Genomic DNA, 115,343 nt, shown 5'->3' on the forward strand with positions numbered 1-115,343 from the left:
ACGAATGTGTATCCTCTATAACACTTGTCCCTTGTAAGTTCAGATACGATATATGTTGATCTAATACTTCCCCATGCTCATTACAAAATTTATACTCTAGTACATAATTTGTATTCAGTAATTGTTCATTGCAAATCTTTGTACTTAGTTGTAACACACCATTTTCATAATTTTCATCTAGTGTTGTACATAGCGTCATATCATAAATATGCACAGCAGGTTCATGCACAATGTACACATCACGAAAGATGCCACTTAACCACCACATATCTTGATCTTCTATATAAGATCCATCACACCATCTATACACACATACTGTCATCGTATTTTTTCCCATATGAACAAACGATGTAATATCAAACTCTGCCGTCAAACGACTTCCTTGGCTATATCCCACTTCTTCTCCATTTATCCATAAATGAAAGGCACTATCCACACCTTCAAATCGAATACGAATACATCCACCGTTCCAACTTTCCGGTATATAAAATTCATTTTTATAACAACCGACTTGATTTTCAAATGGAACATGGGGTGGCTGAAGCGGAAACGGATAATATAAATCGGTATAATGAGGCTTTCCGTATCCTTGCAATTGCCAATGCCCAGGTACATGAATCGTATCCCATTCACTACAATCAAATTCACTTAAGAAAAAATTTTCTGGAAGTTGCTTTGGGGATTCTAAGTACAAAAACTTCCACATTCCATTCAGCAATTTGTAATAAGAAGAGCTTTCACGCGTAAAAGATAGAGCCGCTTGTTCCGTTTGAAATGGAATAAAATACGCCCTTCCCTCCATACGATTTCGCCCTGTTACTTGAACATTTTCTAAGTCCGCTAACATGTTACGTTCCATATCGATCCTCCTTTTTGCTTTCACTTTGTCTCACCATTTCTACACTCTATCATTTAAGACCTGTATGTCCCGACTCTTCCACAATATATCGCTGTGCAAAAAAGAAGAGCGCAAGAGGTACAATACTAATTAACAATGTCACCGCCATAATCCCTTCCATATCAACGCCAAACATACCTTTAAACTGCGCTAAGCCTAGCGTTAATGTATATTTGCTTTGATCATTTAAGAAAATAAGCGGTCCTAGATAATCGTTCCAACATCCTAAAATATTAAAAACAGCAACTAGAATTAAAATCGGTTTCATAATCGGTAAATAAATACGGTAGTAAACTTGAAATGCGTTCGCACCATCCATCCTTGCAGCCTCATCTAGCTCCTTCGGAACAGACATAATAAATTGTCTCATTAAAAAGATAAAAAACGCACCGCCAAACCAAGATGGAATAATTAAAGGTTTTAACGTATTAATCCAGCCTAGAGCATTAAATTCCATATAAAGCGGAATCATCGTTACTTCCCACGGAATCATCATCGTTGCTAGTACAATCATGAACAAAATATCCCGCCCTTTAAATTTAAAACGCGCAAAACCATACGCTACTAAAGAAGATGATATTAACTGCCCGATTGTAGAAAGCACTGTTACAACAATTGAATTCCATAAAAAAGTATTAAATGGTTGACTTGTCCACGCCTTTGCAAAATTACTAAATTTAAACTCAGATGGAATCCACTTTGGTGGATATAAATATAATTCTTCTGGTGATTTCACAGATGTTGTAATCATCCAAAAGAAGGGCAATAAAAATAAAATAGAAAAGCCTATTAATAGTGCGTACACTACAATTCGATATATGCGCTTCTTCGTTCTCACACCGTATCCTCCTTATTCATTTTCTACTTTGACTTCATCTCATTTTCGTAATAAACCCACGCTGCTGATGATTTAAAAACCAGTAATGTTAACCCTAAAATGATTAAAAACATAAACCAAGCATTCGCTGATGAATAGCCCATTTTAAAATACTTAAATGCATTTTCATATACATACATCGCGTAAAAATAGGTGGACTTTAATGGACCTCCGCCGGTTAATACAAGCGCTAATGTTAATTGTTGAAACGCACCGATAATTGTTGTAATTAAATTAAATAAAATTGTCGGCGTTAACATCGGCAATGTAATTTTGAAAAATTGCTGCACTTTTCCAGCTCCATCAATGGAAGCAGCCTCATACAAGTTTTGCGGAATATTTTTTAATCCAGCTAAAAAGATGAGCATAAGCGTGCCTTGTCCCCATAAACTAGCAATTACCATCGCAATGAGTGACCAGTTCGGATCACTTAACCAATTTGGTCCTTTTATACCCACAAGCGATAGAAAATAATTCAAAATACCATACTCTCCGTTATATACCCATGCCCAAATCATCGCTAAAGCCACACCAGAAATAACGCTTGGCAAATAGAAAAATGTTCGAAAAAACGCATGTCCTTTTACCTTTTGATTCAGCAAAATCGCTAAAAATAGAGCAATAATTAAATTAAATGGAACAAATAATGCTGCAAATTTCACTGTAATCCATAGCGAATCCCAAAACATCGGATCATTTAGAAACATATCTTGATAGTTTTTTAATCCAATAAATTGAACTTCTCCAATAAGCGGCCAGTCAAAAAAACTAATAAACAGTGAAAATAAAAGAGGACCAAGGGTAAAGGCTATAAAGCCAAATACCCACGGAAATATAAATGCGTAAGGAACGAGTTTCTCCCATTTCATTTTCTTTTTTCTAACAGCTATATTCGTTTCACTCTCTATAGATACTCCATATTTCACCATCCACACCTCTTTGCTTTTACAATTATTTATCCATATACTTCTCTGAATCTTGAACCGCTTTATTTAATAATTTCTCTGGATCTTGTCCAAGCATAATTGCATTAATTGCCGCTGATAAATTCCGGTTTACTTCATCCCATTTTGGATTAAGTAAAAATGCTGGTGTATTTGTTGAACGTTCTAGCATTGTGTAGAACGGTTTAATATTCGTCTCTTCTTCTTTCTTCAATTCTTTTACAACACTAATTCGAACCGGTAAATCAGAAGTTCGCATTTTAATCGCTTCTGGTGAAGAATAAAACTTAACAAACTCCCAAGCTAACTCTTTATGTTTTGCATCTTTTGCAATCGAAACAGCTGATGTAGCAACAAGCCCCTTCACAGGTTTTCCTTTAAATGTAGGAGGTTCTACTGTACCAAAATCAATTTTTGCCTCTTTAAACCCTTCTAATGGCCAGATTCCGCTCTCCCACATTGCTAACTTCCCAGCTTTAAAAATATCGTCACCGCTCTGTTGGTTTTTTCCACCTACTAATACAGCCGTTTTATCCTTTAGCATACTTTGGAAAGATTTCATAACTTCAATTGTTTCTGTACTGTTCATATGTCCTTTTATTTGTTTTCCATCTTCACTTACAAAACTACTACCGTTACTCCAAATAAACCCTTGTAAATCATACGTATCTGGCTCAGGTCTTAAAGCAAATCCATATTGTTTATTGCTTGCATCTGTTAACTTTTTCGCAGTGTCTACAAACTCATCCCAAGTCCAACCATCTTTCGGATATGGAATATTCGCTTTATCAAATAACTTTTTATTGTAATATATAACCCGTGTTGTAAATCCTGCTGGCATACCATATAATTTCCCGTCAATACTAGAGTAGTTAAATAGCCCTTGATAAAAGTCATCTAATTTCATATCCGGATCTTTCTTTGCAAGTTCATCTAAAGGTTCAAGAGATTTATAATAAGCTGGGAAATTCCACATATACATAACATCTGGTGGATTTTTCGCTCCGAAAGATGCTGCAAGCTTTTGATCAAAGCCATCGCCATAAGCCTCCACCTGTACTTTGACTCCCGGATTCTTCTCTTCAAATTTCTTTGCAATTTGCTGCTGAATCTTTAAATTTTTTCCAGCATCCCAAGTTGCAAATCGTAATACTGTTCCATCACTCGATGTTTGTTTCTTTTCATCATCCTTTGATGATTTTTTACTTGTGGTCTCATTTGAGCTACAACCAGCTAAAAATACTATAAGTACGAGCATAAAACTAAGACATACATGTACCATTTTTTTCACTACTTACACTCCCCTTCTCCAAAAAAGTTTTAATTTCTGATTTTTCAGAACAAATAATTTAACCGCTTTCATTTTACCTTTTATGAAAGCGGTTAAAAACATCGATTTGTTCGATTTTTGTTATCAAATTGTTCGTTCAACAAAAGTATGGTGTCAATTTGTTTTATATAAAGTTTCACATTGTTTGTCTCGATATTCTGATGGTGTTGTTCCTGTACACTTTTTAAACCATTTACTAAAATATTTACTATTTGAAATACCGATATGCTCCGCTACCTCTTGAATCGTAAGTGAGGTTGTTTGAAGCATTTGCATGGCAAGTTCAAGTTTTCTTCGTTCTGTAAAAGAATGAAAACTTTCACCTATTATCTTTTTAAAAAGCATACTAAAATGACTTCTGCTTAGCCCTACCATCTCCGCCACTTCTGAAACAACAATTGGCTCTGATAAATGATTCATTGTATACAAAATAGCCTCTTTAATTGTTTTTGGCCAATTGTTAATCGTTACTTTATACTTAATCTCAAGTTCTGCAAATTGCTTCATCGATTTAACTGAATCCATCCATTGCCCGGTGCTGAACAGCTCCCCCGACGTAATCCAATATAGCTCTTCATATTTACTCTTTACATCCATAAACATTTGTTCCATCATTCCCTTATATTTTTCATTAAGAAATAAGAAACATTGATCCTTTCCACATAATATCTTCACATGTGGATTTGATAACTTTTGATCCAGCTCTTGTAATATGAAATGTAATCTCGATTCTGATCTTATAAAACAGGCATAATACCCATCGTTCATCCATTTCCATTCATTATGAAATAAATCCACAAGTATCTCTTGGAACTGATTTTGAAAACCACATAACCATTGAAAAAAATCTTCATAAAAGAAAGATTTTTGCTGTTCAATCACTTCTTCTTCCCTATGGACTGTTAAATCTTTTTGAAATTCTCGTAAATATTGATCCAGCTCCTCGTCATGAAACGATGTTTTCAATAAATAACCTGAAACCCCTAATTTAATCCCTTCCTGTGCATATTCAAAATCACGATGACAACTTAATAATAATACCTTTGTTTTCGGCGCATGTTGTTTAATCTTTTTCACAAATTCAATTCCATTTATAACAGGCATGACAATATCTGTAATCACCACTTCTGGCTCATGTTGTACAAACTCCTCCCATCCTCTCTCACCATTTGGTACATCCGCTACTACTTCCATATTATATACTGACCAATCTATCGCCACTTTCAAGCCCCTTCGAACAATCGTCTCGTCATCCGCAATAAGCACTTTAATGCGTTTCATTTCTGTATCCCTCCCTTTGGCCAAAGAATCTGAACTATAGTCCCCTTCTTTTCTTCTGATTGAATCGTTAATCCGTACTCTATCCCAAAATGCAATTTGAATTTTTGATCGATATTATATAATCCAAGCCCCCCTTTTTGTTCTACAGATGGCTCTTGTAATAAATCCGGTTTTCGCCTATCAGAAATACCACGACCATCATCGGTAATATGTATACATAAGTCACCATTCTCCTTTTCAAATGCCGATAATGTAATAGCTCCTTGTCCATCATCGAAAGCATGAAAAAATATGTTTTCAAATATAGGTTGTAGCGACATTCTTGGAATCTGTTCCCCTTTTATAGAAGATGAGACATCTTGCGTATAAGAAAAATAATTTCCAAATCGAATTTCCTGCACCTTTAAATAATGTTCTATAATAGTCAGTTCATTTTGGAGTGTGACAAGTTCGTTCGCAAAGTTTAAATTCCCTTCTAGCACAGCAACAAGATGATAAATCATTTCACTTATATCATTTGCCCCCTGAAGCTTTGCTTTCCATTGAATCGAATTTAATGTATTAAATAGCAAGTGCGGATTAATTTGATAATGAATTGCCTTAAGCTCAGCTTCTTTTTTCAACTTTTCCTTCTCATATATTTCTTCTACTAACGATTTAATTTTGACAACCATTTTATTAAAATTCACAGTTAAATTCCCTACTTCATCTTGTGAATTTACTGGTATATTTGTATAAAAATCTCCTTTACTTACTTGAGATATTGCATAATCCAAATTCGTGACATTTTCCGTTAGCTTAGCTGAAATTAAAAATGCCAACATAAAAGCTAGGCATAGCGATACAATAATTCCAATTAATGTAACAAACAAAATAATTGTAGAGGATTGATAAAATTCTTTTTCTGGAATAATAATTTCTAGACTCCATTTATTTGATGGAATTGGCTTTTCCCAAATGATATCACCCTTGTTTTTTTTATAATCTTCATCCGTTGTGTAAATCACCTGTTTTTTTTCATCACGAATGGTAATCAGTGCATGCAAATCTGTTTCTAATGAATCAATAAACTTAAATAAATCCGTCGCATCTGTTTCCACTAATATCCGGCTATCTTTCAAACTACCTGTTTGGATTGGAACAAGTAATCCAATTACTTTGTTTTTATCAGCTATTGAGTAATGATTCGAAACATAAATCCCATTCCAATACCCTTGTGATAAATCCCCTTGTCCTTCCCAAAATTTTTCTTGTTTTAGTTTCTGCACATCTAAATACCGATCTCCATAGTAATAACCACTAGGTGTAATCAAAAAGATTCCCTTTGTTTGTGCTGTTTTATGCGCTTCTAAAAACCTTTCAAAATTCTTCTCAATAATAAATTCCGAATACGATTTTGGTGCTTCTTTTTTTAAAACAATTAACGTCGGATCTGATAAATATTCTTGAATATCACTAGCAATTAAATGCATATGGCTTAATGTTAATTCAATTTGAGCTTGAAGCTGCGATATAGCAAACTTTCCATAATCCCCAAACTGTGCATTTACAAGATTGGATGACTTTTCATATGACATCCAGCTAAACAACATGAGCGGAATAAGTGCAACAACTAAAAAACACGTTAATAACTTCAAACGAAGGCTTGTTCGAATTTGTTGCAGCAATCCCCATAGTCTAAATTTCGTCATGAGCCTCTTCCCTTATCCTAATTATTTATCTATCTTTTCAGAATATTAAAACTTAAATATATTTTATCAAAAATAACATTAAAATCTATAAAAAAGGAGCGCTTTATTGCAAGCACCCCTTTTTATAATCGAAAAATAATGGAGGTTGTAGATTGAATTTTGAATCGGTCTGTTCCGGTGGCTAAACAAAGAAAAACAGTATAACAAATGTAAACATCGCATAAATAAAACACATGATTATTCTTGAAGTATCATATTGTTTATTTGATTAGAATTGTATAATTTTTCCGTATTTTATTTATCAGAATAATATTATATTTTCCATTTATACTTAAATCCACCTAATTTTATGTTATAATACGATTCATGTGTATGCGAGGAGGAAAATTATGTTAAAAAAAGGGATTGCTGAATTTATTGGTACATTTGTACTTGTATTATTCGGAACTGGAACAGCTGTTTTAGGCGGCGGAATTGAAGGAATTGGAACTTTAGGAATTGCAATGGCTTTCGGATTGTCAATTGTTGCTATGGCATATAGCATTGGAACAATTTCTGGATGTCATGTAAACCCAGCAGTATCAATTGCCATGTTTGTAAACAAACGAATGAGCGCTATGGAACTTGCTTGTTACTTATTAGCTCAAATTTTAGGTGGTTTACTAGGAACTGCAACGTTAGTGACTATTTTAAAATCCTCTAATATGTCTTTAGATAACTTAGGACAAAATAGCTTTGGAAATCTTGGCTTGTCAGGTTCTTTCTTAGTTGAATTTATATTAACATTCGTCTTTATTTTAGTAATTATTGCAGTAACAGGTAAAAGGGGTAATGCACAATTAGCTGGATTAGTAATTGGTTTTACACTAGTATTGGTTCACTTATTAGGTATTCCATTAACAGGAACTTCTGTTAACCCAGCACGTAGCCTAGCACCAGCTTTATTTGCTGGCGGAGAAGCTGTATCCCAATTATGGGTATTTATTGTTGCTCCAATTGTTGGTGGTATCGTTGCTGCCATTGTAGGGAAATTTGTACTAAATACTGAAAAATAGAATTTTCGTTCTTTCTGAAAATAGAAAAGCGAGCCCGCTTATATTGGGCTCGCTTTTTTATTTCTGAATTTTTGATTGTAAATTTGTAACAAGCTGCTGAACTGTTACATTCGCAAGCACATTTTCCATTGCTTCTTGCGCTTGCATTAATATAATCTCTAGTACGGATTGAATATTAGCTCCTACTGGACATTCAATGTTGGGATTCTCATGGAAAGAAAATAGATGTCCTTCTTCTACTACTTCCACTGCTTTATATACATCAAGTAATGTAATTTCATCTAAATCACGAGCAAGTGACATTCCACCTTTTCCAGCTTGTACATCAACAAGGCCCGCTCTCTTCAACATTCCCGTAATGCGGCGAATCACAACTGGATTTGTATTCACACTACCAGCAATCCATTCAGAGGTACAGCGAGAGTTTCGATCTATCGCAAGTAACGTTAACATATGAACACCTACTGTAAAACGGCTACTAATTCCCATCTGCACGCCCCTCCTTTACGTTCATTCTGTCAAAAGACGCTACATACTATTATATACTATTTCCTGTTTACGCATAAAGAAAAAGCATGATTCCCTTAGAAAATCATGCTTTTATGTTTATTGACGCTTAATAAATTTAGCTAAATCTTTGAATTTCACTTTATCAGAGTAATTCATAACACCATTGACGAAAATACGACTCGCAATCCAATTGATGATTAAAATCGTTACCACTAAAATTACTAATGTAACGCTAATCTCTACAGCGCCTGCTTCACCAGCAACAACACGTGAGAATGTAACCATTGGTGTAAAGAATGGAACATAGGAACTAATTACAACCAGTGTACTATTTGGATCAAATAGTGACTTCATACTAATGAAGAATGCCCCCATACCTAAAAATGTAATCGGCAATGCCACTGATTGTAAATCTTCTAACTTAGATACAACTGCTCCAGCCGCTGCATATAACATCGCATATAGTAAATATCCTGTAATAAAGTAGATAATAAACATACTGATAACTAATGTATCTAAAGTTGAAAAATCTAAAGACAGTCCAAATATTGAAGCATTATTTAAATCAATCCATCCTAATAAATACGGAATGATAAACCCACAAGCAAGTACAGCAATTTGTAATAAAGCCGTAGCTACCACCGCTAAAATTTTCGCATACATCATCGTAAGCGGTTTTACTTTTGGAAGCATAAGTTCCATAACACGTGATGCTTTTTCAGATGCAATTGTTATCCCAATCGCATTTCCAAACGAAATAATAAACATATACAACGCAAACGAAAATGCATAGCCAATACCAAAGGAGGATGCTCGATCTTTTATTGCCTCTTGCTTCATAGGAATCGCCATCTGTAATTGTCTTGCTACTTCTGGAGATATATTATTCTTTTCAATCATTACCGCCGTGTATTGTTCCTTTAAATAACTTGCCATCAATGTAGCTGTTGAATCGCTGGGAAAGCCACTATACAAATAAGTAACTTCTGGAATGCCATTCTTTTCTTTAATATGGAATAGACCATCTAAGTCCCCTTCTTCCACCTGCTTACGTAGTGCATTAAATTCATCTTTCTGTGCCACAGTTACTTTAGCTGATGGAAGTAATTTATTCATATCACTTTCTTGCACTTTATAAGTGGTACTTTCTGTTACCACTGCAATTTTATCTTTCCCTTTATCCTTATCAGAAGTAAAGTGAGTAAAAGCTACTAAACCAAATACAACTAAAAATAAAATCGCACTCGTAATCAATGATTTTTTAGATAGAAATGATTCCCTGAAATAAAATGAAAATACATGAGAAAATTTACGCATTGTTATTTCGCCCTTTCCACAAATATTTCGTTTAGCGTTGGCTCTAACATTTTAAATTGTCTTAAGCTTATACCTTGTTCCTGTAATTTTTTTAAAATCGTTAAGGCTTCTGCATCATCATGAACTTTCATATAAAGTAGTCCTTGTTGTTTTTCATACGAAATATGTAAGGCTTGTAATGCTCGTTCATTTTCTACCGCATCTTCAATTGTTAAATTGCGAAAACCGTATTCTTGCTTAATGTCGCTTAGCTTTCCTTTTACAACTGCTTCTCCTTTTTTCAAAATGCATACATGCTGGCAAAACATCTCCACTTGTTCCATTCGATGACTTGATAAAATAATTGTTTTCCCGCTTTGTACTTGTTCTTCAATAATATTTGCTAACATACCAGCATTCACCGGATCTAGCCCACTAAATGGCTCATCTAAAATCAGAAGCTCTGGGTCATGAATAAGCGCCGCAATTAATTGGATTTTTTGCTGATTTCCCTTTGAAAGCTCCCCTGCTGTTTTATATTTATATTCCGGGATTGCTAGTTTTTCTAACCATTGATCAATCGCACGGTCCACTTCTTTCTTCGTCATTCCTTCTAATCTTCCAAAATAGCGAAGTTGATCTATAACCCTACTTTTTGTATATAGTCCTCTTTCTTCTGGAAGATATCCAATCGTTACATCACTTTCAGAAATCATTTTTCCCTCCCATGTAATCGACCCTTCATTAGGAGTTAATAAACCGAGGAGCATTTTAATTGTTGTTGTTTTTCCTGCACCATTCCGGCCAAGTAGCCCTAACACTTCACCTTTTGGTAATGAAATTTGTAATTGATTGACCGCTTTTGATTCACCAAATATTTTCGTTAAGTTTTGTATTTGTAAACTCAAAGTATACATCCTCCCCTTCTCTATTATCCTTACTCTCTTCTAAACATTATGATTATTCAGAGTGAAATATAGTAACACATACAATTTTACTTCTCGTATATGATACTCCCTGTCCTATCCACCATTTGTTTTATTTAGTTAAAATTGTAAATCAAAAACCATTTCTTACTTATTATATCGAAATAGGGCATACTGCCATATACCCAAAGGACAATATGCAAAAATGCATAAAAAAACCTATAAATAACATTATATTTTAATATATAATATTAAATGATTTATTTACATCAAGGAGGATACATATGAAGATGAAAAGAGGCATTACCACATTATTATCTGTAGCCATTCTATCTACATCGCTTGTAGCATGTTCAGGAACAGCTGAGAAAACTGTGGCCAAAGAAGAAAACGTAAAATTAACAGACCAGCAGCTAATGGCTGATTTATGGTTCCAAACAGCCGGTGAGACGAAAGCATTGTATTATCAAGGCTATAACATTGGACAATTAAAGCTTGATGCGGCTCTTGCAAAAGGCACAAGCAAAAAGCCAGCAATTGTACTAGATTTAGATGAAACTGTTTTAGATAACAGCCCTCACCAAGCAATGACTGTGAAAGAAGGAAAAGGCTATCCTTATAAATGGGATGAGTGGATTAATAAAGCGGAAGCAGAAGCTCTTCCCGGCGCAATTGATTTCTTAAAATATGCAGAGTCTAAAGGTGTAGACATTTATTACATTTCAAACCGTAAGACAAATCAATTAGATGCAACGATTAAGAACCTTGAGCGCGTTGGTGCTCCACAAGCAACAAAAGAACATATTTTACTACAAGATCCGAAAGAAAAAGGGAAAGAAAAACGTCGTGAACTTGTTTCACAATCGCACGATATCGTTCTATTCTTCGGTGATAACTTATCTGACTTCACTGGATTTGATGGGAAATCTGTAAAAGATCGCAATCAAACAGTTGAAGAAACAAAAGCACAATTTGGCGAAAAATTTATCATTTTCCCTAACCCAATGTATGGTGATTGGGAAGGTACTCTATATGATTACAACTTCAAAAAATCTGATGCAGAAAAAGATAAAATTCGTCGCGATAACTTAAAATCATTTGAAGTAAAATGAACCTTCCATCAGTAGGGTTCTACTGCCCGCGAATAGTGGGATAAAAGGGTGGCTTATGCCATCCTTTTATTTTATTCCTTTCTTAACTTCTATTTTAAATTTATATTCATTTTGTTTTCACTTAACCTGATACTAAAAAGGTCACTGATTGCTTCTATCCATGTTCGAACGCCTCTCTTTATTCCAAAAAAAGAATAGAATTATCTTTTCCATTTGTATGTATATAAATATAATTCAACAAAACCACACATTATTTGACAAATTCTTTGCAATTCTATTACTTTACGACTCTTATATTTCTTTTTATAGAAATTAGACTTATAATTAACATGCTAAACAAATTATAAGAAAGGACTGAAATTACACAGCGTTATGAAAAAAGTAATTGCTATTTCTGCCACTGCGATTGTAATCGGTATCACATCCTTCGCTTATTTCAGCTCAAAATCTCCACTACAAAATGATGCGAAAGCTGTCGAAACACAAAAACATATTGAACACCCAAAAGAAGAGATTCCAGTATTCCCAAAAGCAACTCATACTGCTAAAAAAATAGATGAAGATTTTTCTCTTGTTACAAATCCAGATTCACCACTCGTTTTAGTAAATAAACATCGCAAATTACCAGATGGTTATGCGCCAGATGATCTCACAAAACCGGATGTTTCATTTGCATATCCAAAAGACAAAGAAAAAACATTACTTCGTAAAGATGCTGCGGCAGCTCTGGAAAAAATGTTCCATGCAGCAAAGCAACAAGGACTAGAGCTTACTGCTGTATCAGGTTATCGTTCTTATAAGCGTCAACAGTCATTACATAATATGTACATAAAACGTCAAGGAAAAGCTGAGGCGGATTCAGTTAGCGCAGTTCCTGGAACAAGCGAACATCAAACAGGACTTGCAATGGACATTAGTTCTAAGTCTGCAAGTTATCAATTAGAACCTATTTTCGGTGAAACTGAGGAAGGAAAATGGGTGGCAGCACATGCCCATGAATTTGGCTTCGTCATTCGCTATTTAGAAGATAAAACAGATATAACGGAATATTCATATGAACCGTGGCATCTTCGCTATGTAGGGAAGCCATATGCTACTTACTTACATAAACATCACCTAACATTAGAAGAGGCCATGGGTGCAAAAAAATAAGAGATTTTCCTCTTATCAAGACGTAAAAAATAAAGTAGAAAACATATTAACCAAATATAATATGTTTTCTACTTTTATTTCTTTTCATACATCCTCCGCCAGCATTATTATTTTTATATGTGTCTACTCAATTCACATCTCACTTTATTGTAGTAACTTTTGTTTCCATTCTTGGGGCCAAGGCATCCCTTTTCCCGTTTTCTTTGAGGCTTGCACCATTGCCCCGCGCCCTACCAAACAAACTTCTCCCGCCTCATTTTTTACCATATAGTGTAAATCTAAAGAAGAATTCCCAACTGTTTCAGCTTTTATATATACCTTTAAATGTTCATCGAAGAAAATTTGTTTCAAGAAATTACATTGTAAGTCAGCGACAACAATCATTGTTTCTGATGCTTCATGTGTCCATTCTTGCATAAAACCAAGCTCTTTAAAAAACTCGATACGTGCTTCTTCAAAATATGTAAAAGCAACGCCATTATTCATATGTCCAAACATATCTGTTTCACAAAAACGAACTTTAATAGGAATATAAAATGAAAAATCCTGTTCCCATTTCTCAAAACCTTCAATGTAAGAAATCTTCTTCATGCCTTTCTCTCCTTTTTCTTTTATTCTAATAAGTAACACAGTATATTTCAGAATAAACAAAAAATTAAAGCGGTATAAATTCATATATATTCGTTTTGATCTTCCAACATATCAGTCGCTGCTATAAATAACAAAAAAGCCATCACCCATTTTTCAATCCAAATCGCTTCTATGCATGATTGGATCCTCTCTCTCCTAAAAGAAAGGTCTAATGTTTGTTTTCAATTTATACTTTATATAAATATTGCCTCTTCGATTCGAAGAGGCAATATTTATTAATAGTTATTGTCGCTACCAAAGAAGTCTTTAAACGACTGAATTGTTGTATCACGGTTTAATGCTGCAATTGAAGTTGTTAATGGAATACCTTTCGGACATGATTGCACACAGTTTTGTGAGTTACCACAGTTCGCAAGGCCGCCATCACCCATAATTGCACGTAAGCGTTCTGCTTTATGCATTTCACCAGTTGGATGTGAATTGAACAAGCGAGCTTGTGAAAGCGGTGCTGGTCCGATAAAGTCAGATTTACTGTTTACGTTCGGACATGATTCTAAGCAAACACCACATGTCATACATTTTGAAAGTTCATATGCCCATTGACGCTTTTTCTCTGGCATTCTTGGTCCTGGTCCTAAGTCATACGTACCATCAATTGGAACCCAAGCTTTCACACGTTTTAAAGCATCAAACATACGGCTACGATCAACTTGTAAATCACGCACTACCGGGAATGTCTTCATCGGTTTGATACGAACTGGTTGTTCTAATTTATCGATAAGCGCTGTACATGATTGACGCGGTTTACCGTTAATTACCATAGAACAAGCACCACATACTTCTTCTAAACAGTTCATATCCCACGCAACAGGAGTTGTATGGTTTCCTTTTGCATCGACAGGATTACGACGAATTTCCATAAGAGCCGAAATAATATTCATATTTGGACGATATGGAATTTCAAACTCCTGATCAAACGGTTGCGCATCTGGTCCATCTTGCCGTGTAATGATGAGGCGGATTGTTTTCTCAGACATGTTGTTTATCCCCCTTCTCTTCACCCTTAGCAGCTACATCATGTTTGGAAGAATAGTCACGCTTACGTGGTTTGATTAATGAAACATCAACGTCTTCGTAATGGAATGCTGGTGCATTTCCTTCTCCTTCAAACTTCGCCATTGTCGTTTTTAAGAAGTTCGCATCATCACGATTTGGGAATTCTGGTTTATAATGTGCACCGCGGCTTTCATTACGGTTATATGCACCAATTGTAATAACACGAGCTAATTCAAACATGTTTGCCAGTTGGCGTGTAAACGAAGCACCTTGGTTACTCCATTTTGCTGTATCATTAATGTTAATGCGCTTATAACGCTCCATTAACTCTACGATTTTCGCATCTGTTTCTAATAGCTTTTTATTTTCACGAACTACTGTTACGTTATCTGTCATCCATTCTCCAAGCTCTTTATGCAGAACATATGCATTTTCATTACCATCTAACGTTAAAATATTGTTAAATTTCTCTGTTTCGATTAGCTCATTTTGCTCATAAGTAGCTGATGAAACAGCATCAGATGACTTTGAAAGACCTTTCATATATTCAATCGCGTTTGGTCCTGCTACCATACCGCCATAAATCGCTGATAATAATGAGTTCGCACCTAATCGGTTACCACCGTGCATAGAGTAATCACACTCACCTGCTGCAAATAAACCTGGAATACTTGTCATTTGCTTATAATCAACCCATAGTCCGCCCATTGAATAATGAACAGCTGGGAAGATTTTCATCGGTAGTTTACGAGGATCATCACCTGTGAACTTTTCATAGATTTCAATAATTCCACCAAGTTTAATATCTAGTTCTTTCGGATCTTTATGAGAAAGATCTAGATATACCATGTTTTCACCATTAATACCTAGTTTTTGCTCAACACACACGTCAAAAATTTCACGCGTTGCGATATCACGAGGCACAAGATTTCCGTATGCAGGGTATTTCTCTTCTAAGAAGTACCAAGGCTTACCGTCTTTATACGTCCAAACGCGTCCACCCTCACCACGTGCAGATTCGCTCATTAGACGTAACTTATCGTCCCCAGGAATTGCTGTTGGGTGAATTTGAATGAACTCACCATTCGCATAATATGCACCTTGTTGATATACAGCAGATGCTGCTGTACCTGTGTTGATAATAGAGTTTGTTGATTTTCCAAAGATGATACCAGGGCCCCCTGTTGCCATAATCACAGCATCAGCTCGGAAACTTTTAATCTCCATAGTTTGTAAGTCTTGTGCAACGATTCCGCGGCATACACCTTCATCATCGATAACAGCTCGTAAGAAATCCCAACCCTCATATTTTGTTACAAGTCCTGCTACTTCATGACGACGTACTTGCTCATCTAATGCGTACAATAATTGTTGACCAGTTGTTGCACCGGCGAATGCTGTACGATGATGTTGTGTTCCTCCAAAGCGGCGGAAATCAAGAAGTCCTTCTTCTGTGCGGTTAAACATAACACCCATACGGTCCATTAAATGAATAATACCAGGTGCTGCTTCACACATTGCTTTAACTGGTGGTTGGTTCGCTAGGAAGTCACCACCATAAATTGTATCGTCAAAGTGGATCCACGGGGAATCCCCTTCACCTTTTGTATTTACGGCACCGTTAATACCACCTTGTGCACATACAGAATGCGAACGTTTTACTGGTACTAAAGAGAACAGTTCCACGTTTACTCCTGCTTCTGCTGCCTTAATCGTTGCCATTAAGCCGGCTAATCCACCACCGACTACTATAAGTTTCCCTTTCATGCTCTCCCACTCCTTACTGATTTGCTAGCTGTGGATCGATGAACGCTAATAATGCACTCACACCTACATAAGATAAACCTAAGAAAATAGCTAATGTTACATAAGTAGAGATACGTTGTGAACGTGGCGATACTGTAATTCCCCAGCTAATGCAGAATGTCCATAGTCCATTTGCAAAGTGGAAAATTGTTGATACAACACCAACTAAATAGAAGCCAAACATAGCTGGATTACCTAAAATATCTGCCATCATATCATAATTTACCTGTTCTCCTAATGCTGCTTGAATACGAGTTTGCCAAACGTGCCAAGCTATGAAAATCAGCGTGATGATACCTGAAATTCGTTGGAAAACGAACATCCAGTTACGGAAATAACTATAAGATGTCGCATTGTTCTTAGCTGTAAATGCAATATATAATCCATATATAGCATGGTACAGTATCGGTAAAAAGATGACAAAAATTTCTAGCGCATACCGGAATGGAAGGAGCTCCATAAAATGAGCAGCTTTGTTAAAAGCCTCTGCTCCTCTTGTTGCAAAATTGTTTACTACTAAATGTTGCGTCAAAAAGACACCAACCGGGATGACTCCCATTAATGAGTGCCACTTGCGAAACGTATACTCGCGGCCTTTCATGTCCCCATTACCCCCCTTGAATGTTTAACTGCTGCTTTCAGATTAGTTTATAACAATAATGTTTTTTCACTATTGCTATAAGAAAAACTGAAAAAATTATTCGAAATATTTCAGCATAATTTGATACCAAATTCATTTTACTCCTATTTTTGTCGAAGCGTCAAGAAAACGTATACATAATTTGTACATAATTTGCATATAATTTGCCGATTCTTTTTTTCTTCCTATATATTCAGATTTTCTCAAAGAAAGTTCTGTTTTTATAAATGGGAAATGTTATATAATAATTTCTATAGAAAGAGGGGAATATTGTGAGCAAAAATACAATTGATATAGCATCTTTAGAAGATGTTTCATTGAACGCCTTCGCTTATGAACTGCTGCGTGAAGAAGTACTACCTGACTTAATTGGAAAAGAATTAGATGACATTTTATACTGGGCTGGTAGAAACCTAGCACGAAAATATCCGCTAGAGACAATTGAAGAAGTCATTCACTTTTTTGAAAAAGCTGGCTGGGGCCGTTTGAACATTATCGAGCATAAACGTCGCGAAATGCATTTTCAACTAACAAGCCCGCTCATTGCAGAGCGTCAAAAGCAAAGTAGACATTCTTCCTACCAATTAGAAACTGGATTTGTTGCAGAACAAATTCAAAAGCAACGAAATGTTGTTGCAGAGTCATATGAAGAGCAAAAAAAACGTTCGGATTCAATCACATTCCTTGTAAAATGGGACGTAAAAGATCCTGTTGAAGTGTAGAATCCACATTAACAGTCAACTAGACATATAGGTTTAGTTGACTTTTTCACTTTTGTATATTCATTCACTTTTGATCATTTTTAATCTTCTGAAATTATATCAAACAATAGAAGACATTGTAAACTACAACGTCTTCTTATTTGTTAAATAGGAATAAATGGTTTCTGCAACATTTTGCGGCATTCCGGCTTCGACAAATTCTGTCACAGTAGCTTCTTTCATTTTTTTTAACGAACCAAAATGTTTTAACAATACCTTTTTCCGTTTTTCTCCTACTCCAGGAATCCCATCTAAGGCAGATTGAATAACAGATTTCCCGTGAAGCTGACGATGGAACGTAATCGCAAATCGGTGTACTTCATCTTGAATACGCTGTAATAAATAAAATTCTTGGCTATTCCTTTCAAGGATAACAGGTTCAGGAGGGTCACCAATTATTAAGTGCGATGTACGGTGCTTATCATCCTTAACAAGTCCAGCCATTGGGATATATAATCCAAGTTCATTTTCAAGCACATCACTAGCAGCTGCAAGGTGTCCTTTCCCACCATCAATCACAATTAAATCCGGTAGTGGTAAATTCTCTTTCAATGCACGAGTATATCGGCGGCGTACAACCTCTCGCATCGATTCATAATCATCTGACCCTTGAACTGTCTTTATCTTATATTTTCGATACTCTTTTTTCGTTGGTTTTCCATCAATAAAGACAATCATTGCTGAAACTGGATTCGTCCCTTGGATATTTGAGTTATCAAATGCTTCAATACGATACGGCGTTTCAATATCAAGTTTCTTACCTAAATTTTCAACCGCTTTAATCGTCCGCTCTTCATCACGCTCAATTAAATAAAACTTCTCTCCTAAAGCAATCTTCGCATTCTTATTTGCTAATTCAACGAGTTCTTTTTTCTTTCCGCGTTTCGGCTGCGTTACATCCACCTCTAAAAAACGCTCTACTAATTCAGGATCAATACTTCCTGGTACTACAATTTCTTTTGGTTTAAAATGATTGTTTTGTTCATAAAATTGACCGATAAATGTTAAAAATCCTTCTTCAGGCTCATCATAAATTGGAAACATAGAGACATCGCGCTCGATTAACTTACCTTTTCGAACAAAGAAAACTTGCACGCACATCCAACCTTTATCAACCGCATAACCAAACACATCACGGTCAACTAAGTCGCTCATAATCATCTTCTGCTTTTCCATAATCGCATCCATATGGGCAATTTGATCTCTTAATTCTTTTGCACGTTCAAACTCTAATTTTTCCGATGCTTCATACATTTTCTTTTCCAATTCTGAACGAACTTCTTTATGTCCACCGTTTAAAAACTTAACAATTTCATCAACAATTTCTTGATTTTTTTCATCGGTTACCTCTTTTACACAAGGTGCTAAACATTGTCCCATATGATAATATAAACAAACTTTATCCGGCATGTTTGCGCACTTACGGAGCGGATACATGCGGTCTAACAGCTTTTTCGTTTCATGAGCTGACTGCGCATTTGGATACGGACCAAAATACTTCCCTTTATCCTTTTTTACATTTCTCGTAATAAGCAAACGTGGCTGTTTTTCAGCTGTAATTTTAATAAATGGATATGTTTTATCGTCCTTTAATTGAATATTATATTTTGGATCATATTTTTTAATTAAATTTAATTCTAAAATGAGCGCCTCCAAATTCGAGGAGGTAACAATATATTCAAAATCAACAATTTCTCCAACAAGACGGAGTGTCTTTCCATCATGTGATCCAGTAAAATACGAGCGCACACGATTTTTGAGCACCTTTGCCTTCCCGACATATATAACTGTTCCTTGCCTATCTTTCATTAAGTAACAACCTGGTTGATCTGGTAAAATCGCTAATTTTTCTTTTAAATGCTCGTGCACTCGCTTTCTCCTCTCTCATTTTTTCCACTTATATAACACTATTTTATGATAAATAGGATCAAATAATGGATTAGAACGAAAGACAGCTACTTGTTCCATCCGTCCTTTTATATCGATCCCTTGCTTTTGGAATCCTTCAATAAGATGATTTGTAACATATATCGTATCATTTTTATGATATTTTTTGTCCTGTAAAAAATAGTCATATGTGTAGAAACGTTTATGTTCATACGGCATCTGCAAGTATTCCATAACCCTCGTCTCTTCCCACGTGTATACAATAAATGGCTGCTCTTTGCCCTCTAAATAGGATGCAAGCTGATACGTCGCCGGTACCTCCACTTGTTGTTCTTTCATAAGCGGTATACTCACTATAAATTGGCTTGTTGCAAATAACAGCAATACAATACCACGATGTTTTTTCAACCACGAAATAGCAAGTACGCAAAGGAACATCGCTACAATCGGATACGAATGACGGGGTTTATCAATATTTTGTCCAAGTAAATTCCAAAGAAAATAAAAACTTCCAATAGCGATTAAAGCCTTGGGATAGCAACGTATGTTCTTCCATTGTAAAACAAATAGAAACAAAAAGAAAAGAAAGAAACCTGTCAGATAGTAGGAGTGTATACCTATTCCTGCAAAAACAATGTTTTCGGAAAATAAACGGAAGAGACGTGAAATAAGTGGTTCACCCGTTTCTGTAACCGCTCCGCCCCACTCAGTAAAATGGCCTTCTACAAATCCGAAAGAAATTTTCCACAATCCCGTTATTCCACCAATGTTCCAAATAAGAGCATAAACCCAAACTAGCTGTGACAGAACAGTTGTACAAAATAAGATTATAAACCGCCATTTTTCTTCATGCCATTGCTGCCATAATAACAAAACAAGTGCTATCCCAAATGGTGCATATGATAAGCGTATACCCATTAATAGCGCAAAAAAGATGACTGGCCAAAATTGAGCTTGAAAATTCTTTGTACGAAAAGCTCGTTCTATACTCCATATATACCACCATACGATTGCTAATGCTGCGCCCTCTGACATAGGCTGCACTATTAAAAGAGAGAAATAACCGCTCGTTTGTAAAACAGCTACAACAATAAGAGCGCCCGTTTTACTTACATAATGGCGCGCAAGCCAATACATCGGAAAAGCTGCGCCGAGTGCCATGATGGCATTAAAAACCCCTAACGATTGCACAGGGTTTTCTATAAAAACATGCGTTATCATTCCCCCTAAAATAAAAAAAGGATAACCTGGAAAATGGGGCTGCATCGCTAATATGTCGTATTGCTTTAATGCAAGCGTAAAATCGACTTCGTCCCACGTCGCCGCAAACGGGCTCACATAGAAAAATCGAATACAAATCGCACTAGTAAACAGAATAACTGCCCATATACGTAATATTTGTTTCATCATATTTCCTTTCTGCAAAAAAAGTACAAGGAAAACTCCTTGTACTTTTTAGCTTACTGATTTATTTTCTTCGATCACTGCTTGCTTTTTTTTAACAGGTTTTTTAAAGATGATTAACATATATAACACAACAAAATATCCAATATACACGAGCACCTCTTCAAGAGATGGCATCGATGAATATCCTAAAAAGGCTTTCAAGAAAATACCAATATCACCGGAAAGAAGTGGTGCAGTACCATGGTCACGCAAATAGTGAGCATAATCAATTGGATGTTCTGGTAATAACCATGTAATATCGTATACATGTGGCATAACGCTGCCGAGTATTTTTAAATCCTGAAGCATGGCAACACCCTGTACAAGAAGACCAGCTGCAATTAAAACGATAAATGCGCCTGTTACTTTAAAGAATACTTTAAGTGAAATACGCATCGTCCCTTTAAAGAATAGGTAACTAACACCAGCTGCAACGAGCAAGCCTGTAATAGCTCCCCAGCCTTGCATCGCCGCTCCAATATTTCCACCTGTAATAGCCGCGAAGAAAAATACTGTTTCAACACCTTCTCGAAGTACAACAAGAAACGAATGCACGACCATTCCAATTATGTTTCCTGTTGTAATATACTTACTCATTTTATTTTCCATATTTGCTTGCATATTTTTACTATGTTCCGCCATCCAAAATACCATTTGTGTAAGTAAAATGGCCGAAATAAAAATAATAGATATCTTCAAATACATTTCGCTACCCATAGCAGCAAAACCAGTAAACACAACTTGGAAGACAAGAGCGACAATATAACTCGCTACAACCGCAAGCCCTGCTCCTAACCAAACATATTTCACAAACTGCTTACTATCTGTACGCTTTAAATATGTTGTAATAATCCCAACAATAAGCAACGCTTCTAATACTTCACGAAATGTAATGAGAAATGCCTGAAGCTGCATCGCTCTTCCTCCTCATCCTTACTTACGTTTTCTCACAGCATATACAATGACCCCAACAAGTATAAGTACAATGACTACAATTGGAGCCCAGTTTTTCAAGTTACTTAAATCTGTCCATTCTGTTTTACCTGTGTTCTCTGAAGCTTCTTCTTTTCCGCTCGCATCAAAGTGCCCCACTTTAAAATCTTTAATTTTAAACTCTTTTTGTAAACTTGTTAAAATCACATCTTTACTTTTCTTGAAAGCATCATGATTTGCTTCCTTTTGACCTACTCCAAATAATCCTGGGTTTCCTAATGAATCTAATGCTTTATTAAATTCATCTTTTACCTTTGTATCTAACTCTTTATTTCGTTCACCAACAACTGGCGATAACGCTTCATATGTAGCGAATGCTTTTGCTAATAAACGCTTACTTGTATCATAGTCTTTAAATTTCTCATCAACATTTGTTAAACGACGATTAATATTAAGCGCAAGAATTTTTTGCATATCAGCAATAATATCTTCTTTATTTTGTTTATCAAAGTCCTTCATCATTGCTTTAGAAGGTTCTTTTCCCATGTGCTGATCAATTTCTTCTTGTACATTTTCATATGCTTTTTTCGCTTCATTAAAGTTTGCCGGATTTTCATCTAGCTTTGTAACCATTTGTTTATATGCTTCAGCAACTTTTTCTTCGTTCGGATTTCCATACGAATAAGCAAATGCACTTGTTTGAATTGAGAATATTAAGAAAATACTAACAAATAATGACATAATGATTTTTTTCACGAAAGTTCCTCCCGAGTTAATGATAATTATTATCATTTTTATTGTCAAGATAAGAAAGGCCCGTTATGAGCATTTCTTATCTTCTATTAATACATGTGCAGCATAGTCAATCGTAACTTTCTCTACCGGACGTGTCATTTCTTTCCAAATCGCTGGAAATACACGCGTCATATACTTCCGAAAAGAGATGAACGACTCTCCTGTTTCTCGCACTTTATACGTAATCGGAACTTCCTGTACTCGAAACCCTTTTCGTACTAAATTCAAAGTAATAACTTGAGCATAGTTATAATCGTGAATAATTTCTCCATGCTCCATTGCTTGTCTAGAAAAGGCTCGCATACCGGATTGCCCATCTCGAATCCACTTCCTTAGTAACAAACATTGCAACATCGTAAAGCAGTAATTCCCAAGACGTCGATGTAATCTCATTCCTCGAATTGTTCCGCGAAAACGAGAACCCATCGTATAATCTGCTTCTCCTGCAAAAATAGGCTCCAGTACATTCGGAATTTCATCAGCTGGGTATTCATCATCAGCATCAATCATTACACTAATATCAGCACCAAGTCGATAACTCTCCTGCAAACCTGCTCGGACAGCTGCACCAAGTCCGCCGTTTTTTGCAAAAGAAACGATATGTTCCGCCCCCGCTTCTTTTGCAACAGCTACGGTCCGATCCGTTGATCCATCATCGATGACAAGTACTTCTACCGTTACATTTGGATGAAAATGACGCGGCACCTTTTGAATGACATGCGCAATAGAATCCTCTTCATTTAAGGCTGGTATAAAAACAATTACTTTCATTTCTGTTCCTGCTCCTTTAACGCTTCTACTAATACAGGTCCACGACTATGGGATGGATACGGCGCTCCTAACAAGTATGCAATTGTAGGTGCTATAGAAACAAGACTTTTCTTCTCTTCTACTTTTATACCTTGAGCAATATGAGGACCGTACATAAAGAATGGTACAAACCGCTCGCCCTCGTCTAAATGACCATGACCACCAATTCCATCCGCTTGCCCATGGTCTGCGCAAATAATGAACGTCGTATTTTCTGCTTTTCCTGTTTTCTCTAAATGCTCAATAAACCGCTTCACATGCTGATCTGCTTCATGAATCTTTTGTAAATATTCATCATATAACACGCCGCGGCTATGACCTGTTTGATCTGTAGAAATTAGCTGGACGATAAATAAATCAGGATCTTGTTCATCCATAACCTTTCTTGCTTTCTCCATAATTTTCGAGTCAACAACATCATTTTTCATTACAGCCGTAAATGTTTCCACATCATCGCCAAATGCATCGACTAGATGCGCAACCGCCAACATTTTCCCTGTTTTATCTACTTTACGAAGAGAATCAAAAATACTCTCTACATTCACTCCATGCTTCCAAACCATATTCGATTTAATACCATGCTCAAATGGATACGTTCCTGTAAACATAGAGGAGAAACATACAACCGTACGAGCTGGATATACCGTTTCCATATTTAAAAACTCGGTCCCTTGTTTTCGAAGTGAATCTAAATACGGTGTATGCGCCGCCTCAAAACGATCTTTTCGCATACCGTCAATCACAATCACGACTACTTTTTCATTTAATGCCTTTTCATTCTCAGGCATATTTTGCGTATAAGTAGGAATTGCTTTCGGCTGCCAATCAAATAAATTACGATGCAATATAAGTGTATATACGAGAAGAGCACCGTAAAATATAAGAAGCGTTTTCCAATCTACACCACTAAATGTACCGTCTTCTCGGAAGAACTCGTAGTAGTAATACCAAAGCGACAGTAATAGTAAAAACTTTGGCATTTGTTCTTGTGCATTCCCACTTGTAGAATCACTATTTTTTAACACAAGTTTCCAAAATCGTGTAAAGTTCAACCATGATGTCCCAATCCGCAGATGATAATATAATGTTCCCCAAAATAAAATTGTAAAGAAGAAATATAATCCCAATGCCAAAAAGAATAATGGTAAATGAACTACCTTAAATACAATTAAATAGGCGATAAACGGAAACCATAAATAATTTCGTAAAAACAATGGAAAATCAAACAAATAATATAAAACAAGTAAAGGTACAATGAGGACAAAACTGCTAAAAAATGCTGGAATAAAACCAGGTTGTCCAAACTGCGAGATGGAAAACAATAAAAATGTGCCGAATACAAAAATCGGTGTAAATGGTTTCCCTTCATTCAGCAAGTTCCAGCAGCGGGCCGCTACCTTTTCAAATTTTGATGCCTTTTTCACTTCTTCCACCGGATGTTTTCCCCCTTCGGACTAACAAGTGAGCGCAATTCCATTGGGTATAAAACGAGTAAAAGTGCGCCCACACCATAAGAAAATATAAACTTAAATCCATGACTCATTAATGACCATTCATACGCCTCGACCGATTCTACCCCAAGCGCTCTTAACGCAAACGTCATTACCGTTTCATATGTCCCAATACCGCCTGGCGTTAATTGAAATACTTGCCCCGCGATGGTCACGCTATTGACCCAAATCGCTTGTATAAATGTAAGAGAACTCGCAATTTCATATATAACAAAAGCTTCGCAAATCCAGCTTATTACAATCAGCAAGATAATGATGATCCCTTGTATTGTAAACAAACCTGCCTTTAATTGCTTCCACTGATTCTCTACAAATTGCGGTGCTTTCTTATGCACAAGAAACAACATACCAATTCCAATACATATACAAGCAAGGATAACGGGAGCATTTAACAAAATATCTCCCCACAGTATAAACATCCCTACGGCTCCAAATATACCAAGGATAAGCAAATCTAATATACGGAGCACAACAACTGATTGTGTCGCTTCTCCTAATGTCACTTTCTTTTCTTTTGTAATAATCGCAATGCGAATAGCGTCCCCTACTTTCAAAGGAGAAACATGATTAATAAACAAACTATAAAACAATCCATATAAAGACTCTTTCATTGTAATATGATGGTGAAGATATAACTTCCATGCATAAGCACGAAAGAAAAATGCAACACCATATATCATGATAAGAAGCACTACCGCACCAGGATGTTTCCATAATCCATATAGTTGTTTCCACAAAGAAGACGCTTCAAACGATTTCCACGATATGACAAAGAAAACACATAACAAAAAAATACCACAAAGATTAAACAGTATCCGGATATTGTTTCGCCCAAGCAATCGTTCGCTCCAACCCTTCTGCAAAAGATACACGCGGCTCATATCCTAGCTGTTCTTTCGCCTTTGAAATATCAGCCCATGTCGATGTCACATCCCCTTTACGATGCGCCTCTCTCCTTACACGCATCAATGGGAAATGCTTCTCTAACTGCGCAAGTAATTCTGTCATTAAAATGGGTTCATTCGATCCTAGATTGTACACATCACTTTTATTCGACTCTAACGTAAGAGCAATTCCTTCCGTAATATCATCAATGTACGTGTAATCTCGGCCTGTTCCCTTTCCGTATACAACAATTTCTTCTCCATTTAGCAATTTTCGAATAAAGCTCGCTATTGCCATATCAGGACGCCCCCATGGACCATATACAGTAAAGAAACGCAAAATATTTAGTTGAAACCCATACATATATTGATAAGCATGACAAAGCGATTCCGCTCCGTATTTTGATGCTGCATAAGGAGATAAAACTCGACCATTTGCCATTTCCTCCTGCAAAGGCATTCCCATTTTCTCTCCGTACACGGAAGAAGAGGATGCCACGATGACATGTTTTATATTTTCTTCTCCCGCACATGCTAATACATTACTCGTCCCTTTTATATTAATATCAACATAAGCACCTGGCATCTCCAGCGACGGTCTCACCCCTGGAAATCCAGCTAGATGAATTACTGCATCAACCTTTTCTTGCTGCATAACAGCTTTCACATCTTCTTTATGCAAAATATCGCACTCGTAAAATGGGACAGTTCCATATCGCTGCACTTGTTCAAGCTGAAACTGTTTTCTTGATTTTGCATAATAGGAGTGGAAGTTATCAAGTAGTACAACTTGCTTTCCTTGTCCTAACAATTTCAAAGCAAGATGGCTTCCGATAAACCCTGCTCCTCCAGTAATTAATACTTTCATTCATTTCACCACCCTCTACCACACTATGTAAAAGAAGAAACCCTGTCAAGACAAGGTTTCTTCCAAAAGACATACGTATGAGCAGATTATTTCGCTGCTTCAACAGCTTTATTTAACGCAGCCTCAAGTTGTGGTAACAATTTATCAGCATCTTCTTTCTTCTTCGCTTTTACTGCTTCTAAATAAGATTGAGCTGTTTTTGTTAATTCTACTGTTTGCTGTTCGCCAAGTACTGTTTTCAAATCATTTTCAATGATATTAATGAATAACGCACCTTCTAATGCTGTAATAGGACCTTTATCTTTTCCAAAGTTCTCCTGGCTTTCTTTATACTCACCTAATGCAACTTTTGCAAATCCACGTACAAACGCTTGATTTACCGCTTTTGCATCAACTGTTTTCACATCAGTTTTTAAATCAAACTGCTTTAAGATAAAGTCTGCATCTTCAGGAGCTGCTTTTTTCATATACGGATAAATTGCTTGATAAAATGCCCATCCTTCTGCTTGTTCAATTTTAGCTTTTTTCTCATCTTTCTTTACTTCTTCTACCATTTTTGTAGCATAACCATTCGGCACTGCACCTGTTGCAAAATAGAACGTTTTCATTAACGTTTTATCTACAACTTGTTTTCCAAGCGCAAATGCAAGTTTGTCATCCTTTTCAATTGCAGCTGTCATTTCATCAAAGCCGCCTTTAATTTGAGAAGCCATTTGTGTACCGTATGCCGTATCACGTTTCCCAACTGTACCTTCTACACCTTTATAAAAAGCTAGAGCTTCATCCATTTCTTTTTTCACAACATCTTTTTTGCCCCAGTTTGTATCAATTTCTTTAAATTCGTGGCGCATCGATTGGAAAAACTCTTTTTGCATTAATTTATCAAATAGTTGTTTTACAACCATAGGTTCCATTTCTTTCTTTTTCCCAGCTTCTAATGCAGCTGTAATTGTTTGATCGATTTGTTCATTAAATTCACCATCACACTTTTGAACAAGAGATTGTAATTTATCTTTATATAACTTTGTTACTTTATCGAAGTCAACCTCTTTGCCATCTTTCGCTTTTTCAAGTTCAGCTACTCCATCTTTGTAAGCTTGTACAAAATCTACTTCTTGTTGTTTTGTCTCTTCTTTTTTAACAGATTGTTCTGTTTTTTTATCTTGTGCTTCAGACTTTTTTGTTTCCTCTTTCGCACAGCCTGCAAAAAGAAGAGATGCTACTGCTGCTGCAGATAATACTTTTAACTTTAATGTCATGGATTACTTCCCCCTACGCCCTTAAGTGATAGTGATTTTCATTGTCGTCAGATTGATTATAAGAGCGCTTACGATAAGTGTCAACATAAATATTGTATCCGTTGTCATATTTTCAGGTGGTAATTTGAACCAATAAAAAAAGCCCAGCATTTATGCTGGACTTTACAAATTAGAAGTGTTTAGAAACTAATTCTACTAACGCTTCTTTTGGTTTGTATCCTAACGCTTGGTCAACCACTTTACCATCTTTTAATACGAAAAGAGATGGAATGCTCATTACTTCAAATTGACGAGCAGTTTCTTGGTTTTCATCAACGTCTACTTTTACGACTTTTACTTTATCGCTTAATTCTGCATCGATTTCCTCTAGTACAGGAGCGATCATTTTACAAGGGCCACACCATGGTGCCCAGAAATCTAATAATACAATACCTTCGCTTGTTTCAGCTGCGAAGTTTTGGTCAGTTGCGTTTACAATTGCCATTTTATTTCCTCCTTCAAGTGTATTCTACCAAAAGTATATCACTAACTTATATACGTGGCGAATATTATGTATCGTTATGTATTGTAACAAAAAAATGTACCTTTATACTATACAAAAATATAAGGTATATGCTAAAAAACGAGAGGCAGGGGACCTCTCGCTTTTCTATATATAGGGGTATTTCACTTGGAACTCAAGGGTTACTCAAATTAAGAATGTACTTTTAACTTTTTAAACTCTTCTGTTAATAAAGGAACCACTTCGAATAAGTCGCCAACAATACCATAATCAGCTACTTTGAAAATACTTGCTTCTGGATCTTTATTAATTGCAACAATTACTTTTGAATTAGACATACCTGCTAAATGCTGAATCGCACCAGAAATACCGCATGCAATATATAAGTCTGGCGTAACCACTTTACCTGTTTGTCCAATTTGTAATGAGTAATCGCAATACTCTGCATCACAAGCACCACGTGATGCCCCAACAGCGCCACCTAGTACGTCTGCTAATTCTTTTAACGGTTTAAAACCGTCTTCACTTTTCACTCCGCGTCCGCCAGCAATAATAACTTTCGCTTCTGAAAGGTCTACACCCTCTGCTGTTTTACGCACAACATCTTGAATGATTGTACGTAAATCTTTCACATCAACTGTAATAGAAGACACATCACCTGTACGCGCTTCATCTTTTTCAAGTGGCTTAATGTTATTTGGACGAACTGTCGCAAATAGAATGCCATCTGTTACAATCTTTTTCTCAAACGCTTTACCAGAATAAATCGGGCGTGTGAAGACAACATTTCCACCTGTAACTTCTAATGCAGTTACATCAGAAACAAGACCAGCTTCAAGTTTAGCAGCTAACTTTGGTGATAAATCTTTGCCAAGTGCTGTATGTCCAAAGACAATACCTTCTGGCTTCTCTTCGCCATACACAGCTAAAAATGCTTGTGCATAGCCATCAGATGTATATGATTTTAACTTTTCATTTTCAACTGTCACAACGCGATCTGCACCGTAATGAATCAATTCATTTGCAAATGATGCAACGCTTTCTCCAATTAGAAGGCCAACCACTTCACCGCCTTCTGCAATTGTTTTCGCTGCTGCTACCGCTTCAAATGAAACGTTACGTAGTGATCCGTCACGAACTTCACCCATTACTAATACTTTACGAGCCATAGATTTTCCCTCCTGCATATATAATTTCGTATTTTATTAGATTACTTTCGCTTCTGTATGGAGCAACGATACAAGTTCTTTTACTTGATCTTGCAGCTCGCCTTGTAACACTTTTCCAGCATCTTTCTTAGGAGGCAAATAGATTTCGATTGTTTTTGTTTTTGCTTCTACATCATCTTCCTCTAAATCTAAATCATCTAATTCTAGTTCTTCAAGCGGCTTTTTCTTCGCTTTCATAATACCTGGAAGCGATGGATAACGCGGTTCATTTAAACCTTGTTGCGCTGTTACTAAAAGTGGTAGCGATGTTTCAATCACTTCCGTATCCCCTTCAACATCGCGCTCAATTTTCACGCTTGTGCCGTTAATTTCAAGCTTTGTAATTGTAGTTACATATGGAATATTTAGTGCATCCGCTACGCGTGGTCCAACTTGTCCAGATGCACCATCAATCGCTACATTTCCACCTAAAATTAAATCTACTTCTTTATCTTTTAAATATTCTGCAAGCACTTTTGCTGTTGTAAATTGGTCACCATTCTCAACATCATCTTCAATATTGATTAATACCGCTTTATCACAGCCCATCGCTAGCGCAGTACGAAGTTCTTTTTCACTGTCTTCGCCGCCAACTGTTACAACCGTAATTTCCCCACCTTGTGCGTCTCTCACTTGAATCGCTTCTTCAATCGCATATTCATCGTAAGGGTTGATGATGAATTCCGCTTCGCCATCATAAATTGCACCGTTTTTAATTACAATTTTCTCTTCTGTATCAAATGTTCGTTTCATGAGTACGTAGATGTTCATTCCATTTACCCCCTTGTTTTTCAGAAAGATTCTATCAATTTTAATATTCTGTTAATTTATGTTAAAAAATAATTTGAACTACCTACCACTAAATGAAGGTTTGCGTTTTTCTAAGAATGCCGCTACCCCTTCTCTTCCATCTTCACTCGTAAACACTTCACCAAATATTTGTGCCTCACGCTGCACACCTTCATAATAATGAGATGATTTTGTTGTTTGTAACAACTCTAACACAGCACGAGTTGTCGCTGGGCTTTTTCCAGCAATTTGCTTTGCAATTTTGAGAGTCTCTTCTAAAAGTGTTTCTTCTGAAAACACGCCGTTAACAAGTCCAAATTCTAATGCTTGTGCACCTGTAATTGGTGTACTTGTTAGCATCATTTCACAAGCCTTTGCTTTGCCAACATAACGTGGCAGACGCTGTGTACCTGCAAAGCCAGGAATAAGTCCAAGCGTTAGCTCTGGTAACCCAAGCTTTGCACTCTCAGTTGCAAAGCGCATGTGGCAAGACATAGCGAATTCAAGGCCACCGCCAAGTGCCGCTCCATGAATTGCCGCAATGACTGGTTTTGAGCACTTTTCAACACGCTCAAACGTAACTTGTCCAAGCTGTGCTAGCTCCGTTGCTTGTTTTGCTTCCTCAACAGAAGTAAACTCTTTAATATCTGCTCCTGCTGAGAAGAAGCGCCCTTCCCCATGAAGAACAACAACGCGGACATTTTCATCCTTTTCGACTTGATCAATTAACTCAGTAACGTCATGCATCACTTGTGAAGACATAGCGTTAGCTGGCGGATGATTCAATGTCGCCACCGCGATATAGTCTTCTACTGTTACAGATAGAAATTTCAACATGATCCCTCCCATTATTGACGGTAACCACAAGCTGAAATAAGCAGTCCATGTACCGTTTTTGAAAGTGCGACCAAATTATATTTATGATCGCTCATTACCCAATTGGTCACAACTTCATCTACTGTTCCAAAGATCATTTGCCTTGCTATGCGAACATTTAAATCCGCCCTAAATTCTCCTTGTCTTATACCCGTTTCCAAAATTTCATCGATGACCTGTAAGTATCCTTTTAATACTTCATTTATTTTGAGGCGTAACTCTTGGTTGGATTGACGAAGTTCTAGTTGCGTGACAATAGCAAGAGGATCATTTTGCGACAACAGCAAGAAGTGCGTTTCTACCAACATAAATAACTTCTCTACAGCGCTTTCAATTCCTGCTGTTTTTTGACGAATTGTTTCTATAAATTCTCCCATCTTCTCTTGAAATAAGGATATTAATATATCTTCTTTATTTTTAAAATATAAATAAATGGTTCCATCAGCTACACCAGCTTGCTTCGCAATTTTAGAAACTTGCGCTTGATGGTATCCATTTTCTGCAATCACAATAACCGCAGCATCTATAATTTGGTTATATTTTGGTCGATTTTTTTTCACTTTACTGTCTCCTTCAAGAAGATGAATGACTGAATGAATAATCATTCACATCTCAATAATACTGACTATTTAAAAAATTGTCAATCCTATATTTCAAAAAAGAAAGGGCCTTAGCCCGTCTTCTCACCCTCTTTCTTCTTTTGTTCTTCATCTATAAGGACACGGCGTAAAATCTTTCCTACTGTTGTTTTTGGTAACTCACTTCGAAACTCATATACTTTTGGAACTTTATAAGCAGCCAAATATTTACGAGCAAACTGATCTAACTCTTCTTCAGAACAAACTTCCCCTTGTTTTAGCACAACAAAAGCTTTCACAGTCTCCCCTCGATATGGATCTGGGACACCAATCGTAATCACTTCTTGCACTTTTTCATGCTCATATAATACTTCTTCCACTTCTCGCGGATAAACATTGAAACCGCTGGCAACAATCATGTCTTTTTTGCGATCCTTCACATAGAAAAATCCATCTTCGTCCATATAGCCAACGTCACCTGTGTGTAACCACCCATCCTGTAATACCGCCGCTGTTTCCTCAGGCTTATTCCAGTACCCTTTCATAACTTGCGGGCCCTTCACTACAATTTCACCAATCTCACCTGCTGGTAAATATTCTCCTGTTTCAAGCGACATAATGCGTGCTTCCGTATCTGGCCACGGAACACCAATACTTCCCGGTACACGCTTCTCCCATAAGAAATTGCCATGTGTGACTGGAGATGATTCCGTGAGTCCATACCCTTCTACTAACTTCCCTCCTGTAACCCTCTCAAATTTCTCTTGCACTTCTACTGGAAGCGGTGCAGAACCACTAATACAAGCACGAATGGAAGAAATATCATATTCATTAAGAAGTGGGCTATTTAAAAGGGCAATATAAATTGTCGGAGCCCCTGGAAATAGTGTAACCTTATGTTTTTTAATTGCTTCAAACACCATTTTCATATCAAACTTCGGAACTAGCACCATTTTATACCCTTGCATAATGGCTAAATTCATTACAGCTGTCATCCCATACACATGGAAAAACGGAAGGACACCAAGAATAACTTCTTCTCCCTCTATACAGTTATATAACCAATGCACGCCCATCAGTGTATTTGATACAAGATTTTTATGCGTTAACATAACTCCTTTCGGAAAACCTGTCGTACCTCCCGTATATTGTAAGAGTGCTAAATCACTTTCAGGGTCACACGGCACTTCTACCATTTCATCACTTTCTTTTTCTATCGATTTCCAAACATGAATCGTATCACTTTCCTTTACTTTCACAACAAGATTCGTTTGCTTCTTTTGTACGAAGGGATAAAGTAAGTTTTTGGGAAACGGTAAAAAATCTGCAATGCGGGTTACAATAACGTGCTCCACCTTTGTAGCAGACTGAACATTGGTGACTTTCGGAAAGACTAGGTCAACACAAAGAATAACCTTCGCTCCAGAATCATGGAGTTGATATTCTAACTCCCTCTCCGTATACAGGGGATTTGTTTGTACCACTATACCACCTATAAGTAACGTACCATAATATCCAATCACAGCTTGCGGGCAATTTGGTAACATAATCGCAACTCGGTCACCTTTTTTCACACCAAGCTTACGAAGATAATTTGCAAATTGATTCACCTTACGACTCAGCTCTGAAAATGTAATATCCTTCCCTAAAAAATGAAGCGCTTTCTTTTCTGGATACCGAGAAGACATCTCTTGTAAATATACATGGAGCGGCCTAATATCGTAAGAAATTGTGTGTGGAATTTCCTCTGGATAAATTTGTAACCAAGGTTTTTCCATCCTCATTCCTCCTTCCTGTTCTTACACGAATAAAATGAATGTCCATTCATGATGATTGTTTTCATTATATTACAGTCATAATTGCGTTACAATCATAATATTCTGACTTTTGATCGACTATTCCACAACACACAGAATAATGTCGTTCCATTCCTTATACTTCTCCTGTTTTTCTTAGAAATTCATATTTTAAAAGCTTTATAGCAAAAAAGATATACCCTAATGTTCTAAAGAGTATTTTTTGTCAGAATAGAAAGAAAAAGATTGACACTTCTAAACCCCTCATAGTATGATTTCCGTGTTGATAGTGATAATCTTTTTCAATTACACAGGTTATCGCATCGTAAAATACTTTCTTTGGGGGAAAAAAATGAAAAAAGTCGTTAGCATTCTTATGGTTATTCTTCTATTCGTTGTCGGATGCGGACAGCAAAAAGAAGAGAAAAAGGAAACAAAAACAGATGACAAAAAACAAGCGATTACAATTAAACACGCTGAAGGTGAAACAAAGTTAGATAAACCAGCAAAAAAAGTTGTTGTGCTTGAGTGGGTATATGCAGAAGATTTATTAGCACTTGGCGTTCAACCTGTCGGGATGGCTGATATTAAGAACTATAATAAATTGGTAAACACAGAAACAAAACCAAATAAAGATGTGGTAGATGTAGGTACACGTCAACAACCAAACTTAGAAGAAATTAACCGCTTAAAACCGGATTTAATTATTACAGCTTCATTCCGTAGTAAAGCGATTAAAAATGAGTTAGAACAAATTGCACCAACAATTATGTTTGACCCATCAACAAGCAATAACGATCATTTTGCAGAAATGACAGAAACATTTAAGCAAATCGCAAAAGCAGTTGGAAAAGAAGAGCAAGGTAAAAAAGTATTAGCAGATATGGACAAAACATTTGCTGACGCAAAAGCAAAAATTGATAAAGCAAACTTAAAAGATAAAAACATCGTAATGACACAATCCTTTACAGCAAAAAATGTTCCAACATTCCGTCTGTTAACAGACAATTCTACAGCGGTACAAATTACGAAAAAGTTAGGTTTAACAAATGCATTTGAACCTGGTAAATCTGAACCAGACGGCTTCAAACAAACAACTGTAGAAGCACTACAAGGTGTACAAGATGCAAACTTCTTATACATCGTAGCTGATGACGATAACATTTTCGATAAACAGCTAAAAGGGAACCCAGCATGGGAAGAATTGAAATTCAAAAAAGAAAATAAAATGTATAAATTAAAAGGTGACACTTGGATTTTCGGTGGCCCTGAATCTGCAAAATCATTAGCAAAACAAGTTGCAGATGTAATGACAGCGAAGAAGTGATTGCATAATGAATAACTTACAGCATACACTTCGAGCAAGTCTTGTATTCGGAGGAGGAGCAGCTCTCTTGCTCCTCCTTTTCTTTATTCATATCGGACAAGGACAAGCAAATATTTCTTACAGTATGATTATGGATGCTCTCTTTTCTCCAAATCAATCTCTTGAGCATCAAACATTAATTATGCTGCGGTTGCCACGGGCTGCCATTGCTATTTTAGCTGGTGGTGCTCTAGCTGTATCAGGGGTTATTTTACAAACTTTAACGAAAAATCCACTGGCTGAAGCAAGTACAATGGGGATCCATTCAGGGGCGTATTTCTTTCTAGTCGCCGCCACTATTTTTTTACCGAAATACTTACAAGTACACTCTCTCCTTTTTACATTTATCGGAGGAGCGATAACGGCTTTGTTCGTATATCGTATTTCTGGTGGTAAAAAAGGAACCCCCCTACGCATGGCATTAGCCGGTATGGTTGTGACACTAATGCTTTCTGCCTTTACCGGAACAATGCAACTTTTTTATGAAAACGAAACAGCTGGTCTATTCTTATGGGGGGCAGGATCACTTGTACAAAATAACTGGGATGGTGTTCAATTTGCGGTGCCATTTGTTGTTTGTGCCTTTTTGGTTGTACTGTTTATGTCACGTAAACTAAATGTGCTTCTTTTAGGTGATGATGTTGCTGTTTCACTTGGAGAAAAAACAGAAGTAACGCGTTTTATCGCTTTTATTGCAGCTATTTTTTTAACAGCAGTCGTTGTAACAGTTGTTGGACCAATTGGTTTTGTTGGCTTAGTTGCACCGCATCTAATGCGTCTGATTGGCTATCGACAACATCTCCCGTTGCTTCTCTCCTCTTTCTTATGGGGAGCTATTTTATTACTTGGAGCAGATGTCGTTGGTAGATTAATAGACCCAACTGGTGCTGAACTTCCTGTAGGTGCTGTTACTGCAATAATTGGTTCACCGTGGCTTATTTACTTAGTTTATCGCATGATGAAATCAAAACAATATATGAGCGATAATGGAGCAAACGCAGCCGGTGCTAGCTCAAAATATTTCTCTTATAAAAAAGTCATCTGCATTTCGATCGTTCTTTGTATTGTAACCGTTGCACTTGGTGTTACACTTGGCAGTAATGCTTATATCGAAAACATAATCAATGTAATAACAGGGCAGCTGACCCAATTTGATAAAAATATGATGATGAACCTTCGTTTACCAAGGATGCTCGTCGCTGCTGTTGCCGGAGCATGCCTTGCCATAAGCGGACTAGTCTTTCAAGGAATACTACGAAATCCGCTTGCGGATCCATCTATCATTGGTATTTCATCTGGAGCAGGTGTCGGTGCTTTAACAATTATGTATGTCTTCCCTGCACTTCCAGGAGTTTTCTTACCAATCGGTGCATTCATTGGTGGACTATTTGCAGTTGGAGTTGTCCTCTTCTTTTCATGGAAGTCAGGACTTAACCCAACAGCCCTTGCATTAATTGGAATCGGCGTATCAGCACTCGGTTCTGCCATTATTCAAATCTTTATCGTGAGGGCAAACTTGAACGTAGCTGCTGCATTAACTTGGTTATCAGGCAGTACCTATGCAAGAGGGTGGAATCACTTAGAAAATATAATTTTATATCCCTCTCTTATTCTCGTACCAACGATATTCTTCTTAATGAAACAGCTTGATGTTCTCATACTTGGAGATGACTTAGCAACAGGACTTGGACAACGTGTAGACAAAACACGTTTCGCACTTATTATCCTAGCAACGTTGCTCGCCTCAGTGAACATTGCTGCCGTTGGTACAATCGCTTTCTTAGGACTCGTTGCACCGCACTTAGCGCGCATCGTTGTCGGGATGAATCATCAAAAATTATTTGTTTGTTCAGCGCTATTTGGAGCTATCCTTCTTTGCATCGCTGACTTACTTGGACGAACCATTGTCTATCCGAAAGAGATTCCTTCTGGGCTAGTAGTCGCTGTCCTTGGTGCTCCTTATTTCTTGTGGTTAATGAGAAAAAGCGGGAAGAAAGTTAGTTGAAAAATGCAAGCTTCTTTTATTTAGAAGCTTGCGTTTTTTATGTCATGGCAAATTTCAGTGCGGCATAAATTAACATACGCTTTATAAAACAAATATAATACGCTCATAGTATATTATATAAAAGATACTTCTTTTACTTCATCACCACTCTGTGCCTCATTCTCTACCCACTTAATATACGAAGTACAATGAAGATTCCCCCTAATTTACATATTCCCAAACATATTGTAGTATGGATTGAAAATTAAATAGGAGAAGGAAAAACGAATCCTTTCACGAATTTACCCTATGAATGGAACCATAGGGGGGATAACATGTACCAAACAATTGAAGGCTTTTTAAAAACATGGAAATATGAGGCTGATTCTACGCAAAAGGTATTGGATGCATTAACTGATGAATCTTTAGCACAAGAGATTGCACCTGGGCATTGGACTTTAGGTAGAGTTGCTTGGCATATCGTCACTGCGATTCCAGTCATGCTATCCGGAACAGGCTTACAATTTGAGGGAGAAGCAAAAGATTATCCTATACCGACTTCCGCGAAGGCAATTTCGGAAGGTTACCGTAAAGTAAACACGGCTTTTGTAGAGGCAATCCAAACAGAGTGGACTGATAAAGATTTAACAACAATTAATGATTTCTTTGGGCGTCCAATGCCAAACTCTATTTTTTTGATGACTCTCATTAATCATCAAAATCACCACCGCGGTCAAATGACTGTTTTAATGCGCCAAGCTGGATTAAAAGTCCCAGGTATTTATGGGCCAGCTAAAGAAGAATGGGCCGCTGCAGGAATGGAAACTCCAAAAATGTAATGACATAAAAAGACAAGGTGGCTGAGCACCTTGTCTTTTTATGTAACTTGTTTCATGTGAAACTTTATAGTGCATCTTCGTTCTCAATATTTCTAATTCCATAATAAGCAATCACAATGCCAATAGCCGCAAGCGCGAATTGAAGCGGGAGAAAGGTTGCTAATGAGAACTCCGGCTGACTTTGACATGCAATCATCACAACAATTAAGGACGACACAATCGTTGTTGGAACAGAATATTTGCGCATACCGAAATATAATGGAATTAAACCTGCTCCTGCAGCTGCAACAGCAAAAGGAATTGCTTTTATACTTTCTTGAATTAACTCACCTATCGTTATTGTATTCGGAATAACTAGCATAAAACTATTTAATGTAAAGAAGACACTTACTATAAAAATGTTAGATAGTAAGACTGTTATGAATGTTAATATTGCGGTAATTAATAACTTACTTGCAATGATTTTTTTTCGACTAATCGGATACGAAAACATGAGCAATATTGTTTTGTTTTTATATTCTTCAATTACTAATTTTGCAATTAATACTCCTGCAAAGACAATAAATGTTCCTCTCACCATTGCACTCGCCATTAAAAGAATACCTTGAGGATTTCCTAATTCTACATCCCCTTCAATTTGTGACACATAGCTTACAAAAAACAACATCGCAACCATCACTACATTTGCAATAATCGCACCTTTCATATACCACCCAAGCTTACATTTCTTCATTTCTAGCTTTATAAGTTGCAGCATGTTATCCCCCCTAGTTCATATGTTATAGTGAATAAATCCTCCTGTTCGATTTTATTGTTCATTAACTGGTAATACTTTACGATAACTTCTAGATAGAAAGTTCAAATAAATACGGAGATACTTCCAACTAAAATAGGCGATACTTCCCACGATTCCACCTATAATCAGAGCCCAAACCATACTCCACTCCTGAGGGATTGATAAACCAGGTCCAATATCCATTTGTACCCATGTAGCTCCAAAAGAACGAATAATACCTGCAATCAATATAAGTACAGTACAAAAGCCGAAACCGTACGCAATCGTTGCCAAAACTGGAACAACAATAACGCTTAATAGTCCCGTCGTACAGTAAAAAAACAGCATAGCAAATATGTCACTGACGGAACGAGTTGATTTTTTTCGCATGATATATTCACCTCTTCTGATTATTATTTGATATATATAGTGCCTTTCTCGCTTAAAAGCTCCGCCTTATTTGATGCATCACCGATTACACCTTCTTTTGTTTTTTCCGTATTCGTTCTTTTCTTAAATCCATTTAAACTCACTACTATATCGGATGAGTCGCTGTTAGCAGCAAGCTGTAATGAAGTTGGAGCTTCTTTATAAGACACACCAATATCTCCTGATTTTGTTTCTACAAGTAATGACTTTCCTTCTATTGTTTCTTTAATCAATACTTCACCATCTGTTGAAGTAACTTTTATCTTAGGGGTCCTTACATTTGTAAGGTAGTTATCACCGGTAGTAGAGGCTACAGATAGTTCCTGTAACGAACTATTTTTCAAACTTAGCTCCCCACTTTTTGATGTAAAATTACCTTTTTTTGCTGAGAGTCCCTCAATCTTTTCATCACCAGATCCGCTTGAAAATACAATATTTTTAGTCGTTACATCATTCATTTTTATATCACCAGAACTATTATTCAATGTAATCGTATCTACTCCATTTTTGGGGATGGAAATATAAATAGTACCTTTCTTTCCAAAACTGAATCCTCCCGCAAAACCTTCCTTTTGCTCTTTCTGATTCACGACAATTTTCTTTCCATCCTTTTTCATTGTTACAGGATCATTCTTCTTATCTTCCTGTTTTCCATCAGCTACAATTGTTACTTTGCTTGATTCCGTACTTTTGAATTCAACATCCCAATTTTCGTTATTTACTCCTATTTCTTCTACTTTATCTACTGTAAAAGAAGTTTCTTTTTCAAAACTCTTTATCCCTACTTCCTTGAGACTAAAAACTACTCCTGCAACTAGAACTATTAAAATAGAAGCTAACATCGTTTTCTTCATTTTTTACTCTCCAGTTCATTTTAAATCTACATCTCATTCAAGATTGTATCTGTATTTAAGCCACATCCATTTTATTCACTTTATGATAAGACAGATAACCAATTGTAAGACCTAGTAGACAAAGTGCAATCGGTACTACAATGAAGTCAAACAAACTAATCTGTCCTTCCCCATTAGTAACAGTTGAGTTAATCAATAATCCAATTACTATAGACGAGGTGATCGTTGTAGGAGTTGACTTTTTTCTCATGCCAAAATATAAAGGAACTAAACTAATTCCAGCCATCATAAATGCAGTAAGAAAAGTAGCTGGAATGGTAGCAATAATTTGTGCCATAGTAACAGGTGTTTCAAAAAAAACTATAATTGGGTTTAAAAAGAAAATTAATATATTGATGATACACGTAGAAAGAATTATGGTAAAAAAACAAAATCCAAAGGTAATCGCTAACTTAGCTTGCATTATTTTTTTTCGCTCTAATGGATAGCTAAACAATAATTGCATCGTTTTACTTTTGTATTCATCAATTACTAAACGCGATAAAATGACAGCTGAAAAAATCATAAATGTTGTTCTAATAAAAATATTTGTTAAAGACATAAATCCCGCATAATCTGAAAACATTTGCTCACCCTCAGCTTTAGAACCCCATGCCATAAGAGCAGTAGCAACGAAAATTGATACAATACAAATTGCGATTCCTTTAAAATAACGAGATAAGCGATGTTTTTTCCATTCTAGTTTCATAAGTTTAAGCATGGATTCCCTCTCCATTCACAAGGTTTAAGAAATACTCTTCTAATGAACTATGCTTTTTGTTTATGCTTTCAATTTCCACATCATTCATGATCAATGTTTTCGAAATTGCCTGCTGCATTTCTGTCATTTCATACACGCGAATGATACTCTCACTCATAATCTTGTAGTTTGTTATGCTGAGTTTATTTTCTAAAACATAAGCCGCTCGTTTCACATCTTGAACGTGAATTTCAATATACTCCGTTTGTTTACCATTAATACTTTTCATTGAAACTTCTTTCATCAATTTCCCATTTTGAATTACGCCAATCGTATCCGCCATTTGCTCCATTTCTCCTAAAATATGGCTAGAGATTAACAAGGTAATTCCATATTCTTTGCAAAGCATTTTAAATAGGTCGCGCAGTTCTCTAATACCAATTGGATCTAAACCGTTGATTGGTTCGTCTAAAATTAATAGCTCTGGCTTTGTCAGAATCGCTCTGGCAATTCCTAATCTTTGTTTCATCCCCAGTGAAAAATCTTTTACTTTTTTATTCTCCACGTTGTGTAAATTAACAAGGTCTAATGCGTGCTCAATTCCCTTCTTATCGTAGTAACCCATATATTCGCAATGAAGATATAAATTTTCCTGAGCTGTTAATTTTTCATAGAAAATAGGATATTCAATAATCGTCCCCATTCGTTTTAACACTTCATAAGAAGTATCTGTTAATTTCTCACCAAAAATTTCAATATCTCCGCTCGTCGGTTTTATTAAATTAGTAATCATTTTCATAATCGTTGTTTTACCAGCACCATTCGGTCCTAAAAAGCCGTAGATTTCTCCTTTTTTCACATGCATATTAACCCCTGAAATTACTTCTTTTCCTTGAAATACTTTTGTTAGCCCATTTGTTTTTAATATATATGACATATCATTTTCCCCTTTCGCCACATCTTTATATGTATATCATAGTCAATGAAAGTCTCTTTTTTCTTACCCATTCCTTACAAATTCCTTAAGTCAAAAAAGCTTGTAGAATCCTCTTTTCTACAAGCTAAAATTCGATCTTTTTCAGCACAATTGTAAATACTGTTTTCTCATATGGCTTACTGGAAAGATGAATTTCTCCGCCTAACGATTCTACAAGTCGCTTTGTGATGGTGAGTCCAAGACCGCTCCCTTGATATAATCGATTTCTTGAATCTTCTAGCGTATACATACGTTCAAATACTTTATCAATATGAGATTCATCAATTCCTTTCCCGCGGTCCCATACTTCAACATACACGCACCTATCATCTTCTCTTAATGTCATACCAAGCGTTTTTCCGTCATATCCATACGCAATCGCATTGGATATTAAATTATTTAACACTCGGCCTAATACTTCAGCATTTCCAAGTGCATACACATTCTTCTCTGGTATATCAATCCGTACCTCAAACCCTTTCGTCGTTACTAAATCATAAAAGGATAAAATTTTCTCTCGGCACACTTCATTCATATTCACCTTTGTCATTTCGATTGCTTTATCACCAGATTCCAACTTTGCTAAATCAAAAAACTTATGAATAAGTTCCATTACTTCTAGCGTTTTCAAATGCACTTTTTCTAGCAAAACTTGTCGTTCTTCTTCGTTCATCGTTTCATCTACATTTAACATTTCTGTATATCCAAGAATAACAGTAAGCGGCGTTTTTAAATCATGTGAGATGTTAGATAACATCTTTCTCATTGAAATTTCAACCTTCGCATGATCTGCATTCGTTTTCTGTTTCGCATCTAACAAATAATTAATTGCTACTAATAATTTTTGTAATTCTTGATCATCCGTCATAACCAATAGCTTTTCACCTGTTTGTTGCTTTACAATATCCTGTAACTTTTCATATGTATAGTGTACATTTGCACTCTTACTTTTCCCAATTCTATATTGAAAATAAATAACGCCCAATAATACACAGATAACAATCATTAAAAGAGCTGTCATACTACATCACTTCCAGCTTATAGCCAATGCCCCATAGTGTTTTAATATATTCCGGATTAGATGGATCATCTTCAATCTTTTCACGTAAACGTCGCATATGAACATTAATCACATTATCATCACCATAATATTCTTCATTCCAAATCAGATTATAAATTTGTGCTTTTGTAAATACACGCTTTTGATTCTTTACAAATAGTTTTAAAATCTCAAACTCTTTCAAAGTAAGTTTTAGTTGTTTTTCTTTTTTTTGCACAGTGAAGTTGATCGGATCAATTTTCAAATCACCAATCTCAATCATTTCTTCCTTCTGCTCCGTGGCTGAATACTTTGTCGATCTTCTAATCCCTGCCTTTACCCGGGCTGCCAATTCAATCATAGAGAACGGCTTACAAATGTAGTCATCTGCTCCAAGACCTAAACCGATCGCCTTGTCTACATCCGTATCCTTTGCAGACATCATTAGAATGGGAACAGCACTTTTTTCTCGAATGATTCTCACAACCTCTAAACCGTCTAACTTTGGCATCATGATATCGAGAATGATTAAATCAAACGAGCCTTTTAGAAACGCGAGAACTCCTTCTTCTCCATCGGATGCGATTGTTATTTGAAAGCCCTCTTTTAATAAATATGTTTCAACCATCTCTTGAATGGAAATGTCATCTTCTACTAATAAAATATGATTTGACATGCTTCTATCCCCTTTTTACAAACATTAACAATTCAATTGTAACTGAAGTCAATAAAGGTGAAAAGAATTATATGAAAATTCAATCTGACTTCATTTCTTTTCACAACAATGTTATGATGAAGTTCACTACTATTGTTTATAATTAACTTAATATAAAGGAGACTTACCATGTCAGAAAATAAAAAAGTAAGCTTAGCTGATTTAATGCGCGAACAACTTGCAAAGAAAAAGCAAGGGAATGGAAATGGCGCAAATGCGAAAAACCAAAATCAAGCAACAAAAAAATTACAAAACCAGCAAACAAAAAAGCCAAATAACCAACGTAGACGTACAGGTGTGTAAATGAACGGACAAAAACGATCTAATATTTCACCAGGCCTTGAAGTTGATATTGTGTTAAAGCAAGATCAACGAACTGGGAAGCTAACAAGAGGAATTGTCAAAGATATTTTAACGAATTCACCATCTCATCCACACGGCATTAAAGTACGATTGCAAGATGGACAGGTTGGCAGAGTGCAAAATATTATTTAATAAAAAAAATGAGCTCATGTAAAATTGAGCTCATTTTTCTTTGCACTAACCTTTAATTTTTTCGATAAAAACTACTTTTAAGTAATTACCTTCTTTAAATTGATCAATCGTACGGAAATCTTCTGGCAAGGAATGTTCTTCTAATATTTTATATTTACCATTCATTTCTTTAAAGGCTGTGTCGATAAAGCCTTTAAACTTTTTCATATCGAACGTACTACAATTTGTGGAAGCAACGATAATACCGTTATTTTCTGTAATGGTGATTGTTTCTTTTAATAGGTTTTTGTAATCTTTCGCTGCACTAAATGTATACTTTTTAGAGCGTGCAAAGCTTGGTGGATCTAGCACAACCATGTCAAACTTCATTTGTTTCTTCGCTGCGTATTTAAAGTAATGGAATACATCCTCTACGATAATATCTTGCGCTTCATAGTCAATGCCATTTACGCTAAATTGCTCAATTGTTTTACTTAAGCTACGATTCGCAAGGTCAACGCTTGTTGTTTTTGTCGCTCCGCCAAGTGCTGCGAATACAGAAAACGCTCCTGTATAAGAGAACATATTTAATACTGTTTTTCCTTTTGCATATGTGTCACGAATTTGTTTTCGAACGTTGCGCTGATCTAAAAATACACCTACCATTGCTCCGTCATTTAAATACACCGCAAAGTTTACACCGTTCTCTTTTACGATGATTGGGAACTCACCTCGTTCTCCAGCAACAAAATCATCGTCTTCAATATATTTTCCTTTTGTATCAAAGCGCTTCTTCTGATAGATTCCTTTGAAGTTTGCTACTTTCTGAAGAGCTCCAACGATTTCGTTTTTAAAGGAATAAACCCCTTCGCTATACCAGCTGATTACATAATAACCATCGTAATAATCAATGATTAAACCACCAAGACCATCACCTTCACCGTTTACAACACGAAATGCTGTTGTATCATTCGATTTGTAAAAACCTTTTCTCTTATGTAACGCTGATTTGATTTTTCTTTCAAAGAAAGCTTGGTCAATGTGCTCTTGTTCTTTTCTTGTTAAAATCCAGCCGTATCCCTTATTCTGCTTGCCATAGTAGCCTTTTCCAAGAAATTGGTTCTGCTCATCAACAATTTTGATGATAGTTCCCTCTTCTCGTATATCATTTAAGTTTTGAATTGCATCTTTTAAAATAAGCGGGTAGCCACTTTTAATTTCTTTTATAAATTTCGGTTTTATCTTTACAATTACTTCTGATCGCATGTAATGTCTTCCTTTCCATTTGAATGCTTTCTACCTATTAGGAAGCATTTAAAAAACGAGACGGAAAAAACAGCCTCGTTTCACTATACCATATTATTGCTTTGCGAGTACAACCAACTCGTTACCAAAGACAACCGTTATATATTTATACGATGTAAAAGATAAGACTCTTATCTAGAGATCAGTCTTAGAGCACTGTCCAACAGAAAAAACCTGTACATAAACAAGAATAAATAAGAATTTTCATTCCTCTCAAAAACCCAATAATGAATTTTTAATATTGTGGTTTTTCACGAAACCATAATGTAGCAATCCATTTTTCTCCTTCATGTACTGCGCAACCTTCATGCAATGAAAGTGGATGCGGTTCATCTGTCCCTCTTTTACAATTTTCAAAAACTAATAATTTCCCTTCACTTGGAGTAATTGTAAGATCCAGAGAGGGAAAAAAAGTTTCTCCACCTGCATCAACTGTATTCAAATAAAGAATAGCTGTATAAAGTCGTTGTCCCCCTTGTTTAACTTGGTTCCTCCCACCTTCGTGCCAGGTACCATAACAATCAATATGGGCATCAAATTTCCCTCCAACTTCATATCTCGCTGCTTGTAATGGCTCAGCGTGATTAAGCGGCAAGGGCATAGCAGTAGCAATAAGTTCAGATACTTTACTAACAAGCCCATGTGAATAGTGTGGAAGCCAAGTAAAATCTGATTTCCGTTCCCCTGTATGTCCATAGGCTTGTGCGGGTTGGATGTGCTTTTTAGATAGCTCGATTAACTCTTGGCATTCTGCTGGTGTAATTATTTGTTCATACTGGGCTACAAAAGGCTCATCATGGAGAACAATTGGCGTTTTATTCATAAGGTATAATCCTCCTCAAACTTTATTGAACGACAGTAGTATATTATGTGGGTGAAACTGGATAGGTGTTACGAACAAGTGTTAATAAAATGGAAGTCTTTTTTAGATTGAAAATCCCTTCATCAATAAACAATAGATTTAGATAAATTTCCTAATATATTAATTTCTACAAAAAAAGACTTTCTTTCAAAGAAAGTCTCTTTTCCTCATTTTTCTACGACAACTTCCCGCTTCTGAAAAATAGAAATAATATATCCAACAAACATACCGATGATTCCTGGTAAGAGCCAACCGATTCCTACATTGTAAAATGGAATCTTTTCTAACATAGGCGATAATGCTGCAATTTGAATCTGAGCATTATTTAAACCATCGAAGAAACTAACAACAAATGCTCCTACAATTCCACCCACATACATCGCTAGCGGGATACGCATGTAATTTTCAATTAGTGATAATACGATTAATACGATACCAATTGGATAGATTGCGATTAAGATTGGTAACGCTAATGCATTTAGCTGTGTTAAACCAAGGTTTGCTACCATAAATGCTAACATGCAGAAGATGAAAACAACTTTTTGATACGACAGCTTTGGTAGTAATGCTGAGAAAAATTCTCCGCAAGCTGCAACGATTCCAACCGAAGTTGTTAAACATGCTGCTGCAATCGCTACACCCAGTAGAAGAGTGCCGTAACTACCAAATAAATGATGCACAACATTTGTTAAAATAACACCACCGTTTTCTCCCATTCCAAGCGATACACTAGAAGCCCCAAGATAAGCAAGCGCTAAGTAAACAATAAGTAAACCAAATGCTGCAATCATCCCCGCAAAAATTGTCACTTTCGCAATACTTTTCTTATTGGTAATTCCTTTTCCTTTTAAAGCATTAACAACTACATTTCCGAAGACAAGTGCTGCTAATCCGTCTAATGTTAAGTATCCATCAATAAATCCTTTGAAAAGCGGATCCTTGTATGCTTCTGTCGGTGCTCCAAACTCGCCCATCGGTGTAATCAATGCTTTGATGACAATAATTGCAATAACCGCTAATAAAATTGGTGTTAATACTTTCCCAATACGTCCTACTAATTTCGAAGGATTTAACGCTAAATAGAAAGTAACTGCAAAAAAAATAAATGTAAAGATAACAAGTGGATATGCCTGACTGGCTACGGAACTTGATAAAAATGGAGTAACCGCCATTTCATAAGCAACAGTTCCTGTACGCGGTACACTTACAAACACACCTAAACATAAATAAATCGCAACTGTGAAAACAAGTGCAAACAACGGATGCACACGACCTGCGAGTTTATTAATATCTCCTTTTAAAGCAATGACAATGACTCCTAGTAAAGGAAGTCCTACACCTGTAATAACAAAACCAAATAAAGCCACCCATACATCTGTTCCAGCACCTTGTCCTAACGCTGGTGGAAAAATCATATTCCCCGCACCGAAGAATAGTGCAAATAACATTAAACTTATTGCAAACATCTCAGATAACTTTAAAGATGATTTCATTTTTCTCTACCTCCTAAAAAATAACAAAAGACTAAATATTCAGAAATAAAAAACCGCTATATTTCCGCTTTCAATCCAAGTTCCTTTATAAAAGAACGCAAAAAACACCCGTCCCTAACAAAGGGACGAGTGTTGAAATCGTGGTTCCACCCTTATTCTAATAAAATGAATGTATAACAAAATAAACTCATTTTATAGCTCGTGTAAATTAATAACGGTTTTATCCGCCAAGAATTACAATGCATGATGCAGTTCACTCTTGAAGTTTAGAGGTGGTAAGTGTATCTTTTCGTATTAGGAAGCTCACAGCCTAAGGCTTCCCTCTCTGAGAATCGTAAAAAATAACTCATGTCCTCATCATTACTTTTCAAAATATATTGTCGAATCTTGTTGTTTTTTTATTATATGGGCTATTTTCAAAAAAAACAATAGTTTTATTTTTTCTGACAAAAAATAAAACTGAGAAACAGCTATAGCTGCTTCAATAATTGTTGTAACTCTTGCTCTGTGACATTTCGCCACTTTCCAGCTTCTAATCCAGCAAGCTTAATATTCATAATTCGTACCCGTTGTAGCTTCGTTACTGTATATCCAAACACACGGCTCATTCGGCGAATTTGTCTATTCATTCCTTGCGTTAAAACAATTCGAAATGTCGAGTGATCTACCCGGGTTACTTTACATGGTTTTGTCATTCCATCTTTAATTTTCACACCACGGCTCATTCCATTAATAAACCAATCTGTAAATGGCTTATCAACCGTTACAATATATTCTTTTTCATGCTCATGATCTCCGTGTAAAATTTGATTGGCAATCGCTCCATCGTTTGTTAGCAAAATCAATCCTTCCGACGCTTTATCTAAGCGACCAACTGGAAAAATTCTCTCTGGATGATTGATGTACTCAATGATATTTCCTTCAATATGTTCCGCAGCAGTACAAGTGATCCCTACTGGTTTATGAAAGGCAATATAGATTTTTTCTTTGTCTTCTTTCTCGATTGTTTTACCATCAATCGTTACAATATCGTTCACCGTAACAATCGCACCGTGCGTACAAACCTCACCGTTAATTGCCACGCGGTCCGCTTTAATGAGGCGGTCTGTTTCTCGCCTTGAGCAGGATAATACTTCGCTTATAAATTGGTTAATTTTCATGTCGTATTCCTTTTTTCTTATAGATTATCCGAATAGAAAAAACGTCAATCTCAGGCGTTAACTTATGCCGAGATTGACGCTTCCTTACTTCGCAAAAAACACTAAATAAATAACTCCAATCACCAAAAACATGCCGCAACAAGCTAACAATACTTTTGCAAGTTTGTCCATAAACATAATGGTTTACCCCTTTTGCCTGGTTTTGTGCTTACTTTAATTCGACAACTGTTACGCCGAGGCCTCCCTCGCCCATATCACCATAGCGGAAGTTTTTCACACCACGATGTTTTTTCAAGTAATCTTGTACACCTTGACGAAGTGCTCCTGTTCCTTTTCCGTGAATGATGGATACGCGTGGATAGTTTGCAAGCTGTGCATCGTCTAAATATTTTTCTACACGCATCATTGCATTTTCAAAACGTTCACCGCGAAGATCAAGTTCTAAGGAAACTTGATAGTCCCTTCCCTTAACAGTCGCGACTGCCTTTTTCTCAACAGGTTGTGGCGTATTAATATACTCCATATTAGATTCTTTCACTTTCATCTTCAGAATACCAATTTGAACGTTCCACTCCGTATCACTTACTTTTTTCAGCAATTGTCCTTTTTGCCCGAACGTTAATACTTTTACTTCATCGCCTGCTCGTAATTGTTGTTTTGGCGCAGTGTTTTTCACTTTTACTTTTTGTTTTTTCACAAGCTCTGGCGCTGCACCTTCTAGGCGACTTTTCGCTTCGATAAGCTCATGATCTTTCACGTTTGCAAGCTGTGCTTTACGCAGTTGACGAAGTTCACGAATGATGCCTTCTGCTTCTTTTTTCGCAGCTTCTACTTTTTCTTCGCCCTCTTTTTGTGCCTTTAATAATCTTTCATCACGCTCATCGTTAAATTCAATAATTTGACGTTGCAATTCACGATGAAGTTTTTCAGATTGTTTACGATGCTCTTCTGCTTCGTTCCATTCGCGCTCTGCATTTTTTTGACTTTCTTCTAGCTTCGCAATCATATTTTCGATTTTATTTGTATCGGTACTAATATGATTACGAGCACGATCAATTACTCGATCAGATAAACCAAGACGTTTTGAAATTTCAAAAGCGTTACTGCGTCCTGGTACACCAATTAATAACTTATAAGTTGGGCTTAGTGTGTTTACATCAAACTCCACACTCGCATTAATAACTTGTTCACGGTTGTAACCATATGCTTTTAGCTCCGGATAATGCGTCGTTGCGACAACGCGTGCTCCGCGGTTATATACCTCATCTAAAATAGAAATCGCAAGTGCTGCTCCTTCTTGTGGGTCTGTTCCAGCACCTAATTCATCAAATAATACTAAGCTTTCAAAATCAGCTTTTTCTAATATATCTACAATGTTCACCATATGAGAGGAGAACGTACTTAAACTTTGTTCAATCGATTGTTCATCACCAATATCAGCAAAGATATTTTTAAACACACAAATCTCTGATTCGTCTAATACTGGAATATGAAGACCAGATTGCGCCATTAATACACAAATGCCGACTGTTTTTAATGTAACTGTCTTACCACCTGTATTCGGACCTGTAATAACGATTGTTGTGAAGTCTTTACCAAGCATGATATCATTCGGCACAATGATTTTTGGATCGATAAGTGGATGACGGGCTTGTCGTAAATCCATATAACGCTCATTATTTACAATTGGTTTTGTTGCTTTAATACGCTTTGCATAAAAAGCTTTTGCAAAAATGAAATCAAGATTTGCAATAACCTCTACATTTGCTAACACAATATCAGCTTCGACTGCTACTTCTTCTGTTAACATCATTAAGATGCGTTCTACTTCTTGTTTTTCTTTCACTTTTGCCTCTTGCAATGCGTTATTTAGTTCCACAATGACTTGCGGCTCAATAAATAACGTTTGTCCTGATGCAGATTGATCATGAACAATACCACCATATACACCGCGGTATTCTTGCTTCACAGGAATTACATAGCGATCATTACGAATTGTAACGATTGCATCTGATAACATCTTTTGGGCATTTGAAGAGCGCGTCATATTTTCAAGTTTCTCACGAATACGGCTTTCTGCAGTGCGGATTTGGTTACGAATGCCGCGCAGTTTATCACTCGCGCTATCGACTACTTCTCCTCCATCCCCAATGCAGTTTGTGATCTTCTTTTCTAAATCATATACAGACACAATTTGCGCAACATGTGTTTCTAAAATTGGAAGCTCTACACCATTATCGATCATATCTTCAATAAACCGCTTCATTTGGCGGCTACCATACATCGTGCTTGCGATATCGAGCAGTTCATGTGGGCTTAGCATACTTCCAATTTTCGCACGTTTTACATTCGGACGAATATCAAAAATTCCGCCAAGCGGTACATGCCCTTTTAAGCGAATGATTTTTGCTGCCTCATCTGTTGTTTCTTGCATTTCTACAATTTCTTCAAAATCTGTACTTGGCACGAGGCTCTTCACTTTATCACGACCAAGTGAAGAAGCAACATGCTCAAGTAATTGTTCTTTTACTTTGTTATATTCTAATACACGCAACGTTCGTTCTAACATAAGTTGCACGTCCCCCTTGTGTTACTTATTCCGTTTAATATAATCTAATAAACGTTCAATATCCCATGTGTTAATCACGGTATCTTTCTGAATCCACCCTTTACGAGCTGCCGCTACACCGGTTTCCATATCTTCTAACATTTCAAGTGTATGCGCATCAGTATTGATCGCTACTTTTACGCCCGCATCTTGTGCTTGCTTTAATAGTTTCGCACTTAAATCTAAGCGGTTCGGATTCGCGTTTAATTCTAAAATTGTATCTGTTTCTTTTGCGAGTTCAATCAGTAAATCTGTATCTACATCATACCCTTCGCGGCGTCCAAGAAGACGACCTGTTGGGTGGGCAATCATCGTAACATGTTTATTTTCAATTGCTGTACGCAAGCGTTTCATAATGGTTTCACGGTCTTGTGAGAAGCTAGAATGGATTGCACCAATGACATAATCAAGCTCCGCTAATACTTCATCATCAAAATCGAGCGTTGCATCTGGTAAAATATCCATTTCGATTCCGCGTAAAATTGTAATATCTGAGTATTTTTCGTTAATACGTTCAATCTCTTTTCCTTGTTCACGAAGACGCTCTTTCGTTAAACCGTTCGCTACTTTCAAGTATTGGGAATGATCCGTAATTGCCATAAATTTATACCCACGCCCGCGGCATGCTTGTACCATTTCTTCAATTGAAAAAGCACCGTCACTCCATGTTGTATGCATATGTAAATCACCTTGTATATCAGAGAACTGAATTAAATTTGGATATTCTTTAATCAACTCAAGCTCTTTTCCATCTTCACGTACTTCTGGTGGAATAAATGGTAGACCAAAATGAGCAAAGAATGCTTCTTCTGTTTCAAACGTCTTCACTTCACCTGTCTCTAAATTTTCCACACCGTACTCACTAATCTTTTCACCTTTATCTTTTGCAATTTGGCGCATTCTTACGTTATGATCTTTTGAACCTGTGAAATGATGAAGCGTTGTAATAAATTCTTCAGGTTTTACAAGACGGAAATCAATTGAAATATCATATTCATATTGAAGACGAACGGATACTTTTGTATCACCGCTCGCAATGACTTCAATCATATTATCAAATTGCAGTAAATGTTCACGTACTGCTACTGGATTTTCCGTTGCGATAATAAAATCTAAATCTTTTACCGTTTCGCGAACGCGGCGCAGGCTACCAGCGCGAGAGAATCGAACAATTTCCTGGACATTCGACAATTTCTTCTCTATTTCCCCAGCAATAGGTAAGACCATCGCAATCGGTAATCGCTCTGGACGAGAGCCTACTTGAGCGATTGCTTCTAATATTTTCTCTTCTGTTTTCTTACCGAATCCCGCAAGTGCCTGTACTTTATTTTCTTCACAAGCCTTTTGCAAAGTTTCCATATCAATAACGCCAAGCTCTTTGTACAACTTCGCTACTTTTTTACCACCAAGCCCTGGTAATTTTAATAACGGTAATAGACTGCTTGGCACTTCCTTTTCAAGCTCCTCTAATACTTCTGAAGTTCCAGCTTCAATATATTCTTGAATGACCGCTGCTGTTCCTTTTCCAATACCCGGAATCTTTGTGAAATCTTCAATTTCAGACAGACTACGATCATCGCTTTCTAATGCTGCTGCGGCTTTACGAAATGCAGATATTTTAAATGGATTTTCGCCCTTAAGCTCCATAAAAAGGCCGATTGTCTCCAATAATTTAATCACTTGTTTTTTATTTACTTTCATTCTTTCCCCGCCTTTCTTTCATAGAAAAAAAACTTCTCTTTCCGAAAAAAGAGAAGTTATACTCTGCTACCTGGCTGCCATAGTTCCTTCACCTTTTCAGAAAGAATCGGTGTATCGTCTACAATTATTTTGCTAATTGATGATTTTTGCAGTGGCGTTTGTACCTGTTCAATCGGAAGAATAGTTCCAATAATAATTAAGACAAACAGAATAATATACACTTCTAAGAAACCAAGAAGTGCTCCAGCAAACGCATTTACCTGTTTTATAACTGGGATTTCTGTAAACATATTCAGCAAATTCCCAAGCAATGAAAGCGCGATTTTTGTAATAATAAATAATACAATGAACGCAATTGCTTGATAGAATACTGCTTCGATATTATTTGCATCAATCCATTCTGGCACAGATACGTTCTGATCGAATGGATACGGAATAAATTTCTCAAGTACTGGCGCTAAATCTTTGCAGTACCAGTATGCAACAAGGTATGCGATAATAAAGCTTGTTAACTTTACAAGTTGTAGGACAAACCCTCTTCTTAAGCCGAGGAAAAATCCCATAACAAGCAGTAATATGATAATAATATCAATCATGTTATTCCATTCCTTTTTTTGTCATACTTTCTTTTAGTTTCTCATGTTCTTCTTTTAATTTTATATAATCGTGTATGACGTTTACCGCCGTCAATACCGCTAGTCTACTCGTATCAAGCGAAGGATTCTTGGCATTGAGTTCGCGCATTTTATCATCCACAATCGCTGCTACCATGCGGATATGACTTGTACTTTCATCGCCAACAACTGAATATTGCTGACCATAGATTTCTACATTAATTCGACTTTTATTTCCCTTTTGTTGTGACAACTCACCGGCCTCCAATCACGTACAGAATCCTAAAGTTTATCATACCATGAACCATCATAATATGGAAACAGAAAGAACAATCCGATATGATAAAAATAACAATATTGAAAAAGGAGCGACTACTTTGTCAAATTCTATCGTAATCCAAACAAATCCTGCAATAATTGAGGATATGAAACAACAATATAAACAAGCAATTGCCCCAAAAGTTCCGCAAGGTGGTATCTTTATGGCGAAAGTTCCATCTTGTACAATTACGGCCTATAAATCAGGCAAAGTAATGTTTCAAGGTACTCGTGCAGAGGAAGAAGCTGCACGTTGGCAAAATGTTTCTCAGGTGCCGAAATCTTCTGGTAAAAAAACTGCAAATTCGCACCGCTATGCCCCGCCCGCTTCCATTGGAACAATGTCTATAGCTGGATCTGATGAAGTGGGTACTGGAGATTACTTCGGACCGATGACAGTTGTTGCTGTATATGTAGACGCAAAGCAAATTCCATTATTGAAAGAACTTGGTGTAAAAGACTCTAAAAACTTAAATGATGCGCAAATTGCCGAAATTGCAAAACAGTTACTTAACGTTGTTCCTTATAGTTCTCTCGTTTTGCATAATGAAAAATATAACGAACTATTCGAAAAAGGAAACAATCAGGGGAAACTAAAAGCGCTCTTACACAATAAGGCTCTTACAAATTTACTAGCAAAGATTGCACCTACAAAACCAGAAGGCATCTTAATTGACCAATTCACGCAGCCTGATACATATTACAAATACTTAGCAAAACAAAAAGAAGTACAGCGTGAAAACGTGTATTTCGCAACTAAAGGTGAAAGTGTTCATTTAGCAGTTGCAGCAGCCTCTATTTTAGCTCGCTACTCATTCGTAAAGCAGTTTGATGAGCTCAGCAAAAAAGCCGGTATGCCACTTCCAAAAGGAGCGGGTAAGCAAGTTGATATCGCTGCAGCTAAATTAATTCAAAAGCTAGGAAAAGAACGGCTGCCTGAGTTTGTGAAACTTCACTTTGCAAATACAGAAAAAGCATTTCGTTTATTGAAAAAATAGCTATTTTTCAGTATCGACAATATATAAATGAACTAAACAAAATAAAAACATATAAATAAGAGTAGTCGACATGACTACTCTTATTTATATGTTTAGCTTCGTTTTTGTCTCTTATTTGATGAAGATACTTTAAAAGAACCCGTTTCGTTTGTTGTAGTTCCTTGACCTTCGACTTGCGAGGAACCAAGACTTGCTCTAGAAGGATCTTTTTTTACTTTTCTGCCCATTTTATTCACCCCTTCGCGTTACTTTTTACTTAGAGGCGAGAAACTATACAGCATAACAATCAAAATATATACTGCCGATCCAATCCGTATAAAGTCACTCTTACACTTTCACTTCTATTAACGCTAATTTTACTTTCCTAAGAGATGAGTTTGCTCTTCACTAATATCCCATAGACGCTTTGCGGCATCCATATCCAATGCAACCTCAGATGGCCTTTCCACTTGCCTATCAGCATAATAATAACCACTATGATCGATAATGTCAGTTGTTTCTGCTAGCCATACTAAAGTTTCAGCCCCTTCCTCAGGTGTGCGAGAGAAAGGTTTCATTACTGCCATAGTTAAGCGAGCCGCGAGACCATTATCCTGGTTGAAATTCGTGGCTACAAGTCCTGGATCGAAGCAGGAAGCTATGACACCTGTCCCCTCTAGTCGCCGTGCCAACTCAGAGGTAAATAAGATGTTAGCTAATTTGGTTTGCCCATAACACATCGTAGGACCCCCCATTAATTTCTTAACACCACGATAAAGTTTTTCTGCATCTAAATCATTAAAATCGATTCCTTTTTTAGCCATTTTGTGACCATGAGATGCGGTAGTGATAACGCGAGCGGGGGCACTTTCCTTTAAACGGTCAAGCAGCAAATTAGTAAGTAGGAATGGAGCTAAATGATTAACCGCCCAGGTCATCTCCAAGCCGTCCTCCGTAATTTGCCTTGTTTGAAATAAAGCACCAGCATTATTAACTAATATATCTATTCTAGGGCACTTCTCTAGAATGTCAGTAGCTACTTGATGTATCGACTTCTGAGAAGCCATATCAGCTAGAAATATATCTACCACTGCATTACCATTCGTTGAACCCTTAATTTGAGTCACAATATCATTTGCTTTCGCTTCGTTTCGTGCAATAATCCCTAGCTTTGCACCGCGTTCCGCAAGTACCTTAGCCGCCGCTAACCCAATCCCACTTGTCGCTCCCGTGATGACTACATACTTGTCACGCACTGTCCACTCTACACACCTATTAATTACCCCCATTTTCCCAAAACCCCTCTCCCAAATTCCATAAATGATTCATTCGTTTTACTATATATGAAATGGAAAGAGAACTATGAACAACATTTTTTATCCTAGCTCAAAATACTTGATAAGATTTCGAATCTAGTTCCATCCTCTTCTAAATAAAAAAAGCGAGAGCAATTGCTCTCACTTTTTTGTTATATTAAAACTCCGAAGAACCTGGAGTTCTTGGGAATGGAATGACGTCACGAATGTTAGCCATGCCAGTGATGTACATTAGGAAGCGCTCGAAACCAAGGCCGAATCCAGCGTGTTTTGTACCGCCGTATTTTCTAAGTTCTAAGTACCACCAGTAGTCTTCTTCGTTCATGCCTAATTCTTTAATTCTGTCTGTTAAAACATCCATTCTTTCTTCACGTTGACTTCCGCCGATTAATTCGCCGATGCCAGGAACGAGAAGGTCGGTAGCAGCTACTGTTTTTCCATCTTCGTTCAAGCGCATGTAGAATGCTTTAATGTCTTTCGGATAATCAGTTACGAATACAGGGCGTTTAAAGATTTCTTCTGATAAGTATCTTTCGTGCTCTGTTTGTAAGTCAATGCCCCATTCTACTGGGTATTTGAAGTCAGCACCTGATTCTTGAAGTACTTTAATTGCTTCTGTGTATGTGATGCGACCAAAATCAGAGTTGATTACGTTGTTCATGCGCTCAAGAACTGTTTTATCAACAAAGCTGTTGAAGAATTCCATTTCTTCTGGTGCATGCTCTAATACGTATTTCATTGCATATTTCAGCATATCTTCTGTAAGGTTCATTACATCACCTAATTCAGCGAATGCAATCTCAGGCTCAACCATCCAGAACTCAGCTGCGTGACGAGTTGTGTTTGAGTTTTCAGCACGGAATGTAGGTCCGAATGTGTATACATCACGGAACGCTAATGCATAAGCTTCAGCATTCAGCTGTCCACTTACCGTTAAGTTTGTTTCTTTACCGAAGAAGTCTTTTGATTCGTCAACTTGTCCGTCTTCACCTTTAGGTACATTGTTTAAATCTTGCGTTGTTACGCGGAACATTTCGCCTGCACCCTCTGTATCACTACCCGTGATAATTGGTGTATGAACGTGTACGAATCCACGCTCTTGGAAGAATTGGTGAATCGCAAACGCTGCGATAGAACGCACGCGGAACGTTGCAGAGAATGCATTTGTTCTTGGACGTAAGTGAGCGATTGTACGTAAGTATTCAAACGTGTGACGCTTCTTTTGAAGTGGGTAATCAGAATCTGATAAGCCCTCGATATCAATTTTTTCTGCTTTAATTTCAAATGGTTGCTTTGCTCCAGGTGTTGCAATTACTTTACCCTCTACTTTAACTGAAGAGCTAAGTGGAAGTTTCGCAATTTCTTTGAAGTTATCTAATTCTGTATCGAAAACGATTTGAACGCTTTTGAAGAAGCTACCGTCGTTTAATTCGATGAAACCAAATGCTTTTGAATCACGTAAGTTACGAATCCACCCTGATACTTGTACTGTTTGACCTGCGTATTTATCTGTATCTCTATACAGACTTTTTACTAATGTGTTTTCCATAGTGAAATTCTCCTTTGCTGATATATTTGAATACAAAAAAACCTTTCATCCATAAAGGGACGAAAGGTTAAACTTCGCGGTACCACCCAATTTGTCATAAAGACCAACTTTAACTCGTATGTATTTACATACTTCCCGGTTTGTAACAGGCCGGATTCCCGTCTAAGTCTACTCTTGAATACAAGTTTCAATTTCGGTTAGCAACTCCAAGGTGTTCTTCACATATACCGCCTCATCAGGCTCTCACCGTCCCTGACTCGCTTTGGATTATAGTATATACTACTTTTCCTTATCATCGTTTTTCGTTTTGTTAAACTAAAATTAATGTACTACATTCGAGGGAAAGATGCAAGGCGTCCTGTTGATAAAGTGAACCTTACCGCTCTCTCCATTCTTCGGTTATGTCTTCTTCTACTTCTACAATAAATTCATATAATTCTTCTCTTTCTAATGTCTCAATGAAAAAATCGTATTGTTCATTTAATTCATTTAAACTAACTACGACTTTTTCTACACACTCAAGCAAAAATAAACCAGATGCTTTTCAGCATCTGGTTTATTTTTGTTAACTTGATAGCTATGCCCCTTAAGGATTTTTTATGCTGCAGGTTCTGTTGGAGCTGGTTGAACAGGAGTTACTTTCCCGCCACTCATGGATTGATTCATAAATTCACCAATCATTTTTTGTAACTCATCCATTGGAACAATATTCTTTTCAGAAGTATCGAATGTGAATTTGATTGGTTTATCGATCGATTTGATATCAGATTTAATATTCATATCAAATTTAATTGTTTCTTTTTCGTTTTCAGGATTTTTTGCTTCGACATGAATTGCTGCATCCTGTTTTTTAATTGTTTTTCCATCCATTGTATAAATTAAAGAAATAGAAGATTTATCAAGATTTGCATCTTTCAATTCTTTCTTAAAGTCTGCAATTTCTTGTTTTGTTCCAGTGAAGTTTTTCATTGTAGAAATTTCATCAAATAGCTTTTCAATCACTGTTTTTAAATCTTTACCTGTTAATTTCACAGTGTATACATCTTTTTCGTTTGTAAATTTGTCTTCAGGAAGCGCTTTGATTGCATCTAATAACGATTTTTGTACTTTCTCTTGGATTTTCGCAGATTCTTTTGTATCTACTTCTCCTAAATCTTTCATATCCATTTTGATAACTTTTCCTTCTAGAGTAGAAAAACTCTCACCAGGAACACCAGCTAATTGTAATAGTGATTTTACATTATTCGCTTTTACATATAAAGCCTCTTTCCCTTCATCCATAAACATTGGAATCGATATATCCATTTTCATTGCATCTGTTTTAACCTTTGCACCAATTGTTACTTCGTCTTTTTTTGCATCTTTATCTGTTTTTGAATCAACTGTAACTGATATGTTTTTTAACATATCCATTGCCACTTTATCTTCTCTTTTCATATCTTTCGCATTAGAATCGAATTTAAAAGAAATTGAACTGCTTGATTCCATTTGCTTTGCGTTTAAAATGCTTTCTGTTGAAGAAACAACTGTTTCTTTTGCAGATTTTCCACACGCAGATAAAGCGAAAAGACTTAAACTTGCCGCAACAACTAATCCTATTTTCCCAAACTTCATAAAACCACCCCTTCAATTCATTAACATATCTATCATAACATGGAAAATAAAAAGTTGGGATATTCAAATGAAAAAATGTAACTATTTAGCTATCCTCTTGATTTGAGAGTTTCGTATTTTCTGTACCTTTTAGGTTTACCTTCTCCTGTTAACACTTAAATTATTAGTGATGGGGAAGTTGAAACATAGTAGAGTCTAGGCTTCGAATTCGTTTGAAATTCTCTCCTATCGATGGAGTTGAACAAATATTTTGATGAAATAACCTCGCGAAAGATTCTGTTTCAACTGTTTTACTTAAAAAGACACATAAAGAAACGATATCCTGCGCTTTACATTTTCTTTTATGTCGAATCATTCCTGCCCTATGTGCAAGTGATTCTAAAAATGAAAGTGAAAATGTATTCTTTAATTCCTGAATTAATAATTGTAATTCTTCCATAAAAACAGCTACCCTTTCATGGATACTCCATGAAAGGGTAGCTGTTTTTGGTAAAAATTATACATAACTTTAACTTGATGGCTATGAGACACAAGGCTGCTTTTTTACTTACGTAACTCCGCACCAAATTTCTCTTCTACCGCTGTTAATACATGGTTATGTGCTTCTGTTACTTCTTCGTCTGTTAATGTACGTTCTGGATCAAAGTAGTTCATAGAGAATGCAAGTGATTTCTTGCCTTCTTCCATTTTTTCACCTTCGTATAAGTCGAATAGTGTTACTTCTTTTAGAAGTTCTCCGCCTGCTTCCGCAATTACTTGCTTCATTTCGCCAGCTTTTACTTCCTTAGCCACTACAACCGCCATATCACGTGTCATAGATGGGAAACGTGGAATTGCTGAGTAGTAAGTTTCTTCTACGTCTGCACCGAATACTTTTACAAGAGATAATTCAAATACGAATGTATCTTTCACATCTAATTGTTTTTGCGTTTCTGGGTGTAATTGACCGATGAAACCAATCACATCTCCATCTAGTAAGATATCAGCTGTACGTCCTGGGTGCATGCCTTCACGTTTTGCAGGAGCATATGTGATGCTGCTTGCAACGCCAAGTACGTCGAATAATCCTTCTAACACACCTTTTGCAACGAAGAAGTCTACAACTTTCTTCTCACCTTGCCATGCATGATGAAGAGCAAGACCTGTCATAACACCAGCAAGATGTTGTTCTTCTTTCGGAAGCTCGCCTTCTGCTGTTGGTAAGAAAATAGAACCTACTTCATATAATGCAACACTGTCATTTTTACGAGCGTTATTATATGAAACTGCTTCTAACAATTGTGGTACTAAGCTTAAACGAAGTTGACTGCGCTCTTCACTCATTGGAAGTGCAAGATTTACAGGAGATTTTTCGTTTGGCTCAACCATATATTGTTTCGCTTTATCGGCACTTGTTAATGAATACGTAATTGCTTCATATAAACCAGCACCTTCTAAGTAACGACGTGCTTTACGACGTTTTGTTTGTGCTACTGTTAATTTACCACGTGTCATTGTACCAGTTGGTAATGTAACTGGAATATGATCATAACCGTACAGACGACCTACTTCTTCTACTAAGTCTTCTGCAATTGTAATATCAGGGCGACGTACTGGTACGTTCACATGGAATGTTCCTTCTACTTCTGTGAATGGGAACTTCAAGTTTGTAAAGATTGTACCCATTTCACTAGCAGTGATTTCTGTTCCTAATACACGGTTTACTTTTTCAGTTGTAACTGATACCGTACGTTCTTGCACTTGTAGGTTATCAACTTCTACTACACCTTCAAGCGCTTCGCCACCAGCATATTTCGCCATTAAAGCTGCTGCATGTTGAATCGCTTCAAATGTACGTGTTGGATCGATTCCTTTTTCGAAACGCGCACTTGATTCACTACGTAGACCTAAATCTTTTGATGTACGGCGCACTGTTTGACCTGCAAAGTATGCAGACTCAATTAGAACGTTTACTGTATCATTTGTAACCTCAGAATCAGCTCCACCCATTACACCAGCAACAGCTAAAGCTTTTTCACCATTTGTAATAACAAGGTGGTGGTTCTGTAATGTACGCTCTTGATCATCTAATGTTTGAATCTTTTCGTCTTCTTTTGCAAGACGAACAACGATTTCTTTTGAACCTAATTTATCATAGTCAAACGCGTGTAATGGTTGACCGTATTCAATTAAAATGTAGTTTGTAATATCAACTACGTTGCTAATTGGGCGAATGCCAGCTGCCATAAGGCGCGTTTGCATCCACATTGGTGATGGACCAATCTTTACGTTCTTAACCATTTTCGCAATGTATAATGGATTTTCTTCTTTCGCTTCTACACTTACAGAAATATAATCAGAAGTTTTTTCTGCTGTTTCTTGTAAGTCTACAGCTGGAAGCTTCACTTCACGGCCATAAATAGCAGCCACTTCATATGCAACACCTAACATATTTAAGCAATCAGCACGGTTTGGCGTTAAACCAAGTTCTAATACTTCATCATGTAAGTTTAAGATTTCCAGTGCATCTGCGCCAACTTCAGCGTCACTTGGGAAGATGAAGATACCATCTGCATAATCTTTCGCAACTAGTTTCCCGTCAATGCCAAGCTCTTGCAATGCACAAACCATACCGTGAGAAGCTTCCCCGCGTAATTTTGCTTTTTTAATTTTGAAGTTACCAGGTAGAACAGCGCCAACTTTTGCAACTGGTACTTTTAAACCTTTTGCAATGTTAGGAGCACCGCAAATGATTTGTACTGACTCTTCTTCACCGATGTCGATAAGACATTTGCTTAATTTATCAGCTTCTGGGTGCTTTTCACATTCTAATACGTGACCAACTACAACACCTTTTACACCTTTATTTAATACTTCAACGCCTTCTACTTCAATACCACTTTTCGTGATTTTGTCTGCTAGTTCTTGTGCTGTTACATCTTTAATATCTACATACTCTTGTAACCAACGATATGATACGAACATATTTATCCTCTCCTTCCCTTACGCTCGTTTGAATTGTTGTAAGAAACGTACATCGTTTGTATAGAAATGACGAATGTCATCAACGCCGTATTTTAACATTGCGATACGCTCTGCACCCATACCGAATGCGAATCCTTGATATTCTTTTGAATCATAGCCAGCCATTTCAAGCACGTTTGGATGAACCATCCCAGCACCTAAAATTTCAATCCAGCCAGTTCCTTTACAAGTGCCGCAACCTTTACCATGACACATCATACAAGAAATATCCATCTCAACAGATGGTTCTGTGAATGGGAAGAAACTTGGACGAAGACGAATTTCACGATCTTCACCGAACATCTTTTTCACAAATACTTGCAGTGTACCTTTTAAATCACTCATACGAATATTTTTATCAATTACAAGACCTTCAATTTGCATGAACTGATGTGAATGCGTCGCATCGTCATCATCGCGGCGATACACTTTACCAGGGCAAATAATTTTAATTGGACCTTTTTCTGTATTGTTTTCCATCGTTCTTGCTTGCACAGAAGATGTATGCGTACGTAGTAACGTTTCTTCTGTAATGTAGAATGTATCTTGCATATCACGCGCTGGATGATCTTTTGGTAAGTTTAATGCTTCGAAATTGTAGTAATCTTTCTCTACTTCTGTTCCTTCTGCTACTTCATAACCCATACCGATAAATACATCTTCAATTTGTTCAACAACAGCTGTTAATGGATGATGACAACCTGTTTCTACAGGACGACCTGGTAATGTAACATCAATTGTTTCAGATGCTAATTTTGCTTCGATTACCGCTTTTTCTAAGTGGTTAATCTTGTCTTCTAGACGCGTTTGAATTGCTTCACGCACTTCATTTACTAATGCTCCCATACGTGGACGCTCTTCTGGAGATAATTTCCCCATGCCGCGTAATACTTCTGTAATTGGACCTTTTTTTCCTAAATACGCTACGCGTACATCATTTAAGCCCTTTAGCTCTTTCGCTTCTTCAATCAGCTCTAACGCTTTTTGCTTTAGCTCTTTTAAACGTGCTTCCATTTGGAACCCTCCTAATGTTAAAAATAAAAAAACCTCGCTCCCTAAAAAGGGACGAGGTAAATTCGCGGTACCACCCTAAATTGACAGAACAAGTCTGCCCACTTAATTGTTATAACGGCCAGCTTTGACCGGAACGCCTTTACATATCAATGGTCCTGGCGTCAACTCCAGAGGTGAATTCACTTCCGTCTACCATAAGAATGCTTTCAGTCTACGGCACTCTCTCCCTATATGGCGATTTTGCAAGCTACTCTTCTCTATCAACGTTTTTTATTATGTTACTTTATATGTTCATCCTGAACATGTACTTCAACTTATTATAAGAAGTTTTTTATCGATTCGCAACCGGGCTTTGTAAATAATACGTTAAAATCCCCGCAGCAACCGCAACATTTAATGATTCTGCCCCGCCGTAAATTGGAATATACAAGTTTTGATCACATTTTGTAAGAATTTCTTGGCGTACACCATTTCCTTCGTTTCCTACAATTAATGCAAAACTTCCTGTCGGTGTCACTTCTCCATAAGGAACTCCATTTTCCAGAGCTGTTCCGTATACAGGAACATTCTTTTCTTTTAGCTTATCTACCCATTCTTCTAAGTTTCCTTTTACAACTGGTAAATGGAAAATAGAACCTTGTGTAGAACGAAGCACTTTACTATTATAGGCGTCCACACAGCCTTCTCCAAGTACAACGGCATGAATACCAGCTGCATCTGCTGTACGAATAATCGTTCCTAAATTACCTGGGTCTTGCAAGCCATCTAATAATAGAAATTTCCCATCTGTAAGATCTACTTCTTTCTCATGCTTCTCACAAACCGCAAATACACCTTGTGTCGTTTCTGTCTCGCGAAGTACCTTTACAATCGCTTCAGGTACAATATACATTTCAACGTCAGTAACCGTCCAATCTTTCGGAAGGTCTGTTTGATCTGAAACAATAAGTTCTGTAATAATTCCTGCCTTTAAAGCTTCCTCCACTAAGTGGAATCCTTCTACAAAGAATAACCCTTTTTTATCGCGCTCTTTTTTCGTCTGCAGCTTTTTCCACTGCTTTACACGCGGATTTTGTACTGAATCAATGTTTTTCATTCTATGTATTCCCTCTCTTCTTGTCTTCTCATTATAGCCTATTTTTCATACATATTTACATAAAAAAGAACAAAAACTAACGTCAGTTTCAATTCAGAAGAAGAGGTGAAAAGAATGAACTTTAATCTACGCGGTGCCGTATTAGCAAACGTTGCAGGAAATACGCAAGGCGAGTTACAAGAGACAATTGTAGAAGCAATTCAAAGTGGTGAAGAAAAAATGCTTCCAGGTCTTGGGGTTTTATTTGAAGTCATTTGGCAAAATGCCGACGAAAATGGAAAACATGAGATGTTAGAAACACTTGAGCAAGGATTAAAAAAATAAGCAGTAGGAAGCACCTTAGCATCAGCTAAGGTGACTTTTATGTTCACAATAAATTCTCCTCTCCTAAACATTTCTACTTTACTAACATAACGTGATGGAGTACAATGTTCAAAATACATTTAAACCTATCGATTTTCTTTATATACATCAATAGATAAAAGGAGTGAATGTTTTATGCACCGTATTACGCTTGAACAAATTTTCAAACATCATATTACACAAAAATACGTAAACCGTTCTGGAATGGTCCATGCGATTGCAGTCGCTTACCATGCGTTTCACTTAGCCAAAAAGCACCACGCCTCAGTCGATGCGGCAACAAAGGCTGGTTTTCTTCATGACATAGGACATCATACATGGTACACAGGCGGAGAATGGGACTATGAATTGTATAAAAAGAATGATATACATGCGATTAAAGGAGCAGAAAGAGCTCATAAATTATTAATCCGATTAGGGGAACACCCGAAGCAGGCAAAGGAAATTTCTGTTGCTATTCTCCTGCATACCGATTCTTTTCTAGTAGAACAAACAATTGAAAGAACACCTCTACAAAATATTATTAAGTGGGCGGACGAAGCAGATGAAGAGCCAGGCGGAGCGCATCACTACCGGACAATTTCTTATGAAAAAGCATTGAAAGCAATTCAGCAATTAGATCGAATGGTAGATCGCGAATTGCAAACACAACAATCGACATCCTCTGCTCATATTACTATAAATAAAAGAGGTGAACACATTTGTTAATCAAAGTGAATGAACTCACAAAAGAGGTATCACTACGTGGCGATACCTCTTTTTATTATTTTATATCTCCTTTCTCATACACCCTACACTTATTCATTCGTTTTCTCATTATCTATTTCTATCAAAATTTATATATTTCTTACTAATATTTAATTCAACACTTATATATATGCAATATTCAGAAATGACAGTTTTATATTATATGTGTATAATGATATATATAAATAAAAGAGAGGGTTCAATATATGCAATCAACAACACAGCTTACGTACAATCAGCAATACTCCATGTCATGGGGACAATTTATTGGGTCTTTTTTGTTTGCTTTCTATGGGACAAGGCTCATATCCGAACTTTTCATAGGCCTTCCAGTTCTTATTTATTCCGAAGGGGTTACTGATCAAAAACAAACCACCTTAATCATATCCATTCAAGATACCGGAAACTCATTATTACTATTAGGAATTTTATTGTTATTTATTTACAAATACGAACCATTAAGAAACTTGATTGTTCCAGCGATTAACTTCAAAGCACTCAAAAAGGTTAGTACATATATATACTTATTTCTTTTCTTTGGACTAAGTATTGTTATTAATTCATTTATACTTATGCACCTATTCCCTGATGCAACAAAGGAACAATCCTCCGCTTTAAATTTGGAGGTGTTAAAACAGTATAAACTCTTATTACTGCTAGGAAGCGCTGTATTTATCCCAATTTTCGAAGAGCTCATCTACCGCGGCATTATCCTTCATTTCTTTCAGCAGCGTTTCCCATTTTGGTTAGCTGCAATCGGCTCTAGTTTCCTCTTTGGAATAGGCCATACATATTCATTAGGTGTTATGGTTACTACATTCATTATGGGACTATTCATGGCTGTTTTATGTAAGAAGACGAATTCAATCATTCCAGCTATTTTGTTTCATATGATGAACAATACACTGGCATTTTTATAAAGAAACGGTATCGCTGCTCAGCGATACCTCTTTTGTTATTTTTCAACAAGTTCAAACACCTCATCTTTTAACACTTTTCGACAATCTATTTTCTACCTGTTCTTGTATTACACTGCATTTACATGAGTTAAGAAATACCATGATAAAAAGCCCAATTTCTCAATTTAAACGCTGCGAAATTGGACTGTTTCGTTACTCTATATATGATATATGCATCAATTATAAAATAATAGAAAATAGACAACTGGTATTAACCAACTCAATCATCATATCCCTAAAATTTATTCATTCTTAAGTATAGGAACCCAAAGCTCACTATTTGGCTCTCTATCAGGTGCTAAATAATTTTCAATGCAAGGAAAGTCTGCCAATTCGTATCCTGAAGTAGGTAACCATTCCGTGTATAGACGCTCCCAAGCAGCAGCAACATTTGGAAAAACAACCCATGTACTTTTGGGCATCACTATTTTCTCCATATCGCCAGTGAATTCCCCCTTATAACGACATCCCATAAAATAATCAAATTCTTCATCTGTAATGGCGGCTTGTTTTCCACATACACCTAAAATCCCTTCTAATTTGCATTGTGGATTTTCCCATGACATGTCTACGAGTCGTTGCAGTAATCCATTTTTATTCGCTTCTTCCCATAATGTAGGAATTATATTGGAAGCATTCTTTGTAACGACCTTTTGTTTCACTCCTACGATCTCAATCTCAAAATCTAGTACTTCAATTCTATAATCCATTTCTACATCCCCTTTAATCTTAATTTGAAAGGAAATTCTCGGAAAGGCCTTTAATTCGATCCCGTTACTACGCGCCTCTGTCGGAGTGACCCCATGAAGACTCTTAAAAGCGCGACTAAAAGCATCTGGAGAATCATACCCATACTTAAGTGCAAGATCAATGATGCGAACAACTGTGTTATTTTGCAGTTCAAATGCCGCCTGCGATAGACGTCTCCGCCTGATATACTCTGATAAAGTTAAACCTGTTATAGATGAAAACATCCTTGGAAAATGATACTCAGAGCAGCAAGCCAACTTTGCTACTTCTTTAGCATTTATTTCACTTGATAAATTTTGTTCGATATAATTCATTGCCCTATTGATTCTCTCTAACCAATCCAAATTTCATCATTCCCTTCAAATACATTGTGGATGAAGCAAAAATATATTTCCCGATTTTTTAGAGTTAAATTAAGTCGGATCATTCTATTAAAAATTTGTATGTAAAAATATATTTTTAGTTTATCATTTGACTTCAATAGATTTACAGCCATTTTTCAGTTTATTTTTTCGTTTTAGGGAACACGTAATTTCTTCAGCTAATACGTATAGGGGATTTAATTTTTCTTACATTGATGGGCATATGTCTATGCCCATGCAACGAAAAAAAGCAGAGAAAATTAATTCTCTGCTTTTCGATTTGGTTTATTTCCTGATGGTAAGAATAGTGATAACACCCAGGCAATACCCGCTAATATTGTTGCGATTAAGAAAGCGTCATTAATGCCGTTAATCGCAGACAACTTCGAAATTTGTCCAAATAATAGTTGCGAGCTCATCGCATCTCCTGCTTGTGCTGATCCAGCCACGGATGCTAAGCTCTGTCCCATTCCATGTACTTTATCAACTAAAATTGGATTTGTTTTTGTTATCATATTTCCGTAATCTGCAACGTGATTCGTTGTTTGTTGTGTCATAATTGTAATTAAGATTGCTGTACCAATTGAACCCGCTACTTGTCTTGATGTATTTTGCGTTGCTGTACCGTGAGAAATTAATTTCATCGGCAGTGCGTTCATACCTGCTGTCATAATCGGCATCATAATGAATGACATACCAATTGAACGTATAATATAATCCGTCATAATAACGCTATATGGTGTATCCATCGATAACTTTGTAAATTCATATGTCGCGAATGTCGTAATCGCTAATCCAACAATCGCCAGGGGACGAATGCCGTATTTATCAAATAACTTCCCTGCAACTGGTCCCATAATCCCCATAATTAATGATCCTGGAAGAAGTAATAAACCCGATTCGATTGGCGTAAAGCCACGAATGTTTTGCAAGTAGACTGGAAGTAATAACATACCTCCGAATAGCGCCATCGTTACGATTGCATTAATTAATAATGTGAAAGTGAATGTTGGATATTTAAACACTTGTAAATCAAGCATCTTATTATCCGTTGTCATCTCTCTCCAAATAAATACCACTATACCAATGACACCGATAATAAGTGAAATAACAACTTCTGCACTGCTCCAGCTGTTATTTCCAGCTTCACTGAATCCATACAGTAAGCTACCCAGCCCGATACTTGAACTAATAACACCAAATACATCTAGCTTCGTTTTAGAAACTGGCTGAGCTAATGTAAAGAATTTTAAAGATAGGAATGTAGTGATTAAACCAATGGCAAACATCGCATAGAACATTAAGTTCCAGCTATAATTTTCAATCACCCAACCTGTTACAGTTGGTCCGATAGCTGGTGCTAAAATCATTGCCACTCCAAGTAATCCCATCGCGGCTCCACGTTTATGAGGCGGGAATAGCGTCATGAAAATATTCATACCAACTGGCATTAAAATCCCTGCACCCACTGCTTGGATTACGCGTCCGGTCATCATCATTGTGAAGTTTCCAGACGTAGCGCAAATGATAGATCCTACCGTAAAGAACAACATCGCTGCTACAAATAGCTTGCGATACGTGAACCGAGAAACTAAAAATGCACTAATTGGCACTAAAATCCCGTTCACAAGCATAAATCCTGTGATTAACCACTGAGCTGTTGAAGTTGATACATTGAACTCATTCATTAATGGAGGCAATGCAACATTAATGATCGTTTGATTTAAAATAGACACGAACATACCAAGAATTAATACCGCTACCACTGCTTTTACATTAACATCTGCTACCGGCATTTGCTGTTTCGCTCTTTCTTGCTTTGGTGCTTCTTGTTTCGATACTTCTAATTCGACTACATTAGAAGGTTCTTGCTCTAATTGCTTAGTTTCTATCTTATTTACGGCTGGGACTTGTTCTTCTCCCACGTTCGGTTTTTTCTTTCTTAAAAGACGATTTACAAGGAAGAAGACGATGATACAAAATACTGCATATCCTACAATTAAACCTGAGGACATTTTATCTTCCCCCCTTACTTATGAATACGAACTGTCACATTCATTCCAGGAACAATATTAACTGATTTGCTATGATCTAATGAAACTTTAACTGGTACAACCTGTGTTACTTTTGTATAGTTCGCTGTTGCGTTACTTGATGGAAGCATAGAGAATGTATTTGCTGTTGTTAATCCAACTTGCTCTACTTTTCCTGTTAATGTTGTATCAGGATATGCGTCTACATACACATCCACTTCTTGACCTTTTTGCACATCATCAATATCTGTTTCCTCAATATTTGCTGTTACCCATAAATCACTCATATCGTATGCATAGGCAATTGGACTACCTGCCCCAACAAACGCATTTGTCGTTGCATTTGATTGAACAACTGTTGCATTTTTTGGAATTGTTACATCTACCGTTTGCTCACCATTTGGACCCGCTACAGAAACAGCACCTAATTTATCGTTTTCATTGTAATTCTTACCTACTTCAGCCTTCCATTCTGTTAACTTACCTGCTACTGGCGATGCAATCGGGATTACTTTGCCATCGATCTTTGCATTATCTGTTTTTAAATAGTTTTCCGCTTGGTTGTAATAGTAATAAGCGCCAATACCGCCGCCAACTAATACAATTAATGTGATGATGTTGATAATCACCATTCTTCGAAACTGATTCATTGCATTCCTCTCCTTATATCGAATATAATTTTTTCCTAAACTATTTTTACTCCCTTTGTTTATACTGTTTAATTGTTAATTATATTAACAATTAAACAAAAAAAGCACACCTTTCGCTATGCAAAACAATCCTTTGTTTGCATGCTTGCGGTGCTGTTTTCTAAAGGAATATCGTTTATAATTATAAATAATTATTTTGAATCTACAACCGACAATTTGAGCATATATGTTGGTTATCCAACATTTCACTATCTATTTGTTGTTTAAGTGGTTAAAATTCAGCAAGGAGAAATAAAATGTCTATTAAAAATACAAACGATCCACGTGTGAAACGAACGAGACAATTAATACAGGATGCTTTTGTCGCTTTAGTAGGCGAAAAAGGATTTGAAAATGTAACAGTTCAGCATATTGCTGAACGTGCTCCTGTCAATCGCGCTACCTTTTATAGCCACTATCATGACAAATATGACTTATTAGATAAAAGTATCGAGGAAATGTTAGTAAAGCTTACCGAAATAATTAGGCCCAAAAGGCATAATAAGGAAGATTTTCAGCTTATATTTAACTCCCCTCATCCAACTTTTCTAGCCCTATTTGAGCACATCGCTGAAAATGCTACCTTCTATAACGTCATGCTTGGTGAAAAAGCAGCAGGAAACTTTTTTTATAAAATGATGAAAACAATTCAAACACATTTAACGTTAAGCTTATCCATTTCACAGCCAAATGATGAAGAACTCATGATCCCACGCGATATTCTGATTAGTTATGTAACAGGAGCTCATCTTGGAATGATTATATCATGGCTAAAAAAAGGTATGATTTACTCACCGCACTTTATGGCAATGCAACTAACAAGGTTAATTATTTTAGGAGCTCACGCTGCCGCTGGATTAGAAAAACCTTTTGAAATATAAAAAAGCGAAGAGATGTCTTCGCTTTTTTTATTAGTTAAATGTAATATTATGTACAGTCTCTTTATCAAGACGTTTGATAACTTCTACAATTAACTTCACTGCATTCTCATAATCATCACGATGTAACATTGCTGCGTGAGAGTGAATATAACGAGTTGCAATCGTAATTGCCATAGATGGAATACCATTGACTGAAACATGAATTGCACCTGCGTCAGTCCCGCCACCAGCTACAGAATCATATTGATAAGGAATGTCTAATTCATCCGCCACATCAACTACGAAATTGCGAAGTCCAGTATGTCCAATGACTGATGCATCATATAAAATGATTTGTGGCCCGTCACCCATTTTACTTTGTGCTTCTTTCTCTGTTACTCCTGGTGTATCACCAGCAATACCAACATCTACCGCAAATGCGATATCTGGTTTAATATAATGTGCAGATGTTTTCGCACCGCGAAGACCTACTTCTTCTTGAACAGTTCCAACACCGTATACAACGTTTGGATGCTTTTCATCTTTTAATTGTTTTAACACATCAATTGCAATTGCACAACCAATGCGGTTATCCCATGCTTTTGCAAGCAGCATCTTTTCATTTTTCATCACTTGGAATTCAAAGTATGGTACAACTTGATCTCCTGGTCGTACGCCCCATTCCATTGCTTCTTCTTTGCTAGAAGCACCAATATCAATGAACATATCTTTAATTTCAACTGGTTTTTTACGAGCTTCCGCTGGTAAAATGTGCGGTGGTTTTGAACCAATCACACCTGTCACATCACCTTTACGCGTTACGATTGTTACACGCTGCGCAAGCATAACTTGTGACCACCAGCCACCAACTGTTTGAAAACGAAGGAAACCTTTGTCATCAATTTGCGTAATCATGAAACCAACTTCATCTAAGTGGCCAGCTACCATAATTTTCGGACCGTTTTCTTCCCCAACTTTTTTCGCAACTAAACTTCCTAAATTATCTGTAGAAAGTTCATCTGCAAACGGTTCGATATACTTTTTCATTACTTCACGTGGTTCGCGTTCATTCCCTGCGATCCCGCGTGCATCTGTTAATTCTTTTAACATTGTCAATGTCGCGTCTAATTTTGTCATTACCAATACCCTCCTTTTTCTTCAATAAATTAATTATACAATAATTAAATCGAAATATTCAAAAATCAAATCAATATCCTTGTGTTTGGCGCTGATGATTTACTTCGTTCTTATCTAAATATGCTTTTTCAATTTCTTCTTGTCCAAAATCAAGAGCTTGTCCAAGGCGAAGGTAGCTTGTAAATAGTTCAATATAATTTGTAATAGATGGTTGGTCCGTAAAACGAATCACTTTTGCATATGTGTCTAAGAAAATTTCAACTTGTGTTTTGTTCGTTTGTGCACATTTATAAAACAAGAAGTTTTTATCAATTCCTAAGTCAATTCCAATCGATAAAATAAAGTGCAAACCATCTACATATTCTTCAAGTATAACTTCACGCTCAGCTGCTGGCTTGGTGCTCCAATATTTAAAACAACGTGTTTCATTTGCAAGTTCTCCAATTTCAACAAGAAGTGCTAACATCTTTTCCTTTAATAGCTTCTTCGGTTGTAAGTCATGCTCTTTTACAATACGATCATCTAATTCTTTTTGTAATTTAAATAATTGTAGTAAGTCCATTCTATTCCTCCTCCAACATCGCATAAAACAATGTTGTTTCATCTCATATTTATTGTAAGCTAAAAAATCCTACCCTTTACTATCTAATTAGCTTCCTATCCCTTTATGAAATAGCTTGTCCCTAAATCATCTAAACATTATCTACATATGATGAAACTTCCATATCATCTTTCCATTATAACAGTGTCATTTCCACTAGGAAAGATTCCTTTCTTTATAATAAAAACTACAGTAAAAAAGCCAGAGGAATCTCCTCTGACTTTTTTACTGTATGTTCTACTATATTCTTCTATGTTGTTACAACTTTCATACTGATTTTCTCATATTAGGCACAACACGTCCGTTAATTTTCCTTTCCTTCATGTAAACGCCTCTCGTTATAGGTACAAAAAGTTCTTACAAATTCATATTAATACAATAGAAGAAAAGAAAACGATTCTAATTATGGAATGATTAAAATGATTATAAATAAAAAAACCTTAGAAGAAAATCTTCTAAGGTTTTTAAACAATTATTTTAGGTTGCTTTTTGCAACTGTTGCTAATTCAGCGAAAGCTTTTTCGTCATGAACAGCTAAGTCAGCAAGCATCTTGCGGTTAACTTCGATACCAGCAAGTTTTAAACCGTGCATTAAACGGCTGTAAGAAAGACCATTCATGCGAGCAGCTGCGTTAATACGAGTGATCCATAATTTACGGAAGTCACGTTTCTTTTGACGACGGTCACGGAACGCATATAATAAAGACTTCATTACTTGTTGGTTAGCAACTTTGAATAAAGTATTTTTAGAACCGTAGTAACCTTTCGCTAGTTTAATCATTTTTTTACGACGTTTACGAGTAACTGTACCACCTTTTACTCTTGGCATAATATTACCTCCTAGTGTGTTCTATATATCAACCGAACTTATTTTAAGTTGTCAAGCATTTGACGAATACGTTTGTAGTCACCAGCGCTTACTAGACCAGCTTTACGTAGTTTACGTTTAGCTTTTGTAGATTTGTTAGCGAATAAATGGCTAGTATAAGCGTGGTCACGCTTAAGTTTACCAGATCCAGTTTTTTTGAAACGCTTTGCAGCGCCGCGATGAGTTTTTTGTTTAGGCATAGGTATTTCCTCCTCTATCTATTACTTATCGTTTTTCGGTGCTAAAACTAAGAACATACTACGTCCTTCCATTTTAGGCTTAGATTCAATTGTACTAACTTCAGCACAAGCTTCTGAGAAGCGATCTAAGACACGTTGACCGATTTCTTTATGAGTAATGGCACGTCCTTTAAAGCGAATTGACGCTTTAACCTTGTCGCCTTTCTCTAAAAACTTGATAGCATTACGAAGTTTTGTGTTAAAGTCGTGTTCATCAATTGTTGGACTTAAACGAACTTCTTTCATGCTAATTACTTTTTGATTTTTGCGCTGTTCTTTTTCTTTCTTTTGTTGCTCAAAGCGGAATTTACCGTAGTCCATAATGCGGCATACTGGCGGTTTCGCATTTGGAGCAACCAATACTAAATCAAGATTAAGATTTGCAGCTAAGTCTAAAGCGTCATTACGAGACTTGATGCCAAGTTGATCACCATTCGCACCAACTAAACGTACTTCACGTGCACGAATTTGCTCGTTAATCATCATATCCTTGCTAATAGTAAGCCACCTCCAAGGTTTTCTTAGAATACGTTTGTAGTCGTAGAACCCAAACAAAAAAGTGTGGGCATACGAACACCCACACTTGTACGATCTTAAGTAAGAAAGACATTTACCTGCTAACTGCATATGCGTCAATCAGGTGAGAAGCGGGTGCTTCTACTTGTTCTACAAAACAATATTCTATTATCCTTGATGAGTTTATCATAGGATATAACGTCTGTCAAGAAGACGCGTTTTACTAACAACAAGAAATATTGTAACAAACAACACGAATACATGCAATACTTTTTTATGATAAGTGTTGTTTGGTTATTATTTCTAGTTTTTATCCTTGGCAACATAAAAGAAAGCCGCGGCATACCGCGGCTCTTTCTTAGCGTTTTCCTTCAACTTTAATCATATCAACAAATGCATCTAATGCAATTGTTTCTGATTTTTGTTCACCGTATTTACGTACGTTTACGCCGTTTTCAGCCACTTCATTGTCACCTACTACAAGCATATACGGAATTTTTTGCATTTGTGCTTCACGAATTTTGTAACCAATTTTCTCTTCACGAGTATCTACTTCAACACGGATACCAGCGCGTTGTAAGTCTTCCTGTACTTTCTTCGCGTAGTCTAAATGTACTTGCGGAGAAACTGGGATTACTTGTACTTGAACTGGCGCTAACCATGTTGGGAATGCACCTTTGTACTCTTCAATTAAGAAGGCAACGAAACGTTCCATAGTTGATACAACACCTCGGTGAATAACAACTGGACGATGAGGTTTACCATCTTCTCCAACGTAAGTTAATTCAAAGCGTTCTGGAAGTAAGAAGTCTAATTGTACAGTTGAAAGTGTTTCGTCTTTTCCAAGTGCAGTACGAACTTGAACATCGAGCTTTGGACCATAGAATGCCGCTTCACCTTCAGCTTCATAGTACTCAAGACCCATTTCATCCATCGCTTCTTTCAACATACCTTGTGCTTTTTCCCACATTTCATCGTCAGCATAGTACTTTTTAGTATCTTCTGGGTCACGATAAGATAAGCGGAATGAATAGTTTTCTAAACCGAAGTCTTTGTATACCTCTAAAGTTAGGTTTACAACACGTTTTAACTCTTCTTTAATTTGATCTGGACGAACGAAAATGTGCGCATCATTTAAAGTCATTCCACGTACACGTTGCAATCCAGATAATGCTCCAGACATTTCATAACGATGCATTGTTCCAAGCTCCGCAATACGGATTGGTAATTCACGATAGCTGTGAATATCATTTTTATACACCATCATATGGTGAGGGCAGTTCATTGGACGAAGCACTAATTCTTCATTGTCCATTTCCATTGATGGGAACATACCATCACGGTAGTGATTCCAGTGACCAGAAGTTTCATAAAGCTCTCTGCTTCCTAGAACTGGAGTGTATACGTGGTCATATCCTAAGCTTGCTTCTTTATCAACGATGTAACGCTCAATGATACGACGGATTGTTGCACCTTTTGGTAACCAAAGTGGTAAACCTTGTCCTACTTTTTGGCTATTTGTAAATAATTTTAACTCTTTACCTAATTTACGGTGGTCACGCTCTTTCGCTTCTTCAAGCATACGTAAATGCTCATCTAATTCTGCTTTTTTCACGAATCCAGTACCGTAAATACGTTGTAGCATTTTATTATTGCTATCGCCGCGCCAGTAAGCACCCGCAACGCTTAACAATTTAAATACTTTAATTTTCCCTGTAGATGGAAGATGAACACCGCGGCAAAGGTCGAAAAATTCACCTTGTTCATAGATTGAAATAACAGCATCTTCAGGAAGATCGTTAATTAATTCTAATTTTAGCTCATCTCCGATTTCCTCATAACGGCGAAGTGCTTCAGCACGTGGTACCTCATGACGAACGATTTCTAAGTTCTCGTTCACAATTTTTTGCATTTCTTTTTCGATTTTTGGGAAGTCCTCAACTGTAATTGCCTCTTCCATATCGATATCGTAGTAGAAGCCATTTTCAATTACTGGACCAATACCAAGTTTCACATCTTTATATAAACGTTTTAACGCTTGCGCTAAAAGATGAGCTGTTGAATGACGTAAAATGTACAAGCCATCTTCAGAGTCTAATGTAATGATTGAAACTGCACCATCTTCTTCGATTGGTGTACGAAGATCAATCATCTCATCATTTAATTTTCCAGCCACAGCCTTTTTCTTTAAGCCTGGGCTAATAGAAGCTGCGATTTCTTCAGTTGTTGTTCCTTTTGGGAACTCCTTCACAGCTCCATCAGGGAAAGTAATTTTAACTACATCTGCCATCACTGGTCACTCCTCTTTTTCTCAAAATAAAAAACACTCATCCCGTAAAAAGGGACGAGTGTTGAATTCGTGGTTCCACCCTTGTTCCAATTAACCAAATTGTTAATTGCTCAAGTACAACATAACGGTGTTGACCGTTAGCAATTACTAGAAAAACGTTCACTGCTAAAGTTTAGAGGTGGTAAGTAATAAACTCGTACTAGGAAGCTCACACCCTAAGGCTTCCCTCTCTGAGAATCGTAGCAAATTACTCTTGTCCTCATCGTGACATTTCAATATATTTCATTTATGTAGGTAATTATATGCTCAAAAACTTAGAAAATCAAGGGCGTTCCCCTTATTTTTTAAATTTTTCACGTTGCGCTCAAATTCATGTAGTGCACATAATTGAACTCGTTCTTGAAATACATTTTGAAGGGTAACGATCATATTGTGATCTTGCTCTTTCGTATACAAATAAATCGTTCTCGGTGCAATAGAAAGAAGCGGTGCAATTACCTTCGTGTCAATATATACACTCTGCTTAGTTAGTAACTCCTCATCTATATATTGAACCAATTTCTCCTGCTTTAAACGTATTCCTTTTTCATCATAAAAAATAAAGCTTTCATCAAATACAAGATGTATGCAAGATAACCGTGATTTACGGCTACTCACCTGTTGCCGTAGCATTTCTACAAACATTTGATATTCTTGTTCCATTTTATATTCATCAATCGCTACTTCCGCAAGTCGATGAATCATCTCCCTATATGCGCGGAGACGAAAACGAATATAAGATGAAAAAGAAAACGAAAGCGGGTCACAGATCCACCCTTTTAAAGAAGACATAATACGATCTTCAATTTGATTACGTGTTAAATCCGAAGCAAGCCCTTTTCGTTTTCCATTTAAAATAGCATGTGCCATATGTAAAATTTGATGGCATTCTTCTTGTTCTTCGTAAAAAAACTTTTCTTTTAAAATGGCACGAATCCATTCATTTTGTTTTATATTAACAATAAAATAAAGGAGTACTGGTATTAAAACTTTCTCAATATAATTCGATTCGCATATTGGAATATGAATTGTTACCTTTTGTTCATATAAATAAACACTCGTTTCTTTATATAGCTTTTCCGTTCTCTTTATCAGTTGTTGATATACGTGCGCAGCATCATTTTTTTCTTCGAAACAGATTTCAATCACTCTTGTCCCCCCCTTTTATCCCGCTTACAGAGTTGCTTTCTCTCAAGCCCCATAAGAGTTCAGTTCGTGTAAGTTGGGCTCTATGTCGAAATAACTTCTCCATACTGATGAAAGCTTCATCCTATAATCCTTGCTAATTTTATATATATTAAGGGAGTAGAAAAAAAATGATACAAGCTCGTATGAATTTTCAAACGTATAGATAAATAAAAAGAGCAAGCATTATGCTCGCTCTTTACGTATGACGACGATTTTTCCCGCCAACCGGAACCGGCTTCGCTAAATATTTAATGCGCTCCATAATCCGTGCCGCCTTCATTTCTTCTGCTTCTCCGCGCTGTGTATACGTTAAATGATGTTCTAACTGTTTAAAATCAAAATTAGACGTAAAGAACGTTGGTAAGTTTTCAAGCATACGGAATTGTAAAATGGCACCAAGTACATCATCACGAACAAAGCTTGACATCGCTTCTGCTCCAATATCATCTAACATTAATACCGGCACATATTTTACTGCGTCAATTTTTTCGCTAATCGTATTATTTTGCAGCGAACTTTTTATTTCACGTAAAAATTCAGGCAAATATACAATCATTGAACTGACTTTCCTCTGAGCCAACTCATTAGCAATTGCTCCCAAAACAAATGTTTTCCCAACACCAAACGGTCCATAGAAGTACAATGCCTGTACTTTCTTCCCTGGCTCATACTCACTTAAAAATTCATTCGCGGCACGAATTGCTTCAAAGCGATTTCCATCAGATAAATCGAGAGAAGACATAGACGCCTGCAATATATCCTTAGGCATATATACACTTTGAATGAGCTTCTCTTGTTTCTTCCTCTCATCATAGGCCACTTTTCTTACGCAGCGATCATATTGAATGTCAATCATCTTACCTTGAATAATCAATTTCGGTTCATACCCTTGAATCATATTTTTACATGATTCTAAGTTCGGGCAATCTGCGCATCCAACGCTTTGTCCAATGTATTCATATAGCTTCACAAGACTTCGCTCTATCATGGAAGTCGTGACTTCACCTTTATGCTCTTCTACAAACTCTTTTATACGCGGATGAGCCATAACTTCTGCTTTTAACACTTCATATCTATTTTTAAAATTTTCATTTTGCATTAACTTTGCAAATGAATTTTGAATATGCTCCATTCTTTCACCTCAAAGAGCGTTCATTCTCCTCTATTAATCACGCTTATATTTTTTTAACTCTTCTTCCAATCTCTTTCTTTCTTCTTCTAACTTGCTCGGTTTTTCCGTCACATTTGCAAGATCTTTAGACTGTTCTTTTGGTTGTTCTTTTGGTTGTTCCTTCGCTTGTTCTTTCAGCCAATCTGGCACCATTTCTTTCCGTACTGTTTTTTTCGATGTACGGCCCTTCTTCTTCGTCTCAGCCCACTCTTGATATTGGCGATTCTCTTCTTTCGCCAATGCCATTGCTTCTGATACGGTACCGACCTTTTTTCGTGCCCAATGTCCTGCGATTTTCTCAACATATGTTTTGGAGAGCTTCATATCTGAACGCAGCATTACATAATAAATCAGTACATTGACAACACCTGGTGTTAATTTTTGATTCATCATTACTTCTTCTACAATTTGCAAATCTGCTTTTGTCGCTTCTGCACCGCCTGAGATTTCTTTTAACAATTGTTTTGGTGGAATCTCTTCCAGCTGTTTAATGAGCATCTCTTCTTGTGTAGACGGCTCTTTCTCTTTCATCGTACGTGAAGAATGAGGCTGCACTCGTTCACTTAACACTGGAAGCGCTTGACCATTTTCGAATTGATACCAATCACGCGCTCCTTTGCGAAGCCTTTCCATATCAATCGTTTGCAGTTCTGTCATTGCTCCAAGCACAATGTTTTGCATCGATAGCACATCCACACCATACACATAGGAAAGTGTAACCACACATTCCCGTACTTGATCCGTAATCGCTTTTCGCGGCACAAGAGTCGATAACCCTTCCACAAATAAAGAAAAATCAAAGAAATCGTTCCAAAGATTAGGAGCCGTTCCTTTCGCATTGCCAGGCATAACTGCGTTACTCGGAATTCGAAGTTCCTCTTGTGCATGTTCAAATTGACCTGGATTAAAAGACCCAAATACATCATTAAAGGAATGCGTAACATTTTCATAAGAAGTAAAATCAAACTCTTCTTCTAAGAAATATTGCTTAACTTGATTATATTTTGCACGACTCAATCGATTATACAAAAAGATGCTCAGGACAATATCATCAAAAAATTGTTTTGGTGATAACGGCGACTGAAGCTCGTATATAAACATTCGAATATCTTTTTCTTTTTTTATATATACGTTTAAAAGCCCAATCGCTTCTAATTTCACCCGTTCTTCATACACTTCTGGAAGCTGCATTTGCATCGTTACCATAAGAGAGTGATGTGTATTCTCTTTTCCAAATACACGATCCTGCTCTAACTCTCCCCACATCGTCATGTATAGGCTAAAAGCCTTGCTACCTACTAATGGTTGATATAACATCGTTAATACCTTGCGATCGTAACTATGCAGCAACCCTTTTGCACTTACTTTATAACGATCAATTGGCAATAGCTCCATCCATGACTGTTTTTCCATCCTTGCAATTCCTTTCTTTCGCCCATTCTACGTATATAACTCCTTAGTGAAAAAGAGCTAATAGCTTACGCTTCTAGCTCTTTCCCCCACTATTTGTAGGCTCCAAGTTCCACTTTATTCTCGTTCTTTTTGCAGTATATCTTTTAATTCTTCAATAAATACATTTAAATCTTTAAATTGACGATATACAGAAGCAAATCGTACATAAGCAACATCATCAATATCTCGAAGTGCTTCCATGACGATTTCGCCGATCATATCGCTTTTCACTTCTGATATTCCTAAATTTCGAAGTTCACGCTCTACATTTTGCGTTACTTCTTCTAATTGTTTTAATGATACAGGTCTTTTTTCACACGCTTTAATTAATCCACGCAAAATCTTTTCTTTATTAAACTCTTCTCTTGTTCCCTCTTTTTTTACAACAATAAGAGGTGGTTCTTCTACTCGTTCAAATGTCGTAAATCGATTTAAACAACTTTCACACTCTCTTCTTCTTCGAATGGAGCGCCCCTCATCTACCGGACGTGAATCCAATACTCTTGTACCATTATGAAAACAGGATGGACAACGCAACTCATTCACTCCCTTGCAATTTAATCTTTATTTTTCTTACTTTACTTACACGTGAAAATATATACAACATTATATAACCTATTTATCTATGCTTACCACTTTAACTCCACACTTACCCTACTTTCATGGGTAGTAATACCCCCAACTCAAAATCCATTAAAAACAACATAATTAGACAGGAGATTCGTTTCCTCATAAAAATTTAATTGGTGTGGTTCTCTTACTAACAGAAATTCCACCTTATATAAACTAAAAAAAGAGGTGCATTATACACCTCTTTACATTTTAAATCAATTATGTTTTTTTTTAAAGAGCTTTTGTTTCTCTATGCTTAATTTCGAAGCTACCTGTGCCTCGAGGAAGCTCGATGCTCTCTCGCGTTTTCGCATTTAAACCTTCTGCAATATACTCTGCAGCAACATTTGGATCAATACGATCCCCACAAGTATAAACATCAATACTTGCATAACCGTGCTCTGGAAAGCTATGAATTGTTAAGTGTGATTCCGAAATGATTACCACTCCACTTACACCCTGCGGTGCAAATTTATGAAAAGCAACCTCACGTACTTCAGCACCTGCTCTTAGTGCTGCATCCACAAATAATTGTTCAATAAACGGCATATCATTAAGCTTGTCAAAATCGCAATCCCAAAGTTCAGCGATTACGTGACGGCCCATCGTGTCCATAGTATCCATTCTACAGTTCCCCCTTGTAAATTTAATCTAACTGTTCGAATTGAAAACTAATTTGCAATTTGGCTTGCTCCACTACCACGGGGGAAAGTTAGTCCAGAGAGGTCCTAACCCTTTAAGTAGTGACTACGTACCTCAGCTCTTAAGTTTACGAGTGTTAGTATACTTTGTTTATTTTCATTTTGCAACAACAGTTTTTTCGTTTTTTTGTCATATTCTCTTCTTTACTTTCTCCCAAAAAGAATATTTAATTCACAAATACAGCAATCACAATGTTTTTTCATATGTACCATTCACAAAGATATACTTGAATAATATTTTTCCTTTTCAAAAAAAGTACAAAAAAAGAAGACAAGCAATCGCTTGCCTCCTTTTCTATCATTAAATGTGTTGTACATTTTCTTGTTTTGCTAGTTCAGTGACAACTAACTTCACAAGATCTACAACACGGCGAGAGTAACCCCACTCGTTATCATACCAAGCAAGCACTTTCACTTTACGCTCTCCCATTACCATTGTAGATAGGCCATCAATGATAGCAGAATGTGTATTTGTATTAAAATCGATAGAAACAAGAGGTTCTTCGCTGAACTCTACAATTCCTTTCAGCGCACCGTTTGCAACAGTTTTAAACGCTTCATTAATTTCTTCAACTGTTACATCACGTTTTACATCTACTACTAAATCAACAAGAGACACGTTTGGTGTTGGAACGCGAAGTGCCATTCCGTGAAGTTTTCCATTTAAGTGCGGAAGAACTTTCGCTAATGCTTTCGCAGCACCTGTTGTTGTAGGAATAATAGACTGTCCACAAGCACGTGCTCTTCGTAAATCTTTATGTGGGTTATCAATATTTTTTTGGTCATTTGTATAAGCGTGAACAGTTGTCATTAAACCATTTTCAATTCCGAACTGTTCATCTAACACCTTAACAACAGGCGCTAAACAGTTTGTTGTACAAGATGCATTTGAAATAACAGTATGTTTTGTAATATCTAATTGTTCTTCGTTTACACCAACTACAACTGTTATATCTTCATTTTTACCAGGTGCCGTTAAAATAACTTTTTTCGCCCCAGCTTCTACGTGAAGAATCGCTTTTTCTTTTGCATTAAATTTACCCGTTGCTTCAATTACAACTTCAACACCTAAGTCTTTCCAAGGCAATTCTTTTGGATCGCGGTTGTTTAGAAGGCGAATCATTTTCCCATCCACTAATAAATGATCTTCAAATGCTTCTACTGTTCCGTCAAACTTGCCATGAACTGTATCATACTTGATTAAATGCGCTAATGTTTCTGATGGATAGCTTGCGTTGATTGCTACAATTTCGAATGCGCTTTCTTTTATTGCTTGACGAAATACCATTCTCCCAATACGTCCAAATCCGTTAATTGCCACACGAGTCATAATATGTTATCCCCCTTGAATGCGTTATACTATTTATCTCTAATCCCAATAATAGTATAACACAAAAAGAAGATATGTCACTAAGCATTTTCACTAATTTTACATTTTTTTAATTAATGATGTTCCACTCTTTTAAAATGAGCTGTAATTGTGCTTTTGTCTCGGCAATTGTGCCATCATTATAAATAACTTTATTAGCTAATGTTACTTTCTCTGCTAAAGACATTTGTGAATGAATGCGTGCTTTCGCTTCCTCTTCTATAAAACCATTCCGCTTCATTAAACGCTCTAACTGCGTACTAGGTGATACAGCTACAACTAAAATTTGATCAACAAGACTCGTTAGCTTACTTTCAAATAAAAGTGGAATATCTAGTACAACCGCTTGCACGCCTTCCTTTATGTACATATCCTTCTGAGCATTCATTTCTTTCCGAACAGCAGGATGAACGATTTTGTTTAAATGCAATCGTTTTTCTTCATTATGAAATACAATACTTCCAAGCTTTTGACGATCTAGCTCCCCATTTGCTTGCAGTATTTCTTCACCGAATACCTCTACAATTTCTTTATATGCTTCTTTACCTTGTTCTACAACTTCCCTAGCAATAATATCTGCATCTATAACAGGAATGTTTAACTCACGAAACATTTGCGAAACAGTGCTTTTCCCACTTGCAATGCCTCCTGTTAATCCAATTACAATTGTCATCATTCTCCTCCTTACAAATAGAAGCGTGAAACTTATGTTCCACGCTCCCACTTACATTTTCCAAATTCCAATAATAATAAGTAAAATCCCAGGTAGAAACGTAAATTTTTGTAACCATCGCATATTCGATAAGACCGTTCCTAGCCTCATTCCAATAAATAAAAACAGAGAGCTCATAACGGCAACTAACACCGCCATCATAGCAGGAGTATATCCTAGTAAGGATGCACCAATTCCTGCTCCAAACGAGTCTACTGAAAGAGCGATCCCCAAAAGCAAGGCTTCTCCACCGGAAATTGTGCCTGATTTATCAAAATCGGCAACAGTCGGCTTCCGTAAAATTTGAATGACTAATCCAAGCGAAGCAATTTCTAACTTCCAAACTTTCTCTTCTTGCTGCGGTTCGTCTTTTTTCTCACTCCGAAAAAACTGATACAACACCCATGCACCAATAGCCACTAAAACGATTCCGCCAATGCGCGTTGCAATCACTGGAGAAAACACCTTAGCAATCATATGTCCAATTCCCATCGAAACAAGCATGACAGCCGCTGAACACATTCCAATGATAAGTATCGATTTTAACGGAATCCTCACGCTCCGCAAACCATACGTAAGCCCTACACTACAGCTGTCTAAACTTAATGTAAAAGCTAATAAAATAAGAGAGAAATAATGATACATCGGTAAGCTCCTTCCCTATACATAGCTTTGCTGTATGTATATGACAAATGCCTATCCGATGTTATTAGAAAACGATATCTTTCTTAGCTTTTTGGCTGGCACATAGGGCAATAATGCGTTCCTCGTCCACCAACCACTGTCTTTTCAATCACACTCCCACACGTTACGCATGGTTCACCTTTTCTTCCATACACATTTAGAAGCTCTTGGAACGAGCCGATTTGTCCTTGCGAATTGATATACGTTCTGATTGTACTTCCTCCGCGCTCAACAGCCTCCGCTAATGTTGCGACAGTTGCCTCATGAATTTTTTCTATTTCGGCTTTCGTTAAAGATGAAGCTTCTCGTTCCGGGTGAATCCCGGAACGGAATAAAACTTCATCTACATATATATTCCCAAGCCCAACTAAAAGACGTTGATCTAATAGTACAACTTTTATTTTGCGGTTTGTCTTTTTCAATCTCTCCTGCAAATATCCTGGTGTCAGTTCAGCGTCAAATGGCTCAGGCCCTAAATCAGCAAGTGGCATTTTGTCGAATTCTTCACCTTTTTTAAAGAGGTGCATCGTACCAAACTTTCTCACATCTTTATAGTGTAACTCTGTACCATCTGTAAATTGAAAACGCACGTGCGTATGTTTATCAATTGGTTCGTCCTCTTTATGAAGTAAATATTTCCCCTCCATACGCAAGTGTGAAACAATAACGTACTTTGTTACATAAAGAAGTAAAAACTTACCTCTTCGTTCAATCCGTTCAATCGTTTCACCGCGTAACATTTCTTTAAAGAGCTCAGCGTCATCTGGTCGCTTTACTAATTTTGGATATGTTACAATCACATCTTTAATTATTTTTCCCGTTACAAGGTTTTCAAGTGTCCTTCTAACATTTTCAACCTCTGGTAATTCAGGCATTCAATCACTTCCTTATTTTGCGTCATACCAAGTTGGACCGTAAGAGTAATCAACTTTTAGCGGAACTGCAAGTTCAATTGCATGCTCCATTACTTCAGGTACAAGCTTCTCTAACTTTTCTACTTCTTCTTTTGGCACTTCAAAAATTAATTCATCGTGTACTTGAAGAAGAAGACGCGCTTGTAAACCTTCTTCTTCTAGGCGGTCTGCCATAATAATCATCGCTTTTTTTATAATATCAGCTGCACTACCTTGAATTGGAGTATTCATCGCAGTACGCTCAGCAAAGCCGCGTAAATTAAAATTGCGACTCGTAATTTCTGGAATATAACGACGGCGATTTAATAATGTAGAAACATACCCTTTTTGCTTTGCTTCTTGTACAATCTCATCCATATATTCTTTTACTCCAGGGAAACTCGCAAAATACTTTTCAATAAATTCTCCTGCCGCTTTTCGTGTAATTCCTAAGTTTTGCGAAAGTCCATAATCGCTAATACCATATACAATTCCAAAGTTAACAGCTTTTGCCTGACGTCTCATATTCGATGTTACTTCATCTTTTCCAACGCCAAATACGTCCATTGCTGTTTTCGTATGAATATCCATATCATGCTGGAACGCTTCCACTAACCCTTTGTCGTTTGCAATATGCGCCAAGACACGCAGTTCAATTTGTGAATAATCGGCTGCATACATAACCCATCCTTCTTTTGAAGGAATGAATGCTTGGCGAATCTTTCTTCCTTCCTCTAAGCGAATCGGGATATTTTGTAAATTTGGTTCTGTAGAGCTTAGTCGGCCCGTTTGCGTCAGTACTTGGTTAAAACGGGTATGAATTTTAGAAGAATCTTCATGAACTACCTTTAATAATCCTTCAATGTAGGTAGAATTCAATTTCCCTAATTGACGATAATGTAAGATATTAGGGATAATTTCATGATGCCCCATTAATTTGTCCAATACATCAGCCGATGTAGAATATCCTGTTTTTGTCTTTTTAATAACCGGTAAATTTAAGTTTTCAAATAAAACTACGCCGAGCTGCTTCGGTGAGTTAATGTTAAACTCTGTTCCAGCAAGCTCATAAATTTCTCGTTCCATTTCCTTAAGCCTTCCAGCAAGCTCAACTCCCATATTACGTAAGCGCTCTGTATCAACCTTGACGCCCTTTACTTCCATTTCAGCTAACACACGGGCAAGCGGCATTTCTAGCTCTGTAAACAGTTCGTATTGTTCATTGTTCTGTAGTTCTTCTACAAATGTTTTGTGCACATCGTATAGTACATGTACTTTTCGAGCTACGTGTTCTGCCACTACCTCTTGCTCAGGAACCGTACGTTTTGCACCTTTTCCATATACCTCTTCATCAGATTGAACAGCATGTGTTTCTTTCATTTTCGCTACGGCACGGAAATCTTTATCTGTATCAGCTGGATCAAGTAAATAAGCGGCAATTAGCAAGTCAAAATCGACCCCTCTAATTTCTAAACCTTTCCACTTAAGTGCAACAATGGCACGTTTCGCATCAAACGTATACTTTTTCATTTCATCATCTGCAAGCCACTTCATAAAAGCTTCAGATTTGAGCGCAATATCACTCGGAATGAAATAGCAACCATTTTCATTTTGAATACCAAACCCTTGAATGTCGGCTCTATGGTAATTATCTTCTTGTACTTCCACAATAATCGCACTATCTTGCTGTAGCATCTCTTCTGTTACTTCTTCTACAATATCAAACAAAATATCATCTAATTCAGCTGGCGCCGTTTCTTCAGAAGACGCACCAAGCTTATTTAATAAGGAAGTAAAGCCTAAATTCTCGAACATTGGAATGACGTCACTCGCTTCATATCCTTTATATTCGATATCATCCACATGTACTGTAATTGGAGCATCCGTAATAATCGTCGCAAGTTCTTTACTCATGAGCGCTTGCTCTTTATTGGCTTCTAATTTTTCTTTTAGTTTCTTTCCGCTTACTTTGTCTATGTTCTCATATACGGCTTCTACTGTTTCAAATTGCGTTAACAATTTAATTGCCGTCTTCTCACCAACACCTGGCACACCTGGAATATTATCAGATTGATCTCCCATGAGACCCTTCATATCGATAATTTGCTGTGGTGATAAGCTATATTTTTCAAATAAAGCTTCTTTCGTATATTCATCTACTTCTGTAATTCCTTTACGCGGAATACATACAAGCGTGTTATCAGAAACAAGCTGCAGTAAATCTTTATCTCCAGAAATAACTTTTACGTGAGCACCTTGTTCACTCGCTTCTTTTGCCAGTGTACCCATAATGTCATCTGCTTCATAGTTCTCTAACTCATAACGTGGCACATGAAACGCGTCTAGTAGCTCACGAATAAATGGGAATTGCTCTGACAATTCAGGTGGCGTTTTTTGACGCCCTCCTTTATATTCACTAAATGTTTTGTGACGAAATGTTGTTTTCCCCGCATCAAACGCAACAAGCATATGCGTTGGTTTTTCCTCTTCTAATATTCTCATTAACATCATCGTAAAACCATAAATTGCGTTCGTATGTATACCTTTGTCATTATTTAAAAGCGGCAGTGCAAAGAAAGCACGATACGCGATATTATTTCCATCGACTAATACGACCTTTTTTTCCAAATCGAAAACCTCCTCATACAAATTTTCAACGAGTTTTTATATAGAAAAAACCGTTTTTTCCTTCTCTCTATATTAACACGACTAACAGAGAGAAGAAAAACAACGGTTCTTCCTACTACATATATTTAATATACAATGGAGATGCTTTCACAATATCTCATGAATGAAATCTCCGTATCCTATTTATATAACACTTTGACAAAAGTTGCATAAAGCTATTTCACAAAAAGGGAAGTGACGAGAATAGAGCACCTATTCTCGTCCAAAATTACTCCTTGGATGAAGGGGTTTTCATCTATTATATTAACAGGACTTTATTAATGTTTAATGAAGCTATTGTTAATATAATGTAAATGTCCATCATCTAAGGGAATGTGAAACTCATTTCCCTAAAGCGACTTTTTGCAAGGTTACTGTAAATGTTGTTCCTTCTCCTACTTCACTCTCTACAGTAACTGTCCCATGATGCGCTTCTACTAAATGTTTTACAATCGATAATCCAAGCCCTGTCCCGCCTGTGTTTCGACTTCTTGCTTTATCTACCCGATAAAAACGTTCAAAAATACGTGGAATTTCCTCTTTACTAATCCCAATTCCTGTATCAGACACTTTGATATATACACTATGATCATCTTCAAACAACTTAACAGATACCGTACCTCCAGAAGGTGTATACAGAATTGCATTGTTAATTAAATTGATAAAGATTTGCTTCAACCGACTAGAATCCCCAATAACAAAAACTGACTTGTTTATGTCCACTTGTAAAATAATATCTTTATCTTGTGACTTTTTATCTAGTACCATTTGAATTTCTTCCAGTAATCCTTTTATATCAACGGTACCCATATTTAGCTTAAAGCCTTGTTGTTCAATCTTTGATAGATCCAACAAGTCTTCGATTAAGCCTTGCATACGTTCGCTTTCCTTTAAAATAATGTGTAAAAAATGCTCACAAAACTGTTGATTTTCCATCGCTCCATCAAGTAGTGTTTCAGAAAATCCTTTAATAGAAGTAATTGGCGTTTTTAGTTCATGGGAAACATTCGCTAAAAAGTCTTTTCGCATTTGCTCTAGTTTCTTTAGTTCCGTTATATCGTGGAATACAAGAACAATCCCTTTCCACTCATGATTCGTCCCGATAATCGGCGCGCCATATACTTCAAAATGTTTTCTTTCAATACTAAGTGGCAGCAGCATTTGCTTCCGCACTTTTACTTCTGTCATAAAAATTTCTTCCACAAGTTCAATGATTTCTGCATGAAGAAACGCTTCATAGTATAAGCGATCTAAATATTCTTCATCCGTTACATGAAAAATCTCTTTATAGGAGCGGTTCACAAGACTTATATAGCCACGGCTATCAATTAAAATCATACCGCTTCCCATATTTTCAATCAGTGTATGTAAACGATCTTGTTGCATTTCTTGCTCTAACGTCATTTCTTGTAAATTACGCGCTAAAATATTAATTGCCTTACTTAACATCCCAGTTTCATCTGAATGACTTTCATAAGCACGTGCCTTATAATTCCCCTTCGCTAATTCAATCGCTACTTTCGTAACAGACTCTATCGGACGAATATATTGACCTGTAATTTTCACACCAAGAAAAACAACAACAAGACAAGCAATCACAAATCCTATAATTAATAATCCCCACGTTTTTTGGTGAACATCTTGCAAAGGAGCTATTGTACTCTTTATAATGATATACCCTTGTTTCCCCTCTGTATCTTGAACAAACACTGCATGATAAAATACATTGTTATCACTTGTTTCCTTCGTAATCACTCTATTTTTTTGTTTTGCTGTTTCAGAGGATAGTTCCTCAATTGTTGCTTGACTAAATACAGATTCTTTGCTGTTACTATATTTGACCTTCTTCTCTTCATCAACAAATATAATTGAAACAGGAACTTGCTCTTCAAATTGCTCAAATATGTTTGACTTTTTTAAAACGCGATCAATGCCTTCTACCTCTACCAATGAAGCAACATATCTTGTCTCTTTTACTGTTCTTTCTTTCGCGTGATCAATATAGTAGTTCTCAAACACCGTTTCGAGCAGTACCCCTAGTCCAACTAAAATAAGAATAATCAGAGAAACAAATGTAAAGAGAAGCCTCGAGCGGAATTTATTCATCCCCCTTTGGCTCCTCTAATTTATAACCTAATCCACGAATTGTTTTAATGTATGCTGGCTTTTTCGTATTCTTTTCAATTTTATCTCGTAAATGACTAATATGAACATCGACGATTCTTGTATCTCCAGCAAAATCATAGTTCCATACAGCACTTAGTAACTGATCACGTGTTAACACACGGCCCTTATTCTTTGCTAAATATACAAGTAGCTCAAATTCTTTCGGCGTTAGCTCTAGCTTTTCCCCCTGGAAATACGCCTCGTAAAACTCAGGTAAAATTTTCAAATCAGTAATCATAATGCTATTTTCATCCTGCACTTCTGGAACTTGTTCTTCTTGCAATTTCGTACGACGTAAAATTGCCTTCACACGAGCAACAACTTCCCTCGGACTAAACGGCTTTGTCATATAATCATCTGCCCCAAGCTCAAGACCTAACACCTTATCAAATTCATCATCTTTCGCCGTTAACATTAAAATAGGTGTCATAATACGCTGTAAACGTAATTCTTTACACACTTCCATACCATCCATTTTCGGAAGCATTAAATCTAATATGATCAGGTCTGGACGTTCAGTTGTCGCTTTATGCAGTGCCACTTCGCCATCCATTGCTGTTATGACTTCAAATCCTGCTTGCTGCAAATTAAATTCAATTAAAGTTAAAATAAACTCCTCATCATCAACAACTAAAATTCTATTACTCATTCTCTTCCTCCAAGTTATAGACTTGAAACCTTCTTCATCCTAGTATTTCCCCACTATTCTCATCATACTAGAAAACAATTCCCCTCTCAATATAATTGTCTATTCACTAAGTTTGATTGTACTATAGTTATACAGGAAAATATATCTAATAGAAAGCGATGGTACCTATTCATGTTTAAAGCAGCTGTTATTTTCATTCTTGCCGGACTAGCTGAAATTGGTGGTGGATACCTCATCTGGAAATGGATAAGAGAAGGCGGTTCCATTTGGTTTGGCCTAATTGGCGGGATCATTTTATGCTTATACGGCGTAATTGCAACATTCCAGGTATTTTCTAGTTTCGGTCGTATATACGCAGCTTATGGCGGCGTGTTTATTGTGATGAGTTTACTATGGGGATGGATGATTGATAAGAAAACACCTGATTTGTTCGATTGGGCTGGTGCAGCGGTTTGCCTTATTGGTGTGTTTATTATTCTTTGGCCACGTGGTTAAAGACAGATACCCACTTGACTTCTCTCTCCTTAAAATGTAACAATTAACATTATTAAATTTAAACATAAAGATTTATAAATTAAGAGGGGAATTCAAAATGAATCGCAAAAAATGGGTACTACCTGGCTTCACTTTATTATTTGTAGTTGGTTTTACTGTCTGCTTTTCAAACTGGGGAACATTACAAACTAGCATCGTTGATTTCTCAGAAGGGTTTGTAGAAGGTTTTTTCAGTTAAGTTATACTTAAAATCGTACTAATCTATCATATGATAGATTAGTACGATTTTTTATTACACACGAACTCATTATTAAAAATTATCTAATGCTTTTTCTAAAATAGAAGCCGATTTGTAAGGTGGTGCTACCGTTAATACACCCTTTACAACTACTTCTTCTTTTTCATCATAAGCGAATACACGCATATCAATTGTATGTTCTTCCTCCGAAACCGCTACAACTTCAAAATGAATTTGCAATGTTTCATAATGATGAACTGGTTTCACAAAAGTTAGATCTTTCCTAACAACATGACTACCTGGACCTGGTAAATATTTTGTAACTGCCGTTGTAATTATACCCGTTAACATAATGCTTGGTACAATTGGCTTTTCATACGGAGTTTGGGATGCATAATCATGCTGGATATATAACGGATTGGAATCATTTGTTAATCCTAAATACAATAATAGATCTTTATCCTCAATTTTTTCAGTGATAGATAACTTTTCTCCTACTGTAATCTCATCCATTCGACGACCAATTTGATTTTTTTTCTTTAACATGTTACAATCCCCCTCCAAGTTTTATTTTATTATCCTACCAAAAGCAATATATTATCCGAAGCGCTACTATAATGAGGGCAATGTATATTATAAGTCTATGTTTCCATTGTAGGATACAATTAATGATAGCGTTTTCATGTTATTTTAAAAAAATAATACTCTAAATAGTAGAAAAAGATTCGGAGTCCGAATCTTTTTCTACCATATATTTTGTATTAAACAAGAACTTTCATAACGTTACGTACAGATTCTACTGAACGATCTAACGCTTCTTTTTCTTCTTCACGAAGTTCTAATTCGATAATTTTTTCAATTCCGTTACCACCTAGAATTACTGGTACACCTAGGTAAAGGTCACTATATCCATATTCACCTTCAAGGTATGCGATAGCCGGTAATACGCGGCGTTGATCTTTTAAGATCGCTTCAGTCATTTCAACTAAAGAGGCAGCTGGTGCGTAGTATGCACTACCGTTTCCTAGTAAACTTACAATTTCACCGCCGCCTTTACGCGTACGTTCTACGATTGCATCTAAGCGCTCTTTTGGAATTAATGTTTCTAACGGAATACCGCCTGCATAAGAATAACGTACAAGAGGTACCATATCATCACCGTGACCACCAAGAACGAATCCTGTAATGTCTTTAACAGAAAGATTTAATTCTTGTGCGATGAATGTACGGAAACGAGCTGTATCTAATACACCAGATTGACCGATAACGCGCTCTTTCGGGAATCCAGCTTCTTTAAATACAGAATATGTCATTGCGTCAACTGGATTTGTTAACACAACAATAATTGCGTTTGGTGAATGTTTTACGATATCTTGTGTAATACTTTTCATAATTTTAGAGTTTGTCGCTACTAAATCATCACGGCTCATACCTGGTTTACGTGCAATACCCGCTGTAATAACAACAACGTCAGAATCAGCAGTATCTGCGTAATCAGACGTGCCGATAATGTTAGCGTCAAAACCTTGTATAGGGCTTGCTTCTAACATATCTAACGCTTTCCCTTTTGTTGGATTTTCCAGTTGTGGAATGTCCACCAATACAACATCTGCAAGCTCTTTTTGTCCTAATAAGAATGCTGTTGTTGCTCCTGTAAATCCTGCACCGATGACTGATACTTTTTTGCGTTTGATTGTCATAATTTCTCCCTCACTTTAAATTATGCGTTTTTGATTACCGCTAAGTCCATATTATTAATAAGGGCATCAGCAAATTCAGAACATTTCACTTCAGTTGCACCATCCATAAGACGTGCGAAGTCATATGTTACCACTTTTGAAGCAATTGTTTTTTCTACTGAAGCAGTTACTAATTTGGCAGCTTCATTCCATCCTAAATGCTCTAATAATAATACTCCTGAAAGAAGAACAGAAGATGGATTTACTTTATCTAAACCTGCATATTTTGGAGCTGTACCATGTGTAGCTTCAAAAATAGCATGCCCAGTAACATAGTTAATGTTTGCACCAGGTGCAATACCAATGCCACCTACTTGTGCTGCAAGTGCATCAGAAATATAATCGCCATTTAAGTTCATTGTTGCAACAACATCGAACTCACGTGGACGTGTTAAAATTTGTTGTAAGAAGATATCTGCAATAGAATCTTTAACGATGATTTTACCAGCTTCTTCAGCTGCTGCCATCGCTTTATTCGCTGCATCTTTACCATCTTTTTCAACAATGCGGTCATATTCAGCCCAAGTAAATACTTTATCACTGAATTCTTGTTCCGCTACTTCATAACCCCAGTTTTTGAAAGCACCTTCTGTAAATTTCATAATGTTTCCTTTATGAACTAATGTAACAGAAGAGCGTTTTTCGTTAATTGCATATTGAATCGCAGCACGAACAAGACGCTTTGTCCCTTCTTCTGAAATTGGTTTAATACCAATTCCTGATGTTTCTGGGAAGCGAATTTTATTTACACCCATTGTTTCTTTTAAGAACTCAAGCACTTTTTGCGCTTCTGGAGATCCTTGTGCATATTCAATACCAGCATAAATGTCTTCTGTATTTTCACGGAAAATTACCATATCAGTATCTTCCGGACGTTTTACAGGTGAAGGAACACCTTCAAAATAACGAACTGGACGTAAACATACGTATAAATCTAATTCTTGACGAAGTGCTACGTTTAGAGAACGGATACCACCACCAACAGGAGTTGTAAGTGGACCTTTAATTGCAATCAAGTATTCACGGATCTCATTTAACGTCTCTTCTGGTAACCATTCACCTGTTTGGTTGAATGCTTTTTCCCCTGCAAGCACTTCTTTCCAAACGATTTTCTTCTCACCATCATAAGCTTTTTCAACAGCTGCTTCTAATACACGAGATGCTGCTGCCCAAATATCTGGTCCAATTCCATCTCCTTCAATAAAAGGAATAATTGGATTGTTCGGTACATTCATAACACCATTCGTTACAGTAATTTTTTCTCCTGTCGTCACTGTGATAACCCCCATGTTTGAAATTTCATATGTATGAAACTGAGGGAATAAAACCCTCAGTTCAAACCGTTAGTCAAATTAAAATATTCCAATCATTACATCTTTGCAAAAAAATCAGACTTTTGAAAGTGTATTTACACTATCAAAATAGTGTTTTTAACTTATCGTTGCGCTAATGGGATATAACGTTGATGCGTTGGTCCATTATAATCAGCACGCGGACGGATTAAACGGTTGTTTTCATATTGCTCTAAAATATGAGCTAACCAACCTGACATACGACTGATCGCAAAGATTGGTGTAAATAAATCATGATCAATTCCTAAACAATGGTAAACAGAAGCAGAATAGAAATCGACATTTGGTGGAAGACCTTTTTCTTTTGTGACAATGTCTTCGATTTTGATAGACATATTATACCATTTCTCTTCTCCTAAAAGCACGCATAATCTCTTAGACATTTCACGTAAATGTTTCGCACGTGGGTCACCATTTTCATATACGCGATGGCCAAATCCCATAATCTTAACTTTATTTTGAAGTGCGTTATGAATATAGGACTCTACATTTTCTTCTTCACCAATCTCTTTTAACATCTTCATTACATTTTCGTTCGCACCGCCATGAAGAGGTCCTTTTAAAGCACCAATTGCTGCTGTAATTCCAGAATATACATCTGAAAGTGTCGCAACACAAACACGTGCTGTAAATGTAGAAGCATTTAATTCATGATCCGCATGAAGCACAAGCGCCTTATCAAAAGCTTCGATCTCTACTTCATTTGGTTCGCGGTCATTTAACATATAGATAAAGTTTGCAGCTAATGATAGATCTTTTCGTGGCTCAACAACTTCTAAACCTTTACGAATTCTTGCATATGCTGCAACAAGAGTACCTACTTGAGCCTGTAATTTAACCGCTTTCAAATAATTGGACTTCTCATCCATTAATTCAGCACTCTCATCGTATAATGATAACATGGAAATCGCTGTTCGTAAAACTGACATCGGATGTGCAATCTTTAAATCTACTTGTTTTAAATATGATAAAATCTCACTTGGAACTTTAGAATATTCCGATAAAGATTCTTTTAACTCATTTAATTCCTCTTCATTAGGAAGTTTACGATGCCACAGTAAGTATACCACTTCTTCAAACGTAGCGTTTTCCGCTAAATCATCAATATTATACCCAACATACGTTAATGTATCGTCAATAATAGAACTCACGGATGATGTTGTTGCTACTACCCCTTCTAAACCTCGAATAACAGTCATTACACTCTCTCCTTTTCCTGAAAATTCTCCCAACCTTGCTCCCTTATATTTGTTTGCTTCCCCATATAAATTATGAACGCCCGTTCACTCTTTAGGCAAGCAAAATGCACGATCATGCAAATTTGCTGTGATGTTCCCATCTTGTAGTTCCATTGCTTGTTGTAAAGCATGAGCGTGAGTTTCTCCTCGAATCCTCACGCTTAGAACAACAGATGGTGAGGAAAACTAGTTTCGAAGAGTTTATGATAAAAACAACATAAAACAACATCAGTAAAAATTATTTTATGTTGTTTTTATTTTATCTGGTGTAAGTCTTCGCTGCTATGTAACCTTTGAAAAGTTTTCTAATTACATTATAAACAATTATCTGACTTTTGTGAATGGAAAGAATTCAAAAAATTTATATTACAATAAAATTTTTCACTTAAACATTTGTATAATGTTCATCACCGCATACGCAATTCCCGCTCCAATTAATGGTCCTACAGCGACTCCATTAAACAACGCAACTGCTATAATTGTTCCAAATACGAGCGCAGTTGTAATATGAGGATCACTCGTTAATAACTGTACTCCTCCTTTTGCCAAGAGAGCGACCGCTATTCCTGACGCTAAAGCAATCCATGCGTAATAAGATTTAGCCGCTTCACCCAACTGCTTAAATCCGATTTCACCCGTAGCTATTGGAACAAGAACCGCAATCGTAATTACCGTTACACCAAGATTAATTCCTTTTGTTTGTAGATATGGTAAAATCTTATCTCCTAAAAACGTCCACTTTAATAAAAATAAAACACCAACTGCTACAGTAAGTGATTGATTTTTAGCAATAAGTCCAATAATAAGAAGTATGAATAAAAATAACGTGGATTGACTAATCATGATTACACTTCCTTTCTGAAAATAATGAACCTGTTTACAAAAAAAATTCTGTTAAACACATCGTTATACATGCTATAAACGATAAGTATTTATCAATCAATATAGATGATATATACAGACCTTCAATCCCTTAAATACGATGTTTACATTTACCAAGAAAGACGAGCACTCTCCTTTCTTTTCTTATAAGAAACAGGTAAAATAAAAAGTAGATTAAATGAGGCTCTTGTCAATCAGTATAGGGGATTTTTTACTGTCGATTAGCCCTCGCCGTCAGGCTTTTACGAGCAAATTGCTTTACACCGCCCGTAAATAGCGGGATAAATCCATCATTCCACTATAACATAAATACGATTTGGAATGGGAGGTAAACACCTTTGAATCGAAACTCACTGTATATGATATTGCGACTTATATTTGTCATTCTAGCAACAATAATTGGGTTTTATGCGCTTTTGTATGTTTCAGGTCTTATATACCCTTTTATCATCGCATTAGCTTTTGCTTACTTGATTAATCCAGTCGTAAATTTTCTCAATCAAAAATTACAATTTCCCCGTGCCTTAGCGGTACTCGTCAGCTTAGTTCTCGTGTTTGGCGCCTTAGTCGGACTCGTTACGTATCTTGTAACAGAAGCGATTTCCGCCACAACTTACTTACTACAAATCGTCACAGAGAAGTTTCCAGCAATTGTACAGTATGCACAGCAATTTGCACTCAATAATATTATGCCTTTATATGATGATTTAATTTCTAAATTTAATCATCTTGGGGAATCACAACAATATACCATTACACAAAACATTCAAAATCTAGGAACGGAAGCAACAAAGCAGATGAAGGACTTGTTGACTGCTATTATAAGCGGATTAACAAACTTCATTAGTGCACTCCCAACAACTTTAACAGTTCTTGTTTTTATCTTATTAGCAACTTTCTTTATTAGTTTTGATTGGCATGAACTTGCTCATAAAGGAAAACGCTTGCTGCCAAATCGCCTACACGGATACGGAAAAACTATTTTTGTCGATTTACGAAAAGCGCTATTTGGGTTTGTAAAGGCACAACTCACACTTGTGTCTATGACAACCGTCATCGTACTAATCGGATTATTAATTTTACGTGTACCGTATGCTATCACAATTGCAATCATTACAGGAATTGTAGACTTACTTCCTTATTTAGGAACAGGAGCAGTCTTTGTTCCTTGGGTTATCTATGTATTTTTCACAGGAGATACAGCCTTCGCAATCGGCCTACTTATTTTATATATTGTTGTCATTGTTCAAAGACAAATCATGGAACCAAAAGTGTTATCATCCAACATCGGGCTTGATCCATTATCGACGCTTATTGCATTGTTCGTTGGATTTAAACTATATGGTTTTTTAGGATTAATCATCGGCCCAGTTACATTAGTACTATTAAACACATTGCACAAGGCCCATGTATTTCATGATTTATGGAAATTCATTAAAGGGTCACCATTAAAATAAAGTAAAACTTTAATCCGTGGGGTTTCCTTCATCAGCCCACCTTCTCTTCCTCGTTTCCCTCTGAACCTTGAGACGGGGTCTTACTACTCACAAATAGAACAAGGGAATTATCCATATGTTATGGGTAATTCCCTTGTTTTTGCATAAAAACGACCCTTTTAAACACCATTTTACATTTTTATTCTATTTTACACATAATTATTATTGGTATTTCTTCCTTTTTCTACAAATGAATAATTATACATTTTGTAATTCGACAAAAAATAACACTTAGAACAAATCGCGTTCTAAGTGTTATTTTTGCACGATAACGGTTGTGTTCCTTCTTAATTTCCACTCTAACCATTTCATTACAACAGGCTTAAATAGCTTTCTTGTTAGTGGAAATATAAAAACAAACCCTATTATATCCGTTACATATCCAGGTACTAACAGAAGGACTCCACCTATAAAGACAAAGATCCCATCTAATACGGCATCACCTGGCATTTCCCCTCTATTCAATCTTGACTGAATTTCTCTTAGCACCATAAACCCTTGTTGTTTTGCTAAATAAGCACCAAGGGCAGCCGTAAACACAATCATAGCGAAAGTTGGCCACATGCCAATTAAATGACTAGAACCAATGAGCACTGTCACTTCAACTGTAGGAATTAAAATAAAAAGAAACAGAAGCCACTTCATACTCTCACACCTTTTCCTTCGTTATATTTAAAGCACAATACCCCTCATTTCATTCAAATAAAAACAAGGCACTGAGCTAATAAAATGCGCTCACAACGTCGAGATAACCCCTTAATTCCCTCCAAGAAGTACATTAGACTTTCCCCCTTACTAATCACAAAACAATCCCTTCTTACCAGGTTTTAAGACTTCAAACAACACCTATCTAAGGGGTAATCCTTTTCAACTAATGAAAGCCCCACTTTTTCAGAATGATTTTTATCTTTAAATTGTAAAAAAAAAGAGAAGGACTCCTATCCTTCTCTCCATATTACTTCTTATAGCACTTCCGCATGTCCATTATAAACAATTCCGCGCGCTGCATCAACTGTTACTTCTTGGCCATTTTTTAGAGTTGCTGTTACACCGTTTACACCAACGATAACTGGAATGCCGATTGATACACCTACAACAGCTGCATGGCTTGTTAAGCCGCCTTCTTCTACAACTAGAGCTGCCGCTTTTTCAATTGCAGGAATCATATCTTTATCCGTACTTGTTGTAACAAGGATGTCACCTTCTGTTACGTTCGCTACAGCTTCTGCAGCTGTTTTCGCTACAACTACTTTACCTTTTGCTGCTTTACGACCAATCCCTTGTCCCTTAGCGATTTCTTCGCCAACAACATGGATTTTCATTAAGTTTGTTGTACCAGTTTCAGCAACTGGAACACCAGCAGTAATTACAACAGTATCTCCAAGTCCGATTAGACCCGCATCCATAACCGTTTGAATTGCAGTATCTAACATTTCATCAGTAGATGCTGCACGTTTTCCAGCCATAAATGCTTGCACACCCCAAACAAGTGCAAGACGACGACCCACTTGCTCGTCAGATGTTACAGCTACGATTGGAGATTTTGGACGATATTTAGAGATCATTTTTGCAGTGTATCCACTTTCTGTTGGAGCTACAATTGCAGCTACATCAAGAGCAAGCGCTGTGTGTGCAACAGATTGACTAATCGCATCTGTAATTGTTGGAGTGAACTCTTTAATACGTTTTTTGAACATATCTTCATATTGCAATGATTTTTCAACACGTACTGCGATGTTCGCCATCATTGTTACTGCTTCTACTGGATATTGACCCGCTGCAGTTTCACCAGAAAGCATGATTGCATCTGTACCGTCGAAGATTGCGTTCGCTACGTCACTCGCTTCCGCACGAGTTGGACGTGGGTTACGTTGCATAGAATCTAACATTTGTGTTGCTGTAATAACCGGTTTACCTAATACGTTACATTTTTTGATTAGACGCTTTTGTACTAATGGTACTTCTTCTGGCGGAATTTCCACACCCATATCACCACGAGCTACCATTAAACCATCAGAAACTTCTAAGATTGAATCGATGTTATCGATACCTTCTTGGTTCTCAATTTTTGGTACGATTTGGATGAATTGAGCATTGTGTGCTTCTAATAATTCACGGATTTCTAATACGTCAGCTGCTTTACGTACGAAAGATGCTGCAATGAAATCAACTTTTTGCTCGATACCAAAGATGATATCTTGTACATCTTTTTCAGTGATACCAGGAAGCTTAATGCTTACGTTTGGTACGTTAACACCTTTTTTATTTTTTACAGTTCCGCTGTTTAATACTTTTGTACGGATGTTTCCAGCAGCTTTCTCGATCACTTCCAGTTCGATAAGACCGTCATCAATTAGAATGCGAGAACCTGGGTCTACATCATCATAAAGACCAGCATAAGATACAGAGAACTTCTCTGCAGTTCCTAATACTTGCTCTGTAGAGATAACTACTTCTGCACCTGTTACTAGTTCAGCTTGTCCGTCTACGAAATCATGTGTACGGATTTCTGGACCTTTTGTATCAAGTAAGATTGCAACTGTTTTACCAGTTTTCTTTGAAGCTTCACGAATGTTTTTAATACGCGCTCCATGCTCTTCATGGCTACCATGAGAGAAGTTTAAACGAGCAACGTTCATACCCGCTCCGATTAATTGCTCTAATTTTTCAATACTTTCACTAGCAGGACCTATAGTACATACAATTTTTGTTTTACGCATATTGCACCTCCGAAAATTATGAAACCGTTCCCAAGTATTTGACATTACGCCGATTAGATAGATAATTCTTTTGACAATTGATACATATCTTTATCAATCGTATGTTTTTGAGCTAACGCTTCGATAATGTCATGATCAACAAGTTTGTTATTTTGGATACCTACGCAACGTCCACCTTTGTTTTCAATCAACAACTCAACTGCTCTTGCGCCAAGACGGCTTGCTAAAACACGGTCTTGTGCACTTGGTGATCCACCACGTTGTACGTGACCTAATACAGTTACACGAGTATCAAAGTTTGTTTCTTCTTCGATTTGCTTACCGATGTCAATTGCACTTCCAACACCTTCAGCTACCACGATAATACTATGTTTCTTTCCACGCTCACTACCACGTTTTAAACGAGCGATTACATCTTGCATGTCATACTCTTCTTCTGGAATTAAGATTGTTTCTGCACCATCAGCTAAACCAGCCCATAATGCGATATCTCCAGCATGACGCCCCATTACTTCAATAACATATGTACGTTCATGAGATGTAGCTGTATCACGAATTTTATCGATCGCATCAATAACAGTGTTTAACGCTGTATCGAAACCGATTGTGAAATCTGTTCCAGGAATATCATTATCGATTGTACCTGGTACGCCGACACATGGGAATCCTTGCTCTGTTAATTTTTTAGCACCTTGGTAAGAACCGTCTCCACCAATAACAACAAGTCCTTCAATGCCAAACTTCTTTAATTGCTCGATTCCTTTTAGTCGTACTTCTGGGTCTTTAAACTCAGGACATCTCGCTGTATATAATTTTGTACCACCGCGGTGGATAATATCGCCTACAGAACCAAGCTCTAATTTTTCAATATGACCAGAAATTAATCCAGCGTATCCATGGTAAATACCATATACTTCTATATCATGGAAAATCGCTTTACGAACAACTGCACGAATGGCAGCATTCATACCAGGTGAATCTCCACCACTTGTTAATACACCAATACGTTTCATTTGTACTCACCTCATAAAGATTATTTGCCTTATAATAAAATAACATGAAGAAATATAAAAATACAATGGAGAAGATGTGTCTTTTCACAATAAAAACGTGCATTCGCGAAGTGGAACGCACGCTTTTCTTATTTTATCCAAATGGAAGCGTTTGAAAACGAAACTTGCCCAATTTTCATATATTTTTCATAACGTTTTTCGACTAATTCCTCTTTCGAGATACCGTTTAATTGCTGGAATGTTTTTCTGAGCATTATGTCGATGTTTTCTGATTGTTTTAAAATGTTACGATGCGCACCGCCACGCGCTTCTGGAATAATTTCGTCAATTACACCTAATTCTTTCAAATCCGCTGCCGTAATTCTCATCGCTTCAGCAGCTTCCCTCGCTTTTCCTGCATCTTTCCAAAGAATCGCTGCCGCTCCCTCTGGTGTAATAACAGAATAAGTGGAATTTTCTAGCATATGAATGTAATCCCCTACTCCAAGACCTAGCGCACCACCGCTGCCACCTTCACCAATAACGATACAAATAACTGGTACAGTAAGCCCTGCCATTTCAAATAAATTACGGGCAATCGCTTCACTTTGACCACGTTCTTCAGCAGCTTTACCAGGATACGCACCTTTCGTATCAATAAAGCAAATAATCGGGCGATTAAATTTCTCAGCTTGCTTCATTAAACGTAGTGCCTTTCGATATCCTTCTGGATGAGGCATTCCAAAATTACGACGAATATTTTCTTTCGTATCTTTCCCGCGCTGGTGTCCAATTACCGTTACAGGCATCCCATCATATTTCGCAATGCCGCCGACAATCGCTGCATCATCGCCATATAGACGATCTCCATGACATTCAAAAAAATCAGTAAATAAGTGCTCAATATAATCGAGCGTTGTCGGTCGTTCTGCATGACGAGCAATTTGAACGCGATCCCATACTTTCATATTGCCGTATATTTCTTCCTCTAGATTTTCTAGCTTCCCTTCCAAAATACGAATCTCCTCACTGAAGTCCATCTGGCTGTTGTTCGTATAGTCTTTTAGTTCACGAATCTTATTTCTTAGCTCAACAACTGGTTTTTCAAATTCTAACTCTGCCATACAGCCGTTTCCCCTCCTTGATGAACTTCTAAAATCTTACGGAGCGATTCTCTCATATCATTGCGATGCACAACCGCATCCAATTGACCGTGCTCTAATAAAAATTCTGCCGTTTGAAAGTCTTCTGGCAGTTTCTCACGCACCGTTTGTTCAATTACACGTCTACCAGCAAAGCCGATAAGTGCACCTGGCTCTGCAAGATTATAATCACCAAGTGAAGCAAAACTTGCCGAAACACCGCCTGTTGTCGGATGAGTCATAACAGAAATAAATAATCCTCCAGCATTGCTATGTTTTTTCAAAGCTACGCTCGTTTTTGCCATTTGCATTAAACTTAAAATACCTTCTTGCATGCGCGCGCCGCCCGATGCAGTAAAGATAATAAATGGAACTTGTAACTCGTATGCTTTTTCAACTGCACGTGCAATTTTTTCGCCTACAACAGAGCCCATGCTGCCCATTCGAAAACGAGAATCCATTACTGCAATCACAACAAGCATTTCATCAATTGTTCCTTCACCTGTCACAACCGCTTCGTTTAATTCTGTTTTCTTGCGATCACTCTCTAGTTTCTCTTCATAATTTGGGAATCCAAGTGGATTTACCGAAACCATCTCTTTGTCGTACTCACGAAATGAACCTTCGTCCAATACACTGTCAAGGCGCTCCCACGCATTCATCGGATGATGATAACCACAGTTCACACATACTTTTAAATTTTTCAGAAGCTCTTTTGTATACATGATTTTCTTACATTTCGGACATTTTGTCATAACACCGTCCGGCACATCTCTTCGTACTTGTTCTGAAGGAATTGCAGCATACTTTTTCTTTTTTACGAATAAATCTCTTAGCACAATTTGACCCCCTTTGTTGAGAGCTAAGGTTAGGGTAAGAAGAAAACTGGGCTAACACCAAAATTCGATGTTAGCCTTGTCTTCTCAATCTGTCTAATAGAGGATGTTCAAAAAGTCCGGTAAAGATCGCTCCTTTTTGAACACGCACTCATAACCTCTCTCTTTACGTTTAACTTTAACCGCTATGCGATAGATTGTTTGTCATAACGTGTCATGGTCATTTCGACAAATTTTATACATTACGAGTGAAACTGCATGTTTCCCATTAATTCATCATATATTTTTAGCGCCTCTTCTTCTTTTTTCTCGTATAGCGCTTCATAAAGCTTTCTATAAGTTTCTATAGATTCTAATGAAATTTCATAAGAAAGAGTCGCAACGTAATCATTTACAATTCTCCAAACACGATACAGTAAATAATTGTCCACTTGTTCAATAAGTGTTTTAAAAAACGTTTGATGGAACTCCTGGATTGAACTTTCGTCCTTTTTAAGAACTTGTCGCAACATACCTAATACATTAGAAAACGTTTCTTTCGGTAAATCACATACGATTCGAAGAATATCTTTTTCAAGTAATCGTTTCATCTGTAACAAATCACGAATTGTTTTCTCATCTTGTAATAAAAATGGTGCGATTAGTTGAACAAGACCGTTATCATAGAAGTTTCGAATAAACGTCCCTTCTCCGCGTCTTGTCTCAATTAACCCTACGAGTTCTAAAGCTCGCAATGCTTCCCGTACAGATGAACGCCCGGCATTTAAACGTGCACTTAACTCACGCTCAGATGGTAATCGATCACCTGCTACTAAACCATCCTCTTCCATAATGGAACGGATTTTCTTTACAATTTCGAGATATACTTTTGTATTTGATGATGTCAATGGAAATTCCTCGCTTACTCTTTACCAATCAGCGCTAATTTTTTTGTTTTCTCAGCAACTTCATTTGGATCTACTTGACGGCGAGCTACTCCTGTCTCCATCGCCGCTTTCGCAACGTAAGCCGCTACCTGAGGCGCTACACGCGCGTCAAACGGTGCCGGAATGATATAATCCGCATTTAACTCATCTGCCGTTACAAGCTCTGCAATGGCTTGTACAGCTGCCATTTTCATTTCTTCATTAATTTGCGTAGCATGTACATCAAGTGCACCACGGAAAATACCAGGGAATGCTAGTACATTATTTACTTGGTTCGGGAAGTCAGAGCGACCAGTCCCAACAACAGCTGCGCCTGCTGCTTTTGCAATTTCCGGCATAATTTCTGGAACCGGATTTGCCATTGCAAAAATAATTGCATCGTCATTCATTGTACGAACCATTTCCTCAGTTAACGCACCCGCTACAGATACACCGATAAATACATCCGCACCTTGCAGGACATCTGCTAATGAACCTTCTACACGATTTTTATTCGTATATTTTGCAACTTCATCTTTCACTGGGTTCATCCCAACAGGGCGACCTTCATAAATTGCGCCTTTTCGGTCACACATAATAATGTCGCGTACACCATAGCGATATAAAAGTTTAATGATTGCAATACCCGCTGCACCTGCACCATTTGCTACAACTTTAATGTCAGACATTTTCTTTCCAACTAGCTTAAGTGCATTTACAAGACCCGCTACTGTTACGATAGCTGTACCGTGTTGATCATCATGGAATACAGGAATATTTGTTTCCTTTTTTAGACGTTCTTCAATGATAAAGCAGTTTGGTGCTGCAATATCCTCTAAGTTTACACCGCCAAATGTTGGCTCCATTAATTTTACAGTTTCAATAATCTTATCTACATCGTTTGTATTTAAAGCAATTGGGAATGCATCTACGCCAGCAAAACTCTTGAATAATACTGCTTTACCTTCCATTACTGGAAGAGATGCTTCTGGTCCGATATTACCAAGGCCAAGTACAGCTGTTCCATCCGTCACAACTGCTACCATGTTTCCCTTCATCGTATATTCATATACCTTACTTTTATCGTCATAAATTTCTTTACAAGGTTCTGCAACCCCTGGAGAATACGCAAGACTTAAATCTTTAGCATTTTCTACTTTTACTTTTGATACAGTTTCTAATTTTCCTTGATGCACTTTATGCATGTGAAGTGCTTCTTCACGAAGTGTTGACAAACTATCCACTCTCCTCAAATTATTCTTGCTGATATTATTCTCTCCAAGTGGTCTGACCACGAACACAATTACTATAATAATCGAACTATAGGGAAATTGTCCATTATATTTTCACTACGACATTTTCCTCACCGACTATTTCACGAAGTGCTCCTAAACATTCTTCACTTGGATGAATTGATAAACTACGAGATAATTGTACCATTTTATGTTCCTTTTCATAATAAATTAGTACTTTCACAAAACCTGAATAGTGAAACAATATTTTTGTAACTTGATTTAACAGCCTCTTTTCATACTGCGAGGGTAGTTTTACATAAATCGACGCTTCTTTCATTTCATTGTAAACATCCATTTGTTCCAATGGATAAAGACCGTTCACAATCCATTGCAATTTATGATTTCGCTGTTCAATCGTCCCCTCCACTAAAACAATTGCACCTTCTTGTAACCTCTCCGCAAAATGAATATACGTCTCAGGAAAAACAACTGCTTCCATTTCATCATTTTGATCACAAAAAGTGACGAACGCCATTTTTTGCAATTTTTTCGTCCGAATGACTTTTACACCTGTTACATAAACAATTGCACGTTGTACTTTTCGCTTTTGCCTCATCGCTTGCGCAAGCGATGGAATTTCTAGTTCTTTTACAAGCTTTGCGTACTGCGCCGTTGGATAACTGGATAAATAAAAGCCAAGCGCTTCTTTTTCATTATTTAATTGTTCAATAAAAGATAGCTCTTCTCCTTGTACATATACTGATTTGGGGACACTTTCTTCCCCTAATTCACGAGCAAGGCTTGCGTACTCTAGAGCCCCCTTAATACTGTTAAACAACGTTGTTCGCGAAACTTGAAAATCATCGAAACAGCCTGCCCAAACAAAAGCCTCTAAATTACGCTCCGTAACAAACTTTGCTGGCATACGAAGACAAAATTCAAATAAATCTTGGAATGGATTTCTTTCTCTTTCCTCTATCACCGCATTCACTGTAGCCATCCCTATATTTCGAATTGACAGCAAGCTATAACGGATTGCATTCCCTTCTATTTGGAAATTGTAACTACTTCTATGAAGAGACGGCGATAAAACACGAAAACCTTTGCGCTTCGTTTCGCGTATATATTGCACAATCTTATCTTCATTACCTATCGCACTAGATAACAGCGCAGTCATAAACTCTAAAGGATAGTTCGCTTTTAAATAAGCAAGCTGATATCCAATCATACTATAGGCTACAGCATGACTTCGGTTAAAACCGTAATTCGCAAATCTCACAATTAAATCATAAATTTGTTCTGCTGATGTCTTATCATATCCATTTCGTAAACACCCTTGTACAAAATGCATTCTTTCTTGATCTAAAATCTCACGTTTTTTCTTACTCACTGCACGGCGAAGCAAATCAGCTTCCCCGAGTGAAAACCCTGCTAACTGCGAGGCGATTTGCATAATTTGTTCTTGGTATACAATGACACCATATGTGCTTTTTAAAATCGGCTTTAAATCCGCATGTAAATAATGAATTTGACGCTTTCCGTGCTTTGATTCAATAAAGGTTGGAATTTGCTCCATTGGTCCTGGGCGATATAATGCGTTAACAGCAACAATATCTTCAAACTCATTTGGTTTTAAGCTACGTAATACATTCCGCATTCCTCCGGATTCAAGCTGGAACACGCCTGTTGTATCTCCTTTTCCAAGTAACTGGAATGTCTTTTCATCCTCAAGTGGTAAATTCCGTATATCAATTTGTTTACCAGTTTTAGTCACAATAAAATTAAGAATATTTTCGAGTAACGTTAAATTACGTAAACCTAAGAAGTCCATTTTTAACAGGCCCAGTTCTTCTAACACTTCTGCTGGATATTGCGTTACATATACATCGTTATGCCCTTCTTGAATCGCAACACTCCCCGTTAACGGCTCCTGACTCATTATGACTCCCGCCGCATGAATAGACGTATGACGTGGTAAACCTTCGACGCGCTTTGCAATTTCAAAAACACGCTCATGCAAGAGATTTCCTTGTACAAATTCACGAAGAGACCTAGATTCTTCATACGCTTCTTTTAATGTGATTCCAAGCTTTGACGGAATAAGTTTTGAAAATATATCGATATCCCTTGGTGGAAGCCCCATTACGCGGGCGATATCTCGAATCGCTGCTTTTGCAGCAAGCGTTCCGAACGTAACTATTTGAGCAACACGAAGCTGACCATATTTATCTTTTACATAACGAATCATCTCATCACGTCTAATATCCGGAAAATCAATATCAATATCTGGCAGCGTAACACGTTCAGGATTTAGAAATCGTTCAAACAGCAAGTCGTACTCAATTGGATCGATGTCTGTGATTTCTAACACATAAGAAACAAGTGAACCTGCTGCTGAACCACGACCCGGCCCTGTTAAAATGTCATGTTCATGTGCGTATTTCATAAAATCCCAAACAATGAGGAAATAATCACTAAATCCCATGCGAGAGATAACTTCAAGTTCATGTTCTAAACGTTTCCTATGTACATCTTGAACCGTTCTATATCGCTGATTTAGACCCTCATTACAAATGCGGCGCAAATAAGCATCTGATGTTTCATTAGATGGAACAGGAAACTTCGGCAATTGATTGACGTGGAAAGGAATTTCTACGTGGCAACGCTCAGCTATATGAACTGTATTCTGAATGGCTTCTTCATGAGAAAATAAAGCCTGCATTTCAACTGCTGATTTTAAATAATACTGGTCTGTTTTGAGTCTTGGTCTATCTGGATCAGTCATCTTTGTTCCGCTCTGAACTGATAGCAAGCACTCCTGCACAAGTGCATCGCTTTGATTCACATAACGGACATCATTTGTCGCGACGACTGGAATATTCATCTCGTTTATAAATTGTGGTATTTTCTCTTGTAAAAACAGTTCATCTTGAATCGCATGATGCTGCAAACTCATGTAAAAGCTTCCAAACATATTTTGATACGAACGAGCTACTTCTTCAGCGATCTCGTCTCTTCCTTCTAACAATAGCTGTTCAATTTCCCCGTCTTTTCCTGGTGAAATTGCAATCAACCCTTTTGCATAATGAGAAAGCCACTTTTTTGGAATCCCATCTTTAGACTTAGTCATGATCGTACTAGAAATTTTTAATAAGTTTTGATAACCTATTTCATTTTCTGCAAGTAATACAAGCGGATAAGCTCGCTCCTCCTCCTCACTAAACACAGAAGCTGTTAATCCAATAATCGGCTGTATACCATTCTTCTTACATGCTTTATAAAACGGAATGACTCCATACATCACATTTTCATCTGTAATCGCAAGCGATGAAAAGCCAAGCTCTTTCGCCCGAACGATGAGTTCATCAATTTTACAAGCACTTTTTAACAAACTATAAACGGTTTGACATTGTAAATGCGCAAACTTCACTGTTGTACCCTCTCTTTACCTATTTGACTACTCTCATTATAGGTGATGCGGAAAGCGGAAATCAAAACATACTTCTTATACTTTGTCCATATATATGAAAGAGAAAGGAGAATGACGATGGATGTAAGACAATATACTTTTTTCTCTCTTCTTATTATTAGTTATTTTATTGCCTTTGGGGTTATACTTGGTGGTTCTTTAATTGGAGGAGTTGGGGCATTTCTGATTGGACAGCCTGCCCTTACTTCCATTAATCAATTCGCACAAAATTTACGAATTTGGGCACTCGTCGCAGCAATCGGCGGGACTTTTGACACATTTTATAGCTTTGAAAGAAGTTTTTTCGAAGGAGATATGAGAGACATTGTGAAACAAATTTTACTTATCTTTTTCGCAACAGGCGGCATGCAAACCGGTCTTATTATTATTAAATGGATTACGCAGGATCATGTATGAGAGTACCAAGCGATTCTACCGCTAAACGATGGTATTTATTTTTGGGTGGCGCTGCGGTTGGTGGTATTTTTAGCTGGTTTATTTTTTTGTACATATATGGTGTTTTTCAACAAGAACAAGCCAGTACAATCGAAAAACAAAAACAAATCATTAAGAAACAAGAAGAAAAGCTTCATGTTCTTCTTGAAGATCACGATAAACTAAATGAAGAAAACAAGCAGCTCTTAACTATTCAAGAAATTAAAATTAAAATTTCAAACCATGATAAATACGACTTAGACAACCTTACTCTCGAAAACATGACAACATCCATTCACAATGACCTACAGCATCTCTTAACGAAAAATATACAAAGCATTGCGAAAAATAAAGAACTCCTAAAAAAAGTAATTGAAAATAAAGTATATAAACACTATGATCGAACCTATCGCTTCAAAGTTTCCTCACTCTCTTTTGATACCGTGCTCGAAATTGACATCAATATAAAACAAGAAAAGTAGGAACGCAGCGTCCCTACTTTTTCTTGTTTTATATAAGAGTATTCTTATTTACAAATCTCACGCAAGTCTGCAAAAAGACGATCTGCTTCTTCCCAAGAAGACGCTTTTGCACCCGAAGCCATCGGATGACCTCCGCCATTATACTTCATCGCTAGCTTATTAATAACCGGTCCTTTTGAACGAAGGCGAACGCGAATTACATCTTCTTCCTCTAAAAATAGAACCCAAGCTTTTAGTCCGTCAACATTACCAAGTGCCCCAACAACGCCAGATGCTTCAGAAGGAAGGACATCGAACTCTTCTAGCACTTCTTTTGTCAGCTTAATATAAGCCGCTTCCTCTTCTGTCATCGTAAAGTTTTGTAAAATGAATCCATTTAAACGAGCGATTTTCTCTTTCGTTTTATACATTTCGTTATATAACTCTGGAAAATCTACACCCATTTCAACAAGCTCACCTGCATAGCGGAGTGTTCTTGCCGATGTATTTGGGAATAAGAAACGCCCTGTATCTCCAACAATACCAGCTAGAATAAGACGTGCAGATTCTTTCGATAGTTTTAGACCTTTATCTTTTCCATAAGAATACAATTCATAAATAAGCTCGCTTGTAGAACTTGATGTCGTGTCCACCCACGTAATGTCTCCGTATGGATCTTCATTTGGATGATGATCGATTTTAATGAGCATCTTTCCTTTTGTATAACGCTGATCACAAACGCGTTCTTGATTCGCAGTATCACAAACGATAACAAGTGCATTCGCATAAGTCTCATCATCAATTTCATCCATTACTCGTAAATAAGATAAGGTTGGTTCATTGTATCCGACCATATAAACCTTTTTCTCTGGAAACGATTCTTGAAGAATTGTCCCAAGACCACACTGAGAACCTAATGCATCTGGGTCTGGACGCACATGACGGTGAATGATAATCGTATCAAACTCTTTAATCATCGCTAAAATTTGTTCATGCATATGTATAATCTCCTTTTTATTAATTTCTACCTCTGTCATCAATTTTCTTACTTTATCCTTCATTATAACTGAAAATAATTTATTCATGTGGACAATTGCTTTATAATAATAGTTAGAAAGTTTAGATAATGTCTTTTGTTTTTTTGGCATGAATATGAAATGGGCACTAATCGCTTCTATGCTTGAGCGGATCCTCTCTTCCACCTAAAAGAAAGGATTTTATTTCAGGGTTTTTATTTAGATTTATCCAGGGTTTTATCACCCTATCCATCACGGCTTTGTAAACAAAAAGGATTCTCTACTCATTTCCCACCTGTGTTTTCTCTCGGCACGGGGCTAAAATAGGCACTGACCGCTTCTACGCTTGAGCGAATCCTCTCTTCCACCTAAAAAAGAGGGACTTTATATTTCATGTTTTTAATTTATCTACATACAAAATAATGGAGGATTACATTATGCCAGTATTAGTCTTTTGTATTATCATTTCATTTATGTTGTATCTCTTCTATAAAACAAAATATTTTCGTACAAATCGTCAGATGGAAAAAGGGTGGCTTGCTGGAAAATCTGCGATGGCACTTGGTGTATTCGTTGCATTATTCGGTGCAAATCAATTTTTCTTAGACATCTCGACTGCACGTATCATCGTCGGTGTCTTATTTATCTTATTTGGCAGTGCAAGCATCTTTAATGGATTCCGCCAGTATAAACACTTCTCGCCTCTTGCAATCGAAGAAGCAGAGGCATATGAAAAAATGTAAAAAGCATCAGCTATTCATGCTGATGCTTTTTTGTGATTCTTTATTTTCAAAATTAGATAGGCAACAAAAGCAGGTGGAATATTAAAAGGATTGCCTTGCACATGAAAGTGTAATTGTTCTTCTTCAAAAGACATATTTTTATACAGTTCTTGTTGTGAAAGTTTTGTTAGTTGTCTTTGCTCGTTTAATCCTTTAATGTAAAGATACTGAATCGGTATCATCATAAGAAAATAAAACAATGCAACACCACCAAAAAAGAGTAACTCTGATGACATATCAAGCACCATCCTTTTTTCTTTATATATATTAATTATCTGATAATTCAATTATACCATAAACTACCAAACAAAAGGAGCCGCAATCTCATTGATTGACCAAATTGACCCGTTTCTTATGTAATTGTTCATTGTTCCTTTTATCGTCATTGGTTTAGATTTATGTGTTTCCGTAATCATGAAGGAAATGTTCTTAGTTCCTATCATCACACTCATTCTAAACGCTCTATACGAAACATTACTATCCCGATTCTCCTATTACCTTTACTTCATGGAATATAATCTTCCCACTATTTCGTTACTATTAGCTGTATTCATACTCTTTTACAAAAAAAAGCTGAATGAATATCCCTATCATAAAAGGGATTCTCCATTCAGCTCTTTTTCATGTTTATCGATCAATGAGCTGCACCATTAATAGTGCTTTTCCAACAACTTCTCCTCCGTGCCGCACTTCTACATCTACCTTTCCAAATTTACGCCCAATTTCTAACACCTGCGGATGTACAGAAACAACATTGTCGATTTGAACAGGCTTTACAAAGTAGATTGTTAAATTCTCAACAATCGAATCGCTTTTTTTCTGCGCACGAATGGCACGATTCGTTGCTTCTGTGACAACAGTTGTAAATACTCCATATGATAATGTTCCAAATGAACTCGTCATTTGTGGCGTCACAGAAAATTGATAACTGTGTTCGTGCTTTGCTTCTTTCGGTGTCACAAATTGATTTGTAACGATATCTTCAATCGTCTCCCCAACTTGCGGTTGACGTTGAATCATTTGCAGCGCTTGTAGTACATCTTGACGACTAATAATTCCTTGCAAGCGATTGTTTTCATCGACAACAGGAAGAAGTTCAATTCCTTCCCATACCATCATGCGGGCTGCCGCTGCAACAGACATTTTCCCATTTACTGTAATCGGCTGCTTTGTCATTACTTTTTCAATTGGTGTTTCTTTCGCGATACCAATCATATCTTTTGAAGTAACAATCCCTAATACCTTTTTATTTTCATCCACAATTGGATAACGCCCATGCATCGTTTCTTCATTATACGCATGCCATTGTTCTACTCTATCACTAGGTTTTAAATATAGCGTCTCTTCAATTGGTGTTAAAATATCTTCAACAAGTACAATTTCCTTTTTGATAAGCTGATCATAAATGGCGCGGTTAATTAACGTTGCCACAGTGAACGTATCATAGCTACTTGAAATAATCGGTAGCTTTAATTCATCCGCTAATTTTTTCACACGGTCTTCTGTATCAAATCCACCTGTAATTAAGACTGCAGCGCCTGCTTCTAACGCTAGTTGATGGGCATTCGTACGGTTACCGATAATCAGCAAGTTCCCAGCTTCTGTATAGCGCATCATCGCCTCTAATTTCATGGCCCCAATCACGAATTTATTTAATGTTTTATGTAATCCTTCTCTTCCACCAAGTACTTGGCCATCGACAATATTGACCACTTCGGCATATGTTAGTTTTTCAATATTTTCCTTTTTCTTTTGTTCAATTCGGATCGTTCCGACACGTTCAATTGTACTGACATATCCTTTATTCTCTGCATCTTTAATCGCACGATAGGCTGTTCCTTCACTTACACTCAAATCTTTTGCAATTTGACGTACAGAAATTTTATGCCCTACCGGCAGGCTATTAATATGTTCTAAAATTTGATTATGCTTGGTAGCCAAATGGTTTCACCATACTTTCTTTTCCCTAAATTCTTCATGTGTTGTATTTTTAGTATACTATATTTCCGAAACTGTTACACTGTACTTTTATGTATCTGTACTATTTTTTTTATAACAAAAATGACCCTTATATTCTATCAGTCACATTCTTACAACAGTGTAATGCTACTGTCACCTCATTCGATAGTTTGTCTTCTCGTTCCAAGATACAATAAAGACAAGAAGTCAAACGAAGGAGCGAACGAAAATGAAAAAATTTTTAGAAGTTGTAGGTGCTATATTTTTAGCTTTCGTTGATGGCAAAAAAGTTGCAATGGAATTAAATGAAGCACCAGAACAAACATCACCAGAAGTAAAAAAAACA

109 protein-coding genes, 2 pseudogenes and 5 other annotated features (2 of these 116 cut by a window edge) are annotated in these 115,343 nt (G+C 36.8%); of the genes and pseudogenes, 22 read left to right on the forward strand and 89 right to left on the reverse strand.

What is annotated here, in order from left to right:
- The 6 genes from lacZ to QRY57_RS22150 all read right to left on the reverse strand — a co-directional run.
- On the reverse strand, nucleotides 1-859 hold the start of the coding sequence (gene lacZ, locus QRY57_RS22125) for a beta-galactosidase, LacZ type (protein WP_286016102.1). Its footprint begins 2,228 nt before the window's first position; the window shows 859 of its 3,087 coding nt (coding positions 1-859); it begins with the start codon at nucleotides 857-859; its stop codon lies beyond the left edge, outside the window.
- Between the two features lie 49 nt (nucleotides 860-908).
- Complete coding sequence (locus QRY57_RS22130; protein ID WP_026593553.1) at nucleotides 909-1,736, reverse strand: carbohydrate ABC transporter permease; 828 nt, start codon at nucleotides 1,734-1,736, stop codon at nucleotides 909-911.
- A gap of 23 nt (nucleotides 1,737-1,759) precedes the next feature.
- A complete protein-coding gene (locus QRY57_RS22135; protein WP_026593554.1) occupies nucleotides 1,760-2,704 on the reverse strand; it encodes a carbohydrate ABC transporter permease in 945 nt (314 codons plus the stop codon).
- Between the two features lie 22 nt (nucleotides 2,705-2,726).
- The gene (locus tag QRY57_RS22140) at nucleotides 2,727-3,977 is read right to left on the reverse strand and encodes an ABC transporter substrate-binding protein (protein WP_098302367.1); all 1,251 of its coding nucleotides are present in this window, start codon (nucleotides 3,975-3,977) and stop codon (nucleotides 2,727-2,729) included.
- A gap of 186 nt (nucleotides 3,978-4,163) precedes the next feature.
- Nucleotides 4,164-5,330: a response regulator transcription factor gene (locus QRY57_RS22145; RefSeq protein ID WP_286016103.1), complete on the reverse strand. Its 1,167-nt coding sequence runs from the start codon at nucleotides 5,328-5,330 to the stop codon at nucleotides 4,164-4,166.
- The gene (locus QRY57_RS22150; RefSeq protein ID WP_090687718.1) at nucleotides 5,327-7,021 is read right to left on the reverse strand and encodes a sensor histidine kinase; all 1,695 of its coding nucleotides are present in this window, start codon (nucleotides 7,019-7,021) and stop codon (nucleotides 5,327-5,329) included. The genes QRY57_RS22145 and QRY57_RS22150 overlap by 4 nt, the downstream gene beginning before the upstream one ends.
- A 389-nt stretch (nucleotides 7,022-7,410) precedes the next feature.
- Here QRY57_RS22150 and QRY57_RS22155 point away from each other — a divergent pair, with 389 nt between their 5' ends.
- On the forward strand, nucleotides 7,411-8,076 hold the full coding sequence (locus tag QRY57_RS22155) for an aquaporin (RefSeq protein ID WP_286016104.1): 666 nt from the start codon (nucleotides 7,411-7,413) through the stop codon (nucleotides 8,074-8,076).
- 57 nt (nucleotides 8,077-8,133) lie between these two features.
- Here QRY57_RS22155 and QRY57_RS22160 read toward each other — a convergent pair whose 3' ends face one another.
- The 3 genes from QRY57_RS22160 to QRY57_RS22170 all read right to left on the reverse strand — a co-directional run bounded on the left by QRY57_RS22160 (nucleotide 8,134) and on the right by QRY57_RS22170 (nucleotide 10,790).
- On the reverse strand, nucleotides 8,134-8,565 hold the full coding sequence (locus QRY57_RS22160) for an Rrf2 family transcriptional regulator (RefSeq protein WP_026593559.1): 432 nt from the start codon (nucleotides 8,563-8,565) through the stop codon (nucleotides 8,134-8,136).
- 117 nt (nucleotides 8,566-8,682) lie between these two features.
- Nucleotides 8,683-9,903: an ABC transporter permease gene (locus tag QRY57_RS22165; RefSeq protein WP_090687724.1), complete on the reverse strand. Its 1,221-nt coding sequence runs from the start codon at nucleotides 9,901-9,903 to the stop codon at nucleotides 8,683-8,685.
- Nucleotides 9,904-9,905: 2 nt separating this feature from the next.
- Nucleotides 9,906-10,790 (reverse strand): ABC transporter ATP-binding protein, encoded by an 885-nt coding sequence (locus QRY57_RS22170; RefSeq protein WP_286016105.1) that lies wholly within the window; start codon nucleotides 10,788-10,790, stop codon nucleotides 9,906-9,908.
- 302 nt (nucleotides 10,791-11,092) lie between these two features.
- Here QRY57_RS22170 and QRY57_RS22175 point away from each other — a divergent pair, with 302 nt between their 5' ends.
- Together QRY57_RS22175 and QRY57_RS22180 are read left to right on the forward strand one after the other, a co-directional pair.
- Nucleotides 11,093-11,920 carry a 5'-nucleotidase, lipoprotein e(P4) family gene (locus QRY57_RS22175; RefSeq protein WP_286016106.1) on the forward strand — a complete coding sequence of 276 codons (828 nt, stop codon included), beginning with the start codon at nucleotides 11,093-11,095 and terminating at the stop codon, nucleotides 11,918-11,920.
- 372 nt (nucleotides 11,921-12,292) lie between these two features.
- On the forward strand, nucleotides 12,293-13,072 hold the full coding sequence (locus QRY57_RS22180; RefSeq protein WP_286016107.1) for a M15 family metallopeptidase: 780 nt from the start codon (nucleotides 12,293-12,295) through the stop codon (nucleotides 13,070-13,072).
- 144 nt (nucleotides 13,073-13,216) lie between these two features.
- Here QRY57_RS22180 and QRY57_RS22185 read toward each other — a convergent pair whose 3' ends face one another.
- From QRY57_RS22185 to sdhC, 4 genes are all read right to left on the reverse strand, one after another.
- Nucleotides 13,217-13,663, reverse strand: coding sequence for an acyl-CoA thioesterase (locus QRY57_RS22185; protein WP_090687732.1), 447 nt, complete (start codon nucleotides 13,661-13,663; stop codon nucleotides 13,217-13,219).
- A gap of 275 nt (nucleotides 13,664-13,938) precedes the next feature.
- A complete protein-coding gene (gene sdhB / locus QRY57_RS22190; RefSeq protein WP_286016108.1) occupies nucleotides 13,939-14,700 on the reverse strand; it encodes a succinate dehydrogenase iron-sulfur subunit in 762 nt (253 codons plus the stop codon).
- Nucleotides 14,693-16,486 carry a succinate dehydrogenase flavoprotein subunit gene (gene sdhA / locus QRY57_RS22195; RefSeq protein ID WP_090687737.1) on the reverse strand — a complete coding sequence of 598 codons (1,794 nt, stop codon included), beginning with the start codon at nucleotides 16,484-16,486 and terminating at the stop codon, nucleotides 14,693-14,695. The genes sdhB and sdhA overlap by 8 nt, the downstream gene beginning before the upstream one ends.
- A gap of 13 nt (nucleotides 16,487-16,499) precedes the next feature.
- Nucleotides 16,500-17,126 (reverse strand): succinate dehydrogenase cytochrome B558, encoded by a 627-nt coding sequence (gene sdhC / locus QRY57_RS22200; RefSeq protein WP_026593567.1) that lies wholly within the window; start codon nucleotides 17,124-17,126, stop codon nucleotides 16,500-16,502.
- A 311-nt stretch (nucleotides 17,127-17,437) separates the two neighbouring features.
- Between sdhC and QRY57_RS22205 the strand changes: the two genes are divergently transcribed.
- Nucleotides 17,438-17,887, forward strand: a complete 450-nt coding sequence (locus QRY57_RS22205; RefSeq protein WP_026593568.1) for a YslB family protein — start codon at nucleotides 17,438-17,440, stop codon at nucleotides 17,885-17,887.
- 123 nt (nucleotides 17,888-18,010) lie between these two features.
- Here the strand turns inward: QRY57_RS22205 and uvrC are convergent, their stop codons facing one another.
- The 15 genes from uvrC to QRY57_RS22280 all read right to left on the reverse strand — a co-directional run bounded on the left by uvrC (nucleotide 18,011) and on the right by QRY57_RS22280 (nucleotide 34,050).
- Nucleotides 18,011-19,795: an excinuclease ABC subunit C gene (gene uvrC / locus QRY57_RS22210; protein ID WP_286016109.1), complete on the reverse strand. Its 1,785-nt coding sequence runs from the start codon at nucleotides 19,793-19,795 to the stop codon at nucleotides 18,011-18,013.
- Nucleotides 19,796-19,810: 15 nt separating this feature from the next.
- Nucleotides 19,811-21,220 carry a hypothetical protein gene (locus QRY57_RS22215; protein ID WP_349775681.1) on the reverse strand — a complete coding sequence of 470 codons (1,410 nt, stop codon included), beginning with the start codon at nucleotides 21,218-21,220 and terminating at the stop codon, nucleotides 19,811-19,813.
- Between the two features lie 48 nt (nucleotides 21,221-21,268).
- Entirely contained in the window at nucleotides 21,269-22,174 is a 906-nt protein-coding gene (locus QRY57_RS22220; protein WP_026593571.1) for an FTR1 family iron permease, read from the reverse strand.
- Between the two features lie 18 nt (nucleotides 22,175-22,192).
- Nucleotides 22,193-22,948, reverse strand: coding sequence for a hypothetical protein (locus QRY57_RS22225; protein WP_286016111.1), 756 nt, complete (start codon nucleotides 22,946-22,948; stop codon nucleotides 22,193-22,195).
- Nucleotides 22,949-23,011: 63 nt separating this feature from the next.
- Nucleotides 23,012-23,758 (reverse strand): glycosyltransferase family 2 protein, encoded by a 747-nt coding sequence (locus QRY57_RS22230; protein ID WP_286016112.1) that lies wholly within the window; start codon nucleotides 23,756-23,758, stop codon nucleotides 23,012-23,014.
- A complete protein-coding gene (locus tag QRY57_RS22235) occupies nucleotides 23,755-25,230 on the reverse strand; it encodes an alkaline phosphatase family protein (RefSeq protein WP_286016113.1) in 1,476 nt (491 codons plus the stop codon). The genes QRY57_RS22230 and QRY57_RS22235 overlap by 4 nt, the downstream gene beginning before the upstream one ends.
- Nucleotides 25,218-26,096 carry a lysylphosphatidylglycerol synthase transmembrane domain-containing protein gene (locus QRY57_RS22240; protein WP_349775665.1) on the reverse strand — a complete coding sequence of 293 codons (879 nt, stop codon included), beginning with the start codon at nucleotides 26,094-26,096 and terminating at the stop codon, nucleotides 25,218-25,220. The genes QRY57_RS22235 and QRY57_RS22240 overlap by 13 nt, the downstream gene beginning before the upstream one ends.
- A 16-nt stretch (nucleotides 26,097-26,112) precedes the next feature.
- Nucleotides 26,113-27,060, reverse strand: a complete 948-nt coding sequence (locus QRY57_RS22245; protein ID WP_286016115.1) for an SDR family NAD(P)-dependent oxidoreductase — start codon at nucleotides 27,058-27,060, stop codon at nucleotides 26,113-26,115.
- Nucleotides 27,061-27,146: 86 nt separating this feature from the next.
- Nucleotides 27,147-28,319 carry a hypothetical protein gene (locus QRY57_RS22250; RefSeq protein WP_286016116.1) on the reverse strand — a complete coding sequence of 391 codons (1,173 nt, stop codon included), beginning with the start codon at nucleotides 28,317-28,319 and terminating at the stop codon, nucleotides 27,147-27,149.
- 169 nt (nucleotides 28,320-28,488) lie between these two features.
- A complete protein-coding gene (gene trxA, locus QRY57_RS22255; protein WP_026593578.1) occupies nucleotides 28,489-28,803 on the reverse strand; it encodes a thioredoxin in 315 nt (104 codons plus the stop codon).
- A 209-nt stretch (nucleotides 28,804-29,012) separates the two neighbouring features.
- Complete coding sequence (etfA, locus tag QRY57_RS22260) at nucleotides 29,013-29,990, reverse strand: electron transfer flavoprotein subunit alpha (RefSeq protein ID WP_286016117.1); 978 nt, start codon at nucleotides 29,988-29,990, stop codon at nucleotides 29,013-29,015.
- Nucleotides 29,991-30,026: 36 nt separating this feature from the next.
- The gene (gene etfB / locus QRY57_RS22265) at nucleotides 30,027-30,800 is read right to left on the reverse strand and encodes an electron transfer flavoprotein subunit beta (protein ID WP_026593580.1); all 774 of its coding nucleotides are present in this window, start codon (nucleotides 30,798-30,800) and stop codon (nucleotides 30,027-30,029) included.
- A gap of 78 nt (nucleotides 30,801-30,878) precedes the next feature.
- Entirely contained in the window at nucleotides 30,879-31,655 is a 777-nt protein-coding gene (locus QRY57_RS22270) for an enoyl-CoA hydratase (protein WP_286016118.1), read from the reverse strand.
- Between the two features lie 11 nt (nucleotides 31,656-31,666).
- Nucleotides 31,667-32,254, reverse strand: coding sequence for a fatty acid metabolism transcriptional regulator FadR (gene fadR, locus QRY57_RS22275; RefSeq protein ID WP_026593582.1), 588 nt, complete (start codon nucleotides 32,252-32,254; stop codon nucleotides 31,667-31,669).
- Nucleotides 32,255-32,364: 110 nt separating this feature from the next.
- Nucleotides 32,365-34,050: a long-chain-fatty-acid--CoA ligase gene (locus QRY57_RS22280; RefSeq protein ID WP_286016119.1), complete on the reverse strand. Its 1,686-nt coding sequence runs from the start codon at nucleotides 34,048-34,050 to the stop codon at nucleotides 32,365-32,367.
- Between the two features lie 370 nt (nucleotides 34,051-34,420).
- On the opposite strand from QRY57_RS22280, the gene QRY57_RS22285 reads away from it, so the two are divergent.
- From QRY57_RS22285 to QRY57_RS22295, 3 genes are all read left to right on the forward strand, one after another.
- Nucleotides 34,421-35,395, forward strand: a complete 975-nt coding sequence (locus QRY57_RS22285) for an ABC transporter substrate-binding protein (RefSeq protein WP_026593584.1) — start codon at nucleotides 34,421-34,423, stop codon at nucleotides 35,393-35,395.
- Between the two features lie 7 nt (nucleotides 35,396-35,402).
- Nucleotides 35,403-37,439, forward strand: a complete 2,037-nt coding sequence (gene fhuB, locus QRY57_RS22290) for a Fe(3+)-hydroxamate ABC transporter permease FhuB (RefSeq protein ID WP_286016120.1) — start codon at nucleotides 35,403-35,405, stop codon at nucleotides 37,437-37,439.
- 314 nt (nucleotides 37,440-37,753) lie between these two features.
- Nucleotides 37,754-38,257, forward strand: coding sequence for a DinB family protein (locus tag QRY57_RS22295; RefSeq protein ID WP_286016121.1), 504 nt, complete (start codon nucleotides 37,754-37,756; stop codon nucleotides 38,255-38,257).
- A gap of 64 nt (nucleotides 38,258-38,321) precedes the next feature.
- Here the strand turns inward: QRY57_RS22295 and QRY57_RS22300 are convergent, their stop codons facing one another.
- The 7 genes from QRY57_RS22300 to QRY57_RS22330 all read right to left on the reverse strand — a co-directional run bounded on the left by QRY57_RS22300 (nucleotide 38,322) and on the right by QRY57_RS22330 (nucleotide 43,745).
- Nucleotides 38,322-39,014, reverse strand: a complete 693-nt coding sequence (locus QRY57_RS22300; protein WP_286016122.1) for an ABC transporter permease — start codon at nucleotides 39,012-39,014, stop codon at nucleotides 38,322-38,324.
- A 51-nt stretch (nucleotides 39,015-39,065) separates the two neighbouring features.
- Nucleotides 39,066-39,422, reverse strand: coding sequence for a hypothetical protein (locus QRY57_RS22305; protein WP_208017384.1), 357 nt, complete (start codon nucleotides 39,420-39,422; stop codon nucleotides 39,066-39,068).
- A gap of 23 nt (nucleotides 39,423-39,445) precedes the next feature.
- The gene (locus tag QRY57_RS22310) at nucleotides 39,446-40,315 is read right to left on the reverse strand and encodes a DUF4097 family beta strand repeat-containing protein (protein ID WP_286016123.1); all 870 of its coding nucleotides are present in this window, start codon (nucleotides 40,313-40,315) and stop codon (nucleotides 39,446-39,448) included.
- 55 nt (nucleotides 40,316-40,370) lie between these two features.
- Nucleotides 40,371-41,075: an ABC transporter permease gene (locus tag QRY57_RS22315; protein WP_286016124.1), complete on the reverse strand. Its 705-nt coding sequence runs from the start codon at nucleotides 41,073-41,075 to the stop codon at nucleotides 40,371-40,373.
- The gene (locus QRY57_RS22320; protein WP_286016125.1) at nucleotides 41,068-41,991 is read right to left on the reverse strand and encodes an ABC transporter ATP-binding protein; all 924 of its coding nucleotides are present in this window, start codon (nucleotides 41,989-41,991) and stop codon (nucleotides 41,068-41,070) included. Before QRY57_RS22320 ends, QRY57_RS22315 begins: the two co-directional genes overlap by 8 nt.
- A gap of 124 nt (nucleotides 41,992-42,115) precedes the next feature.
- The gene (locus QRY57_RS22325; protein WP_286016126.1) at nucleotides 42,116-43,051 is read right to left on the reverse strand and encodes a sensor histidine kinase; all 936 of its coding nucleotides are present in this window, start codon (nucleotides 43,049-43,051) and stop codon (nucleotides 42,116-42,118) included.
- Between the two features lies 1 nt (nucleotide 43,052).
- Nucleotides 43,053-43,745 carry a response regulator transcription factor gene (locus QRY57_RS22330; RefSeq protein ID WP_026593593.1) on the reverse strand — a complete coding sequence of 231 codons (693 nt, stop codon included), beginning with the start codon at nucleotides 43,743-43,745 and terminating at the stop codon, nucleotides 43,053-43,055.
- A 168-nt stretch (nucleotides 43,746-43,913) separates the two neighbouring features.
- Here QRY57_RS22330 and QRY57_RS22335 point away from each other — a divergent pair, with 168 nt between their 5' ends.
- Together QRY57_RS22335 and QRY57_RS22340 are read left to right on the forward strand one after the other, a co-directional pair.
- Nucleotides 43,914-44,087, forward strand: a complete 174-nt coding sequence (locus QRY57_RS22335; RefSeq protein ID WP_090687793.1) for a hypothetical protein — start codon at nucleotides 43,914-43,916, stop codon at nucleotides 44,085-44,087.
- A complete protein-coding gene (locus QRY57_RS22340; protein WP_026593594.1) occupies nucleotides 44,088-44,279 on the forward strand; it encodes a YwbE family protein in 192 nt (63 codons plus the stop codon).
- A gap of 45 nt (nucleotides 44,280-44,324) precedes the next feature.
- Here the strand turns inward: QRY57_RS22340 and QRY57_RS22345 are convergent, their stop codons facing one another.
- From QRY57_RS22345 to zapA, 8 genes are all read right to left on the reverse strand, one after another.
- Entirely contained in the window at nucleotides 44,325-45,524 is a 1,200-nt protein-coding gene (locus QRY57_RS22345; protein WP_026593595.1) for a class I SAM-dependent rRNA methyltransferase, read from the reverse strand.
- 274 nt (nucleotides 45,525-45,798) lie between these two features.
- Nucleotides 45,799-46,386: a prolyl hydroxylase family protein gene (locus QRY57_RS22350; protein ID WP_286016127.1), complete on the reverse strand. Its 588-nt coding sequence runs from the start codon at nucleotides 46,384-46,386 to the stop codon at nucleotides 45,799-45,801.
- 206 nt (nucleotides 46,387-46,592) lie between these two features.
- A complete protein-coding gene (gene brnQ6 / locus QRY57_RS22355) occupies nucleotides 46,593-47,918 on the reverse strand; it encodes a branched-chain amino acid transport system II carrier protein BrnQ6 (RefSeq protein ID WP_286016128.1) in 1,326 nt (441 codons plus the stop codon).
- 118 nt (nucleotides 47,919-48,036) lie between these two features.
- Nucleotides 48,037-48,288 (reverse strand) — a binding site (T-box leader).
- Between the two features lie 100 nt (nucleotides 48,289-48,388).
- Nucleotides 48,389-49,078, reverse strand: coding sequence for a 23S rRNA pseudouridine(2604) synthase RluF (locus QRY57_RS22360; RefSeq protein ID WP_286016129.1), 690 nt, complete (start codon nucleotides 49,076-49,078; stop codon nucleotides 48,389-48,391).
- 208 nt (nucleotides 49,079-49,286) lie between these two features.
- Entirely contained in the window at nucleotides 49,287-51,647 is a 2,361-nt protein-coding gene (locus QRY57_RS22365; protein WP_286016130.1) for an endonuclease MutS2, read from the reverse strand.
- Nucleotides 51,648-51,668: 21 nt separating this feature from the next.
- Entirely contained in the window at nucleotides 51,669-53,387 is a 1,719-nt protein-coding gene (gene polX, locus QRY57_RS22370) for a DNA polymerase/3'-5' exonuclease PolX (protein ID WP_026593600.1), read from the reverse strand.
- A gap of 56 nt (nucleotides 53,388-53,443) precedes the next feature.
- A complete protein-coding gene (locus QRY57_RS22375; RefSeq protein WP_026593601.1) occupies nucleotides 53,444-53,983 on the reverse strand; it encodes a CvpA family protein in 540 nt (179 codons plus the stop codon).
- Between the two features lies 1 nt (nucleotide 53,984).
- Nucleotides 53,985-54,254 (reverse strand): cell division protein ZapA, encoded by a 270-nt coding sequence (gene zapA / locus QRY57_RS22380; protein WP_000082703.1) that lies wholly within the window; start codon nucleotides 54,252-54,254, stop codon nucleotides 53,985-53,987.
- 124 nt (nucleotides 54,255-54,378) lie between these two features.
- On the opposite strand from zapA, the gene rnhC reads away from it, so the two are divergent.
- A complete protein-coding gene (gene rnhC / locus QRY57_RS22385; RefSeq protein ID WP_208017372.1) occupies nucleotides 54,379-55,317 on the forward strand; it encodes a ribonuclease HIII in 939 nt (312 codons plus the stop codon).
- A gap of 92 nt (nucleotides 55,318-55,409) precedes the next feature.
- Here the strand turns inward: rnhC and QRY57_RS22390 are convergent, their stop codons facing one another.
- The 9 genes and pseudogenes from QRY57_RS22390 to QRY57_RS22430 form a co-directional block, all read right to left on the reverse strand.
- Nucleotides 55,410-55,544 carry a YuzL family protein gene (locus QRY57_RS22390; protein ID WP_081811107.1) on the reverse strand — a complete coding sequence of 45 codons (135 nt, stop codon included), beginning with the start codon at nucleotides 55,542-55,544 and terminating at the stop codon, nucleotides 55,410-55,412.
- Nucleotides 55,545-55,673: 129 nt separating this feature from the next.
- Nucleotides 55,674-56,585 (reverse strand): SDR family oxidoreductase, encoded by a 912-nt coding sequence (locus QRY57_RS22395; RefSeq protein WP_286016131.1) that lies wholly within the window; start codon nucleotides 56,583-56,585, stop codon nucleotides 55,674-55,676.
- A 184-nt stretch (nucleotides 56,586-56,769) separates the two neighbouring features.
- Complete coding sequence (asnS, locus tag QRY57_RS22400) at nucleotides 56,770-58,161, reverse strand: asparagine--tRNA ligase (protein WP_090687810.1); 1,392 nt, start codon at nucleotides 58,159-58,161, stop codon at nucleotides 56,770-56,772.
- A 52-nt stretch (nucleotides 58,162-58,213) separates the two neighbouring features.
- Nucleotides 58,214-58,466, reverse strand: a binding site (T-box leader).
- 71 nt (nucleotides 58,467-58,537) lie between these two features.
- A pseudogene (locus QRY57_RS22405) lies at nucleotides 58,538-58,687 on the reverse strand (hypothetical protein); the annotation flags it as partial.
- A 71-nt stretch (nucleotides 58,688-58,758) separates the two neighbouring features.
- Nucleotides 58,759-59,775, reverse strand: a complete 1,017-nt coding sequence (locus tag QRY57_RS22410; protein ID WP_286016133.1) for a hypothetical protein — start codon at nucleotides 59,773-59,775, stop codon at nucleotides 58,759-58,761.
- 166 nt (nucleotides 59,776-59,941) lie between these two features.
- A pseudogene (locus QRY57_RS22415) lies at nucleotides 59,942-60,214 on the reverse strand (IS4 family transposase); the annotation flags it as partial.
- A gap of 104 nt (nucleotides 60,215-60,318) precedes the next feature.
- Nucleotides 60,319-62,739 (reverse strand): phenylalanine--tRNA ligase subunit beta, encoded by a 2,421-nt coding sequence (gene pheT / locus QRY57_RS22420; protein WP_286016134.1) that lies wholly within the window; start codon nucleotides 62,737-62,739, stop codon nucleotides 60,319-60,321.
- A gap of 18 nt (nucleotides 62,740-62,757) precedes the next feature.
- A complete protein-coding gene (pheS, locus tag QRY57_RS22425; protein ID WP_090687813.1) occupies nucleotides 62,758-63,792 on the reverse strand; it encodes a phenylalanine--tRNA ligase subunit alpha in 1,035 nt (344 codons plus the stop codon).
- A 44-nt stretch (nucleotides 63,793-63,836) separates the two neighbouring features.
- Nucleotides 63,837-64,065, reverse strand: a binding site (T-box leader).
- A 58-nt stretch (nucleotides 64,066-64,123) separates the two neighbouring features.
- Nucleotides 64,124-64,888 (reverse strand): TrmH family RNA methyltransferase, encoded by a 765-nt coding sequence (locus QRY57_RS22430; protein WP_349775666.1) that lies wholly within the window; start codon nucleotides 64,886-64,888, stop codon nucleotides 64,124-64,126.
- A 114-nt stretch (nucleotides 64,889-65,002) separates the two neighbouring features.
- Between QRY57_RS22430 and sspI the strand changes: the two genes are divergently transcribed.
- The 3 genes from sspI to QRY57_RS22445 all read left to right on the forward strand — a co-directional run bounded on the left by sspI (nucleotide 65,003) and on the right by QRY57_RS22445 (nucleotide 66,918).
- A complete protein-coding gene (gene sspI, locus QRY57_RS22435) occupies nucleotides 65,003-65,212 on the forward strand; it encodes a small acid-soluble spore protein SspI (RefSeq protein ID WP_017153966.1) in 210 nt (69 codons plus the stop codon).
- Between the two features lie 174 nt (nucleotides 65,213-65,386).
- Nucleotides 65,387-65,959 (forward strand): HD domain-containing protein, encoded by a 573-nt coding sequence (locus QRY57_RS22440; RefSeq protein ID WP_286016135.1) that lies wholly within the window; start codon nucleotides 65,387-65,389, stop codon nucleotides 65,957-65,959.
- 245 nt (nucleotides 65,960-66,204) lie between these two features.
- Nucleotides 66,205-66,918 (forward strand): CPBP family intramembrane glutamic endopeptidase, encoded by a 714-nt coding sequence (locus tag QRY57_RS22445; RefSeq protein ID WP_286016136.1) that lies wholly within the window; start codon nucleotides 66,205-66,207, stop codon nucleotides 66,916-66,918.
- A gap of 281 nt (nucleotides 66,919-67,199) precedes the next feature.
- On the opposite strand, the gene QRY57_RS22450 is transcribed toward QRY57_RS22445, so the two are convergent.
- The 3 genes from QRY57_RS22450 to QRY57_RS22460 all read right to left on the reverse strand — a co-directional run bounded on the left by QRY57_RS22450 (nucleotide 67,200) and on the right by QRY57_RS22460 (nucleotide 70,752).
- Nucleotides 67,200-68,051, reverse strand: a complete 852-nt coding sequence (locus tag QRY57_RS22450; protein ID WP_286016137.1) for an AraC family transcriptional regulator — start codon at nucleotides 68,049-68,051, stop codon at nucleotides 67,200-67,202.
- A gap of 278 nt (nucleotides 68,052-68,329) precedes the next feature.
- Nucleotides 68,330-70,084: a DHA2 family efflux MFS transporter permease subunit gene (locus tag QRY57_RS22455; protein WP_286016138.1), complete on the reverse strand. Its 1,755-nt coding sequence runs from the start codon at nucleotides 70,082-70,084 to the stop codon at nucleotides 68,330-68,332.
- Nucleotides 70,085-70,098: 14 nt separating this feature from the next.
- Nucleotides 70,099-70,752, reverse strand: coding sequence for an HlyD family secretion protein (locus tag QRY57_RS22460; RefSeq protein WP_208017362.1), 654 nt, complete (start codon nucleotides 70,750-70,752; stop codon nucleotides 70,099-70,101).
- A 296-nt stretch (nucleotides 70,753-71,048) separates the two neighbouring features.
- Here QRY57_RS22460 and QRY57_RS22465 point away from each other — a divergent pair, with 296 nt between their 5' ends.
- Nucleotides 71,049-71,672, forward strand: a complete 624-nt coding sequence (locus QRY57_RS22465) for a TetR/AcrR family transcriptional regulator (RefSeq protein ID WP_026593614.1) — start codon at nucleotides 71,049-71,051, stop codon at nucleotides 71,670-71,672.
- 30 nt (nucleotides 71,673-71,702) lie between these two features.
- Here the strand turns inward: QRY57_RS22465 and QRY57_RS22470 are convergent, their stop codons facing one another.
- The 18 genes from QRY57_RS22470 to QRY57_RS22555 form a co-directional block, all read right to left on the reverse strand.
- Nucleotides 71,703-72,788, reverse strand: coding sequence for a M42 family metallopeptidase (locus QRY57_RS22470; protein WP_026593615.1), 1,086 nt, complete (start codon nucleotides 72,786-72,788; stop codon nucleotides 71,703-71,705).
- Between the two features lie 70 nt (nucleotides 72,789-72,858).
- Nucleotides 72,859-73,350, reverse strand: a complete 492-nt coding sequence (locus tag QRY57_RS22475; protein ID WP_208017361.1) for a dUTP diphosphatase — start codon at nucleotides 73,348-73,350, stop codon at nucleotides 72,859-72,861.
- Between the two features lie 511 nt (nucleotides 73,351-73,861).
- Entirely contained in the window at nucleotides 73,862-74,218 is a 357-nt protein-coding gene (gene rplT / locus QRY57_RS22480; protein WP_017153952.1) for a 50S ribosomal protein L20, read from the reverse strand.
- Between the two features lie 38 nt (nucleotides 74,219-74,256).
- Entirely contained in the window at nucleotides 74,257-74,457 is a 201-nt protein-coding gene (rpmI, locus tag QRY57_RS22485; protein WP_012095718.1) for a 50S ribosomal protein L35, read from the reverse strand.
- A 21-nt stretch (nucleotides 74,458-74,478) separates the two neighbouring features.
- Nucleotides 74,479-74,982, reverse strand: coding sequence for a translation initiation factor IF-3 (gene infC, locus QRY57_RS22490; protein ID WP_000973214.1), 504 nt, complete (start codon nucleotides 74,980-74,982; stop codon nucleotides 74,479-74,481).
- 61 nt (nucleotides 74,983-75,043) lie between these two features.
- Nucleotides 75,044-75,165, reverse strand: a sequence feature (ribosomal protein L20 leader region).
- Nucleotides 75,166-75,370: 205 nt separating this feature from the next.
- Nucleotides 75,371-77,302, reverse strand: coding sequence for a threonine--tRNA ligase (thrS, locus tag QRY57_RS22495; RefSeq protein WP_026593618.1), 1,932 nt, complete (start codon nucleotides 77,300-77,302; stop codon nucleotides 75,371-75,373).
- A gap of 47 nt (nucleotides 77,303-77,349) precedes the next feature.
- Nucleotides 77,350-77,577 (reverse strand) — a binding site (T-box leader).
- Nucleotides 77,578-77,608: 31 nt separating this feature from the next.
- On the reverse strand, nucleotides 77,609-78,490 hold the full coding sequence (gene ytxC / locus QRY57_RS22500) for a putative sporulation protein YtxC (RefSeq protein WP_286016139.1): 882 nt from the start codon (nucleotides 78,488-78,490) through the stop codon (nucleotides 77,609-77,611).
- Between the two features lie 235 nt (nucleotides 78,491-78,725).
- A complete protein-coding gene (gene dnaI, locus QRY57_RS22505) occupies nucleotides 78,726-79,661 on the reverse strand; it encodes a primosomal protein DnaI (RefSeq protein ID WP_286016140.1) in 936 nt (311 codons plus the stop codon).
- 33 nt (nucleotides 79,662-79,694) lie between these two features.
- Nucleotides 79,695-81,113: a replication initiation and membrane attachment family protein gene (locus QRY57_RS22510; protein WP_286016141.1), complete on the reverse strand. Its 1,419-nt coding sequence runs from the start codon at nucleotides 81,111-81,113 to the stop codon at nucleotides 79,695-79,697.
- Between the two features lie 114 nt (nucleotides 81,114-81,227).
- A complete protein-coding gene (gene nrdR / locus QRY57_RS22515) occupies nucleotides 81,228-81,689 on the reverse strand; it encodes a transcriptional regulator NrdR (RefSeq protein ID WP_012095725.1) in 462 nt (153 codons plus the stop codon).
- Nucleotides 81,690-81,995: 306 nt separating this feature from the next.
- Nucleotides 81,996-82,379: an adenosylmethionine decarboxylase gene (speD, locus tag QRY57_RS22520; protein WP_006096185.1), complete on the reverse strand. Its 384-nt coding sequence runs from the start codon at nucleotides 82,377-82,379 to the stop codon at nucleotides 81,996-81,998.
- A 387-nt stretch (nucleotides 82,380-82,766) separates the two neighbouring features.
- On the reverse strand, nucleotides 82,767-83,795 hold the full coding sequence (locus QRY57_RS22525; RefSeq protein ID WP_090687831.1) for a glyceraldehyde-3-phosphate dehydrogenase: 1,029 nt from the start codon (nucleotides 83,793-83,795) through the stop codon (nucleotides 82,767-82,769).
- 109 nt (nucleotides 83,796-83,904) lie between these two features.
- Nucleotides 83,905-84,507, reverse strand: a complete 603-nt coding sequence (gene coaE, locus QRY57_RS22530; protein WP_090687834.1) for a dephospho-CoA kinase — start codon at nucleotides 84,505-84,507, stop codon at nucleotides 83,905-83,907.
- 51 nt (nucleotides 84,508-84,558) lie between these two features.
- On the reverse strand, nucleotides 84,559-85,191 hold the full coding sequence (gene ytaF / locus QRY57_RS22535) for a sporulation membrane protein YtaF (RefSeq protein ID WP_026593624.1): 633 nt from the start codon (nucleotides 85,189-85,191) through the stop codon (nucleotides 84,559-84,561).
- Nucleotides 85,192-85,274: 83 nt separating this feature from the next.
- A complete protein-coding gene (gene mutM / locus QRY57_RS22540) occupies nucleotides 85,275-86,105 on the reverse strand; it encodes a DNA-formamidopyrimidine glycosylase (protein ID WP_026593625.1) in 831 nt (276 codons plus the stop codon).
- 12 nt (nucleotides 86,106-86,117) lie between these two features.
- On the reverse strand, nucleotides 86,118-88,751 hold the full coding sequence (gene polA, locus QRY57_RS22545; RefSeq protein WP_286016142.1) for a DNA polymerase I: 2,634 nt from the start codon (nucleotides 88,749-88,751) through the stop codon (nucleotides 86,118-86,120).
- Between the two features lie 381 nt (nucleotides 88,752-89,132).
- Nucleotides 89,133-90,896 (reverse strand): two-component system histidine kinase PnpS, encoded by a 1,764-nt coding sequence (pnpS, locus tag QRY57_RS22550; protein WP_286016143.1) that lies wholly within the window; start codon nucleotides 90,894-90,896, stop codon nucleotides 89,133-89,135.
- Entirely contained in the window at nucleotides 90,889-91,605 is a 717-nt protein-coding gene (locus tag QRY57_RS22555; RefSeq protein WP_026593628.1) for a response regulator transcription factor, read from the reverse strand. The genes pnpS and QRY57_RS22555 overlap by 8 nt, the downstream gene beginning before the upstream one ends.
- A gap of 171 nt (nucleotides 91,606-91,776) precedes the next feature.
- Here QRY57_RS22555 and QRY57_RS22560 point away from each other — a divergent pair, with 171 nt between their 5' ends.
- Together QRY57_RS22560 and QRY57_RS22565 are read left to right on the forward strand one after the other, a co-directional pair.
- The gene (locus tag QRY57_RS22560) at nucleotides 91,777-92,100 is read left to right on the forward strand and encodes a YnfA family protein (protein WP_090687844.1); all 324 of its coding nucleotides are present in this window, start codon (nucleotides 91,777-91,779) and stop codon (nucleotides 92,098-92,100) included.
- A gap of 97 nt (nucleotides 92,101-92,197) precedes the next feature.
- Nucleotides 92,198-92,338, forward strand: a complete 141-nt coding sequence (locus tag QRY57_RS22565) for a hypothetical protein (RefSeq protein WP_208017355.1) — start codon at nucleotides 92,198-92,200, stop codon at nucleotides 92,336-92,338.
- 72 nt (nucleotides 92,339-92,410) lie between these two features.
- On the opposite strand, the gene QRY57_RS22570 is transcribed toward QRY57_RS22565, so the two are convergent.
- The 5 genes from QRY57_RS22570 to QRY57_RS22590 all read right to left on the reverse strand — a co-directional run bounded on the left by QRY57_RS22570 (nucleotide 92,411) and on the right by QRY57_RS22590 (nucleotide 97,510).
- Complete coding sequence (locus QRY57_RS22570; protein ID WP_286016144.1) at nucleotides 92,411-92,884, reverse strand: MaoC/PaaZ C-terminal domain-containing protein; 474 nt, start codon at nucleotides 92,882-92,884, stop codon at nucleotides 92,411-92,413.
- Between the two features lie 215 nt (nucleotides 92,885-93,099).
- Nucleotides 93,100-94,038: a malate dehydrogenase gene (gene mdh / locus QRY57_RS22575; RefSeq protein WP_026593631.1), complete on the reverse strand. Its 939-nt coding sequence runs from the start codon at nucleotides 94,036-94,038 to the stop codon at nucleotides 93,100-93,102.
- A 20-nt stretch (nucleotides 94,039-94,058) separates the two neighbouring features.
- Nucleotides 94,059-95,351, reverse strand: coding sequence for an NADP-dependent isocitrate dehydrogenase (gene icd / locus QRY57_RS22580; RefSeq protein WP_026593632.1), 1,293 nt, complete (start codon nucleotides 95,349-95,351; stop codon nucleotides 94,059-94,061).
- 161 nt (nucleotides 95,352-95,512) lie between these two features.
- A complete protein-coding gene (citZ, locus tag QRY57_RS22585) occupies nucleotides 95,513-96,661 on the reverse strand; it encodes a citrate synthase (RefSeq protein WP_139265467.1) in 1,149 nt (382 codons plus the stop codon).
- A 387-nt stretch (nucleotides 96,662-97,048) separates the two neighbouring features.
- On the reverse strand, nucleotides 97,049-97,510 hold the full coding sequence (locus QRY57_RS22590) for a DUF441 domain-containing protein (RefSeq protein ID WP_090687850.1): 462 nt from the start codon (nucleotides 97,508-97,510) through the stop codon (nucleotides 97,049-97,051).
- 377 nt (nucleotides 97,511-97,887) lie between these two features.
- On the opposite strand from QRY57_RS22590, the gene ytvI reads away from it, so the two are divergent.
- Complete coding sequence (ytvI, locus tag QRY57_RS22595; protein WP_286016145.1) at nucleotides 97,888-99,006, forward strand: sporulation integral membrane protein YtvI; 1,119 nt, start codon at nucleotides 97,888-97,890, stop codon at nucleotides 99,004-99,006.
- A gap of 294 nt (nucleotides 99,007-99,300) precedes the next feature.
- Here ytvI and QRY57_RS22600 read toward each other — a convergent pair whose 3' ends face one another.
- The 8 genes from QRY57_RS22600 to dnaE all read right to left on the reverse strand — a co-directional run bounded on the left by QRY57_RS22600 (nucleotide 99,301) and on the right by dnaE (nucleotide 110,305).
- Nucleotides 99,301-99,690, reverse strand: coding sequence for an FxsA family protein (locus QRY57_RS22600; protein ID WP_026593636.1), 390 nt, complete (start codon nucleotides 99,688-99,690; stop codon nucleotides 99,301-99,303).
- Between the two features lie 317 nt (nucleotides 99,691-100,007).
- On the reverse strand, nucleotides 100,008-101,765 hold the full coding sequence (pyk, locus tag QRY57_RS22605; RefSeq protein WP_090687852.1) for a pyruvate kinase: 1,758 nt from the start codon (nucleotides 101,763-101,765) through the stop codon (nucleotides 100,008-100,010).
- 53 nt (nucleotides 101,766-101,818) lie between these two features.
- The gene (pfkA, locus tag QRY57_RS22610) at nucleotides 101,819-102,778 is read right to left on the reverse strand and encodes a 6-phosphofructokinase (RefSeq protein WP_208017352.1); all 960 of its coding nucleotides are present in this window, start codon (nucleotides 102,776-102,778) and stop codon (nucleotides 101,819-101,821) included.
- A gap of 128 nt (nucleotides 102,779-102,906) precedes the next feature.
- The gene (accA, locus tag QRY57_RS22615) at nucleotides 102,907-103,881 is read right to left on the reverse strand and encodes an acetyl-CoA carboxylase carboxyl transferase subunit alpha (RefSeq protein WP_286016146.1); all 975 of its coding nucleotides are present in this window, start codon (nucleotides 103,879-103,881) and stop codon (nucleotides 102,907-102,909) included.
- Nucleotides 103,869-104,738 (reverse strand): acetyl-CoA carboxylase, carboxyltransferase subunit beta, encoded by an 870-nt coding sequence (gene accD, locus QRY57_RS22620; RefSeq protein ID WP_026593640.1) that lies wholly within the window; start codon nucleotides 104,736-104,738, stop codon nucleotides 103,869-103,871. Before accD ends, accA begins: the two co-directional genes overlap by 13 nt.
- A gap of 239 nt (nucleotides 104,739-104,977) precedes the next feature.
- The gene (locus QRY57_RS22625; RefSeq protein ID WP_026593641.1) at nucleotides 104,978-105,622 is read right to left on the reverse strand and encodes a FadR/GntR family transcriptional regulator; all 645 of its coding nucleotides are present in this window, start codon (nucleotides 105,620-105,622) and stop codon (nucleotides 104,978-104,980) included.
- A 14-nt stretch (nucleotides 105,623-105,636) separates the two neighbouring features.
- Entirely contained in the window at nucleotides 105,637-106,845 is a 1,209-nt protein-coding gene (gene ystJ / locus QRY57_RS22630; RefSeq protein ID WP_208017413.1) for an NADP-dependent malic enzyme, read from the reverse strand.
- A 133-nt stretch (nucleotides 106,846-106,978) separates the two neighbouring features.
- Entirely contained in the window at nucleotides 106,979-110,305 is a 3,327-nt protein-coding gene (gene dnaE, locus QRY57_RS22635; RefSeq protein WP_286016147.1) for a DNA polymerase III subunit alpha, read from the reverse strand.
- A 117-nt stretch (nucleotides 110,306-110,422) separates the two neighbouring features.
- On the opposite strand from dnaE, the gene ytrH reads away from it, so the two are divergent.
- A complete protein-coding gene (ytrH, locus tag QRY57_RS22640) occupies nucleotides 110,423-110,761 on the forward strand; it encodes a sporulation membrane protein YtrH (protein WP_026593644.1) in 339 nt (112 codons plus the stop codon).
- A complete protein-coding gene (ytrI, locus tag QRY57_RS22645) occupies nucleotides 110,758-111,261 on the forward strand; it encodes a sporulation membrane protein YtrI (RefSeq protein ID WP_026593645.1) in 504 nt (167 codons plus the stop codon). Before ytrH ends, ytrI begins: the two co-directional genes overlap by 4 nt.
- Before the next feature lie 44 nt (nucleotides 111,262-111,305).
- Here the strand turns inward: ytrI and QRY57_RS22650 are convergent, their stop codons facing one another.
- Nucleotides 111,306-112,238: a DHH family phosphoesterase gene (locus QRY57_RS22650; protein ID WP_286016148.1), complete on the reverse strand. Its 933-nt coding sequence runs from the start codon at nucleotides 112,236-112,238 to the stop codon at nucleotides 111,306-111,308.
- Between the two features lie 455 nt (nucleotides 112,239-112,693).
- On the opposite strand from QRY57_RS22650, the gene QRY57_RS22655 reads away from it, so the two are divergent.
- Entirely contained in the window at nucleotides 112,694-112,999 is a 306-nt protein-coding gene (locus QRY57_RS22655; protein ID WP_286016149.1) for a YtpI family protein, read from the forward strand.
- Nucleotides 113,000-113,013: 14 nt separating this feature from the next.
- Here the strand turns inward: QRY57_RS22655 and QRY57_RS22660 are convergent, their stop codons facing one another.
- Entirely contained in the window at nucleotides 113,014-113,274 is a 261-nt protein-coding gene (locus QRY57_RS22660; protein ID WP_026593648.1) for a DUF3949 domain-containing protein, read from the reverse strand.
- Nucleotides 113,275-113,398: 124 nt separating this feature from the next.
- Here QRY57_RS22660 and QRY57_RS27315 point away from each other — a divergent pair, with 124 nt between their 5' ends.
- Entirely contained in the window at nucleotides 113,399-113,692 is a 294-nt protein-coding gene (locus tag QRY57_RS27315; RefSeq protein WP_490715733.1) for a hypothetical protein, read from the forward strand.
- On the opposite strand, the gene QRY57_RS22665 is transcribed toward QRY57_RS27315, so the two are convergent.
- The gene (locus tag QRY57_RS22665) at nucleotides 113,666-114,979 is read right to left on the reverse strand and encodes a DRTGG domain-containing protein (protein ID WP_026593649.1); all 1,314 of its coding nucleotides are present in this window, start codon (nucleotides 114,977-114,979) and stop codon (nucleotides 113,666-113,668) included. The genes QRY57_RS27315 and QRY57_RS22665 overlap by 27 nt on opposite strands.
- Before the next feature lie 247 nt (nucleotides 114,980-115,226).
- Here QRY57_RS22665 and QRY57_RS22670 point away from each other — a divergent pair, with 247 nt between their 5' ends.
- Nucleotides 115,227-115,343, forward strand: partial view of a hypothetical protein gene (locus tag QRY57_RS22670; protein ID WP_286016150.1) — the 5' portion only. The gene runs 42 nt beyond the window's last position; the window shows 117 of its 159 coding nt (coding positions 1-117); it begins with the start codon at nucleotides 115,227-115,229; the stop codon falls past the right edge of the window.

It is taken from the genome of Bacillus arachidis (genome assembly GCF_030285945.1).
Classification (GTDB): Bacteria; Bacillota; Bacilli; order Bacillales; family Bacillaceae_G; genus Bacillus_A; species Bacillus_A arachidis.

Bases quoted from the DNA above. Each gene is read 5' to 3' on its own strand.
- QRY57_RS22135 (WP_026593554.1), bottom strand. From the start codon at position 2,704: ATGGTGAAATATGGAGTATCTATAGAGAGTGAAACGAATATAGCTGTT.
- QRY57_RS22140 (WP_098302367.1), bottom strand. From the start codon at position 3,977: ATGCTCGTACTTATAGTATTTTTAGCTGGTTGTAGCTCAAATGAGACC.
- QRY57_RS22145 (WP_286016103.1), bottom strand. From the start codon at position 5,330: ATGAAACGCATTAAAGTGCTTATTGCGGATGACGAGACGATTGTTCGA.
- QRY57_RS22150 (WP_090687718.1), bottom strand. From the start codon at position 7,021: ATGACGAAATTTAGACTATGGGGATTGCTGCAACAAATTCGAACAAGC.
- QRY57_RS22155 (WP_286016104.1), top strand. From the start codon at position 7,411: ATGTTAAAAAAAGGGATTGCTGAATTTATTGGTACATTTGTACTTGTA.
- QRY57_RS22160 (WP_026593559.1), bottom strand. From the start codon at position 8,565: ATGGGAATTAGTAGCCGTTTTACAGTAGGTGTTCATATGTTAACGTTA.
- QRY57_RS22165 (WP_090687724.1), bottom strand. From the start codon at position 9,903: ATGCGTAAATTTTCTCATGTATTTTCATTTTATTTCAGGGAATCATTT.
- QRY57_RS22175 (WP_286016106.1), top strand. From the start codon at position 11,093: ATGAAGATGAAAAGAGGCATTACCACATTATTATCTGTAGCCATTCTA.
- QRY57_RS22180 (WP_286016107.1), top strand. From the start codon at position 12,293: ATGAAAAAAGTAATTGCTATTTCTGCCACTGCGATTGTAATCGGTATC.
- QRY57_RS22185 (WP_090687732.1), bottom strand. From the start codon at position 13,663: ATGAAGAAGATTTCTTACATTGAAGGTTTTGAGAAATGGGAACAGGAT.
- sdhB (WP_286016108.1), bottom strand. From the start codon at position 14,700: ATGTCTGAGAAAACAATCCGCCTCATCATTACACGGCAAGATGGACCA.
- sdhA (WP_090687737.1), bottom strand. From the start codon at position 16,486: ATGAAAGGGAAACTTATAGTAGTCGGTGGTGGATTAGCCGGCTTAATG.
- sdhC (WP_026593567.1), bottom strand. From the start codon at position 17,126: ATGAAAGGCCGCGAGTATACGTTTCGCAAGTGGCACTCATTAATGGGA.
- QRY57_RS22215 (WP_349775681.1), bottom strand. From the start codon at position 21,220: ATGAAACAAATATTACGTATATGGGCAGTTATTCTGTTTACTAGTGCG.
- QRY57_RS22220 (WP_026593571.1), bottom strand. From the start codon at position 22,174: ATGCAGCTTCAGGCATTTCTCATTACATTTCGTGAAGTATTAGAAGCG.
- QRY57_RS22230 (WP_286016112.1), bottom strand. From the start codon at position 23,758: ATGAAAGTAATTGTTTTTATACCAGCCTTAAATGAAGAGGATTCTATT.
- QRY57_RS22245 (WP_286016115.1), bottom strand. From the start codon at position 27,060: ATGAAAGTATTAATTACTGGAGGAGCAGGGTTTATCGGAAGCCATCTT.
- QRY57_RS22250 (WP_286016116.1), bottom strand. From the start codon at position 28,319: ATGACATTAAAGTTAAAAGTATTATCTGCAGCAGCAGTAGCATCTCTT.
- trxA (WP_026593578.1), bottom strand. From the start codon at position 28,803: ATGGCAATTGTAAACGCAACTGACCAAAACTTCGCAGCTGAAACAAGC.
- etfA (WP_286016117.1), bottom strand. From the start codon at position 29,990: ATGGCTCGTAAAGTATTAGTAATGGGTGAAGTTCGTGACGGATCACTA.
- etfB (WP_026593580.1), bottom strand. From the start codon at position 30,800: ATGAACATCTACGTACTCATGAAACGAACATTTGATACAGAAGAGAAA.
- QRY57_RS22270 (WP_286016118.1), bottom strand. From the start codon at position 31,655: ATGTTGAAATTTCTATCTGTAACAGTAGAAGACTATATCGCGGTGGCG.
- QRY57_RS22280 (WP_286016119.1), bottom strand. From the start codon at position 34,050: ATGGAAAAACCTTGGTTACAAATTTATCCAGAGGAAATTCCACACACA.
- QRY57_RS22285 (WP_026593584.1), top strand. From the start codon at position 34,421: ATGAAAAAAGTCGTTAGCATTCTTATGGTTATTCTTCTATTCGTTGTC.
- fhuB (WP_286016120.1), top strand. From the start codon at position 35,403: ATGAATAACTTACAGCATACACTTCGAGCAAGTCTTGTATTCGGAGGA.
- QRY57_RS22295 (WP_286016121.1), top strand. From the start codon at position 37,754: ATGTACCAAACAATTGAAGGCTTTTTAAAAACATGGAAATATGAGGCT.
- QRY57_RS22300 (WP_286016122.1), bottom strand. From the start codon at position 39,014: ATGCTGCAACTTATAAAGCTAGAAATGAAGAAATGTAAGCTTGGGTGG.
- QRY57_RS22305 (WP_208017384.1), bottom strand. From the start codon at position 39,422: ATGCGAAAAAAATCAACTCGTTCCGTCAGTGACATATTTGCTATGCTG.
- QRY57_RS22310 (WP_286016123.1), bottom strand. From the start codon at position 40,315: ATGAAGAAAACGATGTTAGCTTCTATTTTAATAGTTCTAGTTGCAGGA.
- QRY57_RS22315 (WP_286016124.1), bottom strand. From the start codon at position 41,075: ATGCTTAAACTTATGAAACTAGAATGGAAAAAACATCGCTTATCTCGT.
- QRY57_RS22320 (WP_286016125.1), bottom strand. From the start codon at position 41,991: ATGTCATATATATTAAAAACAAATGGGCTAACAAAAGTATTTCAAGGA.
- QRY57_RS22325 (WP_286016126.1), bottom strand. From the start codon at position 43,051: ATGACAGCTCTTTTAATGATTGTTATCTGTGTATTATTGGGCGTTATT.
- QRY57_RS22330 (WP_026593593.1), bottom strand. From the start codon at position 43,745: ATGTCAAATCATATTTTATTAGTAGAAGATGACATTTCCATTCAAGAG.
- QRY57_RS22335 (WP_090687793.1), top strand. From the start codon at position 43,914: ATGTCAGAAAATAAAAAAGTAAGCTTAGCTGATTTAATGCGCGAACAA.
- QRY57_RS22340 (WP_026593594.1), top strand. From the start codon at position 44,088: ATGAACGGACAAAAACGATCTAATATTTCACCAGGCCTTGAAGTTGAT.
- QRY57_RS22345 (WP_026593595.1), bottom strand. From the start codon at position 45,524: ATGCGATCAGAAGTAATTGTAAAGATAAAACCGAAATTTATAAAAGAA.
- QRY57_RS22350 (WP_286016127.1), bottom strand. From the start codon at position 46,386: ATGAATAAAACGCCAATTGTTCTCCATGATGAGCCTTTTGTAGCCCAG.
- brnQ6 (WP_286016128.1), bottom strand. From the start codon at position 47,918: ATGAAATCATCTTTAAAGTTATCTGAGATGTTTGCAATAAGTTTAATG.
- QRY57_RS22360 (WP_286016129.1), bottom strand. From the start codon at position 49,078: ATGAAAATTAACCAATTTATAAGCGAAGTATTATCCTGCTCAAGGCGA.
- QRY57_RS22365 (WP_286016130.1), bottom strand. From the start codon at position 51,647: ATGTTAGAACGAACGTTGCGTGTATTAGAATATAACAAAGTAAAAGAA.
- polX (WP_026593600.1), bottom strand. From the start codon at position 53,387: ATGAAAGTAAATAAAAAACAAGTGATTAAATTATTGGAGACAATCGGC.
- QRY57_RS22375 (WP_026593601.1), bottom strand. From the start codon at position 53,983: ATGATTGATATTATTATCATATTACTGCTTGTTATGGGATTTTTCCTC.
- QRY57_RS22390 (WP_081811107.1), bottom strand. From the start codon at position 55,544: ATGGGCAGAAAAGTAAAAAAAGATCCTTCTAGAGCAAGTCTTGGTTCC.
- QRY57_RS22395 (WP_286016131.1), bottom strand. From the start codon at position 56,585: ATGGGGGTAATTAATAGGTGTGTAGAGTGGACAGTGCGTGACAAGTAT.
- asnS (WP_090687810.1), bottom strand. From the start codon at position 58,161: ATGGAAAACACATTAGTAAAAAGTCTGTATAGAGATACAGATAAATAC.
- QRY57_RS22410 (WP_286016133.1), bottom strand. From the start codon at position 59,775: ATGAAGTTTGGGAAAATAGGATTAGTTGTTGCGGCAAGTTTAAGTCTT.
- pheT (WP_286016134.1), bottom strand. From the start codon at position 62,739: ATGTTCGTATCATATCGTTGGTTACAAGAGTATGTAGATATTAAAGAT.
- pheS (WP_090687813.1), bottom strand. From the start codon at position 63,792: ATGGAAGCACGTTTAAAAGAGCTAAAGCAAAAAGCGTTAGAGCTGATT.
- QRY57_RS22430 (WP_349775666.1), bottom strand. From the start codon at position 64,888: ATGAAAAACATTGATTCAGTACAAAATCCGCGTGTAAAGCAGTGGAAA.
- sspI (WP_017153966.1), top strand. From the start codon at position 65,003: ATGAACTTTAATCTACGCGGTGCCGTATTAGCAAACGTTGCAGGAAAT.
- QRY57_RS22440 (WP_286016135.1), top strand. From the start codon at position 65,387: ATGCACCGTATTACGCTTGAACAAATTTTCAAACATCATATTACACAA.
- QRY57_RS22445 (WP_286016136.1), top strand. From the start codon at position 66,205: ATGCAATCAACAACACAGCTTACGTACAATCAGCAATACTCCATGTCA.
- QRY57_RS22455 (WP_286016138.1), bottom strand. From the start codon at position 70,084: ATGTCCTCAGGTTTAATTGTAGGATATGCAGTATTTTGTATCATCGTC.
- QRY57_RS22460 (WP_208017362.1), bottom strand. From the start codon at position 70,752: ATGAATCAGTTTCGAAGAATGGTGATTATCAACATCATCACATTAATT.
- QRY57_RS22465 (WP_026593614.1), top strand. From the start codon at position 71,049: ATGTCTATTAAAAATACAAACGATCCACGTGTGAAACGAACGAGACAA.
- QRY57_RS22470 (WP_026593615.1), bottom strand. From the start codon at position 72,788: ATGACAAAATTAGACGCGACATTGACAATGTTAAAAGAATTAACAGAT.
- QRY57_RS22475 (WP_208017361.1), bottom strand. From the start codon at position 73,350: ATGGACTTACTACAATTATTTAAATTACAAAAAGAATTAGATGATCGT.
- rplT (WP_017153952.1), bottom strand. From the start codon at position 74,218: ATGCCAAGAGTAAAAGGTGGTACAGTTACTCGTAAACGTCGTAAAAAA.
- rpmI (WP_012095718.1), bottom strand. From the start codon at position 74,457: ATGCCTAAACAAAAAACTCATCGCGGCGCTGCAAAGCGTTTCAAAAAA.
- infC (WP_000973214.1), bottom strand. From the start codon at position 74,982: ATGATGATTAACGAGCAAATTCGTGCACGTGAAGTACGTTTAGTTGGT.
- thrS (WP_026593618.1), bottom strand. From the start codon at position 77,302: ATGGCAGATGTAGTTAAAATTACTTTCCCTGATGGAGCTGTGAAGGAG.
- dnaI (WP_286016140.1), bottom strand. From the start codon at position 79,661: ATGGAGCATATTCAAAATTCATTTGCAAAGTTAATGCAAAATGAAAAT.
- QRY57_RS22510 (WP_286016141.1), bottom strand. From the start codon at position 81,113: ATGGAAAAACAGTCATGGATGGAGCTATTGCCAATTGATCGTTATAAA.
- speD (WP_006096185.1), bottom strand. From the start codon at position 82,379: ATGGACACGATGGGCCGTCACGTAATCGCTGAACTTTGGGATTGCGAT.
- QRY57_RS22525 (WP_090687831.1), bottom strand. From the start codon at position 83,795: ATGACTCGTGTGGCAATTAACGGATTTGGACGTATTGGGAGAATGGTA.
- coaE (WP_090687834.1), bottom strand. From the start codon at position 84,507: ATGACAATTGTAATTGGATTAACAGGAGGCATTGCAAGTGGGAAAAGC.
- ytaF (WP_026593624.1), bottom strand. From the start codon at position 85,191: ATGTATCATTATTTCTCTCTTATTTTATTAGCTTTTACATTAAGTTTA.
- mutM (WP_026593625.1), bottom strand. From the start codon at position 86,105: ATGCCTGAATTACCAGAGGTTGAAAATGTTAGAAGGACACTTGAAAAC.
- pnpS (WP_286016143.1), bottom strand. From the start codon at position 90,896: ATGAATAAATTCCGCTCGAGGCTTCTCTTTACATTTGTTTCTCTGATT.
- QRY57_RS22555 (WP_026593628.1), bottom strand. From the start codon at position 91,605: ATGAGTAATAGAATTTTAGTTGTTGATGATGAGGAGTTTATTTTAACT.
- QRY57_RS22560 (WP_090687844.1), top strand. From the start codon at position 91,777: ATGTTTAAAGCAGCTGTTATTTTCATTCTTGCCGGACTAGCTGAAATT.
- QRY57_RS22565 (WP_208017355.1), top strand. From the start codon at position 92,198: ATGAATCGCAAAAAATGGGTACTACCTGGCTTCACTTTATTATTTGTA.
- QRY57_RS22570 (WP_286016144.1), bottom strand. From the start codon at position 92,884: ATGTTAAAGAAAAAAAATCAAATTGGTCGTCGAATGGATGAGATTACA.
- mdh (WP_026593631.1), bottom strand. From the start codon at position 94,038: ATGACAATCAAACGCAAAAAAGTATCAGTCATCGGTGCAGGATTTACA.
- QRY57_RS22590 (WP_090687850.1), bottom strand. From the start codon at position 97,510: ATGATTAGTCAATCCACGTTATTTTTATTCATACTTCTTATTATTGGA.
- QRY57_RS22600 (WP_026593636.1), bottom strand. From the start codon at position 99,690: ATGAAGTGGCTTCTGTTTCTTTTTATTTTAATTCCTACAGTTGAAGTG.
- pyk (WP_090687852.1), bottom strand. From the start codon at position 101,765: ATGCGTAAAACAAAAATTGTATGTACTATAGGTCCTGCTAGTGAAAGT.
- pfkA (WP_208017352.1), bottom strand. From the start codon at position 102,778: ATGAAACGTATTGGTGTATTAACAAGTGGTGGAGATTCACCTGGTATG.
- accA (WP_286016146.1), bottom strand. From the start codon at position 103,881: ATGGCAGAGTTAGAATTTGAAAAACCAGTTGTTGAGCTAAGAAATAAG.
- ystJ (WP_208017413.1), bottom strand. From the start codon at position 106,845: ATGCATAAAGTGCATCAAGGAAAATTAGAAACTGTATCAAAAGTAAAA.
- ytrH (WP_026593644.1), top strand. From the start codon at position 110,423: ATGGATGTAAGACAATATACTTTTTTCTCTCTTCTTATTATTAGTTAT.
- ytrI (WP_026593645.1), top strand. From the start codon at position 110,758: ATGAGAGTACCAAGCGATTCTACCGCTAAACGATGGTATTTATTTTTG.
- QRY57_RS22650 (WP_286016148.1), bottom strand. From the start codon at position 112,238: ATGCATGAACAAATTTTAGCGATGATTAAAGAGTTTGATACGATTATC.
- QRY57_RS22655 (WP_286016149.1), top strand. From the start codon at position 112,694: ATGCCAGTATTAGTCTTTTGTATTATCATTTCATTTATGTTGTATCTC.
- QRY57_RS22660 (WP_026593648.1), bottom strand. From the start codon at position 113,274: ATGTCATCAGAGTTACTCTTTTTTGGTGGTGTTGCATTGTTTTATTTT.